The sequence below is a fragment of the Salinifilum ghardaiensis genome, from assembly GCF_054491345.1.
This window is the reverse complement of record NZ_CM137101.1, coordinates 691172-804006: the sequence shown is the minus strand read 5'-3', so window position 1 is coordinate 804006 and position 112835 is coordinate 691172. Positions and strand designations below refer to the sequence as shown.

Below are 112835 nucleotides of genomic sequence, written 5' to 3'. Positions count from 1 at the left end.
GGACCTCCTCGACGACCTCGGCGCTGCGGGCCTCGGCGCGGTCGACCTTGTTCACGACCAGCTGCACCGGCAGCTTCGCCGCCAGTGCTTTGCGCAGCACGAACCGGGTCTGCGGCAGCGGCCCCTCGCTGGCGTCCACCAGCAGCAGCACGCCGTCCACCATGCTCAGGGCGCGTTCCACCTCGCCGCCGAAGTCGGCGTGGCCGGGGGTGTCGACGACGTTGATCGTCACCGGCCCGCCCTCGGTCTGCCGGTGGATGGCCGTGTTCTTCGCCAGGATCGTGATGCCCTTTTCCCGCTCCAGATCGTTCGAGTCCATGATCCGGTCGACGGGCTCGGTGCGCTCGGAGAACACACCGGATTGACGCAGCATCGCGTCCACCAGAGTGGTCTTGCCGTGGTCAACGTGCGCCACGAGGGCGACGTTGCGCAGGTCGGGGCGCGCGGTCACCGACCTGGTTGGGGCGCTGAGGCTGCTGGACACGCGGTTACTCCTGCTCCTTCTACGCGGAAAGCTGCCGACCGGGAGTTCGTTTCCGTGCCACGAGGTCGGCATGCGCTCTACCCAGGGTAGTCCAGCAGCTGCGGCCAGCGGCGCGCACGTGCCCGGTGCAACACCGGTGGCGCCGGCAGGCGCTCCTCGCCCCGGCTCCTGCCCGCGCGCAGGAGCCCGCGCGGGGTCGTGCTGCTGGGGGCTCGGCGCGCTCACCGCGGCCCGCGCGCGGGAACCGGAGGGAATTCTTCGCCGCCCGCGCAGTTCCGCGGCCGCGCCGGAATCGCACCGCTCGGGGAATTCGCGTTCCGGAAAACCGCTTCCGGAACGCGGTGCCGGATGATCCGACCTCGGCGCCGCCGGGGCGGATACCTCGACGTCACCGGGACCTCGGCGTCACCGGGGTCGGATCATGCGGACCCGGTCGGTCACTGGCTCGACGAACGCACCGAATCAGCGTAATTGGCGAGTTCGGGGATGGTGTGCCGGACCTCGAACGGGATGACCTCGTAGCGGGCCAGCTTGTGCAGGACGAACGGGTCCGTCGCCAGGAGCGCGTCCAACCTCCCGCGGGACATCGCGCGCGCGATGATCACCACGCCGTCCTCCGACTCGCGGGTTCCGGCGCAGATGAAATCCCCCGCCTCGTAATGCTGGTTGACCCATTCGTGGTGCTCGACCAACCGCTCGTCGACGCGGGTTTTCGGTGCGGTGAAATGCAGCAAGACCACGTACATTCTCCCAATGTAACGCCGCCCGCCCGGTGCCGCCGATCACCTGCGCGCAGGAACGGCTGGTGCGCACCCGCTGGAGCGCCCGCAGCACGGCCGAACCCGATGCCGGCCGGGCCTGGCGCACGACCATCCCATCAATGTGCGTTTTGCACGTGACCGGTGAGATGCCCGCGAGCGAGGCTCGCGCAGAGCTGGGGCCGGTGACCGCACGCGCGGAGCCCGCCGGCGAGACCACGTACCTGACCAAGCACGGACACCGCTCCGCTGCCGTGGTCCCGGCCGAGGACGCGGAACTGCTCGAGGCCCTCGAGGAGCTCGTCGACACCGAAGCCGTGCACCAAGCCCCGGAAGCGCACGAGGCCGGGGACAACGAGCGGGTGCCGTTCGTACGCCGGACGGCGCGGTCATCGACCGCGGGGTATCAGGTCGAACTGCTCGAACAGGCGGAGAAGTTCCTCGACGAGCTCTCCACGCAACAACCGCGCGATGCACGAGCGCTCGAAGGCGCCATCGAAACCCTGGCCGCTTCGCCGACTCGGCCGCTGAACACGAGGAACGCCGATCACCGACGTGTAGGATCACCGACGTGCGCGCACTTCAGCACGGATCCTGGTGGGCCGCCGCGGGGCGGCCCCGAGTGCGCGTGCGCTGACGCACCTGATCACCGGCCGCCACCGGGCGGCCGGTCGCAGCGACGTCGTTCCCGGTGGTGGAAAGGCCACCGAGGAGGAACGATGCACTCCACCGCGCGCACCGCGGACCTCGAGCACCCCGAACCGTCGGTTGAGCACCCACCGGCGGGGCACCCATCGGCAGGGCACCCATCGGCGGGGCGCCCGGACGGCGACCGCTCCCCGCGCACGCTCCTGTCCGCGATCACCCCCTCCGGGCACGTCCAGCTCGGCAACCACCTCGGCGCCGTGCGCCGCTGGGTCGCCGACCAGCAGGCCGGCCGCGAGCGGAGCTCGGGGGGAGCGGCGCAGCAGGACGCGCACCTGTACTTCGTCTCCGACCTGCACGCCATGACCACCCCGCACAGCCCGGAGCGGTTGCGCACCCTCACCCGGGAGCAGCTCGCCGTGCTGCTCGCGGCCGGGCTCGCCCCGGAAACCGTGTTCGTGCAGTCCGACCTGGCCTGCGAGCTCGGCGCGCTGAACTGGGTGCTCGAATGCGCGTGCACCCACGGCGAGGCCGCGCGCATGGTGCAGTTCAAGGAGAAGAGCACCGGTGCCGAGGCGGTGCGCCTCGGGCTGCTCACCTATCCCGTGCTCATGGCCGCCGACATCCTCGCGCAGGGGGCCACGCACGTACCGGTGGGCGCCGACCAGCAGCAGCACGTCGAACTGGCGCGCACCCTGGCCCGCCGGTTCAACCACGCCCACGGGGCCGCCTTCGCCGTGCCCGAGCCGGTGACGCCGCTCGTGGGAGCCCGGGTGCGCGATCTCGCCGACCCCGAGCGCAAGATGGCCAAGTCGACGCAGCAGTCAGCCGGGGTGGTGTTCGTGCTCGACGAGCCGGACGCGATCCGGCGGAAGTTCCGCCGCGCCGTCACCGACGACCGCGGCGCGGTGCGCTACGCGCCGGAGCAGCAGCCCGGGGTCGCGAACCTGCTGGAGGTCCTCGGGGCCTGCCAGGACCGCAGCCCGTACGCGGCGGCCTCCGGGATCGATTCGTACGCGCAGCTCAAGGAGGCCGCCGCCGAGGCGGTCGTGGAGACCCTGCGACCGGTGCGCTCGCGGGCCCGCGAGCTGCTGGACGACCCCGGCGAGCTGGCGCGCGTCCGCGCCCGCGGGGCCGAGCGGGCGCGGGAGCGGATGCGCCCGCGCCTGGACGCGGCGCTGCGGCTGGCCGGGCTGGGCGGGCTGGACTGAAGGGAGCCCGCCCCGGGCGGCACCGGTGCGCACCGAGCTGGCCGGGGTCCGCACTGGCCGGCGAGCGGCCCCGGCGGCGCTGCGCGGTCCCTACCGGGTGCTGTCCGCGCCGAGCAGTCCCGCGAGCGCGGGCAGCACCAGCCGGTCGGCCTCCAGCCAGTCCACGCTCGACAGCTCCGGTGCTGGCAGCCACCGCAGTGCGCGGTGCTCCACGGGGCGCGGGTCGGCGCCGTCCTCGACGAGCTCCGCGGCGTGCATCCGCAGCAGCATCCCGTTCGGCAGCGGGACGTCGGTACCCACCCGCGCGACGGGGCGCACGGTGACGTCGAGCTCCTCGGAGCACTCGCGCACCACCGCGTCGTGCTCGCTCTCGCCCGGTTCGACGCGCCCGCCGGGGAGTTCCCAGCGCCCGGCGTGCCGTGCCGGACGGCGGCGCTGCTGCGCCAGCAGGAGTCCACTGCGGACGATGGCCGCGCCCACCACCACCGGACGTCCCGCCCAGGTCTCGGCGAGGTCGCGCACCACCGCCAGCCGCGCTTCGAGCACGCGGCGCACGAAGCGGCGCACCACCGCATCCGCCGGCCCCCTCTCCAGCGCACGCGCGGCCGCGCCGCCGAGCAGCTGCCAGGACGCGGTTTCGGTGAGCACCGCGTCCCCGGCCCCCTCGCTCACGGTCGAGTCGTGCCGCAGCTCGCGCGGCCGCGGACCGAGCCCCGCGGAGCGGACCCCGCCTGCGCCGGCCTCGGTGATCCGGGTGCTCATCGGCACGCGCACGCCGCACGCGTGCACGCGGAAGTCGAGCACGTCCCCCGGCAGCAGCAGTTCGCCCGCTCCGGTGCGCGCCCGGCCGCGCACGCCCACCCCGGCGAGGGCCCGCTCGGCCGTGCGCGTGTGGCGCAGCGCCGCGGCCACCGTCGTGGCGGGCGCGTCGATCACCCCGGTCATCCGCTGTTCCGGCACGGGCACCCATGGTGCCCCGCCGCACCCGCGCCACCGCGGCGGCCTCTCCCGACCTCGCGCTGAATCGGTCAACGCAATTTTCATGAAAATTGGAAAATCTGGAACCGTTCCAGAGTGGCTCCCGGGTCCTCAGCGCGCCCGGCCGCGTCGGCTCGCATCGCACGGGGCCGCTGCGCGAGGATGGCGCACATGGTCGAATTGCTGAGCGAGGAGCGGATCACCGAATCCCTCGAACACCTCCCGGAGTGGAAGCGCGAAGGCGAAAGCATCTCGCGCACCGTCGAGTTCCCGTCCTTCACCCAGGCCATCCAGGCGGTCAACCGGATCGCGGAGATCGCCGAGTCCGAGGACCACCACCCTGACGTGGACATCCGCCACACGGTCGTCCGCTTCGCGTGCACCACGCACTTCCTCGGTGGCCTCACGGAGAACGACTTCTCGCTGGCGCGGGAGATCAACGGAGTCGTGGAGCAGCTGCTCGGCTGAGCCTCACCGCCCGACCAGCTCCGCGGCGGCGTGGGCGCACCCCCAGGAGAGGGCGACGCCGGAGCCGCCGTGGCCGTAGTTGTGCACGATCCGCGCCCCCGCGTAGTCCTCGGCCTCCACGCGCACCCGCGGGCGCGCGGGGCGCAGTCCCACCCGCTCCTCGAGCCGGCGCGCGCGGCTCAACCGCGGCTCCACCCGGGCGCACCGGGCCATGATCCGCTCGCTGAGCTCGTGGTCGGGCGCGGTCGACCACTCGTGCTCGGCGGCGATCCCGCCGAGCACGACGCGGTCCGCGTGCGGCATGATCGAGACGAACTCGGTCTCCCGGGCGATCTCGAGCAGGAACTCCTCGACGCCCGGGTTCTCCACGACCACCTGCTGCCCCCAGACGGGCACGACCGAGGGATCGCCGAACATGCGAGCGCCGATGCCGGCGCAGTTGACCACCCGGTCCGACTCGGCGGCCGCGTCCGCGAGCACCGGCACTTCCGAGCGCAGCAGTTCACCCCCGGCGCCGCGGAAGCGGCGCACCAGGTAGTCGAGGTAGCGCAGCATGTCCACCAGCGGGAACGTGCCGTGGTAACCGCTGAGGAACGGCGCGGGCAGCTCGTTCGCGGTGCAGCGGCGCAGGTTGGGCACGAGTTCCGCTTCCCGCGGCAGCCCCACGCTCAGGTCGAAGCGGGCGGCGATGCGCCCGCCGGCCAGGTGCACCCCGGTCTCGGGGTCCTCGGCGAGGCGGACCAGTTCGGCGTGCGTGCGGGAGACCCACTCGACGACGCGCTCGCGCGGTTCCAGCATCGCCGGCGCCCACATCGCCGCGGCGGCGGCCGAGGCCGTCTCGGCGGGCGGCTCCGAGGTGCGGATGCGCACCGGCCATCCGGCTTCGGCGAGCACGATGCCGGTGGTCAGCCCCATGACCCCGGCTCCGATCACGAGCACCGGCGCGCGCACCTCAGCCACGCTCCGCACCGTATCAGGCGGGCGGACCGCGTTCCCGCTCTCGAGCGGGCGAGCCGCATTCCCGCGTTCGAGAAGGCGGACCGCGTTCCCGCGTACGAGCGGGCGCAGCAGTCACGTGTCGGGCGCGCTCCCGTCACCCCGGGGCAGCGGCAGGGTTTCACCCGGAGTGCGCGGCGCGCACCGATCCGAACCGCGTTTCCCCTTCCTGACCAGGGGTTGGAATATTTCTCGCGGAACGCCCAAACCCTCCTTTCGGGTGAGATCCGCGGCAGATCTGCTTGCGCTGAGCACGGATCACCGCCCATGCCGCCGATCCCGCGCACCGCAGAAGTTCCGGCCACGGGCGGGAGGGGCCAGGACGCCCGGCGAACGCGCAGCGGGCGTTGACTTCGAGTTCACTCGAACCTCTAGGTTGCGCGCACGCGTTTCCGACGACGAGGAGTTCAGCTGCTGTGCGTGCGATCCAGATGCGGGAGTTCGGCGGCCCCGACGTCATGGCGGTCGAGGAGGTCCCCGACCCCGCGGCGGGTCCGGGCCAGGTGGTTCTGCGAACGGCGGCCGCGGACGTCATCTACCTCGACACGCTGCTGCGGTCGGGCTGGGGAGGTGAGCACTTCCCGCTCGAACCGCCCTACGTTCCCGGTGGTGGCGGTGGCGGCAGGGTGCTGGCCACCGGCGAGGGCGTGGATCCTGACTGGCGCGGCCGCCGCGCGCTGGCCCGCGCCGCGACCGGTTACGCCGAGCGGATCGTCGCCGATGTCGACGACTGCGTCGCGGTTCCGGACGCGGTGACCGATGCGGACGCGGCCGCAGCGCTGCACGACGGCGTCACCGCGCTGAACCTGTCGACCACCGCCGAGCTCGGCGCGGGCCGGTCGGTCCTCGTGGCGGCTGCGACCGGGGGCGCGGGCACCTGGTTGGTGCAGCTCGCGCGCGCCGCGGGCGCGCACGTCATCGCGGCGGCCCGCGGTGAGCGCAAGCTCGCGCTGGCGCGGGAGCTGGGTGCGCACCGCGCGGTGGACCACTCCGCGGAAGGCTGGACCGAACGCGTGCGGGAAGCGGCCGGCGGTTCCGGTGTCGACCTGGCCTTCGACGGGGCGGACGGCCGCCTCGGACGCGTCCGACCGGACTCCGCGAAGCGTCCTACCCCTCGTGCTCGACCGGGATCCACAGCTCGCAGCTCATCCGGGACCCGTCCTCGGACAGTTCGGTCGACAGCACCGCCGGTCCCGGTGCGCTGCGGTACGGGTTCGACGGGAACCACTCGGTGTAGATGTCGCGCCACAGGTACTGCGCGGCCTCGGGCGCCTCTCCCGAAGCCGTGAACACCGCCCAGGTTCCCGCGGGGACCTCCCACGTGTCGGTGCCGCGCGGTGCTTCGGCGGTGGAGGCGACGCCGTGCAGGTAGTGCACCCGAGCGCCCTCCTCGCGGGACTCGTCGAGCGCTTCCACCGCGGCCACGACGCCGCGCGGTTCCTGATCGGACAGTTTCACCAGCCGCTCGACCTCATCGGACCCGATGCTCCGGACGAACTCGTCGATCGATTCGTTCGGTCCCACGTGGATGATCGGAACGACGGTGCTGTGGCCGATGATCCGGAAATCCCCTCGTTCTGCGATGCGGTAGTCCATCGACGCGCTCCCTTCGACGGTGAGGTGGAACACCATGCGCGGTTGGGAGCGGAGAACCGCACCGGTCCGCCTCGCCTCGGCCGGTCCGACGCCGTGCATCGCGCGGAACGCCCGGGCGAACGCCTCGCCGGAGGTGTAGCCGCAGCTGATCGCGATGTCGAGCAGCGGCTCGACGCCGGCGAGCACGCGTCCGGCGGCCAGCGTCAGCCGCCGCCTGCGCACGTACTCCGACAGCGGAATCCCCGCGAGCGCCGAGAACATCCGGCGGAAGTGGTATTCCGAGGTGCGCGCGGTGCGCGCCAGCCGTCCCACGTCGAGCTCCTCGCCGAGGTGCTGTTCGATCTGGGCCATCGCCTCGTTGAAGCGGTCGAGCATGCCGGATCTCCCTCCCGACTTCGAACGTAGGGCAGCGCCCCGCCCGCGCACCCGACGATCCGTGCCCGGACGAGTCGGGTGACGCGTGCCACGGGGTGCGTGCGCCGCGCCGCTGCGGGCTGCCGTCGATTCTGCCCGGCACGCGGTCGGGCGGTCGTCGGCGCCGGGCGGGGAGTCCGGACTCGGCGCGGGTGCTCGTGCGCTGCGGCAGCGGTCCGGTGTGCGGAGGGATGAGCGCGGCGGAACGCGGGGGAGGAACCGATCGCGGCCGTCGAGCGGAGTTCGCCGCCCTCGGCGCGAGAGTGCGCGCTGCGACTTGGAGCGGTCCTGCTGACCGGGCGGACGCGGCCGTCCCGCACGCGGTCGGAGTGTTGCTGTTCACCGGCGCGCGGGAACGAGCTCCTGCGCGGTGCGCTCGTCAGCGCTCGTCGGCGAGTTCGCCGTCAGCGGGAGCGGGGATGAAGGGCGAACGGAGGTGGTGCGTGGAAGCAGCGCTGTCCCCGGTCGACGGCGGGGTGGGCGCCGGCTGTTCGCTGGTGCCCGTCTCGGGTGCGACGAAGTGCACCGGCGGTGCCGTGTCGACCGCGCGCGTCCGGTCGTGGTGCCGGTGCGACGTCTCGGGCGCGGCAGGGCCGCTCTGCCGGTGACCGGCGGGCGGACCGCGGTGGCGGAATGTCGAAGTACTCATGCAACTCCTTTCGAGGGCACGCTCCTGCGGTCAGCGGACGTGCCGAATGCGGGAGCACCCCGTGGCTTCCGCTCGAACGAGTCGCGTTCGAACGGGCACCACGGGGTGCGAGCGCGGACCGGAGTCCCGATCAGACGCGCACGGTGGAGGCCTGCGGGCCCTTGGGCCCTTCGGTGACCTCGTAGCTCACGGCCTGGTTCTCGCTCAGCTCGCGGAAGCCCGAGGCGTCGATGGCGGAGTAGTGGACGAACACGTCCGGACCGCCGTCGTCGGGGGCGATGAAGCCGAAGCCCTTTTCCGCGCTGAACCACTTCACGGTTCCTTGGATCATGACTGTCTCCTTCGGGGAGCTGGGGTATGACGGACGACCACACGGCGTGGCAGCCCGGGCCGGAGGGATCTCAGACGGCAGCCAGCTCCAGTTTCACCAAAGACAGCAGCTCGCCCGCATCGACATCCTGCGAGCGTGCGCGAAACACGAACCAGAACTAACAACGACCACCACGAACGGTACACCCCGCGCGCTCGTCCGACAAACACGCGGTGCCGCGCGCCGGGGTCTCCCCGCGCACCGCGGCGCGCGGACCGGTGGTGGACGCCGCCGGCCCGCCCGGACAGCACGTGCCACGACCGCGCCGGGACGACCGCGCCCGCCGGTGCTCGCCGACCCGGCAGGACCGGCGGTCGAACGTCCTCGAACCCGTTCCGGTCGGAAGGTGATCCCGCCGGCGGCGCCGCGAGCACCGAGGTCGTCTTGATCCCACGGCTCCCGTGGATGAGGCTGGCGGAATGCCCAACCGCATCGCAGTTCTCGCCATCGACGCCGCTGATCCCCGCGCCGTCGCCGACTTCTGGTGCCAAGTGCTCGATTGGCGGATCGTTGAGGAGTCCGCCGAAGGAGTTATCGGGGTCGCACCGCTGAACGGTGCGTGGCCGCACATCGACGTTGCTCCGGTCCCTGAGCACGAGGCAGGCAAGAACCGCCTCCGCTTCGACCTGCGTGCTGATGGCGTCGCCACGGCGGATGAGCTCGAGCGCCTGATCGGGCTGGGAGCTCAGCATGCGCACCGACTTCGTTGGTGAGTTCCTTCCCACCGTCCTCCGTGGAGTTCGGGGGTGAGGGTGGCGGAGCGCGGCGAGTGCGGCATTCGAGCGGACGCGGCGATCAGGAGGTCCCGGCCTCACGTGTCCACTCCGCACCCGAAGGGCCGTGCACGGTGGCCGGTGGGCCGGCCTCCCCTGCAGCACGGAGTTTCCGGCCCGCTCGTGCCGCGCGCACCGGCCGGTGCAACTGCTCAGCTCCGAGCGCTCCTCCGAGAACCGCGGACCTGCTAGACCAGTTCGGCGAGCAGTCCGGTGACCCGGCGGTCGATGTCGTTCCTGATGCCGCGCACTTCTTCGATCGGCTTTCCGGCCGGGTCCTCGACCTCCCAGTCGAGGTAACGCTTTCCGGGGTAGAGCGGGAGGGTGTCGCCACGGCCCGTCGTGACGACCACGTCGGCCGCCGCGGCCGCCCGAGGCCCCAGTGGTTCCGGCCCCTCCTGCTGCAGCTCCACGCCGAATTCCGCCATCGCTTCTCGAGTTGCTGGACCGATCGTCCCAGCAGGCGCGGAGCCGGCCAAGCGCACGTTCACGCGGCTTCGTGCGCGATGTTGCAACATCTCAGCAGCCATCTGGGAACGCCCGGCGTCGCGCACGCAGACGAACAGCACTTCGGGAGGTGAGGACAAGGGGTCTTTCGCGCACTCGACGACCGAGGAGAGGTACTCGTGCGCGGAGCGCGTCGCGAGCGCGACGAGGTGGGTGTGCACCCGGGTGGTCTCGCGGAGATCGGCGTGGGCCGCGGAGAGGACGGCACGAATCGTTTCCCGGGCGAAAAATCCCTGGAATTCGAAGTGCAGATCGTCGGCGGCCCGGTCGAGGAGTTCGGGAACGTCCGCGGTGGACGGCGGGCACCGCCCGGCGTCGTGGTGGGAGTGCGTGGACATGGCATCCGCCTGTGGATCGGTACGTGGTGGTTGCTCGATCGGGACTGGGGCGCTCATGCGCGGTGCGGCGAGCGAGCGCGGGCGGCGGGCCACCTGCCGTGCGCAGGGGTGGTGCGTGGAACGTGCGAATGCCCTTCTGCTGAGCACCCCTCGCGCAGAATCCGCGGTGATGGGTGCCCGCGCCCGCGGGGGCGAGCAATTGCGACTCCCGGCAGGTGGTCGCCGGAAATCCCTCTCCGCGGAAAAGCGGAAATCGTCCTTCCACGTGGAAGGAAATGCTCCGCTGTTCCTCGGGTTCCGGTTGATTGTTCGATCAACAACATGCGTTGATGCAAGCACTGGCACGCACGATGGTCAACCTGGGGGAAACGTGGTCTGAGCTACCCCTGCTCCGGAGCCGCGCACGGCCTGGAGCGGAGCGGAGTGCCGCAATTGGCGTTACCAGCGAAGAGCTGATTACAGTGTGCTTTCCGGCGGCTTGCTGTGCTCTAGCGGGGTGACGCGTGGTCGAAAGCAGGATCTCGGTCGAGGACTGGCCTGCCGAGTGCGATGCGCTGTTCCAGGCCCTGCCGGTCGCGGTGGCCATCATCGACAACCACGGGCGCGTGCGACGAGCCAACGACGCCCTGTGCAGCCTGCTGGAGTACTCGCACGAGCAGATCACGAATCTGCGCGTGCCCGAGCTGCTCCACGCGGGGGAGTCCTCCGAGGACCTCGCCACCCGGGCCGCGGACCCCGCCCTCGCGCCCGGGGGCCTTTTCCGCGACCAGCGGCGCTTCGTCGACGCCACCGGGACCAGCGTGTTCTGCGACGTCTTCAGCACCATCCGGACCGACAGCGAGGGCCACCGGGTGTGGGTGACCTCGTTCGTCAACGTCGGCCAGCGCCGGTCCCTCGTCCAAGCGCTGCGCCACGAGGCCACCCACGACGAACTCACCGGGCTGCTCAACCGCAAGGGCACCCGGGAACTGCTGGAACAACTCCTGGCCGACGAGTCCGACGACGATCGGCAACTGGGAGTGCTGCTTTGCGACATCGACAACTTCAAACGCGTCAACGACGCGTTGGGCCACGAGGTCGGCGACGAGTTGCTGGTGACCGTCGCCGAGCGGTTGCAGCAGGGCATGCCCTCCGGGTGCACCCCGGCGCGGCATTCCGGCGACGAGTTCTTCATCGTCTGCTCGGACCTGAGGGCGGCCGGCGGGCTGGACGCCCTTTCCGAGCACGTCCTCGCCTTGCTGCGCACCACCGTGGTCGCCCGGGGGTGTTCCATCGGGGTGTCGGTCTCGGTCGGAGCGGCCACCGTGCCCCACGCGGGCAACACCGCTGCCGATCTCCTGCGGTTCGCCGATGCGGCTCTGTTCCAGGCCAAGGACCAGGGCCGGGACCGCGTCATCTGCGCCGATGCCGGCTTGCTCACCTCCATCGAACAGGACGTGGCGCTGGAAGGCCAGTTGCGCCTGGCCCTCGAGCGCGACGAGCTGTCCCTGCACTACCAACCCGTCGTCGACCGGCGCGGTCGTGTGGTCGCCGCCGAGGCGCTGCTGCGTTGGCCGCACCCCGAGCGCGGATTGCTGCACCCGGACGTGATCCTGCCCGTGGCCCGCCGCGCCGGCCTGCTGGGCGAACTCGACCGGTGGGTGCTGCGCACCGCAGTGCACCAGGCGGCGAACTGGCCCGCGCCCGGTGCACGCCCGATCGACGTGGCGATCAACCTCGGCAGCCAGCTGCTGCACGATCCCGCGTTCCTCGAGACGGTCATCGCCGCTGTCACCGAGGCAGGCCTGGCCTGGCAGCGGCTCGGGCTGGAGATCACCGAAACGGACCTGCTCGACCTCACCGCTGCGACGCAGAAAGCCATGACCGACCTGGTCGACCGCGGGGTGCGGTTCGCCATCGACGACTTCGGCATCGGCTACTCCTCGCTGGCCCGCCTCCAAGAAATCCCCGCCCAGGTGCTCAAACTCGACCGCACCTTCACCGCCGGCCTCGAACACGCCCCCATCGCGACCGCCGTCGCCCGCTCCGCCCAGACCCTCGCCCACGCGATGGGGGGCTTCTGCGTGGCCGAAGGAGTGGAAACCCGCACCCAACTGCACCGACTGGCCGGTCTCGGCTACGACACCTTCCAGGGGTTCCTCTTTTCCGGCGCCGTTCCGAACTCCGAACTGTACACACTCATCACCCGTCCACCCACCCCGTGATCCTGCCCGGGCAGCGGCGAGCGCGGCACCACCAACCCCGCCGCGGAACCCGTCCGAACGAGATGCCCACGCATCCGCAGGCGGGCGAGCCAGCACGCCCGGACCGGCGTCTACGGGGCTCGATGACGGTGGTCGTTGCCCGCTTGCCGGGTGGTCCACCGGGCCTCAGTGGTCTCCTCCACCCACGAGGCGGCTACGAATCCGTCGTCGAAGAGCTGTACCGCGATGTGCTCGGCGGTGTGCCGCTCGGGGATGGCGGTGACGAACACGCCCGGCTCTGCACCGCCGCCGTTGGTTCGATACAAGACGGCGTGCACAGCGCTCAGCCTCCGGTCCGTGCGCGGGGTGTTCCGAGACTACCGCTGTCGCCGGTATTGCGGCGGCATGTTGAGCCCCAGGAAGTCCCTCGCCATCTTGTTGGTCTCCGCCCCGTGCACGTGGACGGAGTGCAGAATCCCGTTGTACACGAGGTCCCACAGCTCCCTGTTGAGTTGGAGGTCGTTGAGCTGAACCGAAAGCGCGTTCCCATGGCGGTCCTTCAGCTCGATCGGGCTGCTCCGCCCACCGTGGCTTTCACCTGAACCAGTCGTAGGTTTTGACGAACGACCTTTTGCCCCCGCAAACCCAGTCCGCGCCAGCGGACACGCCGGTGTTCCGTTCAGTCAGCACAAGCACGAAGGGCCAAGGGACGATGAACAGCCACAACCACCACACAGCCATCCAACTGAACCCGGTGTCCTTGATCGTAAGGAAGACGATGACGATGGCTGAAAGGATCGCCCCTGAAATGGACGAATTCTTGCTCTTCGGATAGAACCACTCAAGTGTCGGACCTTCGCCCGCCGGCGGGCGAGGAACCTTGCTCTCTCCGTTCTTGTGCTTTTCGTCGCGCCCTGATGAGTCCTGTTCCACTGGTGCACGGGGGCGGGCGCGGTTCGCCGGTCTGCGGGTCCGGCTTGGGCGGCAGGTCGTTTGCACGCATGGTTGTCACTCGTCCTAGAACAGATCACTCGCCCAGTCGCCGACCGCGCTAGCGGTGTCCCCAGCCCAGTTGGCGACGTCGTCGCCCCATTCCTCGACGGCGAACCCGACTCCAACGGACGCGACGGCTCCGATTCCCACGGCCCAACCAACGGGACCACCGGCGGCAAGTACGGCAGCGGAGGCTCCGGCGCCTGCAAGCTACCCTCCGAAGTTTGATGCGGCGCTGGTGGCCGCGTCCTTTCCTTGTGACACGTCATAACCGACGCCAGCGCCAGCGATGAGGAAGCCAACCCCGGAAGCTTGCTCCCGACCTTCAAGGAACCCCGGAGGGCCTTGTTCCCCACTGATTCCGGCCTGATCCCAAAGTTGAGGTTACGCTGAAGAATGGTTTTGATTCGCGGGTTCAACTTGTCGACGAGCCGTGCGGTTTTGGTCGCCGTTGCCTTGTTTTCTGCTGCGGCCTTGTTGACCGAGTTCTGGGCGTGGATGGCCGCTGCCCGCGCTTGTTGCTGCAGGCTGAGGTTCGGGCTGTGCATGAGACGCGCAGCTCGTTCCAGCTTGCCGCTGTTGGCGATGCTCGTGGCCGTCGCCCGGAAGGCGCTGGTCCGGGTCGCGACCGTTCCGGCGAGGCCGCTCATGACGTCGGTGACGGTGAACGGGCTCTTCTCCACGAGCCCGCTGACGAACCGGTTCAACACGCCCAGCGAGCTGTTCTCCAGGTTCCGGGCATCCGTGATGGTTTGCGAGCACTCCTGGTACGCCTTGACCTTGCGGGCGTAGGCAACTTGTGCCTCGGTCCCGGCGGCGTGGGCTCGCTTCTGCTCGGGCGTGGCCGGTTCGTCCGACGGCAGCGGCGCGGGCGGCGTCGGCTCGGGGCCGGGCTCCATGATCTGGTCCCCGTGCACCGCCAGTCCGGCTTCCCGGGCGTGGTGGCGGGCTTGTTCCACCCGCTTCTTGACCGTGTCGAGGTTGTCCGCGTGCTTGTTCAGCTCGCGGCACATCCCTGCGTGGTCCGCACCCACCTCGTCGATCTTCGGAGCCATGCGGGACATCCCGCTTCGGAACGACCCCCCGGCCTCGCTGGGCCAGGCCGCTTCGGAAGCACTGCGCGCTCGGTGCGCGTGCGTCCCGGCGGTCTCGATCCGCTGTTCCACCTGGCCCAGCCACTGAGCCGTGATTCACATGCTCGCGGAGTCGCCTTCGACTTTGGTGTTCAACGGCATCTTCTACCCCAGTCGTGGTTCACCGCGGGCCGGTGTTGTTCAGGTCCTCGGCATTGGACTGATCGGTCTCCTGGTAAAGATCACGACCGGACTGCACCGCGTCCCCCACGGCGCCCAGCCCCTCGGAGATCCCGGCGCTCGAGGACGTCAGCATGGCCAGTGCTGCGGCCACGGCCTGCGTCGACATCCCGACATCCGGTGCCGGCGGTGCTGAGGCTCCGTCTTCGAGCTGGTTACCGCCGCTGCGCAGTTTGCTCGCGATCCCGTCCAGCTCGCCGAGGTCCGCGTTCGCACGGCACGTACACCAGCTCGGCTGGCTCGTCGTTGATCTCCGCCACGTAGTCGGCGCCGATCACCGATGGCGCAGTGTTGTCCCGCTCCTGCACAGCCTCCCCTGAACCGGCAAGCGAGATCACGTCCGTAGATCAGGGGTCACCCTATCGAACATCCGAGCGTCCGGGGGCAGTGTTCTACTCATTCCCGCCCCGTGATCACTCGGGCAAATCAGCCGCTGCCGTTCTGATCACTGGAAGACACTGAGAGCGCACGAAACTGCCTGGCGCGTGGTAGTCCCCCTGTATTTTCTACCCAAGAAGGAGACGTCATCGCGTGAGTGCCCGCTGGGCGGGCATGTGGCGGTTCTGGGCTGTGTGGCCCGTTCTCGACATGAGAGAGGCCCCCCGGCCGTAACCGGGAGGCCCCGAGCGTGGTTTAATCGCTCTTGCTACGGATCGAAAAAACCACGGGCTGAGTGTACGCCAGGAAGTCGCTCCCTCGATAGTCGCCCCGGCAGGCTGTCGGCAGGTATAAGTCCGGGCCGCGAGTCACCCTCGCGAGATGCGGCCGTTAGAGGGTCCCCGTCCCGGAGTGTCCGCACGCGTCGTTTTCGGAGCACCCCCGCGACCGACCGTAGGGGCGGCGGACACGAGCTGTCCTGATCATGCCCACCATCGCAGTCCCGGCGGTAACCCCGGCGCTGGACAGGTGTAACAACCTGCCCGGGTGACGGCACGTCACCTTCCTCTGTTCTCGGTTGACCTGCACGAATGTGCTCGTCGACCGAGACGGGGGATCAAGCTCCCCCGGCTCCAGCAGGTGCAACGCTCCGGGTCTCGGATGATTCGAGCTGGTCCGGCGCTTCCAGGAGCTCAGCCGGGCGGGCCAGCACGCCCGGCGCAGACCTTCTCGCCGTTGATGCTGGCCCTGCCGTTGGAGTGCTCGGGTGAGCGCACATCGGTGGAACCTGCCAACGTCACCAGCGGCACCCGGGCACCGATGGGCACCCGGGGCGTTCGACGCGGTGCCCAGCGACGGTGCAGGGGCTCCATCCCCGCCTAGACGTTGAACCTGAACTCGACCACGTCGCCGTCCTGCATGACGTAGTCCTTGCCCTCCATGCGCATCTTCCCGGACGACCGGGCGGCCTGCGTGGAGCCCGCTTCGACGAGCTCGTCGTAGGAGATGATCTCGGCCTTGATGAACCCGCGCTCGAAGTCGGTGTGGATGACGCCGGCGGCCTGCGGCGCGGTCCAGCCCTTGCGGATCGTCCACGCGCGGGCCTCCTTCGGCCCGGCCGTCAGGTAGGTCTGCAGCCCGAGGGTGTGGAACCCGGCGCGGGCCATCGCGTTCAGACCCGGCTCGTTCTGCCCCACCGACTCGAGCAGTTCGCGCGCCGACTCCTCGTCGAGCTCCTTGAGCTCCTCCTCGACCTTCGCGTCCAGGAACACCGCGTCGGCCGGCGCCACGAGATCGCGCAGCTCCTGCTTCTTGGCCTCGTCCGCGAGCACGCCCTCGTCCGCGTTGAACACGTACAGGAACGGCTTCGTCGTCAGCAGGTTCAGCTCGCGCAGGTCCGCGGAATCCTCCATGCCGGCGGCGAACAACGTCCGACCGGAGTCGAGGATCTCCTTGGCCTGCTTGGCCACGTCCAGCGCGGGGCGCTTCTCCTTGTGCGTGCGCGCTTCCTTCTCCAGCCGCGGCAGCGCCTTCTCCAGCGTCTGGATGTCGGCGATGATCAACTCGGTGTTGATCGTCTCCATGTCGCTGGACGGGTCGAGCTCGCCGTCGACGTGCACCACGTCCGGATCGTCGAAGACGCGGATGACCTGGCAGATCGCATCGGCCTCGCGGACGTTCGCGAGGAACTGGTTGCCCAGCCCCTGCCCCTCGGACGCGCCCTTGACCAGACCGGCGATGTCCACGAACGACACCGTGGCGGGCAACGTGCGCGCCGAGTCGAACATCTCCGCGAGCTTGTCCAGGCGCGGGTCGGGCAGCGGGACCACGCCCACGTTCGGCTCGATGGTCGCGAACGGGTAGTTCGCCGAGACGACCTCGTTGTTGGTCAGCGCGTTGAACAGGGTGGACTTGCCCACGTTGGGCAGGCCGACGATTCCAAGGGTGAGGCTCACGCCCGCCAGTCTAGGAGCCCGTGCGCGCGTCGACGGCCCCCGGTCCGCGGCGGTGTGCGGCATCTCGCCCACGCTGCGCCGCCGGTTGGGCGGTCAACCGCGCCCTCGGAGGGCACCGCGGCACCGGGCCGAGCGCACCAGGTCAGCCGTCCTCCCGCTCCCGCTGGTCGTCCTGGTCGCCCTGCTGGTCGCCGTCCTGCTGCTGACCGTCGCCCTGGCCGTCCTGGCCGCCCTCCTGGTCCTGCTGGCCGTCGTCCTGGTCCTGCTGGCCGCCCTCCTGGTCCTGCTGCTGCTCGCCCGGCCGCTCCTGGTAGCGCGTATCCTGATCGCCGTCCTGACCGGGCATCGTGTCGTCGCAGGCCGCAGCCCCGAACGCGCACACCCCCGCCAGAGCCAGCCCGGCCGCTTTGACCAGGCGCGATCCCTTCCGTCGCGTCGTCGCCATGGGGCGAGACTAGTCCTCACCGCGACGGTCGCGCAGTCCCTCGCCCGGACGGAACCGCCCGCGCGGACCCCGCGGACGGAGCACCGCGATGTCCGATTCCCGCTGGTGGAGGCCGCTGCGGCGGTGGCAGGATCGAGCTGTGCTGGTGGGAACGGAGCAGGCGTACCGGGCAGTCGCCGCCCGCGACACCCGTTTCGACGGGTGCTTCGTGCACGCCGTGCGCTCGACCGGCATCTACTGCCGCCCCTCCTGCCCCGCGCGCACCCCGCACCGCGACAACAGCGTCTTCTTCCCCACTTCCGCCGCAGCGCACGCGGCCGGATACCGCGCGTGCCGCCGCTGCCTGCCCGACGCCGTGCCCGGCTCGCCCGAGTGGGACGTGCGGTCGGACCTGGCAGGGCGCGCGATGCGGCTGATCAACGACGGGGTGCTCGACCGCGTCGGCGTGCGCGGACTGGCGGCGGAGCTGGGCTACTCCACCCGCCACCTCACCCGCGTGCTCACCGCGGAACTCGGCGCCGGACCGCTGGGGCTCGCCCGCGCCCACCGGGCGCACGCGGCGCGCCTGCTCATCGAAACCACCGAGCTCGCGTTCAGCGACATCGCCTTCGCCGCCGGCTTCTCCAGCCTGCGCCAGTTCAACGCCACCGTGCGGGAGGTCTTCGCGGCCGCGCCGACTGAGCTGCGCCACCGCGCTCGGCACGCGAGCGCTCCGGCGGGCACCGGGCGGATCCGGCTGCGGTTGCCGTTCCGCGAGCCGTGCGACCTGGACGGGGTGCTGCTGTTCCTGCGCGGGCAGGCCGTTCCCGGCCTCGAGCACGCCGGCACCGGCGGCTACGCCCGCACGCTGCGCCTGCCGCACGGCGCGGGCGTCGCCGAGGTGCGCCCGGAGGAGGCGCACCTGGCGTGCACGCTGCGGTTGACCGACCTGCGGGACCTGGGCAGCGCGGTCAACCGCGTGCGCAGGTTGTTCGACCTCGACGCGGACGCGGCCGCGGTCGCCGAGGTGCTCGGGGACGACCCGGCGCTGGCACCGCTGGTGCGGCAGCGCCCCGGTGCGCGCGTGCCGGGCAGCGTGGACGGGGCGGAAACGCTGCTGCGCGCCGCGCTGCACACCCCCGGCGCGGAGTCCGCTGCGCAACGGCTCGTCGCCGCGTTGGGTGCACCTCTGGACCTCGACGGCTGGCCCGGGGACGAGGACTGGCCCGGGGACGAGGAGCCGCGCCTGTTCCCCGAACCGGCACTGGTCGCCGACCGCGGTGCCGAAGTGCTGGGCCGACCTCCGGCGGTGGCGGGCCCGGGGGTGGAGGCGCTGCGGGCGGTGGCGTCCGCGCTGGCCGCGGACGACCTGCGGGTGCACCCGGGGTGCGCGGCCGGGACGCTGCGCGCGCGGTTGCGCGAGCTGCGCGGCCTCACCGCGGAGACCGCGGACGCCGTGGCGGTGCGGGTGCTGGGCCTGCCCGACGTGCTGGTCCCCGACCGCGCACTGCTGCGCGGCGCCGAACTCGCCGGGCTGCCGAACGATCCCGCGGAGCTGCTGGAGCACGCGCGGCGCTGGCGGCCCTGGCGTTCCTACGCGGGTGCGCTGCTGCGGCAGAGCGCCCGGATCGCAGCGGAAAGGACACCGACATGTACTGGTCCACAGTAGACACCCCCACGGGGCCGTTCAGCGCGGTCGTGGACTCCGAGGGCGCCGTGCTCGCCTCCGGTTGGACCGCCGAGCTCGACGACCTCCTCCCGCTGATCTCCCCCGCGCTGCGCGCGGGAACCCCGCGGTGGACGGCCGACCTCGGCGCCATCGGCGAGGCCGTGCGCGCCTACCACGACGGGGACCTCGCCGCCGTGGAGGACATCGCGGTGCGGCAGCGCTCCGGCCCGTACTTCCAGCACGCCTGGGAAGTGCTGCGCAGCGTGCCCGCCGGCAGCCCGATCACCTACACCCGCTACGCGGACCTGACCGGACGGCCGCGGGCCGCGCGGGGCGCGGCGTCGGCCTGCGCGAACAACGCCGCAGCGCTGTTCGTGCCGTGCCACCGCGTGCTGCGCAGCGACGGCTCGCTCGGCGGGTTCCGCTGGGGCCTGGAGGTCAAGCGCTGGCTGCTCGAGCACGAGCGCTCCGCCGCCGGCTGCGGGGACGAAGACGCGGAAACCGGAGCGACCGCCGCCGTGCCGTGAGCCGGGTTCTGCGAGGTAGCTCGTGCGGGGGCGCCGCCCCGCAACGCCCACCCGAGAAACCAACACCACGACGCAACAAGGCTCACTGCGCTCCAACCGCCTTGGCCACTCCCGCAACCGGTCCCACCGCGGGTTCTCATGTGCCCCTCTCGCGAGGAAGGCTCGACAATGCTGCTCCTGTCCGCTGTCCGGGGCGGGTGGTCGGGGGCAGCTGGGAGCAGGTGGCTACTCGATGTCGAAGCTCCCGGAGCGAGAGGGGCAGGAGGTTCCGCCGAATGAGCACCCCAGCAACGTCACCGCACGACGACCTGCTCAGCAGACGTGTTCGACGCTGGACCCGGCGCGCGCCTTCCGCACCCGCAACCGCACCGGGATGCGCTGGCGCATCTCCTCCACGTGCGACACCAGCCCGACCACGCGGCCACCCGCGCGCAGTTCGTCCAGCGTGTCCATGACCATGTCCAGCGCGTCCGGGTCGAGGCTGCCGAAGCCCTCGTCGATGAACAGCGTGTCGAGCATCGCCCCGCCCGATTCGGCGGCGACCACGTCGGCCAGTCCGAGCGCCAGCGACAGCGAGGCCAGGAAGGACTCGCCCCCGGAGAGCGTGGCGGTGGGCCGCACCTGCCCGGAGTAGTCGTCGAGGACCTCCAGGCCGAGCCCGCCGCGCTTGCCGCGCTCACCCGCGGCGTCGGAGTGCACGAAGGAGTAGCGCCCGTCACTCATCCGCTGCAGCCTGCGGGTGGCGGCGACGGCGACTTCCTCCAGCCGGGCGGCCAGCACGAACGAGCGCAGCGACATCCTGCGTGCGTTCTGCCCCTGCCCGTTGACCACGTCGGTCAGCGCGTCGAGCTCGGCGAACTCGGCGCGCAGCGGGTCGAGCTCCGCCCACGCCGCGCGCAGCTGCTCGGCGACCTCGCCCAGCTGGCGCTCGCGCTCCTCGGCCTGCTGCGCCGCCGCGGCGGCCCGCTCGGCGCGCCCCTGCTCCGCGGCGTACTCCCGCTCGGCGGACTCGACGTCGACCTCGGCCCCGGCATCCACGTCGGCCAGTTCCGGTTCGGCCAGTGTGGACCGCGCACCGGCTGCCTGTTCATCCACTCGGGACAGTTCCTGCTCGAGCTGCGCCTGCCGCTGCTCGTCCCGGTGCGCGTCGAGCGCTTCGGACACCCCGCCGAACCCGGCGCGCACCGCGGCATCGGCCAGCGCGCGCTGCTGCTCGGCGAGGTGCTCGGCGGCGTCGTCGCGCGCGGTGCGGGCCGCGACGAGCGTTTCGAAACGCTCCGCCCGGTCCTGCAGGAACTCCCGCCGCTGCTCGATACCGGCGAACTCGCCCCGCGCCTCGCGCAGCCTTTCCGCGCGTTCGGACACAGTGGACTGGAGGTTGCCGCGTTCGGTGCGGCAGGCGGCCAGGTCCGAACCCGTCCGCGACAGCCGCGCACCCAGGTCCTCGGCCGCGGTCTCGAGCTCGGCGACCGCTCCCGCGCGGGCCTCGTGCTCGCCGGCGGTGGCCGCGAGCCCCTCGGCCTCCTCGGTGAGCGCGGCGACCTCGGCCGCGAGCCCGTCCTCGGTGCGCTCGCCGAGGCGTTCCCGCAACCGCTCGACCTCCCCGCGAGCGGCCTGCTCGGCCTGCTCGGCCGTGCTGCGCCGCTGCGCGGCCCGCTGCTCCGCGGACCAGGCGCGCTCCTCGTCGTCCGGGCCGACCTGCTCGGCCACCTGCCGGGCCGGTGCGGGGTGCTCAACCCCGCCGCACACGGCGCACGGCCGGCCGTCGACCAGCCCGTCGGCCAGCTCCGCGGCCATGCCGGCCAGGCGGGCCTCGCGCAGCCGCTGCAGTTCGTCGCGCGCCTGCTGGTGGGCGTCCACCGCGGCGCCGCGCTCCCGCTCGACCCCTGCCAGCTCGCGCTGCGCGGCGGGCAGCGCACGCGCCTGCTGGTGCAGCTCGGTGCGCTCGGCCAGGCGCTCGCGGACCACCTCCAGCCGGTGCCCGGCGCGGGCCGCCTCGTCGAGCTGCTGCCGCGCGGTCCGCAGCCGCTCCGGCAGCGCGGTCTGCTGCGCGTGCAGGTCCTCCTCGGCGGCGACGAGCTCCGCGATGCGCCCGTCCAGCTCGGCCACTCCGCGCTCGTCGGCGTGCTGCTGTTCCGCCTCGGCGGCGAGCTCCCGCAGGCCACCGGCCTGCTCCCGGTCCGCGCCCGCGCGGCGGCGCAGCTCGGCGAGCTCGGTCTCCGCCTCCGCGCCGGCGCTCTCGGCAGCCCGCCGCACCTGCTCGCGCGCCTCGGCCAACGACCTCTCGGCGCGCTGCACCGCCTCCCGCGCGGCCACGGCGGGGACAGCGCTGCGCGCCGCGGACAGCTCCGCCCGCCACCGGTCGTGCTCGTCGCGCCGCCGCTGGAGCTCGTCCAGCACCTGCCGCGCCTGCCGCACCCGGCGCACCCGCTCGGCCGACGCGCGGCGCTCGGCCAGGCGCTGCTCCGCGGCGTCGCGCGCGCGGCGGGCACGCACCCGCTCGGACTGCTCCTGCTCGCGCTCGCGCGTGGCGGTCTTCTCCGCCTGCTCCAGCCAGGACCGCTCGTCGGCGACCTCCGCGGTCCCACCGGTGCGCGCCCCGGCCGGACTCGTCTCCCCGGGGCCGGTCTCCCCCGAGGCGGTGCCGGCGGAGCTCACCTCGTCCGGACCGTGCCCGACGACCTGCACCGCGCGGGCGAGCAGCTGCCGCACCTGCTGCTCGGCCCGCTCGGCCGCGCGGGAGCGCTGCGCGCGGTGCTCGCGGAACCACGTCTCCACCCGGGCGAAGCGCTCGGTGCCGAACAACCGCTCCAGCAGCTTCTCCCGCTCGGCCGTGTCCGCGCGGAGGAACTTGGCGAACTCCCCCTGCGGCAGCAGCACGACCTGGAAGAACTGCTCCGCGGTCATCCCCAGCAGCCGCTGCACCGTGCGGGCGACCTCGTCGATGCGGGTCGCGCCTTCGGCCGCCTCGCCCTCCGGGGGTGCGCCCAGCCAGGTCAGCGAGGCCGTGGCCTGCTTCTTCGTGTAGCCGGAACCGCGCTTCTTCAACCGCCGGTGCTCGGGGCTGCGCTCGACGCGCATCCGGTGGCCCTGCACGGTCAGCTCCAGCACGACGCTGGTGTGCGCGTCCGCGGCGGCCGTGTCGCAGCGCAGGCGGCGCCCCTGATCGCGCGCCCCCGGCACGCGGCCGTACAGCGCGAAGGCCACCGCGTCCAGCACCGTCGTCTTGCCCGCGCCCGTGTCACCGTGCAGCAGGAACAGGCCGTCGGCGGAGAGCGCGTCGAAGTCCACCACCTGATGAGTCGGGTAGGGGCCGAACGCGGAGAGCTCCAGCCGGTGCAGCTGCATCAGTCCACCTCCGCCCGCACCGCGCGCAGCGCCTCGTCCAGCAGGGTCCGCTCCGACCCGGTGGGGCCGCTGCCGCGGCAGTCGGCCAGGAACTGCTCGGCCAGCTCGACGTCGTCGCGCCCGCGCACCGCCTCGGAGTAGCGCAGTTGCCCGGTGGCGCGGCCCTGCTCCGGTTCCCACTCGAGGTGCACCGCGTGCGGAAACCGCTGCTGCAGCCGCCGCATCGGCTCGAGCGGGCGCACCTCGTCGGTGAGCACGGCCGAGACGTAGCAGTCGGTCGCCTCGGCGTGCTCCGGGGCGCTGAGCAGCTCCTCCAGCGGTCCGCGCAGCGCGGCCAGGCGGCGCGGCACCGGCAGGTCCCGGCGCCGCACCTCGCCGAGCCCGCCCGCGTCCAGCTCGGCGATCCAGACGCACTTGCGGTGCTCGCGCTCGGCGAAGGAGTAGGCCAGCGGGCTGCCCGAGTAGCGCAGCCCGTCGCGCAGCACCTGCGGTCCGTGCAGGTGGCCGAGGGCGACGTAGTCCACCCCGTCGAACGCGGAGGCGGGCACCTGCTCCGCGCCGCCGACGGCGACGGTGCGTTCCGAGCCGGCCCCCTCGCCGCCGGTGACGAAGGCGTGCGCGAGCACGACCGAACGGGTGCCCGCGCTGCGTCCCGCCAGATCCGCCCGCACGCGGTGCATCGCCTCGCCCAGCACCGCGGCGTGGCCGCGCTGCTCGGGCGCGGAACCGCCCACCGCCTCCGCGGTGTCGCGCAGCACCTGCCGCGCCGGGTCCGGTTCGAGGTAGGGCAGGCCGTAGACGGCGACCGGCCCGTGCTCGTCGTGCAGCAGCACCGGTTCGTGCAGCTCGGCGATGCGGGTGCGCAGGTGCAGCCCGCCTGCGGCGGCGAAGTCGGCGAACGCGCCGACCCGCGCGGCCGAGTCGTGGTTGCCCGGCGTGATCACCAGGCGGGCCCCGGTGTCGGCGATGCGGCGCAGCACCCGCATGCACGTGCGCACCGCCTCCTGCGACGGCACGGCGCGGTCGTACAGGTCACCGGCGACGACCACGACGTCGACGCGCTCCTCGGCCGCGATCCCGGCGATCTCGGTGAGCACGGACTCCTGGTCGGCCAGCAGGTCGCGGCCGTGGAAGGTGCGGCCCACGTGCCAGTCGGAGGTGTGCAGTACCCGCATGCGGACCAACCTAACGGGGCGGGCCGGCGGGATCGGCCGACCGGTGCGTCCGTGTCGGGAGGGCCCCGACGCGCCCGCGGCGATCCGGGCGTCGCGCACCGCGCCGGGGCGGGGCATGATCGAGCGGACGCACCCGCCGCGAAGGAGGTCCGTTGACCGGCATCCTGCTCACCGTCGTCGTCGTGCTGGCGCTGCTGTTCGCGGGCGCGCTGGCGCTGCTGTGGCGGTTGTACAGCGACAGCGCGCGGCGTGCCGACGAAGCGCTGCGCATGGTCGAAGCCGAACGCGCCCGCACCACCGAGCAGCAGCACGCGCTGCGCCGCTACGAGGTGGCCTTCGCCTCCAGCACCGGCCGCGGCGAACTCGGGGAACAGGTGCTGACGGAGACGGCCCGCTCGCTCGGGCTGCGCGAGGACGTGCACTTCAGCCTGCAGACCGACCTCGCCGGGGGCGGTGCGGCGCGCCCGGACATGGTGCTGACCGTCGGCGGCGGGCGGCGGGTGCCGGTGGACGCCAAGGCGAGCCTGGCGGTGTGGGCCGAGGCGATGGAGACCGACGACCCCGCCGAGCGGGCGGAGGCCCTGCGGGTGCACGCGCGCAACCTGCGCGCCCGCGCCGGCGAGCTGGCCGGCAAGAACTACCACAAGTGGGCGGACGCGATCTACGGCACGATCATGTTCGTGCCCTCGGACGCGGCCCTGGTGGCCGCGCTGGACACCGATCCGCAGCTGCTGTCGTGGATGCTGGAGCGGCGCGTCTTCCCGTGCGGGCCGACGGGTTTCGCGGTGCTCGCCTCGGCGGCGCTGTTCGCCGCGACCGAGCGGACGCTGACCGAGGACATCGAGCACATCCGGGAGCAGGCCGTGCGGGCGCAGCGCTCGGCGCACCAGGCGGTGGAGGCGGTGAACCTCTCCAGCACGCACCTGCAGCGCTTCGCCTCCGCGCGGCGGCGCGAGCTCGACGCGCTCGAGGCGTTCCGCACCACCGTTCGGCCGCTGGCCGAATCGGCCGGGTCCGGTGAGATCACCGCGGTGCGCCGCGACGAGGACGGCATCGCCACGGAGCTCGACCCCGGTGAGACCGAGCGGTCGCAGAACTGAACGGAGTCGCGCCCTACAACCCGGCGATGCGCTGCTGCTCGGCGAGGAAGTGGGCGGTGTCCCGCGTCGAGCCGTACAGGCCCCGGTAGTGCCGGTAGAACGCGTCGTAGCGCTCGGTGCTGTCCGGGTCCGGTTTGACGACGTCCACGATCGGGTTCCACTCCTCCGGCCCCACGGCGGTGTTCGTGGCGATGCCCGCCAGCAGCGCGTCACCGTAGGAGGCGCCCACCGTCTCCGCCGGGACCTGCTGCTCCATCCCGGTGATGTCGGAGACGATGCGGGTCCACAACCCGCCCTGGGTGCCGCCGCCGACGGCGACGAGCCGCCGCGCCCCGGCGCCCACCTCGCGCATGGCCTCGAGGTTGTGCCGCACGCCGTAGCCGGTGCCCTCCAACGCGGCCCGGTACAGCTCGGCGCGCCCGTGCGTGGTGGTCAGCCCGGCGACGACCCCGCGCGCGTCCGGATCCATGATCGGCGTGCGCTCGCCGGCGAAGTACGGCAGCACCAGCAGCCCGCGGCTGCCCGCGGGCACCTGCCCGGCCTCCTCGACGAGGTCGGAGAACTCCCCGGCGACCAGCCCCCGCAGCCAGTCCGTCACCGCTCCCGAGGTGGCCATGCCCGCGGCGAGCGTGTACGTGCCCGGGAAGGCCCCGCAGGTCCCCCACAGCACCGGGTGCGGGCACGGCTCCGAGAGCACCTGCACGAAGAACATCGTCGTGCCGTACATGAGCATCACGTCACCCGGCTCGCGCACACCCGCGCTCGCGGCCTCGGACCACGCGTCGACGGTGCCGGCGGTGACCGGAAGCCCTTCCGGCAGGCCGGTTTCCGCGGCGGCCTGCGCCGTCACCCGCCCGGCCACCTCGGTCGGCCAGACCAGCTCGGGCAGCCGCATCCCGCCGACGATCCGCTGCGCCCGGTCCGCGGCCCACTCGCGGCGGGCCAGGTCGTACAGCGGGTCGCACTGGCTGGCCGAGTGGTGGTCGAGCACGTACTCCCCGGTCAGCCGGTGCACCAGGTAGGAGCTGCACATGAGCAGCTTCTCCGCGCGGGCGAACGTCTCCGGTTCGTGGTTGGCCAGCCAGCGGACCTTCGGCCCCACCGCCTGGCTGGACAGCGCGGACCCGCCGCGCGCGAGGACGTCCTCGGCGCCGAACTCGGCGTTGAGCTCGTCGATCTCCGCGGTCGCGCGAGTGTCCACACCGTACAGGATGGCCGGGCGCAGCGGGTTGCCACCGGCATCGGCGGGCAGGAACACGGGGCCGATGCCGCTGAGCCCGAGCCCGACGAGGTGCTTGCCCTCCGCGACCGGCAGCAGCTCGGCGAGCAGCGCGCGGAAATCGCTCCACCACACCGCTTCCGCGTCGTGCTCGACCCAACCGGGGTGCGGGTAGGACGTCTCGTGCCGGCAACTGGCCCGCGCGAGCACCTGCCCCCGCGTGGTGACCAGGGCCCCCTTGGCACTGCCGGTCCCGATGTCCACGCCCAGCAGCACTTCCTCAGCCACGGCCGCACTCCCTCCTCTCGCACCGGGCGCGCCCGCCCCGGCGCGTCCCGTCGGACTCCGGTCATTCTCGCAGCGCGGGGAACCCGCCGGGCCGCGTCACGACCCGCCGAACACGAGCGGGGCCAGGTGCACGCCGCCCTGCCCCCAACCGGCGGAGCTGACCCACCAGCGCCCGCCGGCGCGGAGCACCTCGGCCGCGTGCGAGGGGACGTGGCCCACCCGCTGCGAGAGGTCGAAGTGCAGCGGGTCGACGCCGGCGAACACGTCGGTGCCCACGTAGCCGCCGCGCGGGCCGATGAACAGGTACCAGCTCCCGCCGCGCTCGAGGACGAACGGCGACTCGGTGGGCCCGCCCCACGTCCCCCGCTCCTCGTCGCGGAAGACGACGAACCGCTCGCTCCACCGCAGCAGGTCCGCGCTGGTGCGGCAGGCCACGACGTGGTTCCCGCCAGCCGGTTCGCTCGTGGCGGTGTAGAACAGCAACCACCGCCCGCCGCGCCGCACCAGCGCGGGATCGCGGGCGTCGTAGCCGTCGCGGAACAGCGGACCGGTGGGCAGGCGGCGCCACCGCCACAGGTCCGCGGACACCGCCGCGCTGATGGCGAAGCGCGTGCGGTCGTGCCCGCCGCCGCAGTAGAACATCCAGTACAGCCCGCGGTGCTCGACCACGTGCGGCGCCCACAGGACGGTTTCGCCGAAGTAGTCGGGATCGGCGGTCAGCGCCGGCGCGTGCTTCGTCCACGGCCCCAGCGGGTGCGGCGCGGTGGCGTGGGCGAAGGTGCGCTCGTCCATCGGATCGGCCGGTTCGGGGTGCGTGATGCCGAACAGGTGCCACAGCCCGTCGCGGCCGCGGACGAAGCAGTGGTCGTTGATGTACCACGGGCGGTCCTCGCCGGCGCTCGGGTCGTAGACGCGGCGGTACTCGCCCGCGCTCACCTCCTCCGGCACGGCGCTCCCCTCCGCACCGGCCCGCGCCCCGCGGCCGCCGGCGAGCAGCGGGGCCGCGGCCAGCACGCCGAGCAGCGCGCGGCGCCCGGTCCGCGCCGGCCCCGGCGCCGCCGGCGTCAACCCCGGGTCCATTCGTCCACGCGGACGCCGAGCTGCTCGGCCGCGGCGCGCAGCGCGGCGCGGTGGTCGCCGGGCACGGCGTGGATGTGGTTCGCGCCGAACCGGGAGAGGAACACCTCCCCGGGAACGTCCAGCCGGGTGAAGGCGTGCGGCCACTCCGGCGTGGACTGGTGCATCAGCGCCTTGTTCGTGTCGTCGTCGTAGCTCTCGAACGCGCCGAGCATCAGCTGCAGCCGGTACTGGCCGTCCTCGCGGGTGAGCCGGCCGAGCGTCATGTCCCCGGGTGCGGCGACGTGCTGCACCGAGGCCCCGCCCGCGGGGAAGAAGAACACCTCGGGGTACAGGTGCACGTTGGCCAGGTTCACCGCTGGGTCCTCGCTGCGGGCGGCGAACCAGGTGGCGTGCTGGCCCGAGTTGCACAGGTCCCAGATGTCGCGGTCGGCGTGGTAGTGCCGCACGTCGGCGAACAGCACCGGGGTGCCGGACACCGCCTTGAACAGCTGCATCGTCAGCGCGCCGTCCATGTCCGCTTCGGTGGCGCACACGTGCGGCTGCTTCGGCCCGTTCCAGTCGTACGGGTCGTTGAGGAAGGCCTCGGTGACGTCCATCGTCGCGAAGTTCTCCGTCAGCTCCGGCTGGGCCTTGATGCCGGAGAAGTCGATGCGGCGCTCGGCGATGATCTCGCGGATCGCCAGATAGGAGCGGATCTGCCGCTCCAGCAGTTCCGGGGTGAGCTTGTCGCCGTCGTAGTGCACCCCGGCCGCGTGCCGCTCGAGCCACTCCCGCGCGCCGCGGGCTTCGGCGGCGTCGGCGCGTTCGGCGCGCAGCACCAGTTCGTACTGGTCGATCTCCTCCACGTCGATGCCGAACTGCCGCTGCCACTGGTCGGTGTTGGCCACGGCGGTGTTCATGCCCATCGGGCGTCCGCCGAACCGGCCGAACGTGCAGCCGTGCAGCGATTTCACCGCGGCCGCGGCGGCCGCGCGCACGCCGATCGCCTCGAGGAGCGCGGGCTCGTCCGGTGCGCCCCAGGCGCGCGCGTGGGTGCGGCCGATCTGGTCGAGCGCACCGCCCGCGGCGAGCATCCCGACCAGGCCGGGTTCGGTCGGATCGGTGCTGGCCGCGAGCAGCAGCGGGCTGCTGGTGGCATCGGCGACGAGCATCGTGAAGTGCGGGAAGGACCAGACGGTGTAGTACAGCACCGTGAGGTCCACGTCGGCGGCGGCGACCTGCCGGGCGACGGCGTTCGCGGTGACGTTGGCGGCGACGAGGTCCTCGCCGACGACCACCTCGTGCCCGGCGCGCCGCAGCGAGGCCACGAGGGCGTCCTGTTTGGACCTGATGAAGTCGCTGTTGCGCTCGTGGACGTGCCCACGACCGTCCGAGATGCTGATGACGCCGATTCGAGCCACGATTCCTCCCACACGCAGACGGGCGCGGTGATGGCGCGGTGCCCGGGCCCGCCGCTGCGCCGGAGCGCGCCGCAGCAGCGGGCCGCCACCGCGGACGTGCCGGCCGATTCCGGTTGGCGCACTTCCACGAATCCGGCCACCGAAGGACGGTCGAGCGGTCGTGGTCGGCAAGCTAAGCACGCCCCGTGCGGGTGTCAAGAATATCGCCGCGCGATCACGCGGGCAGCGGATCGGCGGCGTGCGGCCGCGATTGTGACCCGGTCCGGCGACACCCGGGCCGGTGGGCGCACGTCCTCCGCGGCCGGTGCGCGGCACCGGGCCGGCCGTGCTGCGGCCGGTCCGGTGCCGCGCTCGTCGACCACCGGGGGTCACCGGGAGAACGCGGTGTAGCTCGCGGCCGACCACCCGGGCGCCCCGTCGACGGGGGCCAGCTCGACGCGCACGTGGTCCTTGCCCGCGGTCAGCCGCGCCGGCACGTCGAAGTGGTCCTGCAGCCAGCGGTGGTGCTCGTTGCCGCGCGGCTGCATCCACGTCCCCGCCGGTTCGCCGTCGACGCGCACCCGCACTTGCTGGTAGGCCTGCTGCTGGTCGCTCATCCGCCGCAGCCGCAGCCCCCGGTTGTCCGGGTCGAGCGCCACGCGGAAGGAGACCGGCCCGGTGGCGGTGGTCGCCGTCCGCGTCCGCGGCTCCGGGGCCCGCCCGCCCTCGAAGCGCGCGGTCAGCGGCGCGCTGCGCTCGCCTTCGGCGGTGTAGTCGTGCAGCGCCCGGCTCACCGGGTCGCCGAGGTCGATCGCATCGGTGCGGTGCTGCTCGGCGGGTCGTCCGCCGTACCAGTACGCGGTGGAGCTGTACTCGCCCGGTTCGTCGTTGGCCGGGCCGTGCTCGATGCCGAACAGGCCGCCGTCGGAGAACGGCACCGCGTCGTTGTTCAACAGTCGGTACGCGTCGGTGCAGTCGTAGCGGCAGCCGTCGGCGGAGCGCTCGTGCGACGGATTGCCCGCCAGCGGCATGGAGAAGGTCGTCCCCTCGCGGAAGTACCAGCCGCCCTCGTACAGGTCCTCGGTGCCGGTGCCGTGCCAGGCGGGCGTGGACGAGCCGTCGACGTAGAAGCGCTCGTCGCCCTCCAGGTAGTTGCGCTGGTTCGCCTGCGGGGTGTCCAACGAGTGCGGACGCTGCTGCTGACCCGCGCCGCCCGGCGGGATCAGCCCGCGCATGCTGTGCGTGACCCCGTAGAAGGTGCCCGCCCCCTGCGCGTCGAGGAACGTCCAGTCCTGGCCCTGCGCGGTGCGCCCGCGGTGGTGCGTGGCGTGGAAGTAGCCGGCGTCGGCCGGCATCTCCGCGGGAGCGCTGGTGACTTCGCCGGTGGCCTCCGCGACGGGCACGTCGCTGTTGTTGACCAGCTCGACCTCGGCGCGCTCGCGGAACGGCATCGGCCACCAGGCCGTGAACCAGCCCCGGGCGGGGTCGATCGAGCTCATCATCGTGCGCACGTCGTAGGCGCCGAGGCCGGAGCCGAAGAACTCGCCGAGCGGGGCGTCCACTGTGGTGCGCCCGTCGAAGGTGATCCGCACCCGCGTGCTCTCCAGCAACCGCTTCGTCGCGAGCACGTCCTCCTGGGCGGCGGGGTAGCGCGCCACGCGCTTGCCGTCCTGCGAGCTCTGCCGCTCGATGCGGTAGTCGTGCGCCTGCTCCTCACCCGGGTGGTTCGGGCCCAGGTCGAGCACGTCGGTGCGGTGCCAGTCGCCGCCGAGCTTGCTCCGCACGTCGTAGCGGTACTCGGTGACGCCGCGCTGCTCGTCCCCGGAGGCACCGGCGAAGCGGGTGCTGACGCGGACGCTGCTCTTGCCCGCGGTCAGCTCGGGCGGCACGTCGATCTCCTGCACGCCCCACTCGCCGCTGCGCGCCGCTCCGCCGTCCCACAGGCCCACGCGCTGCCCGTCGACGAACACCTCGGCGCGCTGCCCGGCGGTGCTCGGGTCGTAGCGGCGGCTCAGGCGGATGCCGTCGTTGCCCGGGTCGATCCGCGCGGTGAAGCTGCTGCCGCCCCCCGGGCCGTACGCGCGGCCGTCGTCGACCACCCGCGGGCTGGCGGTGATCTGCGGGATCCGCACGCGCAACCGGTCGATCCGGCCCGGCCCGCCGAGCTCGGCGATCGTCCGCGTCTCGCCGGGCGCCAGCCGGAAGTCCTCCCGCGTCGAGCGGGCCTCGCGCGCGGGCGGTTTCGGGTCGGCGACGCCGAACCGCCGCAGCCGTTCGAGCACGTCGGTGGCCGGGTCGGACGGGTCGAAGGTCCGCACCCCGGACGCGTCGGGGAAGGCGCGGTAGTCCACGTGGTAGAAGCGGGGGTTGTTGTCCACGGTGACCCGCATCGATTCGCGGTAGGGCATGGGAACTTTGATCACCGCCCCGCCGGAGGCGTCGGCGGCGTTGGCCACCAGCGGCCAGGAGAAGGGGTCGCCGAGCTTGCCGTCGACGACGTCGCGCAGCGGGGCGTCGAGCACCACCTCGCCGTCGAGCTCCACGGTGATGTCGCCGGTGCCGGTGACGTCGCCCATCGGTTCCCGGGTGAACCACATCGTGGAGATCTCCCCGGCTCCGGCGTGTTCGGCGATCACGCAGCCCTGGGAGCTCTGCCGCAGGCACGAGTAGGTTCCCTCGAACCCGTCGTCGTTGCCGCCGCTGCGGTCGAAGCTGGAGAACTGGAGGCTCTGCTCGTCCCCGCGGGACCGGGCCAACGCGTCGAGGTCCCGGTAGGCCTCCCAGCCGACCGGGCCGATCCGGTTCGGGGGCGCTGCCCCGGCGGGTGGGCCGCCGGTGCCCGCGTCGACCGCGAGCGCGGTCGCCGCGAGGAGCGCAGCGCCGAGGAGCGCACCGCGCCGGTGCCTCCTGCGCCGCCGACGGTGGTGCTGCGGTGCTGTCGCGTTGCCCATCGGACTCGCCCCTCCCCGCACTGCTGTCCACTGCGGACAGCAGTGCTCGCCAACGGTGACGCACGGCGTGAACGGATCCCCGCTCGCGCGGCCGCCCCCGGAGCGCGGGAACGGTCCTCACCGCCGAGGACCGCGTCCCCGCGGCCGGTTCGCGGAGATCAACTGAAGACGCCGACGATCGTCCCCGCTGATCGCGGTGCTCTCAGCGCGAGACCCGGGCCCGGGACCGCGAATCACACGAAGTGATGGTTGCCGCGCGCACCGGCAGCGGCAACCTCCAACCGAGTGTCATCTCCGGTATTTCCGGCACGTTCCCGCCGCGGCATTTTTGTCCACTATCGACATTCCCGGGACGGTCGTCGCGATCGCGGACCCGCCGCGGCCGGCGTCGCGGCACGTGGCGGCACCGCGACGAACCGGAACGAGCGCAGGCGGGCGCTTTCCCGCCGCGAGAGGGCGGCGGGACCGGCGCGAGTATGCGGCGCCTCACAGCGGCCGTTCCGCGAGAACCCCAGCGCAGGCGGAACCGGACATCGAACAGCGGGAACGGGTGAGCAATCTCCGCAGCGCACGCCCACCGATCGGGGAAGATGCCCGGACACGTCCCGCACATGGGCGCTGGACCGTTACGGTTGGAAACCGTGACCGCCACCCGCGAGAGTCAGCGCGAAACCCGCCGACGCGGTAACGGCCCCGTGCAATGGTGGGAACGAAGCGTCGTACCCAGCGTACGGGGCATCCCGCTGTGGGGGGCGTTGCTGCTCGCCGCGCTTCCCACCGCGCTCGGAGCCGCACTGGACGTCCTCGTCTGGTCGCGGCCCTCCCTGATCGTCTCGGCGGCGTTCTTCACCGGCAGCGTCCTCGCGGTCGGGCTGACCCGGCGCAAGAGCGTGTTCGGACCGATGGTGCAGCCTCCCCTCGTCCTCGCGGTGGTCGTGCCCGCGGTCGTGCTGCTGACCAGCGGCGGTGGGGGCGGCGGCGTCATCGGTGCCGCGCTGAGCCTGCTGCAGCCGCTCATCAGCAGCTTCCCCGTCATGGCGGCCACCACGACCGCCACGCTCGGCATCGGACTGGTCCGCATCTTCGTGACGCAGCGCGACCCGCGGCGCCGGCGCGCCTCGACCGAGGCCGCCATCGCGCACGGCGACGACAAACCGACGAAGAAGCGTAAACCCGTCGATCCCGAGGCCGGCGGTGACAAGGACCGGCCGGCCGGCGGCCGGCAACGAGGCCGGGGCGGGCGAGGTCGGTCCCAGCGGAAGTCCCCCGCGGACGCACCCGCGCGGAAGAAGGAGGGGTCCGCTCGCGAGGAAGGCCCCGCGCGGAAGGAGAGCGCCGCGCAGCAGGGGTCTCCCCCGCGCAAGCGCGGATCGTCCCCGCGCGGACGCGACGCCCCGCCGAAGAAGGACTCCCGGGCGAAGCGGGAAGCTCCGCCGAAGAAGGACGCCCCGGCGCGCAAGAGGAAGGACCCCGCCGAGGAACCCGAACCGCGGGCTCAGGCCGACCCGCAGCGCGCGGCGCGCCCGCCCGCTCGGCGACCGCAGAAGCAGCCCCCGCCGAGCGGCCAGCAGCCGCCCCGCCGCGGGGAGCAGCGCGCCGCGCCGGAGGGGCGGCGCCCGTCGCAGGGCAACACGCCGGGCAGGCCGGCACCGGGGCGGGGCCGCCCTCCCGAACCACCGCCGGGGCGGGGTCAGCAGCCGCCGCGGCGCCCGCGCCCCCCGCACGAGCGCTGAGAGCCCGCCCGGGGCGACCCGGCCCCGGGCGGGCGGAGGTCCCTCGACGTCAGCGGACGCTGGAAGGCTGGTCGGGGTTGTTGTCCAGGTCCTTGCGCAGCTCCCGGGGCAGGGCGAAGGAGACCTTCTCGTTGGCCGTGGTCACCTCGTCCACGTCGTCCCAGCCCTGCTCGGCCAGGTAGTCCAGCAGCTGCATCACCAGCACGTCCGGCACCGAGGCCCCGCTGGTCACACCGACCGTGCGCACGCCGTTCAGCCACTCCGGCTGCACCTGGCGCGGAAAGTCGATGAGCCGCGCGTCCGAAGCGCCGGCGTCGAGGGAGACCTCCACCAGCCGCTTCGAGTTCGACGAGTTCTGCGAGCCCACGACCAGCACCAGGTCGCACTCGGCCGCCATCGCCTTCACCGCGTGCTGCCGGTTCGACGTGGCGTAGCAGATGTCGTCGCTCGGCGGCGCCTGCAGGTCGGGGAACCGGCCCTGCAGCTGGTCGACGCGCTCCATCGTCTCGTCGACGCTGAGGGTCGTCTGCGACAGCCACACGACCTTGTTCGGATCGCGGACCTGGACCTGGTCCACGTCCTCGGGCTTGTCCACGAGCTGGACCCGCTCGGGCGCCTCACCCGCGGTGCCCTCGACCTCCTCGTGGCCCTCGTGCCCGATCAGCAGGATGTCGTAGTCGTCCCGGGCGAACCGGTTGACCTCCTTGTGCACCTTCGTGACCAGCGGGCACGTGGCGTCGATGGTCTGCAGGTTGCGCTCGGCGGCCTGCTGGCGCACCGCCGGGGAGATGCCGTGCGCGGAGAACACCAGCAGGGAGCCCTCCGGCACTTCCTCGACCTCGTCGACGAAGATCACGCCCCGTTCGGTGAGCGTGTCGACCACGTGCCGGTTGTGCACGATCTCCTTGCGGACGTACACCGGCGGACCGTAGTTCTCCAGGGCTTTCTCCACCGTGATGACGGCGCGGTCGACGCCGGCGCAGTAACCGCGCGGCCGGGCGAGGAGGACGCGTTTGCCGTTGCCCGTCGCCCCGTCCGCGGACGAGGGGGCGGCTCCGGCTGTGTCGTCGGCTGTGTCGTCGGCGGCTTGGGGGGCCTGCGGCGAGCTCGTCATGCCACCAAGGGTACGGATCGCCGCGGAAAGCAGTCAGCCGCAGCCGCCTCCTCCCCGCCCCGCCGTGGGACACGGAACACCCGGGTGGCCGCCCGACGCGTCCCGCCCCATGGATTCGCGCGCCCGCCTGGGGCAGGCTGGGCACATGCGATCGTTCCCCCTCCCCGTGCGGGTCGCCGCCGGCGCCGCCGTGACCGCCGCGGAATGCGCGCGGCGGGCCCCCGGCGCGCTCGCAGGACTGCCGATCACCGCGCTGAGCTGGACGCTGCAGACGTCGATGCGGCTGCAGCAGCAGGTCACCGAGCTCGCGCTGAAGGGCGACACCGCACTGGCCGGGCTGGGGCGCCCGGAGGAGCACCCGGCGTGGGCGACCTTCGACGAGGACGACGAGGACGACGAGGACGAGGTGGGGTCGACCACCCCGGCGGGGGACGATCTCGGTCCCGCCGGTCCGGTGGAGGATAATGGGCCGGGTCCAGCGGCCGCGAGCGCTCCGCCGGGCCGCGCCCGGGACGACGCGCCACCGGCGTGCCTGCCCGAGTACACCTCGCTGTCGCTGGCGCAGCTGCGCGGCAAGCTCCGCGCGCTGTCCGAGGACGACCTGGTCGAACTCGTGCGCCACGAGCGCGAGCACGCGGCCAGACCGGAGTTCGAGCGGATGCTCAGCAACCGGCTCGACCGGATCCGCACCGGCCGCTAGCCCGCCCACCAGCACACCGCCGAAACCGCACGCACCGACGACCCCGGGAGCAGCACTGAGTTCCGCCACCAGCGCCGACCAGCCGTGGCCGGTCCGCACCGTCGCCCGCAAAGTGGCCGAGTGGATCCACCGGCTCGGCGCCGTCTGGGTGGAGGGGCAGATCACGCAGATCTCGCTGCGGCCGGGCGCGAAGACCGCGTTCGTCACCCTGCGCGACCCGAGCGCCGACGTCTCGCTGACGCTGACCTGCGCCGCCTCCCTGCTGCGGGGGATGGACCCGGCGCCGGTGGAGGGCACGCGCGTCGTCGTGCACGGCAAGTTCGACTTCTACGTCGCCCGCGGCACGCTGAGCCTGCGCGTGGACGACATGCGCCAGGTCGGCATCGGCGAGCTGCTCGCCCGGATCGAGCGGCTGCGGCAGCTGCTCAAGGCCGAAGGCCTGTTCGACCCGGCGCGCAAGCGGGAACTGCCGTTCCTGCCGAACCGCGTCGGCCTCATCACCGGGCGAGCCTCGGCCGCCGAGCACGACGTGCTCAGCAACGCCCGCCTGCGCTGGCCCGCGGTGAGCTTCGAGGTGCGCAACGTCGCCGTGCAGGGGGCCAGCGCGGTCAGCCAGGTCCTCGACGCGCTCGACGAGCTCGACCGGGACCCGGCGGTGGAGGTGGTCGTGCTCGCGCGCGGCGGCGGCAGCGTGGAGGACCTGCTGCCGTTCTCGGACGAGACGCTGTGCCGGGCCGTGGCGAACTGCCGCACCCCGGTCGTCAGCGCGATCGGGCACGAGCCGGACTCGCCGCTGGTCGACCACGTCGCCGACGTGCGCTGCTCCACCCCCACGGCCGCGGGCAAGCGCGTCGCCCCGGACGTGGCCGAGGAGACCCGGCAGGTGGGGCAGCTGCGCGACCGCGCCCGCCGCGCCCTGCAGGGCTGGGTCGAGCGGGAGCGGCGCACCGTGGAGGCGCTGCGCAGCCGCCCCGCGCTGGCCGACCCGCGCGGACCGCTGCGGCAGCGCGCCGAGCAGGTCGAGCAGATGCGGCAGCGGAGCCGGCGCGCGGTGACCACCCTGCTCGGCACCGAGCAGCGCGCCCTGGCCGCGATGCGGTCGCGGCTGACGACGCTCGGTCCGGCGGCGACCCTTGCGCGCGGCTACGCGATCGTGCAGCGTGTCGACTTCCACGGTGTGGACGGAGTCGTGCGCTCGGTCGACGAAGCTCCCCCTGGCACCCGCCTGCGCGTGCGGGTCGCCGACGGGGTGCTGCACGCCGTGGTCGGCGAGCACGGTGCGGACTGATCGGTGAGGAACACGACGTGCACACTTCCCCGCGACACACACCCGCCGGCGACACCGCCCGCGGTGCCGGGCACCGGCAACCGGTGTTCCTGCCGCTGACGGTGCAGGTCGCGCGTTCGGCCGCCACCGCGGAGCCGAAGCGCGCCGAGGCGCCGCGCCGCGCCGCGCCCGCCGGTGCGGCGGGCGCCCCCTCCCCCGGTGCGCGAGGCGGCCCGCGCGGTGCCCAGGGGTCCGGTTCGCAGGGGCCCGGTGCCCAGGGGTCCGGAGCACGGGGTTCCGCCCAGGAGGTGCGCCGCTGCGCCGAGGCGGCGGAGTTCACCGCGGACGGCTGCTGGAACGCGCTGCGCGGCGGTTGCCGCTCGGCGGAGCGCGCCCTGCTGCCGGCGCGGCTGGACGACCTCGTGCAGGCCGCCTCCGACTACGTCGACCCCCGGTGGTGGTACGGCAGGGGGTCACCGCACCGGCGTAAGGTCGCGGAGGCGCAGCAGCGCATCGACGAGGCCGTGCACGAGGGGGACGGCGCCGAGTTCGCCGAGGCGTTCGTCGGCTACGACCAGGCGCTGGCCACCGCGATGGTTTCCGCACGCACCACAGTGGAGAGTTCGACCCGTTGAGCGACACGCACGACACCCCCGAGGACCCCGCGGAAGCCGCGGAGGGCGGCCCGCGGGCCCAGGCCGCGGAGGCCGAGGCGGCCGAGCAGGCGTCGACCGCGGAGTCCGAGCCCTTCGACCCGGTCGCAGCGCACCCCGAGGTCGCCGAGCTCGGCTACGAGCAGGCCCGCGACGAGCTCGCCGACGTGGTCAAGCGGCTCGAAGCCGGCGGGCTGTCGTTGGAGGACTCGCTGGCCCTGTGGGAACGCGGCGAAGCCCTCGCCACCGTGTGCGAGCGGCACCTCGCCGGGGCGCAGGAGCGGGTCGACCAGGCGCTCCAGTCCGTCCAGGAGGACGGATCCGAGTAGAGCCACCTGTTCGCGCGCGGGGTTCAGCAGCAGAACCCCGCGGCGGGCCCGGATGCTCGAGCTCCGCTCGACGCTGACGCATCGAAGAACAGTTCGGTTCGTGCTCGTCGCCCCGCGTCCTGCGAAACCGACACGGGGCTTCGGTTCGCGCACCTCGCCAGCGCAGCGGCCCCGGCTCCGCCAGCGGCCGCGCGAACCCGCCCCGGGCTCCGCGGGAGCAGGTCCTTCAGCCGGCGTCGCGGAGGGCGGCCCGGGCGAGCTCGCGGAACTCCGACCGCTGCCCGTCGCCGGTGATCAGCAGGTGCGCGCCCCCGCGCTCGGTGATCCAGGCCCGCTCATCGCGGATGCTGTCGTAGATCACCCACCGCTGGCCGCCGACCTCGGTGGTGCCCCGCGCCCGCGGCCGCTGCTGCCGGGTCTCGGCGGCGACGAACTCCTCCTCCGCGGCCGCGGACTGGGCCAGCCGGAGGTAGTGCCGCGCGCCGGTGACCCATCCGACGCGCACGACCTCGTCGTGGGAGGGCAGCGTGGTCACGTTGGCCGAGTTCGCCTGCCAGCCGTCCGGCACCCGCGGGTGCGCGAGCGGGAAGTCCACCCGCTCCTCCGCCTCGTCGAGCTCGCGGGCGGCGTTCACGCTCGGCGCGGCGGAGCCGTCCACCTCGGGCCCGCCGGGGGTGAACGAGCAGCGGCCCATCAGAGCGGTCACACCGCCGACCACGAGCGCCAGCGCGAGCACGGCCATGACCATCCCGGTCATGGTGCGCTGCTGACCGGAGTTCGGCTGCTGGTTGCGGGACTGGGCCACGACCCGCATGCTCTCACCCGTCCGCAGAAGCGCCCCCGCCCACCGGGCACCGACGTGTCGTGTCCCACCACACAGCGGTGCGCGGCCCGATCATCTGCCAGGATCCGGCGCACCGAGGCGCCACACACGTCGGGGACGGCACCTCGGCGGCATGCAACGACGCATCACGGGGAGGGCCCATGAGCACTGCCGGCGCGCAGGGCACCAACGAGGCTGCGCAGGGCATCAACGATGCCCCCGACCGCAACCTGGCCATGGAACTGGTCCGGGTGACCGAGGCCGCGGCGATGTCCGCGGGGCGCTGGGTCGGACGCGGCGACAAGAACTCGGGGGACGGCGCGGCCGTCGACGCCATGCGCAAGCTCATCAGCACGGTGTCCATGCGCGGTGTCGTGGTCATCGGCGAGGGCGAGAAGGACGAGGCGCCGATGCTGTACAACGGCGAGCACGTCGGCACCGGGCAGGGACCCGAGTGCGACGTCGCCGTGGACCCGATCGACGGCACCACGCTGCTGTCCAAGGGGATGCCGAACTCGTTGTCGGTGCTGGCGGTGGCCGAGCGCGGCGCCATGTTCGACCCCTCAGCCGTGTTCTACATGGAGAAGATCGCCGTCGGCCCGGAGGCCGCCGGCACGATCGACCTGAACGCTCCGGTGGCGGACAACATCCGCCGGGTCGCCAAGGCGAAGTCGCTGGACGTCTCGGACGTGACGGTGTGCGTGCTGGACCGCTCGCGGCACGAGGACCTCGTCGCCCAGGTGCGGCAGGCCGGCGCCCGGGTCCGGTTCATCAGCGACGGGGACGTGGCCGGTGCGATCGCGGCGGCCCGGCCGAACAGCGGTGTGGACATGCTGCTGGGCATCGGCGGCACGCCCGAGGGCATCCTCACCGCCTGCGCGCTCAAGTGCATGGACGGCGAGATCCAGGGGCGGCTGTGGCCGAAGGACGACGCCGAGCGCGCCCGCGTGTCCGAGCTGGGCTACGACCCGAACCAGGTGCTGGGCACCTCGGACCTGGTCGGCGGGGAGAACTCGTTCTTCTGCGCCACCGGCATCACCGACGGCGCCCTGCTCGACGGCGTGCACTTCCGGGCGAACCGGGCGACGACGCAGTCGATCGTGATGCGCTCCAAGTCCGGCACCGTGCGCGTGGTCGACGCCTCGCACAAGCTGGCGAAGCTGCGCGAGTACGCCAACGTCGACCTCGGCAGCCCCGAGGACGGCTGACCGGGCCCGGCTGGGGAGTCCGCGGACCGCACCGGGGCGGCTCGGCGGCCGACGTTCCGGGGGCGGCTGCGGGCCCGCTCGTCCCGGCGCTTCCAGCCGCCCCGGCACATCCGTCCCCGCCGCTCAGGTGTCCATGTCCGAGGAGTGCCCGGGGAACAGGTGAGCTCCCGGGTCGAGCTCGACCGCGATGTTGTTCACGGCCGTGGCCGCCTCGCCGAACCCGGTGGCGATGAGCTTCACCTTCCCCGGGTAGGTGGCCACGTCCCCCGCGGCGTACACCCGCTGCCGGGCGGTGCGCATGTGCGTGTCCACGTGGATCGACCGCTTGTCGATCTCCAGCCCCCAGGACTCGATCGGCCCGAGCGAGGCGGTGAACCCGAGGGCGGCGACGACCGTCTGCGCGGGCAGCACGCTGCGGGCGCCCTCCCGGTCGACCAGCTCGACCTCCGCCACCCAGCCGTCACCGCGGACGGCGGCGATCTCGGTGTCGGTCAGCACCGGCAGGCCCAGATCCGTGACCTTCTGCATCAGCCCCGGGTGGGCGCGGAAGCGCTTGCGGCGGTGCACCAGCGTCACGCTGCGCGCGACGGGCTGCAGCGCCAGCGCCCAGTCGAACGCGGAGTCCCCACCGCCGACGACGACCACGTCGTGTCCACTGTGAGCGTCGATCTCGGGGACGAAGTGGACGACGCCGCGGTCGAACCACCCCTCGGCCGCGGGCAGCGGCCGCGGGGTGAACTCGCCGATCCCCGCGGTGATGAGCATGGCTCGTCCGCGCACGGAATCACCGCCGGACAGCTCCAGGACCAGCCCTTCTTCCACATCGGACAGCTGCTGCGCGGCCCTGCCGAGCAGGTAGTGCGGATCGTACTGCGCGGCCTGCTGCACCAGCCTGTCCACGAGTTCGCGGCCGCGCACCTCCGGGAAGCCCGCCACGTCGAAGATCAGCTTCTCCGGGTACATCGCGGTGACCTGCCCGCCCGGTTCCGGCAGCGCGTCGACGAGCGCCGCGCTCAGACCGCGGAACCCCGCGTAGTAGGCGGCGAACAACCCCGCGGGTCCCGCGCCCACCACGATGAGGTCGACCTCGTGGGTCTCCGCCATGTCCACCACCTCGCGCTCCGCCGCGACGGACACCCCCAGCGTATCCGCTCCGCCACCCGCACGTCGCCCGCCACGCGGCGGAGCCGTGCGATCGCCCCGCCGGTCCCGGCGGACACCCCGGCCGCGCGGAAACCCCGCGCCAGCGGCGCAGCGCGGACGAGGAGCAGGTCACCGGCGCCGCCGCAGCACGCCGCCCCGGTAGCGCGGCGCACGTCACACCCGGGCCGACGCACGCCCGGGACAACGCGCGAACGCGGCCGAGGTTGTTGGTCCGAATTCCGCAATCGCCACCCCGCAGCCGGCGGTACTCAGCAGTAACCGGGAGGCCTACCTTCACGTCGAAACGACGTCGGCACGGGAGGAACCCCGATGCGAAAGTCCACATTGCTCGGCGGGATCGCCGCAGCGGTACTGGGAATGGGGTTGCTGCCCACCGCAGCGAACGCCACACCCGAAACCGGCGACACATCGCAAAAGTCCGCTTCGGAGTCCTCCGCGGGGTCCCCGGACCAGCTCATCGTCGGTGGCCACGAATCCACCGAGCAGTACGACTGGATGGCCTCGCTGAAGTACCAGGGCGAGCACAGCTGCGGTGCTTCGCTCATCGACGAGCAGTGGGTGCTGACGGCGGCGCACTGCGTCGAGGAGCGGCAACCGGCCGATCTGAGCCTGCGCATCGGCAGCCCGAACCGCAGCTCGGGCGGCACCGAAGCCGGCGTCGCCGAGATCGTCGCGCACCCCGACTACGCGGAGAAGTCCCCCAACGGCGACATCGCGCTGATCAAACTGGACCGCGCGGTGCAGCAGGAACCCATCAGCATCGCCGAGAACGCCGGCCCGCCGGGAACGCCCTCCCGGATCCTCGGTTGGGGCGTCACCTGCCCGCTGCGGGGCTGCGGTCAACCGCCCGAACAGCTGCGGGAGCTCGAGACCCACGTGACCGACCCGCAGCAGTGCTCGCTGAGCTCCATCGACGAGCAGACCGAGATCTGCACCGGCAGCGAGGAACTGCTCGCCAACGCCTGCTTCGGCGACTCCGGCGGCCCGCAGCTGGAAGGCCGGCCCGGTGACTGGCAACTCACCGGGGTGACCAGCCGCCTGGGCAGTCCGGCACCGGTGTGCGGCACCTCTCCCTCGGTCTACACCGACGCGACCGCCTACACCGACTGGATCAACGCGACCACCGCCTGACAGGGCTTCGCCAGGTCCTCGTGCTCGTCGCGGGGCGGGCGGTTCGGGACCGCTGGGAGGGACCTCCTGCACGTCCCGACCACCGACCACCCGCCCCGGCCAGCGGGCATCGAGCAGCCACCAGCGGTTTCGGCGCGGGGCGCTGCTGACGGCACGCCCCGCGCCGAACCGCGTCCGCGGACCGCCCGGCCGGCGCGCCGCACCCGAACCGCGCGGGCCCGGCACCCGCGCATCAGCGCCTCCCCGCGGCCCCGCGCCGAGCGGGCGGGCGCGGGGGTGGCAGCGCCGGCGGCCGTGTGACCGACCGCATCGGAATCGATCGGGAACCGGACTCCGCCGCATTGCCGACGTGCCCGGCGGCGATGCCGGGAGGCCGTTACCAACCCCACAGGCGACCCGCGCTGACCGGGCCGCGGCTGAAGCGGGAGACTTCAGCCATGGCTGAACAGGAATACCGGATCGAACACGACACCATGGGCGAGGTGCGGGTCCCCGCCGACGCCCTGTACCGCGCGCAGACCCAGCGCGCCGTGGAGAACTTCCCCATCTCCGGCCGGGGTCTCGAACGAGCCCAGATCCGGGCGCTCGGACTGCTGAAGGCGGCCACGGCCCGGGTGAACGCCAAGCTCGGCGTGCTGGAGGCGGACCTCGCCGAGGCGATCGCCCGGGCCGCCGACGAGGTGGCCGAGGGCGAGCACGACGACCACTTCCCCATCGACGTGTTCCAGACCGGCTCCGGCACCTCGTCGAACATGAACGCCAACGAGGTCATCGCCACGCTGGCGACCCGCTCCCTCGGCCGCGACGTGCACCCGAACGACCACGTCAACGCCTCGCAGTCGTCGAACGACACCTTCCCGACCACCATCCACGTGGCCGCCACCGAAGCCGTGCTCACCGACGTGATCCCGGCCCTGGAGCACCTGGCGAGCACGATCGAGCAGCGCGCCGCGGAGTGGAGCGAGGTCGTCAAGTCCGGCCGCACCCACCTCATGGACGCCGTGCCCGTCACCCTCGGCCAGGAGGCCGGGGCGTGGGCCGCGCAGATCCGCTACGGCGTCGAGCGCCTCCGCGCCGGGCTCCCGCGCCTCGGCGAGCTGCCCATCGGCGGCACCGCCGTCGGCTCCGGCCTCAACGCGCCGCAGGGCTTCGGCGACGCGGTCTCCCGGGAACTGGCCGAGGTGACCGGCCTGCCGCTGAGCGAGGCCGCCGACCACTTCGAGGCCCAGGCCGCGCAGGACGCCGTGGTGGAGACCTCCGGCAGCATGCGCACCGTCGCCGTGAGCCTCACCAAGATCGCCAACGACCTGCGCTGGCTCGGGTCCGGCCCGCGCACCGGCCTGGCCGAGCTGGCCCTGCCCGACCTGCAGCCCGGCTCGTCGATCATGCCGGGCAAGGTCAACCCGGTCATCCCGGAGGCCACGCTGCAGGTCGTCGCCCAGGTCGTCGGCAACGACCAGACCGTGTCCTTCGCCGGTTCGCAGGGCAACTTCCAGCTCAACGTGATGCTGCCGGTCATCGCCCGCAACGTGCTCGAATCGGCCCGCCTGCTCGCCGCCGCGTCCCACCAGCTGGCCGACCGGGTCTTCGCCGGGATCACCGTCAACGCCGAGCACGCCCGCGAGTACGCCGAGGGCTCCCCCTCGATCGTCACGCCGCTCAACCGCTACATCGGCTACGAGGAAGCCGCCGCGGTGGCCAAGCAGGCCCTCAAGGAGCGGCGCACGATCCGCGAGGTCGTGCTCGACCGCGGCTACGTCGAGGCCGGCAAGCTCACCGTCGAGCAGCTCGACGAGGCGCTGGACGTGCTGACCATGGCCCGGGGCGAGCGCTGAGCACCCGTCCGGGCGCGGACAGGCCCGCGCCCGGACGTCCCCGCGCGGAGGACGCGGTCGCTCGCGAGCCCGCCGGCCCCGCACGCCCGGACGTCCCCGCGCGGGGCGGGCGCAGCCGCGCTCCCGGGGGCCTGCCCGCCCCGCCGGGGAGCGGTGGAATCCTGGGGGTATGCAGCACGGCGAGCAGTTCGACCCCGAGGAGCGCGCCTCCGCCCACGAGCCCGACGTCGAGGGAGCCGAGGACTGGGAGGACGAGGACGCCGAGGCCGAGGCGGAATCGGTCGGCTCCATCGACATCGGCCCCGGGACCATCGATCCCAGCGAGTTCCAGGTGCCGCGGCGCCCGGTCTCGCCGGACTACTACGTGGCCGTGCTCCTGCTGCGCACCACCTCCGAGGAGGAGGGCCACCGGCCGCTGTACGAGGAGTCGTTCGTGCTGCTCAAGGCCGAGTCCGCCGAGGAGGCCGAGACCAAGGCGGGGGACCTGGCCAAGCAGCAGCAGACCACCTACCGCGACGAGAACCACACGCTGGTGACCTGGAAGCTCGAGCGCGTCCTCGAGGTCAAGCCGCTCGAGGACTCCTCGTTCGACGACGGGACCGAGCTGTACAGCCGGTTGTTCCGCGACTACCGGGCCTACCGCGCCTTCGAACCGCACCTGGACGGGGAGCTCTGAGAGCTCCGGTTCCGCGGACGCCGGCGCCGGAGGACGCCGGTGGCCGCGGCAGCGGGCCGCCCGGCACCGGCGCGGTGACGCCCACCAGCCGCAGCTCGCCCCGCCGCGGTCCGCGCGCACTGCGGTGAGCAGTACGTGTCGTCGCCCGGGCGCCGAGCCCGTATGCTGACGAGATGTGCAGTTCTTGAACGGGCAGCAGCCCACCACCGACCTGACCTACGACGACGTGTTCCTGGCGCCCCGCCGCTCCGGCGTCGAGTCGCGGTTCGACGTCGACCTCGCGGCCAGCGACGGCACCGGCACCACGCTGCCGCTGGTCGTGGCGAACATGACGGCCGTCGCGGGGCGGCGGATGGCCGAGACGATCGCCCGCCGGGGCGGGATCGCCGTGCTCCCCCAGGACGTCGACCCCTCGGCGGTCGCCGAGATCGTCTCCTGGGTGAAGCAGCGCCACCCGGTGTGGGACACACCGATCGTGCTGCACGCCGACGCCGCCGTGGCCGACGCGCTGAACCTGTTGCCGAAGCGCGCGCACGACGCGGTCGTGGTCGTCGACGACGAGGACCGGCCCACCGGCGTGTTCCGCGAGGCCTCCAGCGCCGGGGTCGACCGGTTCTCCCGGCTCAGCGAGGTGGCCGACCCCGACCCGGTCGTGCTTCCGCTGGACACGAAGCCGCGCGAGGTCTTCGAGCACCTCGACCGGCAGGCGCGGGACGTGGCCCTGGCCGTCGACGACGACGGGCGGCTGGCCGGCATCATGACCGGCCGGGCCGCCCTGCGCTCGGAGATCTACACCCCCGCGCTGGACGAGCGGGGGCGGCTGCGCATCGGCGCGGCGATCGGCGTGAACGGCGACGTGGCCGCCAAGGCCTCGGCGCTGCTGGAGGCCGGGGTGGACGCGCTCGTCGTGGACACCGCCCACGGCCACCAGGAGAAGATGATCAGCGCGCTGGAGGCCGTCCGCACCGTCTCGCCGAGCGTGCCCGTGGTCGCCGGCAACGTGGTCACCGCCGAAGGCGTGCGGGACCTGGCCGTGGCCGGCGCCGACGTGATCAAGGTGGGCGTCGGGCCGGGCGCGATGTGCACCACCAGGATGATGACCGGCGTGGGGCGGCCGCAGTTCTCCGCGCTCGTCGAGTGCGCCGAGCAGGCCCGCGCGCTGGGCAAGCGCGTCTGGGCCGACGGCGGCGTGCGGCACCCCCGGGACGTGGCGCTGGCGCTGGCGGCCGGCGCGTCCTCGGTGATGGTGGGCTCCTGGTTCGCCGGGACCTACGAGTCCCCCGGCGACCTGCAGCGCGACGAGCACGGCAACGCCTACAAGGAGTCGTTCGGCATGGCGTCCAAGCGCGCCGTGAGCGCGCGCACGCGCAGCGACAACTCCTTCGACCGGGCGCGCAAGGCGCTGTTCGAGGAGGGCATCTCCAGCTCCAAGATGCGGGTGGACCCGCAGCGGCCGAGCGTGGAGGACCTGCTCGACGAGATCACCTCGGGCCTGCGCTCGGCGTGCACCTACGCGGGCGCGCGCGACCTGGAGGAGTTCCACGGGCGCGCCGTCGTCGGCATCCAGTCCGCGGCGGGGTTCGCCGAGGGCAGGCCCCTGCCCAAGGGCTGGTGACGGCGGAGCGGGAGGCGGCGCGCGCCGGCTGCGCCGACCGGGCGCACCTGATCCGGGAGGCCCGGGGCTCGGCCGGCGCGAGCTTCGCGGAGCTGGTCAGCCCGTGAGCTCCGCGAACAGGTCCACGGGATTGCCGTCGGGGTCGAGCACGGTCGCGTAGCGCTGGCCCCAGGGGGCGTCCCGCGGTTCGTGGTGCCCGTCGTAGCCGGCAGCGGTGATCTCGGCGTACGCGCCGTCCACCGCCGAGGGCGAACCGCAGTCGAAGGCCAGCGCCGCCCGGTGCCCGCCGGACGGCGGTGCCCAGGAGGGGTCGATCGAGCGCACCGTCTCAGCGGTGTCCCACATCAACCGCACCCCGCTCGGCAGGAGCACGTCCACGTGACGCTGGTCGTCGGCCCCCGCGGGGATGTCGAGTCCGAGCAGGCGGTAGAACGCCAGCGTCTTCGCCATGTCGTCGGCGACCAGGCCCAGGGCGCTGAATTGCATCGTCATGGGTGAAGCGTAGGGGTCGCGCGGACGGCGGGCATCGAGCGGATCGGACGTCAGGAGGAGGGTCCCCCCACCACTCGCTCCGGAGGTCGTGCACGCGTCGTGCTGGCGGGGGAACCAGCACGACGCCTGCACCGCGGCCGCGTCAGGACAGGTACTCCTCCTCCAACATCTCGGTCACCAGCGCCGCCACGGGCGAGCGCTCGGACCGGGACAGGGTCAGGTGGGCGAACAGCGGGTGCCCCTTGAGCTTCTCCACCACCGCACCGACGCCGTCGTGCCGGCCCACGCGCAGGTTGTCGCGCTGGGCGACGTCGTGCGTGAGCACGACCCGGGAGTTGGAGCCGAGCCGGGACAGCACCGTGAGCAGCACGTTGCGCTCCAACGACTGCGCCTCGTCGACGATGACGAACGAGTCGTGCAGGGAGCGCCCGCGGATGTGCGTCAGCGGCAGCACTTCCAGCATCCCGCGGTCGAGCACCTCGTCGATGACGTTCTGCCCGGCCACGGCGCTGAGCGTGTCGAAAACCGCCTGGCCCCAGGGCTGCATCTTCTCGCCCTCGCTGCCGGGCAGGTAGCCGAGCTCCTGCCCGCCGACCGCGTACACCGGGCGGAAGACCACGACCTTGCGGTGCTGCTGCCGTTCCAGGACCGCTTCCAGACCGGCGCACAGCGCCAGCGCTGACTTGCCCGTGCCGGCCCGCCCGCCGAGCGAGAGGATGCCGACGCCCTCGTCGGCGAGCAGGTCCAGCGCGATGCGCTGCTCCGCGGACCGACCGTGGATCCCGAACGCCTCCCGGTCACCGCGGACGAGCTTGACGCGCTTGTCCGCCGTGACCCGCCCGAGCGCGCTCTGCGAACCGGACAGCAGCCGCACCCCCGTGTTCGCGGGCAGTTCGGCGGCCTCGGCGAGGTCGGCGGAGCCCTCCTTGAACAGGGTGTTGATCTCCCCCGGCCCGGCGTCCACATCGGCCATTCCGGTCCACCCGGAGGAGATGACGTCCTGGGCGCGGTACTCCTCGGCCTCCAGCGCCACCGAACCGGCCTTCACGCGCAGCGGCATGTCCTTGGTCACCAGGGTCACCGCCGCCCCCTCGGCGCGCAGGTTCAGCGCGCACGCCAGGATGCGCGCGTCGTTGCTGTCGGTGCGGAAACCCGGTGGCAGGACGTCCTGATCGGAGTGGTTGAGCTCCACCCGGACGGTCCCGCCGGACACCCCGACGGGGATCGGTTCGTCCAACCGCCCGCACCGGCAGCGCAGCTCGTCCAGGCCGCGCAGTGCTTCCCGGGCGAACCAGCCCAGTTCGGGGTGGTGTCGCTTGCCTTCCAGTTCACCGACGACGACCAGCGGCAGCACCACGTCGTGCTCGGCGAAGCGGTTGAACGCCCACGGGTCGGACAGCAGCACCGAGGTGTCGAGCACGTAGGTGCGGCCGGCGGCGGCATCGGACCGGGTTCCGGCGGGAACGCCGGGTGTCTCGGCGGTGGCGCGCTCGCCAACACCGGCGGTCCGGGATTCGAACGGGGAACGTCGTGCGGTCACGGCAACTCCCTCGCGGGCGCCGCGAGGACGCCCGCTCGTTGGTGGGCCGGGTCTGCCCTGCCCGCGCCGGATCGCGGCGACCGGACAGCCGCGCGGGCCGGGACCCGCCCCTCGCGACCACGGTGGACGGCGCTGCCGCCCGTCGGCGACCACGAACCATCAGCCACGATCAGGGCCTCCCGGACGGGCCGTACGGACTGAGCTGGCCCGTCACCGCGGACGCTACCGCCGCGAAGCGCGCTCAGCAGGCAGCCACACAGGTGATTCCAGTCCTACACCGACGGCGGTAGCGCGGCGCGGAGCCGCGAGAACCCCCGAACGGCGGTTGCCCGCCGCCGCCCCGGCGTAATCGACTCGCGAGCGCAACCGGCTCGTGAGCGTAATCGACTCGTGACTTTCGGCCCGACACGCCGGGACGTGTCGGGCGACCGCTTGGCCGTGGACTGGCCATCGCGGTCAATCCCCACGGACGGGTGATCGCAGCTTCGGGGCAGATCCACGATCCGCGCTCAACATCCGCCCGGTGATCACACTCCAGTGTGATCGATAGAAGAATTCCAATGGGCGTATTGTGACGACTCTGCATGTGCGGCAACATGAAGCCAGCGCGACACGCCGTGTTCCGTTGTTCGCGCAAGTGGATGCGCGTATCCAAGAACCACACAATGGTGGTAACTCGGTACCGTTCACCGGATTTCGTGGATATGTTTTTCCGCGGGTGCTCCCTCGGAGTGAGGTCCGAGGCCGGCCGCCCCGGGCGAACGACCCGCGGGTGCCGGAGAATTCGCACTCACTTCATCAGCGTCCAACAAGGAGCAACGGAAGTGCTGAAGAAAGCAGCGATCGTGTCCGGCGCCGCAGCCGGAATGTTGGCCCTGGCCCCGATGGCCAACGCGGACAGCATGGACAACGACGGTGTCGGCGTGCTGAACGACGACAACATCAGCGCCGTTCCGGTCCAGCTGTGCAACAACAACGTCAGCGCCGCCATCGGCATCACTGCGCCGATCCTGTCGCCGCAGGACGCCAGCTGCACCAACGCGCCGGTGGTCGACCACCCGTCGCAGCAGGGCTGACGACCGACGAACGAACCGGTCAACGAGGCGCGGCGGGCAAGGAGGGCCAACGCGCCCGCTCTTCGCCCGCACGCACTCTCGCATTCTTCAACACGCCGCAACGGGTAGCACTGCAGCAGTTGTCGCCACCCGACGAAGTCACACGAACGAGTCGACACGGGTGGGCCCACGGCGTGGCGCCGGTTGTATTTTCCAGGAACTTGGCAGGGTTCACCCCCGCCCCGCGGGAGTCCTTCGTGGACGGGAACGAACCCCAGCACATCAGAGGAGCGTGAATCCAGTGCTGAAGAAGGCAGCGATTGTCGCCGGTGCCGCCGCCGGCATGGTGGCCCTGGCCCCGATGGCCAACGCCGACAGCGTGGACAACGACGGCGTCGGCGTCGCGAACGACACGAACCTGAGCGTTCTGCCGATCAACGCGTGCAACAACAACGTCGCGGTGCTCGGCGTCACCCTGCCGGTGCTGTCGCCGCAGGAAGCCAGCTGCACCAACGCGCCGATCGTCGACCACCCCTCGCAGCAGGGCTGACGATCGCCGCAGGCGAACACACCGCGAGGGCGGGGCCGGATCGTCCGGCCCCGCCCTCGACGTGTTCCGGGCCCGCGCGTGGGCGAACGCCGCGGACAGCAGCCACGGCCGCCCGACTCCTCACCGGGGCCCGCGCACCTTTCGCCGGAGCCTCGCACCGGGACTCTCCGCACCGGAACCACGCCCGGGCCCGCGCGCCGGCACCGGCGCCCGGGCGAGAACCGCGTTCAGCCGCCGAAGCGGCGGTGCCGGGCCGCGTAGGAGCGCAACGCGCGCAGGAAGTCCACCCGGCGGAACGCCGGCCAGTACGCCTCGCAGAACCAGAACTCCGAGTGCACCGACTGCCAGAGCATGAACCCGGACAGCCGCTGCTCCCCCGAGGTGCGGATGAGCAGGTCCGGATCAGGCTGTCCCGAGGTGTACAGGTTCTCGGTGATGTGGTCGACGGTGAGCACCTCCGCCAGCTCCTCGAGCGTGGTGCCCGCCTCGGCGTGCTGCTGCAGCAGCTTGCGCACGGCCTCCGCGATCTCCTGCCGCCCGCCGTAACCGATCGCCACGTTCACCTGCATCCCCGAGCGCCCCTCGGTGCGCTCGGTGGCGGCGGCCAGCCGCTCGGCCGTCTCCTGCGGCAGCAGGTCGAGCGTGCCGACGGTCTGCACCCGCCACGGCATCGACGGCGCCGTGAGCTCCTCGACGACGCTGACGATGATCTCCAGCAGTGCCTGCAGCTCCTCGCTGCTGCGGTTGAGGTTGTCGGTGGACAGCAACCACAGCGTCACCACCTCGACGCGGGCCTCGCGGCACCAGCCGAGCAACTCGGTGATCTTGCGAGCACCTGCCTGGTGGCCGTGCGCGGCCTCCAGGCCCGCTTCCTTCGCCCACCGGCGGTTGCCGTCCAAGACCACGCCGACGTGGCGGGGTCGCTGCATCGTCTCGAGTTGGCGACGCAGTCGCCACTCGTACAGGTCGTAGATCAGATCTTTCAGCCGAACCTTGAGCGCCACGTCCGGTGAGACTACGCCGCGCGCGCGTGCTCGGAACCGCGTGGTGACCCGGTCGGCGTGAGCGCCGACATAACGCCCAGACCTACGCTCGCGTAGCCTCGGGTGCGTGAGCGTAGGCACGAGTCCCGCCGCCCTCCCCCCGAAGCCCAAGCTGCGCGGGTGGATCCACCTGTGGTCGGCCGTGGTGGCGACCGCGGCCGGTGCGACGCTGATCGCACTGGCCGGATCCACCGTGTCCGCCCCTGCCGCCATCGGAACGTCGATCTACGCGGCGACCGTGCTCGGCCTGTTCGGCGTGAGCGCGCTCTACCACCGCAAGACCTGGCGCACGGTCGGCGCGCGCACGTGGATGCGCCGCCTCGACCACTCGATGATCTTCATGTTCATCGCGGGCACGTACACCCCGTTCGCCATGCTGGCGATGCAGCCCACGACCGGCGCGGTGGTCCTCGCCGTCGTGTGGGGCGGCGCGCTCGGCGGCGTGATCCTCAAGCTGTCCTGGCCGAACGCCCCGCGCTGGGTCGGCGTGCCGGTGTACCTGGCGCTGGGGTGGGTCGCCGTGTTCGTGCTGCCGGAACTGCTCATGCACGCCGGAGCGGCGGCGCTCGCGCTGCTCATCGCCGGCGGCGTGCTCTACAGCCTCGGCGGTGTGGCCTACGCCGCCAAGCGCCCCGACCCCTGGCCGCGCACCTTCGGCTACCACGAGGTGTTCCACACCGCGGTCTCCGCCGCGGCGATCTGCCACCACATCGCCATCTGGCTGGCCTTGTACGCCTGAGCAGCCCCGGCGGCAGCTTGTCCCCCACGCCTAAGAGAGTCCGCGGATTGGCTGTTGAGGGCGGGTGGATGGGGGTAGCTGGGAGGAACCTCCGGCGGCACCTCGCTCCGGGATCCCCGACATCGAGTAGCCACCTACACAACGTCGGGGCTGTCCTCGCAAGGCGGCGCCGGAGAACCCGCGGCGGGACGCTCTGCGTACGTGGCGATGAAGCGGCTGCGCCGCTTGCCTGACGGGCCGGTGCGGTCGAGCACATGGCCACCAATCCGCGCGGCCCCTAAGCCCCGCGGCGGCCGCCTCACCCCCGCACGATCCCCCGATCGAGCCTTCCCCGGCCCGCACGCTGGGGACAACTCGCGCCCCTGTGGATGGATCATGCTCCATCCGTGTGGGGACGGCTTCCAATTTTCATGAAAATTGCGCTCCCTGGAACGCTTCCAGATTGGGCGCGGCGGAAGGCGCGGGAAGCACTGCGGGACCGGGCGAACGCGTTGCGGCGGGACCCGGCCTGCTGGGGGTTCCGGGAGCGGAGCCCCCCAGCAGGCCGGCGCGGGGTGCTACGGGAACTCGACGAGCTGCTGCTGGAGGGCATCGGCGGTGGTCACCGGGCGGTCGCAGACGTAACCGCGGCACACGTACGCCGCAGGTGCACCGTCGACCAGCGGGCGGTCGGCCGCCAGCGGCGCCGCGGAGGACTCGGGCTCGGCGGCGAGCACCACCGCCCCGCCCGGCGCGCGGTGGCGCGCCGTCGTCTCCAGCAACTCGCGGTCCGGATCGCCGGTGGCGCCCACGACGGCCACCTGGATCGGCCCGGCCGCGCGCGCCTCGGCGACGGACAGCCAGTGCCCGGCGAAGCGCGGTGCGCGCTGCAGCAGCATGCCCGCGCGGTCGATCGCCTGCTCTGCGGCCTGCCGGTACCTCCCCGCGCTGTCCGGCCCTGTCAGCGCCGAAGCGGCCAGCAGCGCTTCCGCCAGGGACGCCGCCCCGCTCGGGGCGGCGTTGTCCGTCGGGTCCGCCGGACGCCGCACGAGCGCCTCGGCATCGTCGGCGGTGTCGTGGAACTGGCCGGGGTGGTCCGGGTCGGCGAACCGCGCCAGGGCGGTGTCCAGCAGCTCCCGCGCGCGGTCGAGCCAGTGCGCCGCACCGGTCGCCTGGTGCAGCGCCAGCAGTCCCGCGGCGAAGCACCCGTAGTCGTCGAGCACGCCCGCCGCCGCACCGACTTCCCCGGCGCGGGAGGCGCGGCGCAGGCGCCCCTCGACCAGGTGCGTGCTCAGGACCGTCTCGGCGGCCCGCTGCGCCGCCTCGATCCACCGCTGCTCGCCGAACGCCTCGCCCGCTTCCACGAGCGCGGTGATCGCCAGCCCGTTCCAGGCGGTGACGACCTTGTCGTCCCGCGGGGGCTGCGGCCGCTGGTTCCGCTCGGCCAGCAGCGCCGCGCGCACGCGCTCGAAGCGCTCCGCGTCGTCGGGGTCGCGCGGCAGCCGCAGGGTGGAGCTGCCGTGCTCGAACGTGCCCTCGGCGGTCACGCCGAACACCGCGGCGGCCCAGTCGCCGTCCTCCTCGCCGAGCGCGCTGCGCAGCTGCTCCGGCGTCCACACGTAGGTCAGCCCCTCGGCCCCGTCGGTGTCCGCGTCCAGCGAGGCGGCGAAGCCGCCTTCGGGGGTGGCCAGGTCGCGCAGCAGGAACTCGGCGACCCCCCGGGTGACGCGTTCGGCCAGCGGCGCGCGCGCCACGCGCGCGAGGTGCGCGTAGGCGCGCAGCAACAGCGCGTTGTCGTAGAGCATCTTCTCGAAGTGCGGCACGGTCCACGTGGCGTCCACGCTGTAGCGGGCGAACCCGCCCGCCAGCTGGTCGTGGATCCCGCCGCGGGCCATGGCCTCGCAGGTGCGCCCGGCCAGTCGCAGCGCCTCGTCCGAACCGGTGCGTTCGCGGTGCCGCAGCAGGAACTCGAGCACCATCGACGGCGGGAACTTCGGCGCGTCGCCGAAGCCGCCGTTGGCCTCGTCGAACTCGCCGCCGAGCTCGGTGACGGCCGCGTCGAGCACCTGGTCGTCGACGGCGGTCTCGGGCAGCGGACCGCGCTGCTCGTTGAGCTGCTCCACGATGCGCGTGGCCGCCTGGCGCACCTCGTCGCCGCGCTCCTGCCAGGCGCTGGTGACGGCGTCGAGCAGCTGCCGGAACGACGGCATGCCGTGCACCGGGCGCGCCGGGTAGTAGGTGCCGCAGTGGAACGGCTCGCCGTCGGGGGTGAGGAAGCAGGTCAGGGGCCACCCGGCCTGGCCGGTCATGGCCTGCGTGGCCTCGATGTAGACCGAGTCGATGTCCGGGCGCTCCTCCCGGTCCACCTTGATGTTGACGAACCGCTCGTTCATGACTCCCGCGATCTCGGGGTCCTCGAACGACTCGTGCGCCATCACGTGGCACCAGTGGCACGCCGCGTAGCCCACGGACAGCAGCACGGGGACGTCCCTGCGGCGGGCTTCGCGGAACGCCTCCTCGCACCACGGCCACCAGTCGACCGGGTTGTCGGCGTGCTGGAGCAGGTAGGGGCTCGTCGCCTCGGCCAGCCGGTTCACCATGCCCCCACCGTCCCACCGCGCGCGGGCGGTGGCCCACCCGGGAGGCGCGCGGCGATCTCGTGAACCGGGTGCTGCGGCCGTGGTAGGAACGACACCGGTCCGCGGGCGACCCGGCCCGCCGGGCCACCGCGAGGAGGGACTCGAAGAGGAGGAAGTCGTGGACATCCCCGGCACGATGCGCGCTTCGGTGCTCCGCGAGGTGCACGACATCGCGCTCGAACAACGCCCCGTCCCGCAGCCGGGGGAGCACGAGGTGCTCGTGCGCATCACGTCGGTCGGCACCTGCGGTTCGGACGCGCACTACTACGAACACGGTCGGATCGGCGGGTTCGTCGTCGAAGAACCCCTGGTCCTGGGCCACGAAGCGGCGGGCGTGGTCGTCGCCCGCGGTGCGCGCGCCGAGCAGCACGAGGTGGGCCGGCGGGTGGCGCTCGAACCGGGCGTGCCGTGCTTCGTCTGCGCCGAGTGCCGGCTGGGCCGCTACAACCTGTGCCCGCGGATGCGGTTCTTCGCCACGCCGCCGGTGGACGGGGCGTTCTGCGAGTACGTGGCGATCCACGAGGAGTTCGCCCACGCCGTGCCGGACTCGCTCTCGGACGACGCGTCCGGGCTGCTCGAACCGCTGTCCGTGGCGGTGTGGGCCAACCGCAAGGGCCGCGTCAGCCCCGGTGCGCGCGTGCTCATCACCGGGGCAGGGCCGATCGGGTTGATCGCGGTGCAGGCGGCGCGGGCCTTCGGCGCGGCGGAGATCGTGGTCAGCGACGTGCAGGCGAGCAGGCTGGCGGTCGCCGAGGAGCTCGGCGCCACCCGCACCGTCGACGTCAGCGAGACCCCGCTGCCGGAGGTCGGCTACACCCCGGACGTGCTGCTGGAGTGCTCGGGCGTGCCGAAGGCGGCCGCGGAGGCGATCACCACGGTGGGACGCGCCGGGCGCGTCGTGCTGGTCGGCATGGGGGGCAGCGAGCTGCCGCTGCCGCTGGACCACGTGCAGACCCGCGAGATCGAGCTGACCGGCACGTTCCGCTACGCCAACACGTGGCCGACGGCGATCGCGCTGGCCGCCAGCGGGCAGGTCGATCTGGACCGCCTGGTGACGCACCGCTTCGGGCTGGACGCGGTGCCGCAGGCGCTGACGGTCGGTCGGCGCGAGGACGCGATCAAGGCCGTGGTGCACCCCGACCGCTGAACGCGCCGCCGACCGGGTGAGCGCTGAGCGGTGCGGGCCGGCCGGTGCTCGGCACCGGCCCTGCGCGGGGTCAGCACGGCGGCACGTTCCGCGGGCAGCCCGCGCAGTGCCCGGTCCGCCCGGATGCCGGGCCCGCAGTGCCCGGTGCGGACCGGCCGCACGGGTCAGCGCACAGCCGGGTCAGCCCGCGGAACCGCTCGCGCCGCCCGCTCTCCCGTCAGCTGCCCCGCCGTCGGGACCACCGCCGTCGGGATCGCCGCCGTCGGCGTTCCCGTCCGCCGAGCCCGCCGCGGTCGTGGCACCGGACCGCGCCCGCGCGGGCGCTGCGGCCTCGGCCCTCTCCTGGTCGAAGCGCTCCGGCAGCCTGCGCAGGTGCCGGGTCATCGACCACACCAGCAGGCACACGCCGATCAGCAGCACCAGCAGCAACAGCAGGCCCACCGGCGAGGACTTGCCGAAGTCCTCGCCCTGACCGCCGGGGTCGTCCGGCTGCGGGGCCTGGGCCACCACGAAGGTCAGCGCTTCCCGGCTCGTCATGTGCACACCTTCTCACGCACGCCCGCGAACAGGTCCTCCTCCGGCACCGTGGTGTCGACCAGGGAGCGCACCAGCTCGTAGTCCTCGTGCGGCCACAGCTCCTTCTGGAGCTCCAGCGGCACCGCGAACCACCTGCTGCTCGGGTCGATCTGCGTGGCGTGCGCGCGGAGCGCGTCGTCGCGCGCCTCGAAGTGATCGGCGCACTCCACCCGCGTGGTCACCCGTTCGTTCGGATCGGGGCGGGATTCGTCCCACTTGCTCAACCACTCACCGTACGGGGAGTGCATGCCGCGATCCACCAGCGCGTCGTGGAACAGCTGCATGCGGTGCCGGGAGAACCCGTGCGAGTAGTACAGCTTCAGCGGCTGCCACGGCTCCCCGACCTCGGGGAAGCGGTCCGGGTCGCCGGCGGCGTCGAACGCGGCCACCGAGACCTCGTGGCACCGGATGTGGTCCGGATGCGGGTACCCGCCCTTCTCGTCGTAGGTGATCAGCACGTGCGGGCGGAACTCCCGCACCACGCGCACCAGCTCCCGGGTCTCCTCCTCCAGCGGCAGCGTGGCGAAGCACCCCTCCGGCAGCGGCGGTGGCGGGTCCCCCTCGGGCAGCCCGGAGTCCACGTAGCCGAGCCAGCGGTGCTGCACTCCGAGGATCTTGGCCGCGTCCGCCATCTCCTCGCGGCGGACGTCGGTGAGGTTCTCCCGCACACCCGGCCGGTCCATGGCCTCGTTGAGGATGCTTCCGGCTTCCCCTCCGGTACACGTGACGACCATCACCTCGTGCCCGTCACTGACGTAGCGGGCGGTCGTCGCCGCACCTTTGCTGGATTCGTCGTCCGGGTGCGCGTGCACCGTCATGAGACGCAGCTTGTCCGCCATCGCCCGGCTGTCCCCTCCTGCTCGTGAGCACTCTGCACAGACGGCCCCGCCGCGAAGGCCGCGGGCACCCCAGCGATACTCAACGCGGGGGCGGGGGCCTATTGTTCCCCGCGGGGTCGTTCGATCCGTCGGCAACCCCGATCCTCCCCGCGGCACCGGCCGCGACCAGCACGACAGGGAAGGGGGAGCGCGTGAGCGAGACCGGGGTTCGCGAGGACCGGTACGGGTCCCGCGCGCGACGCCGGCCGCGCCCCGTGCTGCGGTGGTTGCTCACCGCGGCGGCCCTCGTCGTGCTGCTGGTGCTGTCGATCGTCGCCTACCGCAACTTCGGCAACGCACCGATCGAGGCCGAGCAGGTCGCCTTCGACGTCCGCGACGACGGTCACGTGCACGTCACCGTCCAGGTCCGGCGCGACGACCCCTCCGAGCGAGCGGAGTGCGTGGTGCGGGCCCGGGCCGAATCCGGCCGGGAAGTCGGCCGCAAGGAGATCGTGGTTCCCCCGGCGGAGGGTGCGGTCGTGCAGGGCACGACGCTGCGCACCTCCGCACGAGCGACCATCGGGGAGGTGTACGGCTGCACATACAACGTTCCTGAATATTTGTCCACCCAGCAGCGGCCGATTGGGTGAAGACCGCTCCCGCACGCCATGAGTTCGGAAAATCCGATCCCTGGACGTGCGATGTCGTGCTAGTGTCGACCGAAGAGGCACGGCCCCACGCGGGGGCCGTGTTTTTCCGTTCCTGGCCACCCTGAGGAACCGCCGGGCGCGGAAGGGTTGTCGGCCCGCGGAAAACGCGGAGCCTCCGTCGACGAGGAGTGGTGACCGTGAGCGAGACCCAGGTGACCTGGCTGACCCAGGATGCTTACGACCGGCTCAAGGCTGAGCTGGACGAGCTCGTGGCCAACCGCCCTGTGATCGCCGCGAAGATCAACGAGGCGCGGGAAGAGGGCGATCTCAAGGAGAACGGCGGCTACCACGCGGCCCGCGAGGAGCAGGCCCAGCTGGAGGGCCGGGTCCGCCAACTGCAGGAGCTGCTGCGCACCGCCAAGGTCGGCGATGTCCCCACCGAGCAGGGCGTGGCCAAGCCCGGATCGGTGCTGACCGTGCGCTTCGAGGACGACGCGGAGACCGAGACGTTCCTGCTGGCCACGCGCGAGGAGGGCGCGCACGGCGACCTCGAGGTGTACTCGCCGAACTCGCCGCTGGGGCAGGCGCTCATCGACGCCAAGGAGGGCGAGACGGTCGAGTACGAGCTCCCCAACGGCGGGACGATGCAGGTCACGCTGGTCAAGGCGGAGCCGTTCACCGGCTGAGCGATCGCTCGCGCGCAGCGGGCGCCTCCGGAGCCGGAGGCGCCCGCCGTCGCTCCCCGCCGCCACGAGCGCGGTCCGGTGGTCCCCGGCACAACGCTGCGCCGGGGACGTTTCTGCACCGGGGCCCAGCGCCTCCCGGTGGCCCAGCGCCTCCCGGTGCCCCAGCACCGCCCGGTCGGGATCACCGCCGCGCGATGACCGCGTACCCGGCGCTCTCCAGGCTGCTCACCACGTGCTCGCGGTGCTGCGGGCCGCGCGTTTCCAGGCTGATCTCCACGTCGACCTCGCCGAGCTCCAACGCGCCGCTGACGCGGGAGTGCTCGATGTCGAGCACGTTGGCCTGCCAGGAGCCGAACCGGGTGAGCAGACCGGCCAGCGCGCCGGGTTCGTCGGGCAACCGCACGCGCAGCGACAGGTACCGCCCGGCCGCGGCCATGCCGTGCCGGATGACCTGCAGCAGGAACAGCGGGTCGATGTTGCCGCCGGAGAGCACGGCCACGGTCGGCGCGGGCAGCCGGTCCGGGTGCTCCAGCACCGCGCCGGCTGCGGCCACCCCGGCCGGTTCGACCACGAGCTTGGCGCGCTCGAGGCACAGCAGCAGCGCCTGCGACAGCGTTTCCTCGCCGACGGTGAGCACGTCGTCGACCAGTTCCGAGACGTGCGCGTAGGTTTCCGCACCCGGTTCGGCCACGGCGATGCCGTCGGCCATGGTGCGGGTGGTCTCCAGCCGCACCGGCGAGCCGGCCGCCAGCGACGGCGGCCACGCCGCCGCCTGCGCCGCCTGCACCCCGATGACGCGCACCTCGGGCCGCTCGGCCTTGATCGCCGCGGCGATCCCGGAGAGCATCCCGCCCCCGCCGGTGGGTACGAGGACGCTGCGCACCTCGGGCAGCTGCGCCAGGACCTCGCGGCCCACGGTGCCCTGCCCGGCGATCACGTCCGGGTGATCGAAGGGGTGGATGAACGTGGCCCCGGTGCGCTCGGCGAACTCCCGGGCGGCGGTGAACGTCTCGCCCAGCGTCGCACCGTGCGACCGCACGTCGGCCCCGTAGGACTGGGTGGCCGCGAGCTTCGGCAGCGGCGCCCGCTCGGGCATGAACACCGTCGAGTGGATTCCCAGCAGCGAGGCCGCCAGCGCCACGCCTTGGGCGTGGTTGCCGGCGCTGGCCGCCACGACCCCGGCGTCGCGCTGCTCCGCCGTGAGCCCCGCCAGCCGCACGTACGCGCCGCGAATCTTGAACGAGCCGGTGCGCTGCAGGTTCTCGCACTTGAGGAAGACCTCGCCACCGCGTGAGCGGCCGAGCACGCGCGAGTGGGTCAGCGGCGTTTCCCGGACCACCTGCCCGAGCTGCTGCGCCGCCTGCCGTATCCGTTCCGCGTCGACCAGCACCATGCGGGCAATCCTGCCACCGCGCCGGCACCGGCGTGCAGCGCGGTCAGCCGAGCGCCTGCAGCAGGTCGGAGACGAGGTCCGCGGGCTCTTCGATGCCGACCGACAACCGCACCAGGTTCTCCGGCACCTGCAGCATCGACCCGGTGGTGCTGGCGTGCGTCATCTTGCCCGGGTGCTCGATGAGCGACTCGACCCCGCCGAGCGATTCGGCCAGGGTGAACAGGCGCGTGCGCGCGCACACGCCGAGCGCGCCGTCCTCGCCGTCGACGTGGGTGAACGAGACCATCCCGCCGAAGGCCGCCATCTGCTGCGCGGCGACGTCGTGGCCGGGGTGTTCGGCCAGGCCCGGGTAGAACACGCGGCGCACCTTCGGGTGGCCGCGCAGGGCCTCGACGACGCGCTCGGCGTTGGTGCTGTGCTGGCGCATCCGCACGGCCAGCGTGCGCGCGCCGCGCAGCGTCAGCCACGCGTCGAACGGCCCCGGCACCGCCCCGGCGCTGTTCTGCAGGAACGCCAGCTTCTCCGCGAGCTCCTCGTCGGAGGTCACCACCGCACCACCGACCACGTCCGAGTGGCCGCCGAGGTACTTCGTGGTGGAGTGCACGACCACGTCCGCGCCGAGCTCCAGCGGCTGCTGCAGGTAGGGCGAGGCGAACGTGTTGTCCACGACCAGCGTGGCCCCCGCCTGGTGGGCCACCTCCGCGATCGCGGCGATGTCGGCGATCGTCAGCAGCGGGTTCGTCGGCGTCTCGATCCAGACCACCGCGGTCTCCGGGCGGATCGCCTGGCGCACCGCGGCCGGATCGGACACCGGCACCGGGGTGTACTGCACCCCCCAGTCCGTGAGGACCTTGTCGACCAGGCGGAACGTGCCGCCGTAGGCGTCGTCCGGGATGACCATGTGGCCGCCGGGGCGCAGCAGTGCCCGCAGCACCGCGTCCGTGGCGGCCATGCCGGAGGCGAACGCGCGGCCGCGGGCGCCGCCCTCCAGCGCGGCGAGGCACTCCTCCAGCGCGGTGCGCGTGGGATTGCCGGTGCGGGAGTACTCGTACCCTGCCCGCTGGCCCCCGACGCCGTCCTGCGCGTAGGTGGACGTGGCGTGGATCGGGGGGATCACCGAACCGGTCGAGGGGTCGGCGTCCTGTCCCGCGTGGATCGCGCGCGTGGCGAAGCCGTCGCTCATGGCCGCACAGCCTAACGCGGCCCGACGGCCGCGCCCGCGCGGGACGCGGTGTGCCGGCGCCGGCGCGGGCGCGCCGGGAACGCCGCCGGCGGGGGCCCGGGAAACGGTCCCCGCACCCGGCGGGGCGCGGGGACCGTCGCGATCACGCAGGTGGCGCCGGGCCCACCTCAGGGACCGCGCAGATTGGCGGCCATGTGCTCGACCGCACCGCCCCGTCAGGCAAGCGGCGCAGCCGCTTCATCGCCACGTACGCAGAGCGCCCCGCCGCGGGTTCTCCGGCGCCTCCTCGCGAGGACAGCCCCGGCGATGCTGCTCCCGTCTGGGGCGGGTGGTCGGGGGCAGCTGGGAGGGTGGTCGGGGGCAGCTGGGAGTAGGTGGCTACCCGATGTCGGGGATCCCGGAGCGAGGTGCCGCCGGAGGTTCCTCCCAGCTACCCCCATCCCCCCGCCCTCAACAGCCAATCCGCGGACTCTCTCAGGGGGCTCACCAGTGCTGTGCTCACCACTGCGGGGGCTGCTGACCGGGGAAGCCGCCCTGCTGCGGCGGCTGGCCGTAGCCCTGGCCGTACTGCGGGGGCTGCTGGCCGGGCTGGGGCTGCCCGTACGGCTGCTGGCCGTACTGCGGCTGCTGGCCGGGGAAGCCGCCCTGCTGGGGCTGACCAGGATGGGGCTGACCAGGATGGGGCTGGCCGTACTGCGGGGGCTGCTGGCCGGGCTGGGGCTGCCCGTACGGCTGCTGGCCGGGGAAACCGCCCTGCTGGGGCTGACCGGGCTGGGGCTGCCCGAACGGCGCCTGCATCCCGCCCTGACCGGCGGCCGCCTTGGCCTGCATGGCCTTCGAGGTGTCCGGCAGCCACCAGAGCACGAGCAGCGCCGCGCCGAAGAGGAGTCCGAAGATCCCCGACAGGGGCACCATAAAGAGGTTGACGAGGCCACCCAGGAGGCTGAGACCGCCGAAGACGGTGATCACGATGCGGCCCCAGTTCTTCCCCTGCCCGGCGTTCCACGCGCACCAGGCCAGGAGACCGGCCATGGCCAAGCCGAGGAGGATCCCGATGACGCCGCCCACCACCGCAGCGCCGTAGCCCGTCGTCATCGCGCGGATGCCGTTGATCAGCGAGAACAGAGCTGCGACGGCGGAGATGCCGATCGTGACCCACATGGCGGCCTGCAGCATCGTGCCGGAGGAACCGCCCTGCTGCCCCGCGCCGTACGCACCGGCGGGCTGGCCGTACGGCGGCTGCTGGCCGTACGGCGGCTGCTGGCCGAAGCCCTGCTGCGGCTGGCCGGGCTGGGGCTGGCCGAAGCCCTGCTGGGGCTGGCCGGGCTGCTGGAAACCCTGCTGCGGCTGGCCCGGCTGCTGCGCCGGGAAGCCCCCCGGCTGGCTGCCGGGACCACCCGGCTGCGCGGGGAAACCACCGGGTTGGCTCTGCGTGCCCGGCTGCTGGTACATGGGCTGCGGCGGCTGCATCGACGGCGGCACCACCGATGTGGAATCACCTCCGCCCGGGTTCTGCTGCCCGGACTGCTGCATCGGCGAGACGACCTGCGTGGAGTCGCCCGCCGACTGCCCCTGCTGCGCGGCCTGCGCCGCCTGGGCCGCCTGCGCGGCCTGGGCCGGGTTGACGACCTGCGTCGAGTCGCCGGCCTGCTCCTGAGCACCAGGGTCCTGGGGAGGCTGTTCCTGCTGGCCGCCGTCCGGCGGCTGCGGAGCGCTCATCGGGTTTCTCCTAACCCCCTCGTAAGGCATGAAAGCTCGTCGTGCGCGGCCTACATTAACGGATCGCCGGTAACGGCCGTGCCTGTCCGCCGCAACTCGTCAACCGCCTGCGACGAACCCGAGCACGTCCTGGCGGGTGACCACCCCGGTGGGCTTGCCGTCGACGAGCACGAGCACGCCGTCGGCGCGGGCCATCGAACTCAGCGCCGCGCTGATCTGCTCCCCGGCGCCGATGCTGGGCAGCGGCGGTGACATGTGCTCCTCGACCCGGTCGGCGAGGTGCGCCCGCCCGGCGAACAGGGCGTCCAGCAGGTCGCTCTCCACGATCGACCCCGCCACCTCGGCGGCCATGATCGGCGGTTCCGCGTTGACCACGGGCATCTGGGACACCCCGAACTCGCGCAGGATGGCGACCGCGTCGGCCACCGTCTCGTTCGGGTGCACGTGCACCAGCTCGGGCATCGTCCCGTCCTTGCGGCGCAGCACGTCGGCGACCGAACCGCCCGAGTGGTCCGGCGGGAGGAAGCCGTAGGAGGCCATCCACGAGTCGTTGAAGACCTTGGTGAGGTAACCGCGCCCGCCGTCGGGCAGGAGCACGACCACCACGTCGTCCGGGTCGGCGTTCTCCGCCACCCGCAGCGCGGCGACCGCGGCCATGCCGCTCGACCCGCCGACGAGCAGCGCTTCCGAGTGCGCCAGCTGCCGGGTCATGTGGAACGAGTCGGCGTCGGAGACCGACACGATCTCGTCGCAGATCTCCCGGTCGTAGGTCTCCGGCCAGAAGTCCTCGCCGACGCCTTCGACGAGGTACGGCCGGCCCTTCCCGCCGGAGTAGACCGAGCCCTCCGGGTCGGCCCCGACGACGCGCACGCGCCCGTCGGAGACCTCCTTGAGGTAGCGGCCCACCCCGGAGATCGTGCCGCCAGTGCCGATGCCCGCGACGAAGTGGGTGATGCGCCCCCCGGTCTGCGCCCAGATCTCGGGGCCGGTCGACTGGTAGTGCGCCTCGGGGTTGGCCGCGTTCGCGTACTGGTCCGGCTTCCACGCCCCCTCGATCTCCGCGACCATCCGGTCGGAGACCTGGTAGTAGGAGTCCGGGTGGTCCGGCGGCACCGCCGTCGGGCACACGACCACTTCCGCGCCGTAGGCCCGCAGCACGTCGCGCTTGTCCTGGCTGACCTTGTCGGGGCAGACGAACACGCAGCGGTAGCCCTTGCGCTGGGCGATCATCGCCAGGCCGACGCCGGTGTTGCCGGAGGTCGGTTCGACGATCGCGCCTCCCGGCCGCAGCGCTCCCGAGCGCTCCGCGGCTTCGACCATGCCGAGCGCGATGCGGTCCTTCACGCTGCCGCCGGGGTTGAGGTACTCGACCTTGGCCAGGACCGGCGTCGACGAGCTCGCCACGGCGTCCAGCCGGACGAGCGGGGTGTTGCCCACCAGATCGATGACATGCTCGGCGTATTCCACGTTGGGTCCCTCGGTGCTGGAACTGGGTTGTCGAACGCAGCGCCGTGCCGTCCGCCACGGGCGGCACGGCGCGTGGCCGGGCGGGACCGGACGCTGGTACCCGGTGGGAACGGTCCTGCTCGCCGACCGACGCCGTCGAGCCTAATCTGACCTCGCCGGCGAACCGGCGCAGCATCGGGCACGACACACCGGGGCGCTTCCGAGCACCCCGGACGTCGATCGTGCCCGCCCCGCGCCCGGTCGCCGAGCGGACGGGCGGCGCGACACGGGAGGGAGGGCGACATTGCTCGCGGCGAAGGCACTGCGGCTCGCGCTCCTGGCCGCGGGGGCGGCCGGTGGGCTGTCCGGCGCGGCCTACGGCCTGCTCAACGGCCAGTCCCGGCACGCCCGGCGCGTGATCGGACTGCCCGGCGACGCCCCGCTGCGCGCCGACGGCGTGTACCACCCGCGGCGGGACCCCAGCCGGGACGACCCCCCGGCGGGGTCCCCCGAACCGCTGGCGCTGGCCGTGCTGGGGGACTCCTCGGCCGCGGGGCTCGGCGTGACCACCCCCGCGGAGCTGCCCGGGGTGCTCATCGCCCACGAGCTGGCCGAAGAGCTGGACCGCCCCGTCGCGCTGACCACGCACGCGATCGTCGGCACCACCTCGCAGGGGCTGGCCCGGCAGGTGACGGCGGCCCGCACCGAGGAGCCCGAGCTGGTGCTGATCATCGTCGGCGCCAACGACGTCACCTCGCGGCTGCCGATCGCGTCCTCCGGGCGCCTGCTGGGCGATGCGGTGCGCTCCTTCCGGGCCGACGGCGTCCCGGTGGTGGCGGGCACCTGCCCGGACCTCGGCGCGATCCGCCCGATCCCGCAACCGCTGCGCGCCGTGGCCAGCCGGTGGAGCCTGGCGCTGGCGCAGTCCCAGCGGCGGGAGGTGGAGGCCGCCGGCGGGTACGCGGTGCCGCTGGCGGACCTGCTCTCGCCGGAGTTCCTCACCCGCCCCGGCGAGTTCTTCAGCCCCGACCGGTTCCACCCCTCCGCGGCCGGTTACGAGGCCGCCGCGACGGTGCTGCTGCCCGCGCTGAGCGCCGCCCTGGGCGCCTGGGACGGCGGGCCGCTGCCCCCCGCTCCGACGCGGTCGACCGCCGCCGAAGCGCGCCGTCCCACCCGCCGCATCGTGCGCCGGCTGAACTGGCGGCTGCACCGCGCCGAGGGGAACGAGCTGGGCTGAGCCCGGGACCCGGCCGCGCACCGCCGCGCGCTTCCGTCCCGCGACGCGGATCACAGGCGTACCGAATGGTCGGTCTGCGTATTGTCCGCGGAGGCGTCCCGCCGTCAGGATGACGGCGTCACGTCAACACGACCGACCAGCAGGTCGCCAGTCCCGAGGAGCCGTCATGCCAGAGCCAGTCATCGTCGCCACCGCCCGCTCCCCGATCGGCCGCGCCAAGAAGGGCTCGCTGGCCGACTCCCGACCGGACGACCTGACCGCGCAGGTCGTGCGCGCGGCGCTGGAGGAGGTGCCGCAGCTCGACCCGGCCGAGATCGACGACCTGATGCTCGGCTGCGGCCTGCCCGGCGGCGAGCAGGGCTTCAACATGGCCCGCGTGGTCGCCGTGCTCATGGGCCACGACCACCTGCCCGGCACCACGATCACCCGCTACTGCTCCTCCAGCCTGCAGACCACGCGGATGGCGATGCACGCCATCAAGGCCGGCGAGGGCGACGTGTTCATCAGCGCCGGCGTGGAGATGGTCTCCCGCTTCGCGAAGGGCAACTCGGACTCGCTGGAGAACACCCAGAACCCCGAGTTCACCCCCGCGCAGGAGCGCACCGCGCGCGCCGGCGAGCAGGGCGCCGACACGTGGACCGACCCGCGCGAGGAGGGCCTGCTGCCCGACGTCTACATCCCCATGGGGCAGACGGCCGAGAACCTCGCGCGGCGGGAGGGCGTCACCCGCGACGAGATGGACGAGTTCGGGGTGCGCTCGCAGAACCTGGCGGAGAAGGCCATCGCCGACGGGTTCTGGTCCCGCGAGATCACCCCGATCACCACGCCCTCCGGTCAGGTCGTCGACAGCGACGACGGCCCGCGCTCGGGCGTGACCAAGGAGTCCGTCGCGGAGCTGAAGCCGGTCTTCCGGCCCGACGGCCGGATCACCGCGGGCAACGCCTGCCCGCTCAACGACGGCGCCGCGGCCGTGGTCGTCATGAGCGACACGAAGGCCGCGGAACTCGGGCTGACCCCGCTGGCCCGCATCGTCTCCACCGGCGTGTCCGCGCTGTCCCCGGAGATCATGGGGCTCGGCCCGGTCGACGCCTCCCGCCAGGCGCTGCGGCGCGCCGGGATGAGCATCGACGACATCGACCTGGTGGAGATCAACGAGGCCTTCGCCGCCCAGGTCATCCCGTCCTACCAGCAGCTGGGCATCCCGCTGGAGAAGCTCAACGTCAACGGCGGCGCCATCGCCGTGGGCCACCCCTTCGGCATGACCGGCGCGCGCATCACCGGCACGCTGCTGAACTCGCTGGACTGGCACGACCAGCGCTACGGGCTGGAGACGATGTGCGTCGGCGGCGGCCAGGGCATGGCGATGATCGTCGAGCGGCTCAGCTGAGTCCGCTCCCCGGCCGCCGGCCGGGCACGCGCGAACCGGGGCGCCACTGCCGCAGCGACGTCCCGCGGTCGTTCGAGGGGCGGTCGTTCGAGGGACTCGCACGAGAAAGCGGGGGCGGCTCGCGAGCCGCCCCCGCCGCGCAGGACTCCCCGCGCTCACCGACCGCGCGGATCGGCGGTCGTGCGCTCGGCCCGCACCGGGCCCGCTGCGCCGCCGGTCCGCGGGCCCTATTCGCTCTGGAAGTAGCTGAGCAGCCGCAGGATCTCGATGTAGAGCCAGACCAGGGTGACCATCAGGCCGAAGGCGACGTACCAGGAGACCTTGGCGTCCACGCCCTCCTTGATGGCCCGGTCGGCCTGGTCGAAGTCGAGCAGGAAGCTGAACGCCGCCAGCCCGATGCACAGCAGGCTGAAGCCGATCGCCAGCGGACCGCCGTCGCGCAGGCCCAGCCCGCCCGAGATGAAGAAGCTCGCGATCAGGTTGACCAGCATCAGCGCGGCCACGCCGGCGATGCCGCCGATGATGAACTTCGTCAGCTTCGGCGTGACGCGGATCGCGCCGGTCTTGTAGACGACGAGCATGCCGGCGAAGACGCCGACCGTCCCCGCGATGGCCTGCAGGATGATCCCCGGGTTGCCCGCGATGAGGTTCGCGAACAGGTAGCTGATGCCGCCGAGGAACACGCCCTCCACCGCGGCGTAGGCGACCACCAGGGCGGGGCGGATCTTCTTGGTGAAGATGATCACCAGCGAGAGCACGAAGCCCACGATCGCCGCCGGCAGCGCCAGGGCCACCGCCGGCTGCCCGAAGGTGTAGGTGATCGTGCCCGTGATCACCGCGATCGCCAACGTGATCGCCGTCTTGGTGACCACGTCGTCGATGGTCATCGGCCGCGTCGACTGCGGCGGCGCGGTCGGCGCCTGCCCCGGCGGCGCGCCGTGACCACCCGGCTGCGCCTGGCCGTAGTTGAAACTCGCGTATCCCCCGCCGCTGTGCGCAGGCAGGTTCTTGAACGCGGGGTTGCTGCTTGTGCGCAACTCATCCTCCTGAGGGTGCGTGCGCGCCGTCTTCGGCGGAACAACGAACAGGTGCCCCGATCAGTTCCCGGCAGGACAAATCAGACCCTACGCGACGGGGCCGGTGATCAAGCGACGCCGGGCCCGCGCGGAGGTCCGCCGGCCCGGTTCTGCACCGGCCCGGTTCCGCATCGGCCGGTTCCGCGCCGGCGCGGGCCGCACGGGACGAGGAGCGCACCGCGTCCTCCACCGGCCCGCGGATCGAGCACCGGAGGTCGGTGCGCTATCGCCGCTTCTTGCCCTTCTTGGCGCTGGCGGCCTGCTTGCCGGGGCGCTTCTTCGGCTGCGCCTTCTTCTTGCCCGAGTGGGCGCCCTGGCCCTGCGACTTGCCCGGACCCTGCGACTTGACCTGGCCCTGCGATTTGCCCGGGCTCGACTGGTCCGGCTGCCCGTTGGTCTTCGCCTTGGCCTGTCCGTTCTGCGTCCCCGCGGCGGTCGGCTCGGCCCGCTCGCCGGAGTCGTCCGCCGCGCCGTCCGCGTCGTCCGCGCCGCTCGCGCCGTTCTCGGAGGACTTGGAGCGCACCGGCTTCTGCCCCGGCTTCGGACGGGAGATGCTCTGCTTGCGCTCCTCCTCCTTGGCCTTCTCCTTCTCCTTCTCGCGCTGCTGCTCGCGATCCACCTTGTTGGTGAGGAAGTGCTGCTGGCCCAGGGTCCAGACGTTGTTGGCCAGCCAGTACAGCAGCACCGCGATGGGCAGGATCCAGCCGGAGATCAGCGCGCCGATCGGTGCGACGTACATCATGATCTTGCCCATGGCCGCCGTCTGCGGGTTCGCCATGGACATCTCGGTCTGCCGGCGCATGGACATGCGCATCGTGAAGTACGTCGCCACCGAGGCCACGAGCATCAGCGGCACGCCGACGAGGATCATCGACATCCGGTCGGTGCCGAAGTCCTCCAGCACGGCCTGCGGCTGGGTGATCGCGTTGGACAGCTTCGCGCCGAAGATGTGCGCGTTGATGAACGACTCGACGCCGGAGCGGTCGAAGAAGAAGTTGCTGTCCGCGCCCGGCTTGAAGCTCCGCAGCACGTGGAACAGGCTCAGGAAGACCGGGAGCTGCACCAGCACCGGCAGGCAGCCGCCGAGCGGGTTCACCCCGTGCTCGGACTGCAGCTTCTGCATCTCCTGCGCTTGCCGCTGCCGGTCGTTCTTGTGCTTGTCCTTGATCTTCTGGATCTGCGGCGCGAACTTCTGCATCTTGCGCGCGGAGCGCATCTGGCTCAGAGCCGGCTTCAGCAGCAGCACACGCAGCGTGAAGACCAGGAAGAACACCGACAGCGCCCACGCGAAGCCGTTGTCCGGCCCGAGGACGAAGCCGAAGACCTGGTGCCACACCCACAGGATGAACGACACCGGGTACAGGATGAAGCCGAAGAAATCCGCCACTCGTTACTCCCGGTCACGCCTGGAACGCGCCCGCAGCGGGCGCGCCTGCTCGGCCGCGCCCCACAGGGGCCAACCACACCAGGGTGCCATGCGGCCGCCGGGGAACCCGCACCCCCCGGCGACCGCCGTCGCAGCGCAGCGCGCCGCTCACCGGAGGGATCGGGACTGCTTCCGGGATCCGCCCGCGGCCGGTTCGGCCTGTTGCGGCCCCCGTGGTGCGCGGCCGGCGGCCGCACCGCCCGGCGGACCCGACCAGGGGGTGGAACCCGGCCGGGCGGGTTCAGCGGTGCCGTCGACCGCCGCTACTTGAGGGCGCGGCCGACGAGCCGCCCGCCCCACAGGTAGATCAGCGCGGCCAAGCCGTAGTTGACGATGACGCCGAGCGTGGCGTCACCGGGCTGGAAGACGTCGCCCAGCCCGAACACGAACGTCTTGGCCACGGTGTAGGTGAACGACACGAACCCGTGGTCCTGGTTCGCGCCCGCCACCACGAACACGATGTGGAGCACGAACGCCAGGGCGATGAGACCGGTGACCAGTTGGACCGCGCGCCCCACGGCCGAGGCGCTCGGCAGCGGTACACCACCCCCGCCGCCCTCGCGGCGCGACCGCCGCGACTCCGGGCCGTAGCGCTCGTCCTCCTCCTCGTAACGGGAGCGCCGGCGCGAGCGGGGCTCGGGTTCGCGGTACGGCTCCGGTTCGTCGTAGGCGGGATCGTCGTCCCAGTACCCGTAGCGGTCCTCCTCGTGCGAGGGCTCGTACGGGGGGTGCGGCTCGGCGGAGGCGGGCTGCACGCGCGTCGGCTGCGGATGCTGCGGCGGCTGGTAGCCGGGCACTCCCGGCGCCGGGTGCGCCTGCTCCGGCGGAGCGGGAGGCGCTCCCGGCGGCCCGGGCTGGTGGCCGGGCGGCGGGGCGGGGGCACCGGACGGCCCCGGCATCGCCTGCCCGGGGGCGGGGCCTGGCTGCGCGCCCGGCGGCGGCCCACCTGGCTGCCCCGGCGGTGGTCCGCCGGGCTGACCCGGCTGTCCGGGCGGCGCCTGCGGAGGAGGGCCGGGGGGCGCGCCCGGGGGCGGACCCGGCTGCCCGGCCGGGGGTCCCTGCGGCGGATGCCCCGGTCCACCGGGATGGTTCTGCGGGCCGGGCGGTGCTCCGTGCTGCGCCGGGGCCTGCGGTGGTGCCGGGGCCTGCGACCCCGGCGGACCGTGCGGAGGTGCTGCCGGCGGGGCGCCGTGCGGGGGCGCTCCCTGCGGCGCTTGCGGCGGTGCGCCCTGCGCGGGCGCGCCCTGTGGCGAGAAGCCCTGCCCGGGAGCCCCCTGCGCCGCGGGCGGCCCGGGCGGTGCGTCCGGCGGCGGTGGCGCACCCTGCGGGGGAGCCCCCTGCGGCCCTGCGCCCGGCGCGGCGGGGGGAGCTGCCGGGGGCGGCGCACCCCGCGGCCCGGACTGGCCGGCCGGCGCGGGCGGTGGCGCCTGCTGCCCGGGCGGGGGCTGCGCCGGCGCTTCGGCTGCGGATCCCTCCGGGGCGGACGGCTGCCGGGGTGCCTGGTGCGTCTCCGCCCCCTCGGGAGGTCGTGGTGCCGCCGGCCCCGGAGCTCCGGGTCGTTGCGGGCCGTTCGGGGGCTGCGCACGCTCGTTGGGCATCGCGCAGATTGTGGCCACCACAGGCGGGGCGCGAAAGTCCGCCCCCGCGCGGTGGCGCGATGAGCCTGCGCACAGCTCCGCACGTTCCTGCCGCACCGCCCGTTGCCCGCTCGCCCACGACCCCACCAGCGCACATTGGACTCGTTCCAGAAAGCGCAATTTTCATGAAAATTGGAAGCCGTCCCCACACGGATGGAGCACCACTCGTCCACAGGGGTGCGGGTTGTCCACAGGCGGGGAGCCTCGGTGACCTCGAACGGGGAGAGAACGCGGGGTGGGTGCGGGTGGCCGCGAGCGCGGGTGGCCGCGAGCGCGGCGGGCACGGCCCGGGGCGGAATAGGGTGTGGATCAGGCGCGTTGCCCCGGGCATGCGAGCAGTGGGAGTGACCGAATTCGGCGGCCCCGGGGCGCTGCAGGTGCACGACATCGCCGAGCCGAGCGCCGGCCCCGGTGAGATCCGCCTCCGCGTGTGCGCCGCAGCCGTGAACCCGACCGACACCCACGTGCGGAACGGGGCGCGCCGGAAGAGCCTGGAGAAGCACGACCCGCCCTACGTCCCCGGCATGGACGTCGCCGGAGTCGTCGACGCCGTCGGCGCCGGGACGCGGACCGAACTCGCGGTGGGCGACCGCGCCATGGGCATCGTCGTGCCCGTCGGATCGCACGGCGCCTACGCGGAGAAGGTCGTCCTGCCCGCCGAGTCGGTCGCCCCCGCTCCGGCCGGCACCAGCCACGCCGAGGCCGCGACGCTGCCGATGAACGGGCTCACCGCCCGCCTGTCGCTAGACCTGCTGAACCTGAACCCGGGTTCGACGCTGGCGGTCACGGGTGCGGCCGGCGCCTACGGCGGCTACGTCATCCAGCTCGCCAAGGCAGCGGGACTGCGCGTCGTCGCCGATGCGGCGAGCGAGGACGAGCAGCTGGTCCGCGACCTCGGTGCGGACGTGGTGGTACCCCGCGGCGAGCAGGTGGCCGAGGCGATCCGCGACGAGGTCCCGGACGGCGCGGACGGGCTCGCCGACGGTTCCGTGCAGGGGGAACAGCTGCTGCCCGCGGTGCGCGACGGCGGTGTGATCACCAGCGTGCGCGGGTGGCGCGGCCAGTACGACCGCGGAATCGAAGTGCGCCCCACGCTCGTGGTGGACTACGCCCGCGAGCACGCCAAACTGGACGAGCTGCGCGAGCAGGCGGAGCGAGGGGTGCTGAGCCTGCGCGTGGCGCGCACGTTCCCGCCGGAGCGGACCGCCGAGGCGCACCGGGCACTCGAGGGCGGCGGCGTGCGCGGGCGGCTGGTCATCCTGCCGTCGGGCGCCGCGCACGACGACCACCGGCCGGGCGCGTGAGCACGCCGGAGCACCGGTGGCCGCCCCGGAGCGCCGCGCACCACCCTCCACAGCGGACCCACCGGTGCTCGGCACCGCCCACGATGGTCCACAACGGACAGATCACGCGATGAGCTCAGTCCACACCAGGCACTCGATCCGCAGCGGACACCCCCATGGCCGACCGGCACCTCGTCGACGTGCACGTGCTGCTCGTCAGCAGCACCTCGCTGCTGCTGAGCAAGCGGCGTGATCCGCACAGCGAGTTCGACGGGATGTGGCACCTGCCCAGCGGCAAGCTCGAGGCCGGTGAATCGGTGCTCGAGGCGGCCTGCCGCGAGGCCGCCGAGGAGATCGGGGTGCGCCTCGCCGCGCCCGCGCTGCGGCACGTGCACACGGCGCACGTGAGCGCCCCGGGGCTCGAACCGCGGCTCGGGCTGTTCTTCGAGGCCCGCGAGTGGGTGGGCGAACCCGTCAACCGCGAGCCCGCGAAGTGCTCCGAGCTGCGCTGGTTCGAGCTCGACGACCTGCCGGCCGAGCTCATCTCCTACCCCGCCGCCGGCATCCGCGGCTACCGCACCGGCCGAAGCCTCAGCACGCCCGGTTGGCCGGGCACCGGCGCTTCCGGCGCCGCCTCGGGGCAGGGCGCCGACGGGGAGCCCCGCCGGGGATGAGCCGGCGCCGCACCCGCACCTCCGGCGCCGCGCGCCCCTGCTTCAGCCGTCGTTGCGCATGCCCCGCCACAGGAGGTCGGCCAGGTTCGCGGTCTGCGTCCGCCAGTCGCCCTCCGGGTCGAGGTGGATCAGACCGCCCAGCCCGCGCAGGACCGTTTCCGCGTCCAGGTCGGCGCGGACCGTTCCGGCCCGGACGTTGGCCTCCAGCAGCGTGGCGACCGCGCCGACCATGGTCTCGTGGGCGTCGGCGGGCCGCGCCCCGGGTGAGGCGGTGGCGGCGCCGAGGGCCCTGGCCAGGCCGCGCTTGGTCATCATGTAGTGCGCCAGGTGATCGATCACCCAGGCGCGGAACGCCCGCTCCGGGGGGTGCTCGTCGAGCAGGCGCGGGACGACGTCGACGAGGTGCCGCAGCTCGCGTTCGTAGACCGCCAGGATGAGCGCCTCCGGCGTGGGGAAGTGCCGGTACACCGTGCCGACGCCCACCCCGGCCTGCTTGGCGATGGCGTTGAACGAGACGGCCCCCGAACCGGCCAGCGACTCCGCCGCCGCGGTGAGGATGCGTTCGTGGTTGCGCCGGGTGTCCGCGCGCCGCGGGCTGACCGAGCCCGTCGTCATCGTCCCTCCCCGGTCGTTGCATCGGCTTTCCGGGAATGTAATGCAACGACCCGTCCCACCGGCAGCGACCTCCGGAGGAGGCGCCGATTGCGGTGCGGATAGGAATCCGGTAGCGTCGACCCGAGATCAACCGGATGAATATCCGGGTCGATCTCGACGACTCGACTCCCACCACCACGACCCGTGCCGCCACGGGTCTCCCGCGTGGGCGATCTTCTGCGGGGGAGAAAGCAGTGGACATCACACTCGACATCAACGGCAGCACGCAGCAGCTGAGCGTCGACCCCGGCGTGACCCTGCTGGACGCGCTGCGCGAGCACCTCGGCATCACCGGCCCGAAGAAGGGCTGCGACCGCGGCCAGTGCGGCGCCTGCACGGTGCACGTCGACGGCAGGCCCGTGCTCTCGTGCCTGACCCTGGCCGCCACCACGCAGCAACCGGTCACCACCGTGGAAGGACTGTCCGATGAGGACCGGATGCACCCGGTCCAGCAGGCCTTCGTCGACCAGGACGCGCTGCAGTGCGGCTTCTGCACCTCCGGGCAGGTCATGTCGGCGGTCGCCGCCGTGCAGCAGGACGTCGAGGACGTCCGGGAATTCATGTCCGGCAACATCTGCCGCTGCGCGGCCTACCCGAACATCGTCGCCGCAGTCGAACAAGCGAGGCAGGCTGATGCGTCCCTTTGAACTCACGGCACCCGCGTCCGTCGACGACGCGCTGAGCTCGTCCGGCGCGTTCCTCGCCGGTGGAACCACCCTCGTCGACCTGATGAAGCTCGACGTCGTCGCGCCGCAGCACGTCCAGGACATCAACCGGCTGCCGCTGCGCGGCATCGACACCGCTGACGGGCTGCGGATCGGCGCACTGGAGCGGATGAGCGACGTCGCCGCGCACCCCGGGGTATATCCGGCGATCTCGCGCGCGCTGTCGCAGAGCGCCTCGCAGCAGTTGCGGAACATGGCCAGCATCGGCGGGAACCTCATGCAGCGCACCCGCTGCACGTACTTCCGCGACGTGGCGATGCCCTGCAACAAGCGGGAGCCCGGGAGCGGCTGCTCGGCCATCTCCGGGAGCAACCGGATGCACGCCGTGCTGGGCACGAGCGATGCGTGCGTGGCCACGCACGCCAGCGACCTGGCGGTCGCACTGGTCGCGCTCGACGCGCAGGTCCGGCTCGTCAGCGAGAGCGGCACCCGCGACGTCGAGCTGGCCGACTTCTACCACCTGCCCGGGGACGCACCGGACGTGGAAACCGACCTGCGCCCCGGTGAACTGATCAGCGAGGTGCTGGTGCCGCGGCCGGACCCGGCGGCGCGCTCCACCTACGTCAAGGTGCGGGACCGGCAGTCCTACGAGTTCGCGCTGTGCTCGACCGCGGTCGCGCTGGACGTCCGGGACGGGCACGTCGCGGACGTCCGGCTGGCGGCCGGCGGGGTCGCGACCGTGCCGTGGCGGCTGTCCGCCGTCGAGGAGGCGCTGCGCGGTGCGCCCGCGACCGCCGACTCCTTCGAGAACGCCGCCGCTGCGGCTGCCGAGGGCGCCGAACCGCTGTCCGGCAACGGTTTCAAGGTGTCCCTGCTGAAGCGGACCGTGCTCCGCGCACTGCTCGAAGCGACCGAAGGGAGCAGCACGTGACCAGTCGGCTGGACGGCCCGCTCAAAGTCACCGGCCGGGCCGATTACGGAGCGGACCGCACCTACCCCGGTACGGTCCACGGCTACCTCGTGCTCAGCACGATCGCCAACGGCGAGATCGCGGCCATGGACGTCGCAGCGGCCGCGAACTCCCCCGGTGTGCTCGGCGTGTACACCCCGTTCGCACCGCTCGGCCTGCACGCGCCGAGCTCCCCGGTGTTCGGTGCGGGGAGGGCCCCGCTGCAGGACAGCAGGGTCTCCCACTACGGCCAGCCGATCGGGTTCGTGGTGGCCGAGACCTTCGAGCAGGCCCGGGACGCGGCGATGCTCGTCGAGGTCTCCTACCACGAGCGGCCGGCGCTGACCTCGCTGGAGGCCGGCCTGCCCGCCGCGGAACCCGATCCGTCCAATGAGGATCTCGAGGTCCTCGCCGAAGGGACGGAGTCCATTGCGGACGCGCTGGCGGCCAGCGAGCGGGTGGTCGCGGCGACGTACCGCACCGCGCCGCAGAACCACGCCGCGATGGAGCCGCACTCCGCGGTCGCGGTGTGGGACTCCGGCGGCCTGACCATCTACAGTGGAAACCAGGGTTCCGACCTGCAGGCGGCGGAGCTGGCCTCGGCGCTGGGCGTGGACCCCTCGGCGGTCCGCGCGGTGAACCCGTTCGTGGGCGGGGCTTTCGGCGGGAAGGCGCGCACCTCCGCGCCGGCGTTGCTGGCGGCGGCCGCCTCCAGGGAGCTCGGCAGGCCGGTGAAGGCCGCGCTCTCCCGGGAGCAGGTCTTCACCGCCACGGCCGGACGGGCCGGCACGGTGCAGAAGATCTCCCTCGGGGCGGACGCCGACGGGACGCTGAACGCGCTGCGGCACGAGTCGTGCTGCAGCACGGACGCGGACCGCTCGTTCGTCGAGCCCACCTCGCACGGCACCTCGCGCGAGTGGTACGCCACCCGGAACCTGGCGATCAGCCAGCGGGTCGTGCCGCTGAACATCCCGCCGACGACCTTCATGCGGGCCCCGGGCGAGGCCCCCGGTTCGTTCGCGCTGGAGAGCGCGATCGACGAGCTGGCGGTCGCGCTGGACGCGGACCCGATCGAGCTGCGCATGCGGAACAACGCGACCGCTCCCGTCGGCAAGGACCTGCAGTGGTCCGACAAGCACCTGGACGAGTGCTTCCGCATCGGCGCCGAGCGGTTCGGCTGGTCCGGGCGCGCGCCGCGCGGTCGCACCGAGGGCGACTGGCAGGTGGGCACGGGCGTGGCGACCGCGATGTTCCCGGCCATGCGGTTCCCGGCCAGCGTCGAGGTCACCCTGCGCGAGGACGACACGGCGGTGGTCGCGACCAGCGGCGCCGATCCCGGCACCGGGCTGCTGACCGTGCTGTCCACGGTGGGGGCCGAATCGCTGGACATCGCACCGGGGCGGATCGCGCCGCAGCTGGGCGATTCGGCGCTCCCGCCCGGCGGCATGTCCGGCGGCTCCACCGGCACGGCGAGCGCGGGCTCGGCCACCGTCGTGGCCGCGACCGAGGCGATCGACGCGCTGCTGGGTCTGGCCTCGTCGGCGGGTGCGCCGTTCGAGGGCGCGGAGGTCACCTACGAGCGGGGGCGCGTGCTCGCCGACGGCCGCTCGATGACGTTCGGCGAGCTGCTGCGGGCGCTGAACCGCACGTCGCTCTCCGTGACCGGTTCCTCAGCGCCCGGCGAGGAGCGGTCGAAGCACTCGTTCAGCTCGTTCGGCGCCCAGTTCTGCGAGGTCCGCGTGCACCGGTTGACCCGGGAGATCCGGGTCTCCCGCCTGCTCGGCGTGTTCGACGCCGGTCGGATCGTCAACGAGAAGGCGGCGCGCAGCCAGCTCATCGGCGGCATGATCTGGGGCGTGTCCGCTGCGCTGCACGAGGGCCTGGAGGTCGAGGAGAACGGCCGGCTGGCCAACGGCGACTTCGCGGAGTACCTGCTGCCGGTGAACGCGGACATCGGCGATGTCGACGTCGATTTCGTCGAGCACCCGGACACGCTGCACAACGCGATCGGGGCGAAGGGCGTGGGCGAGATCGGCATCGTGGGCGTGGCGGCGGCCGTGGCCAACGCCGTGCACAACGCCACCGGCGTCCGCGTCCGCGACATCCCGATCAGGCTGGAGGACCTGCTGGACGGCTGAGGAGGGAGTCCGCGGCTCGGCCCGCGTCGCAGGCGGGAGCGGAACCGCCCGGAGCGCCGCGTTCCCGCGTGCGGCCGGGCCCGCGCGGGCACCCGCCTCGGACGCGCAGCCGAGGCAGGACACGTGCCCCCGGTCGGGTTCGAACCGACACTTGAACGATTTTAAGTCGTTTGCCTCTGCCAATTGGGCTACGGGGGCCGACTCGCCAGCTACCGACGGTCACAACACCAGGGTCGTGCTTGTGAGACGTATCGGCACCACCGTTGGTTCCATCGCGTCGGAAACTCCGCAGGTGGAGTGACGCCGAACCGGGACGGTGGCACCACGCGCGCGAACGTCAGCGACGTGTCACGCGCACATCCTGGCCCGGTGCGGACGGTGGCACCGGTAAGTCGACTCGCGTGGCGGCACAGGCCATCGCTCGGCTACCCCTCACCCGCACGGGACCCACTCTTTCAGGTGACACGGTAGATCAGTGTTCGAGCGCTGACTACGTGCTGTCAAGCAGGTCCCGGGCAGATCACACTCAACGGGCCGCGCGCGACAAAGCCGCGTGCCTCGGCGGCACGCGGCTGTCACAACACGACCGGACACGGCGGGCCGGGAGCTCAGCTCTCCGCGGCCTGTTCGAACTCGGCGCGCGGTTCCTGGATCTGCCCCAGCGACACGGCTTCCCGGCGGAAGAGGAACGCCAGCGTCCAGTCGATCAGGATGCGCATCTTCCGGTTGAACGTCGGCATCTTGCCCACGTGGTAACCGCGGTGCATGAACCAGGCGACGAAGCCCTTGGCCTTGAAGCCGTAGACGTCGGCCACGCCCTTGTACAGCCCCATCCCGGCCACGGAGCCGGCGTAGGCGTGGCTGTAGGCGTGCGTCTCCTTGCCCCGCAGCGTGGCGAGGATGTTCTTGGCCATCTGCTTCGCCTGGCGCACGGCGTGCTGGGCGTTCGGCACGCACAGGGCGTTCGGGTCCTCGTCGGTCTTCGACAGGTCCGGAACGGCCGAGCAGTCGCCCGCGGCCCACACGTGCGGCTTGCTCTCGACCTGCAGGTGCGAGGTGGCCTTGACCCGGCCGCGCTCGTCGAGCGGCAGGTCGCTGCTCTTCAGCGCCGGGTTGGCCTTCACGCCGGCGTTCCACACGAGCGTGTTGGTGTCGAACTCGCTGCCGTCGGAGAGCACGGCGTGCTGGTTCTCGATGGTCTTGAGGACGGTGTTCAGGTAAACCTCGATACCGCGTTCCTCGAGGGCCTTGACGACGTAGACGCCCATCTTCTCGCTGACCTCGGGCATCACGCGCCCGGCGCCCTCCACGAGGACCCACCGCATGTCCTCGGGGGTGATCGCGGAGTAGTAGCGGCACGCGAACCGCGCCATGTCCTGCAGTTCCGCGAGGGCCTCCACGCCCGCGAAACCGCCACCGACGAAGGTGAACGTCAGCAGCCGCTTGCGGAGCTCCTCGTCGTCGGTGTTGGCCGCGGCGTCCATCATGGCCAACACGTGGTTGCGCAGGTAGGTGGCCTCGCCGACGGTCTTGAGGCCGATGCCGTGCTCCGCGAGACCCGGGATGGGCAGCAGACGGGAGACCGAGCCCAGACCGACCACCAGGTGGTCGTACTCGAGGGTCTGCTTGCCGGACTGCGGGTTCTCGACCGTCACGGTCCGGGTGTCGTCGTTGATCTCCGTCACGGCCGCGGTGACCACATGGCACCGCTTCAACACTCGTCGCAGTGGCGCTACCACGTGGCGGGGCTCGACCGAGCCCGCTGCCGCTTCCGGGAGGAAGGGCTGGTAGGTCATGTGCGGCTGAGGATCGACGACCGTCACGGATGCTTCGCGGCGCCCGAGCTTCTTCTGCAGGTGCAGCGCCACGCCCATGCCGACGGAACCGCCGCCGAGAATGAGAATCCGCGTGGGATCGGATTTACCAGCCATGGCCCCCATGGTCGCACCACCGCCCTTGGGCGCGCTGCGGCGGCCCCCGGGAATGTGACCCCGATCGCGAGTGGCGTCGATCACGGGCCACCGACCGTGGGCGGTCGGCCGCGCGCCGTGCTCGCGAAGCCGGGCGGCCACGCACGGGAGCTTGGGACGTCGGCTGGCTGGTGTCAGCACGACGTCAGCGAGGCGTCATCGGCTGGCTTTGCAGCTACGGTACCGGATCTTGCCCTCCCCGGCCGCCGCTGCGACTGTGAGGTTGTCGACGTTCGGGCATTGCCGACGACGTGCCCGGCACTGGATCGTTTCCGCAGCGCGCTGGCGCCGCGGACGCCCGCAGCACCGGCCCCTCTCCCCTCCTGCCACCCCGCGCCGCCGCGCGGCGCCAGCGGCGGCAGCGGAACACCACCGGCGGGCTCCCTACACCTCTCCGCCCCGCTCCGCCGCCCGGCGGGCGGGAGCACCCCGGCCGGACCGCTCGCCCCGCGCCGCGTGCCGCGAGGCGAGCTCCACGAATTCGCCGGCAGCGGGCGAGAGCGGGCCGGGGCGCCAGAGGAGGCGGCCGCTGCGCACCACGCGCGGGTGCAGCGGCCGGACGACGGCCCCGTCGCGCTCGGCCTCCTCCGCCATCGACTTGGGCAGCAGCGTGGCGCCGGCACCGGCCAGGACGAGCGGGACGATCATCGCCTGGTGCGCGGTCTCCACCGCGACGCGCGGCAGCACGCCCCGGCTGCCGACGGTGTTGTCGATGATCGCCCGCGTCGCCGTGCCCTCGGGCGTGGTGACGAAGTCGAGCGCGGCCAGGTCGGCCAGGCCCATCCGGCTCCGCCCCGAGAGGGTCCACTGCGGGGGGAGCACGGCGCGGATCTCCCTGCCGCGCAGCAGCAGGCTCTCCAGCTCCTTGACGCGAGTGGCCGAGTCGACCATGCCGAGCTCGCACTCACCGCTGCGCACGCTGCTCGCGACGTCCGCGCCGAGTTCCGGGTCGCGCACCTGCACGCGCACTTCCGGGTGCTGCCGGAGGAACCGGCCCACCAGGTCGGCCAGCGGGTCCACGGCCAGCGTCGTCTGCGCGACGATGTCCAACCGCCCCGCGGACAGGCCGACCACGCGCCGCACCGATTCCCCCGCCGTGCGCATGTCCCGCATCACCTGGCGCGCCGGTTCCAGCAGCGCTTCACCCGCCGCCGTGGGGCGCACCCCTTGCGGGAGCCGGTGGAACAGCCGCCCGCCGAGTTCCTGCTCCAACGTGCCGATCGCGTGCGACAGCGAGGGCTGCGCCACCCGCAGCGCCTGCGCCGCGGCGGTGAAGCTGCCGTGCTCGGCGATGGCGACGAAGTACTCGAGCTCGCGGCGTTCCATCGGTCCCTCCGCTCCGTCCGGTGACGGAGCCGGATTATCCGACGTCGTCGACCACGCAGCGGAACCCGACGTTGCCCAGCGACGAGTCCGGCGTCATGCCCTGGCGCCCGGACACCCGGTAGCGGCGGCAGTACGAGGCGTGGCACAGGTACGAACCACCCCGCGCGCAGCGGTGCGTGCCGGAGCTCGGCCCGCGCGGGTCGGTGCGCGCGTCGCGGGTGTGGAACGTCGGGTGGAACCAGTCCTGGCACCACTCCCACACGTTGCCGGTCATGTTGTGCAGGCCGTAGCCGTTCGCCGGGAACGCGTCCACCGGGCACGTGCCGCGCCACCCGTCGGCGGCGGTGTCCCGCCGCGGGAACTCGCCCTGCCAGACGTTCATCCGGTGCTCGCCGCCCGGTTCGAGCTCGTCGCCCCACGGGAAGGCCTGCCCGTGCAGACCGCCGCGCGCGGCGAACTCCCACTCCGCTTCGGTCGGCAACCGCGCCCCGGCCCAGGCGCAGAAGGCCAGGGCGTCGTTGAACGTCACGTGCACGACCGGGTGCTCGAGGCGGTCATCCGCAGTGGACTGCGGTCCTTCGGGGCGGCGCCAGTCCGCCCCCTCCACGACCCGCCACCACGGCGCGGCCGCAACTCCCCGCGTCGGCGGGAACTCGTCCGGGAGCAGCCCGGCGAACACGAACGACCAGCCGAACTCCTCCGCCTCGGTGCGGTACCCGGTGTCGTCGACGAACCGGGCGAACTCCCGGTTGGACACGGCCGTCGGGCTGATTCGGAACGGGCTGACCCGCACGTCGCGGACCGGCCCCTCCCCGTCCTCGGCGTAGGCGCGCTCGTCCTCGGAGCCCATGGTGAACGCACCGCCGGGCAGCGGCACCGTGGACACGGCGCCAGCCGGGCCGGGGGAGCCCGGACCGGGGGCGGCACCGCCCGGTCCGACCTCCGCCGTCGTCCCGCTCGCCGCGCCGGTGGCGCGCTGCGCCGAGGGGGCGCAGCACGCCTTGGGCGCGGAGCCGGCGCCGGGACCGTCCGCCGGCCGTCCCGCTCCCGTCGACGTCCCCGGTGTCCGCGTCGGCTCACTCATGGGCGTTCCGGAACTGCTCGGCGGCTTCCACGTCGCTGCACAGGTCGTCGCCCAGGTCGACGCGCACCGAGTGCAGCGCACCGGTGAACGCGTTGTCCGCGGCCGGGTAGTCCTCGGTCACCGGCGAGGCCCGGTCGACGCCGACGTCGAAGGTCTCGTCGAAGGCGAAGTAGTACGGGATCGTCCCGTCCACGCGCCCCTTGTCCGCGGATTCGCCGTCCACGCGCAGCTCGACGTCACCGCCCTTGCCGACGCCGCCGCCGTCGTAGGCGAAGTCCACCACGACCTCGTGCTCGCCCTCGCCGAGCACGGGGCCGCGCACGGTGTGGGTGCGCAGGCCGAAGTAGTTGTAGGCGTAGCAGGCGCGGCCCTCGTGCAGGTACAGCGACCACCCGCCGAAGCGCCCGCCCTGGGCGACGAGCACGCCGTCCGCGCCCCCGGCGGGGACCGCGAACCGCGCGGTGATCGCGTGCGAGCGGTTCTTCACGTTCGGCGAGGTCTCCTCGGTCAACCGCGGCGTGCCCGCGTGCAGCGTGATGCTGCGCCGGTCGCCGAGCAGGTCCAGCCGGCCCGCCTCGCGCGGGTTCTCCCGCTCGGTCATCCGGTCGTCCAGCGGGAACACCTGGTGCCGGGCCGCCTCGATGAGGAACAGCTGCTGCAGTTCCCGCAGCCTGCCCGGGTGCTCCTCGGAGATGTCGCGCGCCTGCGTCCAGTCGACGTTGGTGTCGTACAGCTCCCACCGGTCGTCGTCGAAGTAGCGCCGCACGCCGTCCTGGACCATCTCCCACGGCGTGCCGTGGCGGGTGACGGCCATCCAGCCGTCCTTGTAGATGCCCCGGTTGCCGACCATCTCGAAGTACTGCACCGTGTGCCGGTCGGGGGCCTGCGGGTCGTTGAGGCTGTACAGCAGGCTGGTCCCCTCGATCGGCTGCTGCGGCACGCCCTCCACGCTGGACGGTTCGGGAATGCCGGCGGCTTCCAGGACCGTGGGCATGACGTCGATGACGTGGTGGAACTGGTGCCGCACGCCGCCGGGTTCCTCGACGCCCCGCGGCCAGTGCACGATCATGCCGTCGCGCGTGCCGCCGAAGTGCGAGGCCACCTGCTTGGTCCACTGGTACGGCGTGTTCATCGCCAGCGCCCAGCCCACCGGGTAGTGCGCGTGGGTGGTGGCATCGCCCAGCGCCTCGTCGTGCTCGAGGATCTGCTCCGGCGCGTCCTCGATGCCGCTGGCCAGCCGGTGCTCGTTGAGCGTGCCGCCCAGGCCGCCCTCGGCGGAACCGCCGTTGTCGCCGAGGACGTAGACGATCATCGTGTTGTCCAGCTCGCCCAGCTCCTCGAGCGCGTCGACGAGGCGCCCGATCTGCACGTCGGTGTGCTCGGCGAAGCCGGCGTAGAGCTCCATCAGCGCGGCGGCGGAGCGCTGCTCGGTCTCCGACAGCTCGTCCCAGTGCGGCACGCCCTCGGCCCACGGGGCGAGTTCGGCGTCCTCGGGCACCACGCCGAGCTCCTTCTGCCGCTGCAGCGTGATCTCGCGCTGCCTGTCCCAGCCGTGGTCGAACGCGCCACGGTACTTCTCCCGGTACTCCTTGGGCACGTGGTACGGGGCGTGCGTCGCGCCGAAGGGGAGGTAGGTGAAGAACGGGCTGTCCGGGTTGAGCGTGCGCTGGGTGCGCACCCAGTCGATCGCCCGGTCCACCAGGTCCTCGGACAGGTGGTAGCCGTCCTCGGGCCTGCGGTTCGGTTCCACCGGGGTGGTGCCGTCGAACAGCACCGGGTACCAGTGGTTCATCTCGGCGCACAGGAAGCCGTAGAACTTCTCGAAGCCCTCGCCGGTGGGCCACCGGTCGAACGGGCCGGCGGCGCTGACGTCGCGCGCCGGGGTCTGGTGCCACTTGCCGAACGCGGCCGTGTTGTAGCCGTTGTCCCGCAGCACCTGCCCCATCGTGGCCGCGCTGCGCGGGCGGATGCCGCTGTAGCCGGGGGCGGCGCTGGCCATCTCCGTGGTCACGCCCATGCCCACCGAGTGGTGGTTGCGCCCGGTCAGCAGCGACTGCCGCGTCGGCGAGCAGACCGCGGTGACGTGGAAGCGGCTGTAGCGCAGGCCTCCCCGCGCCAGCCGGTCCGCGGTGGGCATCTCGCACGGCCCGCCGAAGGCGCTGGGGGCGCCGAAGCCCATGTCGTCGAGCAGCACGACGACGACGTTCGGCGCGCCCTGCGGCGGCCGGGTCGGCTGGGTCGGCTCGAAGGCCGGGACCTGGTCGCGGACGTCGGTGGTGGTGGGCGCGCTCGGCACCGGGTCGTGCAGCGGCAGGTGCTCCCGGTTCGCACCGGAATCTGACATGCGTTTCCTCCTCGCCGAAACGGCGAATCGCTCGGAACAGCGGCGAAGCGATTTCCCTGATGCGCCGCCGGATACTAGCCACCCACTCGCCCGACGCAACCTCCGGCGGCTCCGAATTCGACGCCGAAGAGCACGGGAAATCATTCCCGTAGCTGGTCACGCGGCACGAAAAAGCGCTGCAGACCGGTTTTCGATATTTCCCATAGAAGCTGTCTATGTCGAAACCGCTGCCCGGCCGCGCACCTCGCTGCTCACCGACGCCGGGCCCTTCGGGCTCGTCCGCTGCCCCTTCGGACTCGTCCGCTGCGGAGTGCCCCCGGCAGCTCGATCTCGAGTCGTGGCGCCGGGGGGGAGCACGACGCCGGGCGCACGTGCGACGGCCCCGCCGACGCGGTGGTCGGCGGGGCCGGATCTGCCGCAGGTCGGGCGGCTCACTGCTCGACGCGCGCCATCCCCGCGTCGGGGTAGCGCTGCCCCGCGGCCGCTCCGGGCGGGAACGCGGCGGACAGCTCCGCGATCACCGACTCGTCGACCTGCGCCGCCGCGGCGCGCACGTTCGCCGCCACGTTGGCGATGCGCCGGCTGCCCGGGATCGGCACGACGTCCTCGCCCTGCGCCAGCAACCAGGCCAGCGCCAGCTGCGCCGGGGCGAGGCCGAGCTCCTCGGCGCGCCGGCGCAGCGGCCGGGTGAGCTCGATGTTGCGCCGCAGGCTCTCCTCCTCGAAGCGCGGGTACCGCTGCTGCCGCGCCTCGAGGTTCTCCACCTCGGCCGCGCTGTTGATCCCGGTGAGCACGCCGCGGCCCAGCGGCGAGTAGGCGACCAGCCCCACGCCGAGCTCGCGCATCGCCGGCAGCAGCTCCCGCTCCGGTTCCCGGGTGAACAGCGAGTACTCCTGCTGCACCGCGGTGATCGGGTGCACCGCGTGCGCGCGCCGCAGCGTCGCCGCGCTCACCTCGGACAGGCCCAGGTGGCGCACCTTGCCGGCGGTGACGAGCTCGCCCATCGCGCCGACGGTGTCTTCGATCGGGGTGGTCGGGTCGACCCGGTGCAGGTAGTACAGGTCCACGTGGTCGGTGCCCAGCCGCGACAGGCTCGCGTCGATCGCCCGCCGCACGTAGTCGGGACGGCCGAGGCCGCTCCCCTGGCCGATGCCGAACTTCGTGGCCAGCACGACCTCCCGGCGGCGCTCGGCGAGCAGGCGGCCGATGAGCTCCTCGTTGTGCCCGCTGCCGTAGACGTCGGCGGTGTCGACGAAGTCGACGCCGAGGTCCACCAGCCGGTGCAGCGTGCGCAGCGAGTCCTCGTCCTCGGCCGCCCCGTACACGCCGGAGAGGCCCATCGCGCCGTAGCCGACGGCGCTCACCTCGAGGCCGCCGAGTTCCCGCCGCGGCACGGCGGGAGCGGTCCCCTCCACGTTCTCCTCCGGGTTCGCAGGCACCACGTGTGCTCCGTTCCGTCATAGGCGAGGTTTGCCGGTGCCCACCCTATGCCGCAGCGGGGACACCGCAGGATCGCGCGATGCAGCCCGTGCAGCGGATTCCGGCTCGTGATCGTCCTCGACGCGCAGAGCCGCCCGCTGGCCGGCGCAGACGAATCCCCGGACGACCGCGTCCACGGAGTGACTGGCGCAGCGATGCTAGCACTGCTAGCATCGCTGGCACGGACAGCGCTCGGGGGTGAAATCATGTCGACCTTGACGATCCGGGGTCTGGACGACGAGACCCACGCACGACTCCGAGTCCAGGCGGCGCAACACGGACGCTCGATGGAGGCTGAGGTCCGAAGCATCCTGCAAGCCTCCGTGGCACCGCCTCCGTCTCCTCGCGGCCTGGGCAGCCGCATCCACGCCCGGTTCGCGGGTCTCGACGAGCCCGAATTCGATCTTCCCGCCCGTGAGGATCCCCCTCGCGCAGCGGAGTTCGAATCGTGATCGTCCTCGACACCAACGTTCTTTCCGAGGTCATCCGCCCGACGCCTGACGCCGACGTACTGGCGTGGCTTGATTCGCTCCCCGCAACAGAAGTGGCGACGACCGCGATCACAGCCGCCGAGCTGCTGCACGGTGCATCCCGCCTTCCCGAAGGACAGCGGAGGAGTTCGCTGACAGCAGCGGTTCATGCCCTGATCAACGACGATTTCCACGGGCGCGTCGAGCCCTTCGACGCATCAGCGGCGGCCCACTACGCCGCCGTGGTCAGCGAGCGCTGCGCGCTCGGACGCCCCATCAGCGCGGCCGATGCTCAGATCGCAGCCATCTGCCGTGCGCGGGCAGCCGTACTGGCCACCCGCAACGTCAAAGATTTCGAGGATACGGGCGTCGAACTCGTGAATCCGTGGGCCGGCCGCTGAGCCACGCAACGTCGCACAGCCGGATCTCCGGAGCGGCCGGGGTCAGATGTCGGCAGCTCGCGCCAAGTTCACGGACATGGCGGCAACCAACGACGATTTCCCGGCCGTCCTCGGCGAACTCGGCGAGCCTCCCGCCACCGCCCGGGGCCCGCGCGAGCTGCTCGTGGGTTACCTCGACGTGGCGCGGGAGCTCATCGACGGCACCACCGGCGAGTGATCAACAAGCGCTGGTGGCACCACCGCACCTTTCCACCGCCCACCACCAGCTCATCCAGCGGTGTGATGCTCCGCAACGTCGTCGCTCGATCGATCGCGTCGAGCTTGCTGCGGAGAACGTCCACGTCCAGGCCGTTGCGCGTCATCGCCCCGCCATCAGCTTGAGGTCGAGGAGGCGGAGGTGCCGAGTCTCCATCTCCGTCGTCAACGCCGCGATCTGCGCCACGGTGAACAGGCTCGGCTCCGCTTCGCACAACGACAGGCTCGCCCAGCCGTCGTCAGGCCGACAGCGGCTGGATGCGCGGCAGCGTGTCGGCGAGGGCGTCCCTCTGACGTTCCAAGTCGTAGCGGGACTGGAGGTTGAGCCAGAACCGCTCGGACGTGCCGAAGAAGCGCGCGAGCCGCAGCGCCGTGTCGGCCGAGACCCCCCGCTTGCCGTGCACGATCTCGTTGATCCGGCGCGGTGGAACGCCGATCGCCACGGCCACACGGTGCTGTGTGACGCCGAGCGGCTCCAAGTACTCCTCGGCCAGGACTTCCCCGGGATGAACCGGGGGCATGACGCACTCGTCAGACATCCTCAGCACCCTTCAGTGGTAGTCCACGATCTCGACGTTCTCGGGTCCGGCTGACGTCCACGCAAAGCAGATCCGCCACTGCTGGTTGATCCTGATGCTGTACTGACCAGCCCGATCACCGCTCAGCTTCTCCAGCCGATTTCCAGGTGGGACCCGCAGATCCTCCAGGGTCTCCGCCGCATCGAGGATGGCGAGCTTACGCAGAGCCGCCCGCTGAACCTTCGGATCGAGCATCCGCGAACGACGTCGGTGCCATACGCGCTCGGCCTCCTTGTCAGCGAAAGATCGCAGCATAATTTTAACGTAGCACGTTAATAACGGCAAGCGTTATGAGCGGGGTGTTGGACCTCACCCGATCCCCGCCAGGACCTTCGCCCGCTCCAGCACCCCGCGCAGCATCTCCGGGGTGAGCCTGCCGGTGAAGGTGTTCTGCTGGCTGACGTGGTAGCAGCCGAGCAGGTGCAGGTCCGCTCCCCCGTCGGTGGCCGGCAGCACCGCTTCGGCCGCGTGGCCGAACTTGGGCCGCGGTCGCGGGATCTGCCAAGCCGCCTGTCCCAGCACGGGCAGCACGGCCTGCCAGCCGAACGCGCCGAGCGCGAGCACCACCCGCAGCGTGGGGCGCAGCAGCTGCAGCTCGCGCGCGAGCCACGGGCGGCAGGTGTCCCGCTCCTGCGGGGTCGGCTTGTTCTGCGGAGGCGCGCAGCGCACCGGGGCGGTGATGCGCGTGCCGAACAGCTCCAGGTCGTCGCCGCGGTGCGCCGACTCCGGGCGGGAGGCCAGCCCCGCGTCGTACAGCGCGCGGTAGAGCACCTCACCCGAGCGGTCGCCGGTGAACATCCGCCCGGTCCGGTTCGCGCCGTGCGCGGCGGGTGCCAGGCCGACGACGGCGATCGCCGCGTCCTCCGCGCCGAAACCGGGCACCGGGCGGCCCCAGTACTCCTCGTCGCGGAACGCGGCCCGCTTGACCCGGGCGACCTCCTCGCGCCACTCCACCAGCCGCGGGCAGGCGCGGCACGAGGTGACCTCCCGGTCGAGTTCGCCCAGTGAAGCGATGTGCGCAACGGCGTCCGCGGACATGGCCCCAGTCTCCCGGACGCCCTCCGCGCGGACCGCCACCGGTGCCCGCGCGCCGTCCTCGCCGATCGGCCACCGGCCCTCCGCACCCCGCAGCGCCGCTACCAGGGGTCCGCATCCCCGCACCACCCGACACACCGGCGGATCGGTGCGAAACGCGATCGCCGCGCGGGGCGCGCACGTAGTGTGGCGGTATGACGCAGCGAGACGGAACCGAGGAGAGCAGGACGGGGAGCAGCAAGGCCGGGGACAGCAAGGCCGGGGAGGAGCAGACCTCCGCCGAGACCCCGGCCGCGGTGGACGATCTCGTCAGCACCCACCACACGATCAGCACGAGGGAGGGCGAGCTCTCCTACACGGCGACCGCGGGGCGGATGGTGCTGCGCGAGGAGGTGCACGAGGAGGGCACGTTCCACGGCCACAAGCCCAAGGCCGAGGTGTTCGTGACCTCGTACGTGGCCGACGTCGCCGACAGCACGCGCCGCCCGGTCACGTTCGCGTTCAACGGTGGCCCGGGCGCGTCGAGCACGTGGCTGCACCTCGGCGTGCTCGGACCGCGCCGGGTGCTCTCCGGCGACGCGGGCGACCTCGCCGCACCGCCGTACGGGCTCACCGACAACGCGGAGACCCTGCTGGCGCACAGCGATCTCGTGTTCATCGACCCGGTCTCCACCGGCTACTCGCGCGCCGTGGAGGGCGGCAAGCCGGACGACTTCCACGGCTACCAGCGCGACATCGAGTCCGTCGGCGAGCTCATCCGGTTGTGGACCACGCGCAACGGGCGCTGGCTGTCGCCGAAGTACCTCGCCGGCGAGTCGTACGGCACGATCCGCGCGGCGGCGCTGGCCGAGCACATGCAGGAGAACTGCGGCTGGTACCCGAACGGGCTGATCCTGCTGTCCTCGGTGCTGGACATGGGAACGATCCGGTTCACCGAGGGCAACGACCTGCCGTACGCGCTGTACCTGCCGACGTACGCGGCGATCGCGCACCACCACGGCAAGCACGGCGACCGCCCGCTGCACGAGGTGCTGGCCGAGGCGGAGGAGTTCGCCTCCCGCGACTACCCGTGGGCGCTGGCGCGGGGCGCGCGGCTGTCCGCGGAGGAGCGCGCGGGGATCGTGCGGCGCACCGCGCAGCTGACCGGGTTGTCCGAGGACTACGTGGACCGCGCGAACCTGCGCATCGAGCACCTGCGGTTCTTCACCGAGCTGCTGCGGGACCGGCGGCTGACGGTCGGCCGGATGGACGGGCGGTTCACCGGCTGGGAACCGGACGCCGCGGGCGAGAAGTTCACCGACGACCCGGCGATCTCCGGCATCCGCGGGGCGTACTCGGCGGCGCTGAACCACTACGTGCGCGAGGAGCTCGGCTACCGCAACGACCTGCCGTACGAGGTGCTCAGCCGCCGGGTGCACCCGTGGTCGTACAAGGAGTTCGAGGGTCAGAGCGTGTCCGTTGTGGACAACCTCGGCGCCGCCATGCGGACCAACCCGCACCTGCGGGTGCACGTGGCCTGCGGGCGCACCGACGGGGCGACGCCGTACTACGCGGCCGAGCACACGCTGGCGCAGCTGAAGATCCCGCAGCAGCTGTACGGCAACATCGACGTCCGCTACTACTCGGCCGGGCACATGATGTACGTGCACGAGCCATCGCGGCTGCAGCAGAGCGCCGACCTGGCCGAGTTCGTCGGCGCCGCGCGCTAGCGCAGCACGCGGGGCGCGCACCCCGCCGAGGCGGCGTTCCGCCGACCGGGCTCGGAACCGCCTCGGCGGTGGACGTGCGCCACCGCCGAGGTGGCCGGTCCGGCGGGGCCCGCCGGACCTGTGCTGCCCGCCGGACCTGTGCTGCGCGGCGGACCCCGGTGCGTGCCGGGCGTTGCCGCGGCACCGGCCGGCGCGGCCGGGGATCCGCTGCGAGCAGCGGGGCCCGTTCACCAGCTGAAGTCCTGCGTCTCACCGGTGCGGGCGTTCCAGGTGATGTAGCCGCCCTGGAAGTTGCTGCGCTTGCCGGTGGGCGTGTCGAACTCGTCCGAGGTGGGGTAGCCCAGGTAGGAGCGTTCCCAGTCCAGGTCCGCCCAGTGCTGCCGGATCTGCCCCTGCACGCCGTGCACGCCGGAGTCCGGCGTCCAGTAGATCGACGCGCCGAGCCCGTCCCCACCGGTGAAGTGCCCGAACAGCCCGGAATCGTCCGGTGTGGACATCGTGTCGGTCGCGGGGTAGCCGTAGGTTCCGGTTTCCCACGCCGCGTTCTCCCAGTGCTCGCGCACCGGTCCGTGGATGAGGTGGGCGCCCAGGTCGGGACGCCAGTAGACCGAGGTGGTCCCGGTCGCGCTGGTGCCCGTGAAGTGGTTGTAGCGGCCGCGGCCGTCCGCCGTGGCGCACTCGTCGGTGATGGGTGCGCCGAACGCCTCGTGACCACCGCGGGCGAGGTACTTCGCCAGGACGTCCCCGTGCGACTCCCGGACTCCCGTCGCCTCCGTCCAGTACAACCTGCCGTTCTCGTACTCGCGGTAGTGCAGCCCGCCGTCGACGACCTCCTCGGCCACCGGCTCGCCGAGCATCTGCCGCAGCCCGACCTCGGATTCGTAGCGGTCGTCGATCGCCGATCCCGCCACCCGTGCCGTGGCGCCGGGCTGGTAGTCGCAGATCGGCGCGGAGGCGCCGGCGGGCCGCGGCTCACCGCTCGCGCCCGCTGCTGCGGCGGGCACTCCCACCGCCAGAGCGCTCGCGCTCGCCACCGAGACCACCCCGCGCAGGTATCGCGTCCGTCGGTTCATGCCCGTCCCCTTCATCCGGTTCGTCCCCACACCCCTGGGACGCGCCCGGGCAGCGGAGGTTGCCCCGCGCCACCTCGGTTTTCCGGGACCGCCGCCAGCGCGGATCCGGGCGGCGTTGCTGCACCGGAGGCGTTCCCTCCGGTAGCGTGGGCGGGCATCCGAGGAGTTCGCCCCGCGGTCGCCACCTGCGACCGCTCCCGTGCGGAGGACCGATGGAACTGGGGAAGACCGCGCAGGTCTCCGCGCAAGCCCCCCGCGCCGAGACCGCGGTCGACGTGCACGACCTGCGCATGCGCTACGGGAGCACCGACGTGCTCACCGGGGTCTCGTTCACCGCGCGGCGCGGTGAGGTGCTCGCGCTGCTCGGCCCGAACGGCGCGGGCAAGACGACGACCGTCGAGGTGCTCGAGGGGTTCCGCGCCCGCTCCGGCGGTGACGCGCAGGTGCTCGGCGCCGACCCGGAGCACGCGGGCGAGCGCTGGCGCGCGCGGCTGGGCATCGTGCTGCAGTCCTGGCGGGACCACGCCAAGTGGAACGTCCGGGAGCTGCTGCAGTACCTGGGGGAGCACTACCGCCCGTTCACCGCCCCCGGGATCGAGCGGCCGTGGGACGTGGACGTGCTGCTGGAGACCGTGGGGCTGGCCGAGCACGGCGCGAAGCGCGTCGGATCGCTCTCGGGCGGGCAGCGCCGCCGGCTGGACGTGGCCATCGGCATCGTCGGGCGTCCCGAGCTGCTGTTCCTCGACGAGCCGACGGTGGGCTTCGACCCGCAGGCCCGCCGCGAGTTCCACGAGCTGGTGCACCAGCTCGCCGCCGACGAGGCCACCACGATCCTGCTGACCACGCACGACCTCGACGAGGCCGAGAAGCTCGCCGACCGGATCCTCGTCCTCGCCGGCGGGCGGATCCTCGCCGGCGGAACGGCCGAGGAGCTCTCGCGCCAGGTCTCCAGCGAGACCGAGGTCCGCTGGACGCTCGACGGGCAGCGGCACGCGCACAGCACCGCCGACCCGACCCCCTTCGTCCGCGACCTGCTCAACCGGCACGAGGCGGTCACCGAGCTGGAGGTGCGCCGCGCCACGCTGGAGGACACCTACATGGCACTGGTCCGCGCCTTCGAGTCGGGGCAGGACATCGACCGGTTCGCCTTCACCACCGGGGAGGAGCAGCCGTGACCGGGCACACCGCGCGCCTCGCGTTCCGCCGCGGGTTCGTCGAGCTGCGGCACACGTTCACCAGCGGCCAGGACCTGTGGGGCTACCTGTTCCCGCCCGTGGTGTTCCTCATCGTGATGAGCACCCAGAGCGATTCCACCGTGGAGGGAACCGGGTTCTCGCTCGCGGCGATGACGCTGCCCAGCGTGCTCGGCATGACCGTGGTGTTCACGGGGATGGTCAACGCCACGCAGGCGCTGACGGTGGACCGCGAGGACGGCACCCTGCTGCGGGCCAAGGCCACCCCGCACGGCATGGTCACCTACCTCGCCGGCAAGATCGTCATGCTCGGCGGGATCACCGCGGTCAGCCTGCTGATCCTGCTCCTCCCCGGGGCCGTGTTCTTCGACGGGCTCGAGCTCGCCTCGCTGAGCTCGTGGGCGACGTTCCTGTGGGTGGCGGCGCTCGGCCTCGTGGCCACGCTGCCCATCGGCGCGGTGTTCGGCTCGCTGTTCTCCAACCCGCGGCAGATGGGCTTCATCATGGTGCCCATCATGGGGCTGGTGGTGATCTCGGGGATCTTCTTCCCGATCACGGTGTTCCCCACGTGGGTGCAGGTGATCGCGCAGGTCTTCCCGCTGTACTGGACGGGGCTGGGGATGCGCTCGGCGCTGCTGCCCGACCAGATGGCCGTCGCCGAGATCGGCGAGTCGTGGCGGCACCTGGAGACCCTCGGCGTCCTCGGCACGTGGGCGGTCGTCGGGATGCTCGTCGCCCCGGTGGTGCTGCGCCGCATGGCGAGCCGCGAATCCGGGTCGACCGTGGCCGCGCGCAAGGAGAAGGCGCTCAACCAGCCGATCTGACCCGCGCGGAGCAGTCCGCGGCCCGCGGGCGGAGGTACCCGTCGGCGGGGGACCGCGCCCGCGCCGGCTCAGCCCCCGCTCCGCAGCCCACCGGTCACGGCCCGGTGCACGGCCCGCGCGAGCGAGGAGCCGATGCGCGAGCGCGGCCCGCCGTAGTCCTCCGCGGGACCGTCGGGCGGGCAGAGCACCGCGGTCGCGTCGGTGACCGTGCCGGTGCCGGCCACGCCGGCCTCGACCAGTGCCTGGGCCTTCGCCTCCGCGACGGTGGAGACCGCGTTGACCAGGGCCGCGTCGCTGAGCCGCACCGGTGAGAAGCACACCGCGTTGATCGTGCCCGGTTCCGGGGCGTGCAGCGCCGGTTCCGGGGCGGCGGCCCACACCGGGTCGGTCACGCCGGTGGTGACGCAGGCCTGCACGCCCGCGTCCGCGGCGGTGACCGCCTCCCGCACGTCGACCGCGGTGAGCAGGCCCGCGCCGGACCCCGGCAGGCCGAGCTCGGCGCGGATCTCGTCGACGTGCGCGGCCGGGTCGGGGCGGACGTAGTCGCGGTGCACCATCGCGTTGAGCACCCACCGGCGGGTGCCGAGCCCACCGCCGCAGGGCCCGGAGGAGATGGCCAGCCACGGGCGGTCGCACCGCCACACGAGCACCGGGCGTCCCCGCACCGAGCGCAGCTCCGGCTCCGGTGCCGCGGTCACGGGGCCAGCGCCCGCACGACGCCCGACGGGCTCGGCTTGCCGAGGTGCTCGGCCATCCACGCGCTCGTGTCCACGAGGGAGCGCAGGTTCACACCGTGCTCGATGCCCAGTCCGGACAGCATCCACACGAGGTCCTCGGTGGCGAGGTTGCCGGTGGCCGAGCGGGCGTAGGGGCAGCCGCCCAGACCACCCGCCGAGGAGTCCACCGTGGTCACCCCGTGGCGGAGCGCCGCGTAGGTGTTGGCCAGGGCCTGGCCGTAGGTGTCGTGGAAGTGCACCGCCAGCCGGTCGGTCCCCGCGCCCGCTGCGGCGAACCCGCGCAGCAGGGCGGCCACGTGGCCCGGGGTGGCCGCGCCGATCGTGTCGCCCAGTGACAGCTGCGCGCACCCCATGTCCAGCAGCCGCTCGCCCACGTCGACGACCTGGTCGACCGCGACCGGACCTTCCCACGGGTCGCCGAAGCACATGGAGACGTACCCGCGGACGGTCATCCCCTCGGACAGCGCCCGCTGCACCACCGGTTCGAACATGGCGAACTGCTCGTCGAGCGCGCGGTTGAGGTTGCGCCGGGCGAAGCTCTCCGTCGCCGCGGCGAAGATCGCCACGTCGCGCACTCCCGCGGACACCGCGCGGTCCAGGCCCTTGTCGTTGGGCACGAGCACCGGGTAGCGCACTCCGGGGGCGGGCCGGAAGGCCTCGAGCAGCTCCGCGGCGTCGGCCAGCTGCGGCACCCACTTCGGGTGGACGAAGCTCGTCGCCTCCACCACCGGCAGCCCGGCCTCGGTCAGCCGCTCCAGGAACTCGCGCTTGACCTCCACCGGCACCGTGCCGCTCTCGTTCTGCAGCCCGTCGCGCGGACCGACCTCCCAGATCGTCACCGCGCTCGGCAGGTCCTCGTCGGGCGTGCGCATCGGCAGGCCGGACTCCCAAGCGTCCATCAACGCTCCTCCACCGCGTCGCGCCGGCCGTGGTCCTCGCCGCCCGGCGCGGGGACCTCCTGGTACAGCCGCGTGTACACCTGCTCGACGTGCGGGATGTCCTCGAACTCCAGCGGGTTCTCGGACGCCGACTCGACCACGAGCGTGCCGCAGCCGAAGATCCGGTCGACGAGGCCGTGCCGGAACTGCACCGAGTTGACCCGCTGCAGCGGGATGTCCACGCCGCTGCGGGTGAACACGCCCTCGCGGACCATGATGCGGTGCGTGGTCACGACGAAGTGCGTGGTCTGCCGCCGCAGCACGGGGGTCAGCGTGGCCGGGACGAGGATGACCGCGGCGAGGACTCCCAGCGCGCCCCAGGCGATCGCGTGCCACGACAGCGGGGCGGCCAGCGCGGCGAGGTAGGAACCGCCGCCGACCACGGCGAACAGCACCAGGACCGGGAGGACGAGCTTCTTCCAGTGGGGGTGCGCGTGCACCACCACGTCCTCGTCCTCCCCGAGCAGGGCGTCAGGGTAGGCCACCGCGTTTCCTCCCGAGGTTCGACGGCTCTCGCGAGCACCGTACCCGCCGGAAGCACCGCACCGGGAGCTGCTGCCGATCTCCCCGGGCGGTCCTCCCGGTGGATCAGCGCGCCTGCGGTCGACCGCCCGGACGCGTCCGCCCGGGCGTGTCGTCGCGGATGCTCCGCGCCCCGAGCACCGTCAGCGGTACTCGCAGCCGGTGGTGCGACTCAGTATTACCAATCCGGCTGCTCCCGCTGATCACGTTCCGCCGGTCACGTCCCCGCGGGGCGCAGGTGCACCACGTCGCCGGCGGAGACCGCCGTGAGCTCGCCGGACTCGGTGCGCAGCAGCAGGCCGCCGGTGTCGTCGACGTCCACCGCGGTGCCGTGCAGCGCGCCGTCGGTGAGATCCACCCGCACCTGCCGTCCGATCGTGCCGCAGTGGCGCCGGTAGCGCTCGAGCAGACCGGCGCGGGCGAGGTCGCCCCCGGCCGCGCGCCACATGCCCTCGAAGCGGGCGAACTCGCGCAGCAGCTGCACCGCGAACTCCTCCCGGTCGACACCGGCCCCCTCGGCGTCCAGGGAGGTCGGCTCGGCGGCGCCGGCCTGCTGCGGCAGGTCCTCGCGCGCGTGGTGCACGTTGATCCCCATGCCGAGCACCGCGGCCGCACCGCCCCCGCCGGTGGTGGTCTCCGCGAGGATGCCCGCGACCTTGCGCCCCGGCTCGCCGATGAGCACGTCGTTGGGCCACTTCAACGACACCGGCAGCAGGTAGCCGGTGCTGATGGTCTCCGCCGCGGCCAGCCCGGCCACGACCGGCAGGCGCGCCAGGGACGCCAGCGGGAGCTCCGGTCGCAGCAGCACGCTGGCGTGCAGGCCGAAACCGCGCGGGGAGATCCAGGAGCGGTCGCGACGTCCCCGCCCGGTGCGCTGCTCCTCGGCGAGGAGCACGGTGCGGTCGACCGCGCCCCGGCCGGCGGCCGCGACGAGATCGGTGTTCGTCGACCCGGTCACGGTCACCACGTCCAGAGCCGCGTACGGGCCGTGCTCCACCAGGCGCGTGCGCAGCGTCTCCGGGTCCAGCAGCGCAGGAGTCGTCATTCGTTCAGCCTAGAACGCCCCCTGTCCGCGACGACCCGGGGCCTGTTCGGGCCACCGCCTCGTTCTCGGCGCGGCAGCGCCGAAGGCGCCCACGACACGACCGCGACCACCGCTGCAATCCGATGCGAAACAGTTCGCATCGTTCGGCCGCGCACCGACTCGTCAGGCAAGCGGCGAAGCCGCTTCCGGCGCATACCCTAAACTCTCCCCCGTGCGTTTCGTGCTGGCTTCCGCTTCCCCCGCCCGCCTCTCCGTCCTCCGCTCCGCGGGGGTCGATCCGGTCGTCCGCGTGTCCGGTGTCGACGAGCAGGCGGTGCTGCGGCGCGCCGGTGACGCGGGCCCGGCCGAGCAGGTGCTCGCGCTCGCGGCCGCCAAGGCCGAGGCGGTGGTCGCCGCGGTCGCGGAGGAGTTCGGCGAGGCGGTGGTCGTGGGTTGCGATTCGATGCTGCGCACGCCCGACGGCGAGCTCGCGGGCAAGCCCGGCACGCCCGCGGCGGCCGAGCAGCGCTGGCTGCGCAACGCGGGTTCCGAGAGCACGCTGCTGACCGGGCACGCGGTGGTGCGGATCAGCGCCGGGCGCCCGGCGGCCCGCGCGCAGGCGCACCGGGCGACGACGGTGCGGTTCGGCACGCCGAGCGGGTCCGAGGTGGACGCCTACGTCAGCACCGGTGAACCGCTGCACGTGGCAGGAGGTTTCACGCTGGAGGGGTTCGGCGGCTGGTTCGTGGAGGGCGTGGACGGCGATCCTTCCAGCGTGCTCGGCATCAGCCTGCCGCTGACGCGGAGCCTGCTCGCCGAGGTCGGGGTGGACGTCGTGACCCTGTGGACGGCGTGACGCCGGCATCCCCCGACACCGGCTTCCCTGACGCCGGCATCCCCGTGACACCGCGGACATCGTCACGTTGCGGGGTCAGCGCAACACGCAGCAGTGACGTCTTCTCGCGAAAATCGGTGCAGCACTGCGACACCCGGATGAACTCGGGCACAAATCCCGCCCCCGGGGAATGCCAGGGCGCCCCGATCGAGTTACAACTGACCGTGATGGGACACCCGCGGCTCCTCCTGCTGACCAGCCGCCTGCACGTCGACCTGCGACTGCAGGCCAGCGCCATCTGTCGCTGACCGGACGCTTCCCAGGCCGGCACCACCCGGCCGGCACCGCACCGGTGCCCGCAGTCACGACGGGAAAGCCCACGGTCCGCTCCCCCCGCCGGCGCGCTCGGAGCGCCCGCGGCGGAGCGGCCGCGTCCAGCGATCTCAGGAGAGCCCCGTGCCCACCTCGGCATCTTCCACCGCGCCGGCGGCGGCGCGCCGCCGCTTCCGGTTCAACCCGAAGATCTTCGCCGTCCTCGTCCTCGCGTCGCTGGTCGCCGGCGCCGGGCTCGGCTGGCTCGCGCGAGCCACCGGAGCCGACTGGTTGACCACCGCGCTGGACACGATCGGCTCGACGTTCACCAACCTGCTCACGTTCACCGTGCTGCCGCTGATCTTCACGGCGATCGTCGTGGGCATCAACAGCCTGCGCAACATCGGCGGCGGGCGCACCGCGGCGCGCCTCGGCGGCAAGACGGCGCTGTGGTTCGCGACCACGTCGTTCATCGCCGTGATCATCGGCCTGGTCATCGGCAGGCTGTTCCAGCCGGGTGACGGCACCTCCCTGGCCCCCGACCCGGAGAACGTGCGCGAGGTCGGGGAGAAATCAGCCGGTTCGTGGCTGGACCTGCTCACCGGTCTCGTGCCGGACAACCTGGTCAGCGCCTTCGCCGACGGCGAGACCCTGCAGGTCGTGTTCATCGCCCTGCTCGTCGGGGCCGCGACCTACGGCCTGGGGGACAAGGCCGCGCCGTTCGTCTCGTTCAACCGCTCCCTGTTCGAGATCATCCAGCGGATCCTGGGCTGGATCATCCGGCTCGCTCCGCTCGGCACCCTCGGGCTGATCGGCAACGCCGTGGCCACCTACGGCAACGAGTTCTTCGCGCCGCTGCTCAAGCTCACCGGCGCCACCTACGTGGCCTGCGCGCTCGTGCTGCTCGTCGTCTACCCCGTGCTGCTGGCGACGGTGGCCCGGGTGAGCCCGCTGCGGTTCTTCAGCAAGGCGTGGACCGTGCTGCAGTTCGCGTTCGTGTCGCGCTCGTCCAGCGCGACCTTGCCGCTGTCCCGGCAGACCGCGGAGAACCTCGGCGTGCAGCCCGCGTACGCGAACTTCGCGGTGCCGCTGGCGACGACCACGAAGATGGACGGCTGCGCCGCGATCTACCCGGCCATCGGGTCGATCTTCATCGCGAACATGTTCGGCATCGAGCTCGGGGCGACCCAGTACGTCATCATCGTGCTCGTCGCCGTGTTCGGCGCGATCGCCACGGCCGGCGTCACCGGCTGGTTCACGATGCTCACGCTCACCGTGTCCGCGCTCGGCTTCCCGCCGCAGGTCGTGGCCACCGGCATCGCCATCGCCTACGCGGTGGACCCGATCCTCGACATGATGCGCACCATGACCAACGTCGCCGGGCAGATCGTCGTGCCGACGGTGGTGGCGCGCACCGAGGGCCTGATCGACGACGAGCGGCTGCACCAGCCCTCGGAGCCGCCGCTGCTCAACCCGGAGGCCGAGGCGGACCCCGCTCCGGCCGGTCAGGAGTCCGAGCGGGGGACCGGGCAGCTCGTGCACAGCTGACCACCCGCGTCGGACGGGTCCGTGGTGCCCGTCCGCCCGGGTGCCGCGCCGGGTCCGGTGCCGCGCACCGGACCCGTCCGCGCGGTCAGGACCGCTCCGGCAGCTTCCCGCTGCTGTTTCCGGCGTGCCCGAAACGCCTAGGATGGCGGTGTGGACCGGGACGTGCGCATCGGCGACTCCGAGCGCCAGCAAGCGATGCGGCTGCTCGGTGAGCACTTCTCCGCCGGCCGGCTGGAACTCGCCGAGTACGACCAGCGCTGCCAGGACGCCGCGGCGGCGCGCTTCCGCTCCGATCTGCTCCCCCTCTTCGCCGACCTGCCCTCCCCGCGTCCCGACGTGCTCGAACCGGCCGCCCCGGCGCAGGCGCGACCACCCGCCCGCTCGGGCGGGAGCGGGTTCCCGCTGCGCCGGGTGGCGCTGATCGCGGGGGTGGCGCTGCTCGGCGTCGCGCTGCTGCTGACGATGAAGCAGCTGGGACTGGTGCTGCTCATCCCGCTGGTGATCGCCCTGTGCAGCGGGGCCTTCCGGCGGTAGCGGAGCGGCCACCACGGGTGGCCGAGCTCCTCCGGCGCGGAGAGCCTCTCCGCTACGGTGATCACATGCCCCGCGCACGGACCAGGACGAGTCGGCGGTTCACCGGCGGAGCGCTCGCCGCCTGCACCGCAGTGCTCTCCGGATGCGCCCTGTCCAGCCCGGACGAGCGCTCCGCCCACACAGCACCGCCACCACCGCCCCCTCCCCCGACGAGCAGCAGCGCCCCGCCGCCGGAACGCCCCGCCGACGTCCCGCTGAACGGGGTCGACCCGTGCGCGCTGCTCACCGACGACCAGCGCGAGCAGCTCGGCTTCGACCGCGCCCCCGTCGCGAACGTCGACGCCGGGTTCTCCGACGCACCGGCGTGCAGCCACCGCAACACCACCGCGCGGGTCGGCGCCCGCATCGCCCTGGTCGCCACCGAGGACATGAGCCTGTGGACCGACGACACGGCGCAGGTGGAAGCCACCCGGACGACGGTGCAGGACTTCCCCGCGCTGGTCATCAAGACACCGGGGCTCAACCTGTCCTGCAACGTCGCCGTGAGCACCGCGCAGGGGCAGCACATCGACGTGCTCTACCGCGACGACGGCGGGCACCCGCCCCCACCGCTCGAGCAGCTGTGCAGCGGGGCCCACCACGTCGCCGAGGAGGCCGTGGCCACCCTCACCTCCGGCGAACCGGGCGCGGAACGGGGCGGGAGCGTCGAACCGAGCCAGTGACGGGCGGACCCGCTGCGCGGAGTGCGGGCGTCCTCCGCGCAGCGCCTCCCGCGCGGCGCGGATCAGTGACTAGAGTGGCCGCGGAATCGTGCGCCGTGCCCGCGACCCACCGCCGCGGTGCGGGAGCGCGGGCTCCGTGTGGGAGGTACACCGTGCCAGCGAGTTCACCGGGCGAAGCCGTCCCCGGACCACGCGGTTCGGACGGATCGGTGCGCATCGAACCGTCGGCCATCCCGAACCTGGTCAGCTCCCTGCAGGGGTCGCTGGACGACGTCGGCGTGCAGATCGAGCACGCGATCACCGAACTGCGCATCCGCCCGTGGGCGGGCGACCCCGTCAGCACGCACGCCGCCGAGCAGTTCAACCAGCGCTCCGTCGAGGGCGGTGACGACGCGCTGACCGCCCTGTGCGACTACCGCGACCAGCTGCAGAACGCGGTCGAATCGTTGAACCGCGCCGACGACCAGTACCGGCGCCTCGACGAGGACAACGCGGCCGATCTCCGCGACAGCGGCTGCTGACCGCGCGCCGACTGCCCCCGAGGGGATGAACATGAGCGACCACCGCTGGCAGGGCTACAGCCATGCCGAGCTCTTCGCGCAGATCAACAGCGGGCCCGGGCCCGACGGCTCCACCGACCCGGCGCGCCGCTGGGGCGAGCTCACCCGGGCGCTCGACGAGATCGACGAGGGGATCGCCACCGCCGTGCGCTCCGCCGCAGCCGACTGGGAAGGCGCGGCCGCCGACAGCGCCCGCGACGGACTCCGCCCCCTCGCGGAGTGGGCCGCACGAGCCCGCCACGCGGCCGCCACCATGCGGGAGCGGGCCGAGCAGCAGGCCGAGTTCATCAGCCGCGCCCGCCGCGACATGCCCCCGCCGGTGCACGTGACCGCCGAAGAACCCGGTCCGGCGACGACGCTGCTGACGCACCTCTTCGGCGGGCAGACCGACTACGAGCACCAGGAAGCCCGCAAGGCGGCCGCCGAACAGCGCGCCCACGACGTGATGCGCAGCTACGAGAGCTCCACCGCGGCGAACACCACCGCGCTGGCCGCGTTCGACCGGCCGCCGCGGCCGGTCGTGGACGCGGGGACCGCGCCCGCACCCGCACCGGGGGGCTCGGCCGAACGCGCGGTCACCCTGAGCTGGACCGCCGCGCCCGGCGCGGGCGGCGCCACCGCGCGCCCCGGTGAGCAGCCGCTCCCCGGCCGGGCGCAGCCGGGGGCCGCCGCGCCCTCCCGCGGCGGCACGATCTCCGGCGCCACCGCACCTTCCCGCACCGGGACGACCTCCCGCACCGGCACGGCCGTCCCCCGCGGCGGAGCCGGCACGTCCCGGGACGGCGCGGACGACGGGGACGAGGCGACCGGGGGAACCGTCACCGAGGACCTCGGCCGCGGGGGAGGCTTCTTCGACGCTCCGCACACCACGGCGGTGCCGGTCATCGGGGGTGATCCGGACCGGTGATCGGCATCGGCGAGAGCGAGCGGCACGCGACCCGTCCCGTCGCCCTGTCCGCCGTGGAGCTCGACGTCCTCGTCGAGCACCTCGACCTGCACCCCGTCCCGCTCGTGCTCACCGTGCCCTCGCCGGGGCGCACGCACACCGAGCGCGCGCGCATCGCCGCGGACGCCTGGCAGGCGCTCATCGGACGCGGGCTCGCCGGTCCCACCGAGCCGGATCCGGAACTGGCAGCGCACCTGGAGGTGCTCACCAGTCCCGCTCGCGAGGTGGACGCCCGCCTGTGGCTCGGGCGCAGCGTGCGGGCGCTGGCCGCCGGGACCGGCGGCCAGCGGGCGGTGCTGGCGGTCAAGGACGGTGACGCGATCACGCTGCACCCGGTCGCGGCCGGGGGGCTGCCGCGGCAGGCCCTGTCCGTGCTGCCGGAAGCGCCCGCCGGCCCGGGGCGTTCGGTGTCGGTGCCCAGCGCCGACCTCGACGCGGCCGCCGCGGAGGCCGGTGACGACGTGCACGGGCTCACCGCGGCGCTGCAATCCCGGGGCGTGCGCCGCGACGACGCGGCGGCGGTCACCGACATGGTGCGCGGCGCGCGCTTCCAGGGGCAGTTCGGCGCAGCGGCCCGGGACCACCGGGGCAACCGCGTCCGCGCCGGGCACGTGGTCGGGTTCTTCGACACCGAGCGCGGCCGCTACCTGCAACTGCGCCGCAGCACGCCGTCCGGGCAGGAGTGGAGCACGCTCGCCCCGGTCGACGCGCGACGGCTGCTCGCCCAGGTGGAGGAGCTGCTCACCGAGTGCGGCTCGGACCCGCCGAGCGCGCGGCGGGGCTGAAGAGCTCGGCGGAGGGCCCGCGGTGCGCGAACGCCGGCCTGCGGCGGGAGGCCGACCTCGACGGGCCGTCCGGATCAGCCCACGTCGAGCGGAGCGAGGTTCTCCCGCGCTTCCGGCGCGGCGGAACGGGTCGCGTCGGCCGCCTCGTCGCTGGGCTGCATCTGCGAGTCCCGCTCGGCCTCGACGCGCTTGGTGTACACCTCCACCTCGCGCGCGATCCGCGCGTCGTCCCAACCGAGGGTCTCGGCCATCAGCCGCGCCACCGGCTCGGCCGAGTCGACACCGCGGTGCGGGTACTCGATCGAGATGCGGGTGCGCCGGGTGAGCACGTCCTCCAGGTGCAGCGCGCCTTCGTGCTCGCAGCCGTAGACGACCTCGACCTGCAGGTAGTCCGCGGCCTCGGGGACCGGTTTGAGCAGCTCCGGCCTGTCGGCGGCGAGCGCGAGCACGTCGTGCACCCGCGAGCCGTACCGGTTGAGCAGGTGGCGCACCCGGTGCGGGTGCAGGCCGTACTCGGAGGCCAGCTGGTCGATCTGGTTGACCAGGGCGTGGTACCCGTCCGCGCCGATCAGCGGTACCTCGTCGGTGATCGACGAGGCCACGCGCCCGCTGATGTCGGCGGCCGCGGCGTCGACCGCGTCGGCGGCCATGACCCGGTAGGTCGTGTACTTGCCGCCGGCGATGGCGACGAGACCGGGCGCCACGCGCGCGACCGCGTGCTCGCGGGAGAGCTTCGACGTGTCGTCGCTCTCCCCGGACAGCAGCGGCCGCAGCCCCGCGTAGACGCCTTCGATGTCCGCGTGCTCGAGCGGCGTGGCCAGCACCTCGTTGACGTGGCCGAGGATGTAGTCGATGTCGCTCTTCGTGGCCGCCGGGTGCGCCAGGTCGAGCTTCCAGTCGGTGTCGGTGGTACCGATGATCCAGTGGTTGTCCCACGGGATGACGAACAGCACCGACTTCTCCGTGCGCAGGATCAGGCCGGTCTCACCGACGATGCGGTCGCGGGGGACGACGATGTGCACGCCCTTGCTGGCCTTCACCCGGAACCGGCCGCGCCCGCCGGAGAGCTTCTGCAGCTCGTCGGTCCACACTCCGGTCGCGTTGACGACGGTCTGCGCCTGCACGTCCGTTTCCGCACCGGTCTCGGTGTCGCGCACGCGCGCCCCCACGACCCGGTCGGCATCGCGCAGGAAGTCGACCACCTGGGTGGAGGTGGTCATCGCCGCGCCGTAGCTGGCCGCGGTGCGGGCGACGGTCATCGTGTGCCGCGCGTCGTCGGCCTGCGCGTCGTAGTAGCGGATGCCGCCGACGAACGCGTCGTTCTTCAGCGCGGGCATCATCCGCAGCGCACCGGCGCGGGTGAGGTGCTTCTGCCCCGGCACGGAACGCGCACCGCCCATCGTGTCGTACAGCGCCAGACCGGCTGCGGTGTACGGGCGTTCCCAGAAGCGGTGGGTCAGCGGGTACAGGAAGCTGACGGGCTTGACCAGGTGCGGCGCGATCTTGGTCAGCATCAGCTCGCGCTCGGTCAGGGCTTCCTTGACGAGGGAGAACTCGAGCTGTTCGAGGTAGCGCAGACCGCCGTGGAAGAGCTTGCTGGACCGGCTCGACGTCCCGGCGGCGAAGTCGCGCGCCTCGACCATCGCCACGCGCAGCCCGCGCGTGGCCGCGTCCAACGCGACCCCGGAACCGGTGACCCCGCCGCCGATGACGAGGACGTCGAACCTCTCGTTTCCGAGCCGGCGCCAGTTGTCGGTCCGTTCAGCGGGTCCGAGCTTGCCGCCGCGGCGAAACGCCTCGCTGCCTGTCGTACCGGTCGTGTGGTTGGACACCAGACGTCCTCCTCGCTCGGATCGCGTCCTGCGTTCGACGCGGACGTGCACCGCCGACGCCGTCCCGGGCGACCATCATGCCGCAGCTGAGCGAACAGCGCCCGACGCGCTCCGCCTCCCCCGGGGGAGCCGCGCGGGTTCGGCGATGCCGCCCGCAGTCTAACGCTCGTCCGCGCGCACTTCCCGCATCTGGGACTTCCCGGCGAGGGCTTGCCGGATGCGGCCGCGCCGGCAGTCCCAGGTGGACTTCGGTGCCGTTCGGCGGGGCGGGGTGGCGGCAACCGTGGACACGTGTTGCGATGCGGCAGTACTGTTCCGACTCGTTCCATGTCGGACATCGGGAGCGCCCTGCTGGAGCGCCCCTGCTGGAGTGCCCTGCCCGGAACGGCCGAGGCGTGAAGGAACGGCGGTATGAGCTACGGCGAAATATTCCTCTGGGAAGCCCTCGGAACCGGTTTGTTGACGCTGCTCGGCTGCGGCGTGGTGGCGAACGTAACCCTCAGCCGCACGCTCGGCCACGGCGGCGGCTTCCTGATGGTGAACGTCGGCTGGGGTTTCGCGGTGTTCACCGGTGCCAGCGTTGCGGCGCCGACGGACGGGCACATCAACCCCGCGGTGACGTTCGGGATGGCGGTCAACGGGCAGACACCGTGGTCCGAGGTCCCCGTCTACGTGGTCGCGCAGGTCGTCGGCGGCTGCATCGGCGCCGTGCTGTGCTGGGCCGCCTACAAGCTGCAGTTCGACACGCACGACGACCCGGCGAACACCCTCGGCATCTTCTCCACCGTCCCGACCGTGCCGAACAAGCCGTGGAACACCGTGACCGAGATCATCGGGACGTTCGTCCTCGTGTTCTGGATCATCCAGTCCCCGCAGGCCACCCCCGGCGACGTACCGGGCATCCCGGAGTTCGGGAACGCAGCGCTCGGCTACGCCGGGGTGGCGTTCGTCGTCATGACCATCGGCAACTCGCTGGGCGGGCCCACGGGCTACGCCATCAACCCGGCCCGCGATCTCGGCCCCCGCATCGCGTACGCGTTCCTGCCGATCCGCGGGAAGGGCACCGCCGGGTGGGACTACTCCTGGGTTCCGATCCTGGGCCCGCTCCTGGGCGGGGGGCTCGCCGGAGCCGTCGCCCTCCTCCTCCCCGCCACCGGAGCGTAGGAGGGCTCCGCTGGGACATTCCGCGTGCCGTTGCTGTTGGGGACCGGGTCCGGCTGGAGCGGTGCGCCGCAGCACCAGCAGGACCCGGCTGGATCGGCACACCGTCGTACACAGGAAGGTGAGCAGCACATGACCTCCTACATCGCCGCCATCGACCAGGGAACGACGTCGACGCGCTGCATGGTCTTCAACCGCGAGGGGCGCGTCGTTTCCTCGGAGCAGGTGGAGCACCGGCAGGTCCTCCCCCGCGCCGGCTGGGTGGAGCACGATCCGGAGGAGATCTGGGCGAACGTCCGGCAGGTGTGCGCCGGGGCGCTCGCGAAGGCGGACCTCGTCACCGGCGACATCGCCGCCTGCGGCATCACGAACCAGCGCGAGACGACGGTGCTGTGGGACAAGAACACCGGCAAGCCCGTGCACAACGCGATCGTCTGGCAGGACACCCGCACCGTCGACCTGGTGAACTACTTCTCCTCCGGTGCGGGTGGGCAGAACCGGTACCACAGCAAGACCGGCCTGACGCTGTCGCCGTACTTCTCCGGAACCAAGATCCGCTGGCTGCTGGACAATGTGGACGGTCTGCGGGAGCGCGCCGAACGCGGCGAGATCCTGTTCGGAACCATGGACACGTGGGTCATCTGGAACTCCACCGGCGGGACCGACGGCGGTCTGCACATCACCGACGCCACCAACGCCTCCCGCACCCTGCTGATGGACCTGGAGACCCTGCAGTGGGACGAGGGCATCTGCGCCGAGTTCGGGATCCCGATGTCCATGCTGCCGGAAATCCGCTCCTCCTCGGAGGTCTACGGGCAGTTCCGGGAGCGCGGCGCCCTCGGCGGGGTCCCGATCGCCGGCATCCTCGGTGACCAGCAGGCGGCGACGTTCGGGCAGGCGTGCCTGTCGCCGGGCGAGGCGAAGAACACCTACGGCACCGGCAACTTCCTGCTGCTCAACACCGGGACCGAGCCGGTGCTCAGCGAGAACGGCCTGCTCACGACCGTCGGGTACAAGCTCGGCGACGAGCACACGGTGTACTGCCTCGAGGGCTCGATCGCCGTGACCGGCTCGCTGGTGCAGTGGCTGCGCGACAACCTCGGCATGATCGCCACCGCCCCCGAGATCGAACAGCTCGCGAGCACGGTCGAGGACAACGGCGACACCTACTTCGTCCCCGCCTTCTCCGGCCTGTTCGCCCCGCACTGGCGCGCGGACGCGCGGGGCGCGATCGTCGGCCTGACCCGCTTCGTCAACCGCGGGCACCTCGCCCGCGCGGTGCTGGAAGCCACGGCGTTCCAGACCCGCGAGGTCATCGAAGCGATGAACGCCGACTCCGGTGTGCCGCTCAAGTCGCTGAAGGTCGACGGCGGCATGGTATTCAACGAGCTGCTCATGCAGTTCCAGTCCGACATCCTCGGCGTGCCCGTGGTGCGACCCGTGGTCAACGAGACCACCGCGCTCGGCGCTGCCTACGCGGCCGGGCTCGCCGTCGGATTCTGGACCAGCACGCACGACGTCCGCTCGAACTGGCAGCTGGACAAGGAGTGGACTCCGCAGATGCCGGCGGACCAGCGCGAGCAGCAGTACCACCAGTGGCAGAAGGCGGTGACGAAGACCTTCGACTGGGTCGAGTGAACGCACCCGCTGAAGCCTCCCGCGCGGCCGGGAGCGGGTCCTGGGGCTGTCCCCTCCCCTGCAGCCCCTCCCCTGCAGCTCCTCCCTACAGCGAGGCGTCCGGGCAGAATTCGGCTGCGGCTTCGGTGACCAGCCGGGTGAGCCCGGGCAGGTCGTGCCCCTGAGCCGTGTCGCGCAGCTCCCGCAAATGCCGTTCCGTCTCGCTCCGTGGTCGACCGAGCCGCGCCCTGCTCTTCACCAGCCCCAGCCGGGCGAGCAGGAGCCCGCGCGGCTCGTGCAGCTCCGCGAAGCGCTGGCAGGCGTCCTCGTAGACCCGTGCGGCCTCCCCGTGCCAGCAGGCACGGAAGAGCACGTTCCCGCGCATCTTGCGGTTGTAGGCCAACGCGCTGTCCAGCCGCATGTCCCGGCAGATCCGCTCGCCCCGCGTCAGCAGCCGCAGCGGCTCCTCGTGCTCGCCGAACAACGAACGCACGTCGGCCATGCCGCGCAGCGCCCACGCGCTCCCCCGGTCGTCACCGCCCTCCTCGGCGACGCGCTGCGCCTCGGAGAAGCGGTCCCACGCAGCGGACAGGTCCCCCTCCTGCCGGTCGATCTGCGCCAGGCCCTCCAAGGACCACACGATGTGCCGGCACTCCCCGCGCTGCCGCGCCTCGGCGAGCAGCTCCTCGTGCAGCGGACGCGCCCGAACGTAATCCCCCTGAATGCGCAGCGTTTCCGCGATCCCGGCGCGCGTGTACCCGTGCGCGAGCAGATCACCCGCTTCCCAGGCGAAATCGCGCCCGCGGACCAGCCACCGCAGCGCCAGCCGCATCCGCCCGCGCTGCCGGGCCAGCGTTCCGCCGCTCCACAGCGCCCAGGCCATGCCGGCGCGGTCCTCGCGGTGCTGCGAGGCGCGGTAGCTCGACCGCCACGCCTCCTCCGCAGCGGTGAGCTCGCCCAACCTGCGGCACGCCTCCGCTTCCGCCAGCCGCGCCTGCGCGAACTCGCCCCCGTTGGCGCTGTGCCGGGAGCGCTCCCGCGCCTGCTGCAGCACGTCCGCGTACGACGCGTTCACGGACAGCTCTCCCAGCGCACCCCGGTATTCGGGCGCGAATGCCTGACCGACCATCGTCCTCCCCCTCGCAGGCCGCACGTGCAGAGTCCACATCGGACCGATGCGAACGCGGGGCCACCGGTGCGGAGCCACCGATGCGGGGCCACCGATGCGGGGCCACCGGCCCGCCGTTTCCGACACCTGCGACGTTACGGAGGGAGAGGACTGCTGCGACTCGGCCGAAAAGACATGCCGAGTCGACCTATCGGCCAGGGTTCGCCCGTGCATTCCTCGAACTTCCGTCCGAGACGCCGGAGCGCCCCGTGGTTCACTCCGGCTGCGTCCCGCGCGGACGCTCGTGCGGGGGGAGCTGGCACGCGGGTGTCGTGCCCGGCAGCCGATGCCGGTGGTCGGCGGTCCACCGGTAGGCGCGCTCGGCCAGGAACCGCACCCCGGGCAGGTCCAGCGCGCGCCCGAGCGCGCGCCACGGCAGCGCCGCCGAGCGCAGCACCCCGGCCACCGCTGCGGCACCGCCGAGCACGCGGCCGTCCGCAGCGACCCACAGCACTTCGCCCCGCGCCCGCTCGGTCGTCGTGCGGTACGCCGCGAGGTCGGCTTCCTGCCAGGGCACGACGCGCATCCGCACCGGAAGGCGCGCAGCGATGCGGACGCAGCGCGTGCAGAAGCCGCAGTCACCGTCGTAGATCAGCACCTGCGAGCGCATCGGCCACCTCCCGCGAGCTCGAGGAACCTCCCGGGCGGAACGTACACCCGAGCGGTCGGCGGCGCCGCCGACCGGCGGCTCGTCAGTCGAGGTCGTCGTGGCGCATCAGCTGCCGGCCGGCCTCGGTGAGCGAGCCGGACAACGAGGGGTAGACCGAGAACGTGCTGGCCAGGTCGTCAACGGTGACCTGGTTCTGCACCGCCATCGCGATCGGCAGGATCAGCTCGCTCGCGTTCGGCGCGACGACGACGCCGCCCACCACGACACCGGTCTGCGGGCGGCAGAAGACCTTGAGGAACCCGCGGCGCAGCCCCTCCATCTTCGCCCGCGGGTTCGTGGCCAGCGGCAACGTGACCGTGCGCGCCGGAACCTCGCCGGAGTCGATGGCCTGCTGGCTGATGCCGACCGTGGCGATCTCCGGGTGGGTGAACACGTTGGCAGCGACGGTCTTCAGCTTGATCGGGGAAACGCCCTCGCCGAGCGCGTGCCACATGGCGATCCGCCCCTGCATCGCGGCGACCGAGGCCAGCGGCAGCACCCCCGTGCAGTCCCCGGCCGCGTACACCCCGGAGACGTTCGTGCGCGAGACGCGGTCGACCGGGGTGTAGCCACCGCGGTCGATTTCGACACCCACCCGCTCCAGGCCGATGCCGTCGGTGTTCGGCACCGAGCCCACGGTCATCAGCGCGTGGCTGGCCTCCACCTGCCGCCCGTCGGCGAGGTGGATCAGCACGCCCGAGTCGGTGCGCTCCACCCGCTCGGCGCGCGCGTGCTTGACGACCTCGGTGCCGCGTTCGGTGAAGACCTCCTCCAGCACGCGCGCCGCGTCGGCGTCCTCGTGCGGCAGCACGCGGTCCCGGCTGGAGATCATCGAGACCTTCACGCCCATCTCGGTGTAGGCGGAGGCGAACTCGACACCGGTCACACCGGAGCCGATGACGGCGAGGTGCTCCGGCAGGTCGGGCAGGTCGTAGAGCTGGCGCCAGGTGAGGATGCGCTCGCCGTCCGGTTCGGCGCCGGGGAGGATGCGGGGGGTCGCACCGGTGGCGATCATGACCTGGTCGGCGATGAGCTCCTCGAACCCGCCGTCGGCGAGGTCGACGCCGATGTGGTGCTGGGCCATGCCCAGCTGGGTGTTGGTGAAGCGGGCCCGCCCGGGGAGGATCTTGACGCCCTCGCGGCGCACGCGGGAGCGGATGTCGGCCGACTGCGCCAGCGCGAGGCCCTTGACCCGACCGTGCACGACCGAGACCTCCACGTCGGCGTCCACGTCACCGGTGCGGATGCCGAGGTCGCGCGCGTCGCGGAAGGAGGACCGGGCACCGGCGGAGGCGATGAACGTCTTCGAGGGCACGCAGTCGTAGAGCACGCACGCCCCACCCAAGCCCTCCGGCTCGACCAGCGTGACGTCCGCCCCGTGCTGCGCGGCGACCAGGGCCGCCTCGTACCCCGCGGGGCCGCCTCCCATGATCACGATGCGGGTCACTTCGCCTCCCGTTCCGCGTGTGGGCACCGGCACTCACGGTACGCGGCGAGCGATTCCGGCAATATGGGTGGTGACACGCGATGGCATGCACCACGGCCAGGGATTTCGCCCTCCGGGCTTCGTTCACGGCGATCGATCGCTACCCTGTGACATGTGCCGCTGTACGCCGCATACGGATCCAACATGGATCCCAACTACATGACAACGCGTGCCCCCCACTCACCGATGGCGGGCACGGGATGGCTGATGGACTGGCGGTTGACCTTCGGCGGGGAGGACTACGGCTGGGAAGGCGCCCTCGCCACGATCGTCGAAGAGTCCGACGCCCAGGTCTTCACCGTCCTGTACGACCTCAGCGAGTTCGACGAGCGGAGGATGAACGGCTGGGAGGGCACGGAGCTCGGCATGTACCGGAAGCTGCGCCTGCGGGTGCAGACCCTCGACGGTCCGGTGCTGGCGTGGCTGCACGTGCTCGAGGCCTACGAGGGCGGTCTGCCGTCGGCGCGCTACCTCGGCTTGATCGCCGATGCCGCCGAGTCCGCCGGCGCTCCCGCGGATTACGTCACCGAACTGCGCACGCGCCCGTGCCGCAACGTCGGCCCGTGAACGCGGCGGTTCACAGCCACCCCCTCCTGCGCAGTTCGGCGGTGAAGCGCCGGTAGTTCTCGTCGAGGCGGTCGACCTCCGCCGGCTCCGGTTCGACGACCTCGCCCGAGCCGACCATGGCAGCGGCAGCTTCGCCCAAGCCGGTGTGCGCGCTGCCGGTGGCGGCCAGCACCGCCGCTCCCAGGGCGGTGCGGGCCCGGAGCATCCGCATCACCGGCCGGTTCAGCACCGAGGCGCGGATCCGGCACCACACGCGGCTGGCGGAGCCGCCTCCGGCGGTGCGGACGGGCCCCACCGCCGGAGCACCCAACTGTTCCAGCCGGCTCAGCGCGAGGCGCTCGGCGAAGGCCACGCCTTCCAGCCGAGCGCGGTAGTCCTCCACGGCATCGGCCGGCTCGCCGAGCGTGAAAGCGGCGGCCTCGTCCGCGCGGAAGGGGAACCGCTCCCCCTCGCCGCGCAGCGGGTAGCTCACCACGCCGGCCGGGCCGCGCCGCTGCGCCGCCTCGTCCCGCTCGGCCAGGCCGTCCGGGTCGAGGTCGGACAGGGCGGACCCGCCGATGTTGGCCGCACCGCCGGGCAACCACAGCCCCTCCGGGTGCAGGTGGCTGTACACCGCTCCGCTCGGGTCGGACACCGGTTGCTCGCTGACCCCTTTGAGCACGAGCGTGGTGCCGAGCACGGTGACGAACTCGCCGGTGCCGACCGCGCCGCAGGCCAGCTGCCCCGCGCACCCGTCGGTCATGCCGGCGCGCACGACGCAGCCGACCGGCAGCCCGGTCTGCTCGGCCGCGTGCGCGCTGACGGTGCCCAGCGGCGTGGTGGGGAGCACGACCTCCGGCAGCAGGTGCTCGGGCACCCCGAGGGCGTCGAACACCTCGCTCGCCCACTCGCCGCGAACGGCGTCGTAGCCGCTCTTGAGGGCGTGACTGGTGTCGGTGGGCACGGCGGTTCCGACGAGCTCCCGGGCGATGACGTCGGGCGTGTGGCACACGCGCGCCGCCGGTTCGCGGCTGCGGCGCACGAGCCAGGCGAGGTGCGCCAGCCCCGACCCCGCGGAGGGCACGATGCCGCTGTGCCGCCACCGCTCGCGGCCGGCGTCCGCGGCGATCCCGGCTTCGCGCACCCCGCGGCGGTCGTCGTACATCACCGCCGGGCCGAGCGGAGCGCCCGTCTCGTCGACGAGCACGACGGTGCCCGAGGTCGCCGACACCGACAGGGCCGAGATCGCGGCGCTCCGCTCGCCCAGGGCGGTGCAGCACTCGCGCAGGCACGCCCGCACGGCGGGCCACCAGGCGGTGGCGTCCTGCTCGGAAGCCCCGCACTCGTCGCGGACCGGTTCCGGCAACGCGCGCGTGGCCGCGGCCCGCACCCGTCCGCGCGGGTCGTGGATCTGCACGCGCACGTTCGCCGTGGCGACGTCGACGCCGGCGAACAGCTCGGTCACGGCCGAACCTCCTTGCCCGTCCTGCTCGTCACGCGGAGGTGAGGCGGCGCAACGCGGTGGGGAGCTCCGCCAGCCCCGGGATCGTCGCGTCCGCTTCCGCCCGCTGCTGCGGCGTCGGCTCGGGCGGGGCCTCGCCCCGCACGACCCACACGGTGCGCAGGCCGAGGCGCCGGGCGCCGCGCACGTCGGTGTCCAGCCGGTTCCCGACGTGCGCGGCGCGCTCGGCGGGCACGCCGGCCTGCTGCAGCGCGTGCTCGAAGATCGCCGGGTCGGGCTTCTCGGCACCCACGGTTTCGGAGATCGCCCAGATGTCGACGTGCTCGGCGACCCCGTCGCGGCGCAGCGCGTCCACGACGAGGGAGCGCTGGTTGGCCACGACCGCGATCGCGTACTGCCCGGAGAGCTCGCGCAGGGCGGGCAGCACGTCCGGGTACAGCGCCTCCGGCGGGTACTCCCAGCGCGCAGCGGCGCGCCGGGAGAGCTCCGGGCGGTCCGCGGCGGTGAGGAAG

103 protein-coding genes, 1 tRNA gene and 1 pseudogene (2 of these 105 running past the window's edge) are annotated in these 112835 nt (G+C 72.8%); 48 read left to right on the top strand and 57 right to left on the bottom strand.

Annotated elements, in window-relative coordinates:
* Both typA and ACVGV0_RS03585 read right to left on the bottom strand, forming a co-directional pair.
* Nucleotides 1-556 carry the 5' portion of a translational GTPase TypA gene (gene typA / locus ACVGV0_RS03590; RefSeq protein WP_459158427.1) on the bottom strand. Its footprint begins 1445 nt before the window's first position, so the window shows 556 of its 2001 coding nt (coding positions 1-556); its start codon is at nt 554-556; the stop codon falls past the left edge of the window.
* Between the two features lie 365 nt (nt 557-921).
* Nucleotides 922-1230: a YciI family protein gene (locus ACVGV0_RS03585; RefSeq protein WP_459158426.1), complete on the bottom strand. Its 309-nt coding sequence runs from the start codon at nt 1228-1230 to the stop codon at nt 922-924.
* 863 nt (nt 1231-2093) lie between these two features.
* On the opposite strand from ACVGV0_RS03585, the gene trpS reads away from it, so the two are divergent.
* Nucleotides 2094-3098 carry a tryptophan--tRNA ligase gene (gene trpS / locus ACVGV0_RS03580; RefSeq protein ID WP_459159913.1) on the top strand — a complete coding sequence of 335 codons (1005 nt, stop codon included), beginning with the start codon at nt 2094-2096 and terminating at the stop codon, nt 3096-3098.
* Between the two features lie 90 nt (nt 3099-3188).
* On the opposite strand, the gene ACVGV0_RS03575 is transcribed toward trpS, so the two are convergent.
* The gene (locus ACVGV0_RS03575; protein ID WP_459158425.1) at nt 3189-4058 is read right to left on the bottom strand and encodes a (deoxy)nucleoside triphosphate pyrophosphohydrolase; all 870 of its coding nucleotides are present in this window, start codon (nt 4056-4058) and stop codon (nt 3189-3191) included.
* Between the two features lie 189 nt (nt 4059-4247).
* Here ACVGV0_RS03575 and ACVGV0_RS03570 point away from each other — a divergent pair, with 189 nt between their 5' ends.
* Entirely contained in the window at nt 4248-4544 is a 297-nt protein-coding gene (locus ACVGV0_RS03570) for a 4a-hydroxytetrahydrobiopterin dehydratase (protein ID WP_459158424.1), read from the top strand.
* A gap of 3 nt (nt 4545-4547) precedes the next feature.
* On the opposite strand, the gene ACVGV0_RS03565 is transcribed toward ACVGV0_RS03570, so the two are convergent.
* Nucleotides 4548-5504, bottom strand: coding sequence for an FAD-dependent oxidoreductase (locus ACVGV0_RS03565; protein WP_459158423.1), 957 nt, complete (start codon nt 5502-5504; stop codon nt 4548-4550).
* Between the two features lie 443 nt (nt 5505-5947).
* A complete protein-coding gene (locus ACVGV0_RS03560) occupies nt 5948-6325 on the bottom strand; it encodes a hypothetical protein (RefSeq protein WP_459160127.1) in 378 nt (125 codons plus the stop codon).
* Here ACVGV0_RS03560 and ACVGV0_RS03555 point away from each other — a divergent pair.
* Nucleotides 6293-6586 (top strand): annotated as a pseudogene (locus tag ACVGV0_RS03555) (zinc-binding dehydrogenase); the annotation flags it as partial. The gene ACVGV0_RS03560 and the pseudogene ACVGV0_RS03555 overlap by 33 nt on opposite strands.
* A gap of 61 nt (nt 6587-6647) precedes the next feature.
* Here ACVGV0_RS03555 and ACVGV0_RS03550 read toward each other — a convergent pair.
* The 3 genes from ACVGV0_RS03550 to ACVGV0_RS03540 all read right to left on the bottom strand — a co-directional run bounded on the left by ACVGV0_RS03550 (nt 6648) and on the right by ACVGV0_RS03540 (nt 8530).
* Complete coding sequence (locus ACVGV0_RS03550; protein ID WP_459158422.1) at nt 6648-7511, bottom strand: AraC family transcriptional regulator; 864 nt, start codon at nt 7509-7511, stop codon at nt 6648-6650.
* Between the two features lie 418 nt (nt 7512-7929).
* Complete coding sequence (locus tag ACVGV0_RS03545) at nt 7930-8199, bottom strand: hypothetical protein (RefSeq protein ID WP_459158421.1); 270 nt, start codon at nt 8197-8199, stop codon at nt 7930-7932.
* A gap of 130 nt (nt 8200-8329) precedes the next feature.
* Nucleotides 8330-8530: a cold-shock protein gene (locus ACVGV0_RS03540; protein ID WP_459158420.1), complete on the bottom strand. Its 201-nt coding sequence runs from the start codon at nt 8528-8530 to the stop codon at nt 8330-8332.
* Nucleotides 8531-8988: 458 nt separating this feature from the next.
* Here ACVGV0_RS03540 and ACVGV0_RS03535 point away from each other — a divergent pair, with 458 nt between their 5' ends.
* On the top strand, nt 8989-9282 hold the full coding sequence (locus ACVGV0_RS03535) for a VOC family protein (protein WP_459158419.1): 294 nt from the start codon (nt 8989-8991) through the stop codon (nt 9280-9282).
* A 248-nt stretch (nt 9283-9530) separates the two neighbouring features.
* Here ACVGV0_RS03535 and ACVGV0_RS03530 read toward each other — a convergent pair whose 3' ends face one another.
* Nucleotides 9531-10280 carry an arsenate-mycothiol transferase ArsC gene (locus ACVGV0_RS03530; RefSeq protein ID WP_459158418.1) on the bottom strand — a complete coding sequence of 250 codons (750 nt, stop codon included), beginning with the start codon at nt 10278-10280 and terminating at the stop codon, nt 9531-9533.
* Nucleotides 10281-10690: 410 nt separating this feature from the next.
* Between ACVGV0_RS03530 and ACVGV0_RS03525 the strand changes: the two genes are divergently transcribed.
* Nucleotides 10691-12391, top strand: coding sequence for a putative bifunctional diguanylate cyclase/phosphodiesterase (locus ACVGV0_RS03525; RefSeq protein WP_459158417.1), 1701 nt, complete (start codon nt 10691-10693; stop codon nt 12389-12391).
* Nucleotides 12392-12501: 110 nt separating this feature from the next.
* On the opposite strand, the gene ACVGV0_RS03520 is transcribed toward ACVGV0_RS03525, so the two are convergent.
* Together ACVGV0_RS03520 and ACVGV0_RS03515 are read right to left on the bottom strand one after the other, a co-directional pair.
* The gene (locus tag ACVGV0_RS03520) at nt 12502-12696 is read right to left on the bottom strand and encodes a hypothetical protein (RefSeq protein ID WP_459158416.1); all 195 of its coding nucleotides are present in this window, start codon (nt 12694-12696) and stop codon (nt 12502-12504) included.
* A 268-nt stretch (nt 12697-12964) separates the two neighbouring features.
* Nucleotides 12965-13303 carry a hypothetical protein gene (locus ACVGV0_RS03515; protein ID WP_459158415.1) on the bottom strand — a complete coding sequence of 113 codons (339 nt, stop codon included), beginning with the start codon at nt 13301-13303 and terminating at the stop codon, nt 12965-12967.
* A 606-nt stretch (nt 13304-13909) separates the two neighbouring features.
* Between ACVGV0_RS03515 and ACVGV0_RS03510 the strand changes: the two genes are divergently transcribed.
* Entirely contained in the window at nt 13910-14155 is a 246-nt protein-coding gene (locus ACVGV0_RS03510) for a hypothetical protein (protein WP_459158414.1), read from the top strand.
* Between the two features lie 462 nt (nt 14156-14617).
* On the opposite strand, the gene ACVGV0_RS03505 is transcribed toward ACVGV0_RS03510, so the two are convergent.
* The 3 genes from ACVGV0_RS03505 to ACVGV0_RS03495 form a co-directional block, all read right to left on the bottom strand.
* Nucleotides 14618-14785, bottom strand: coding sequence for a hypothetical protein (locus tag ACVGV0_RS03505; protein WP_459158413.1), 168 nt, complete (start codon nt 14783-14785; stop codon nt 14618-14620).
* A 1147-nt stretch (nt 14786-15932) separates the two neighbouring features.
* Nucleotides 15933-17009 carry a redox-regulated ATPase YchF gene (ychF, locus tag ACVGV0_RS03500; protein ID WP_459158412.1) on the bottom strand — a complete coding sequence of 359 codons (1077 nt, stop codon included), beginning with the start codon at nt 17007-17009 and terminating at the stop codon, nt 15933-15935.
* Between the two features lie 142 nt (nt 17010-17151).
* Nucleotides 17152-17454 carry a hypothetical protein gene (locus ACVGV0_RS03495; RefSeq protein WP_459158411.1) on the bottom strand — a complete coding sequence of 101 codons (303 nt, stop codon included), beginning with the start codon at nt 17452-17454 and terminating at the stop codon, nt 17152-17154.
* Nucleotides 17455-17542: 88 nt separating this feature from the next.
* Between ACVGV0_RS03495 and ACVGV0_RS03490 the strand changes: the two genes are divergently transcribed.
* Together ACVGV0_RS03490 and ACVGV0_RS03485 are read left to right on the top strand one after the other, a co-directional pair.
* Nucleotides 17543-19102 carry an AlkA N-terminal domain-containing protein gene (locus ACVGV0_RS03490; RefSeq protein WP_459158410.1) on the top strand — a complete coding sequence of 520 codons (1560 nt, stop codon included), beginning with the start codon at nt 17543-17545 and terminating at the stop codon, nt 19100-19102.
* Entirely contained in the window at nt 19084-19629 is a 546-nt protein-coding gene (locus tag ACVGV0_RS03485; protein ID WP_459158409.1) for a methylated-DNA--[protein]-cysteine S-methyltransferase, read from the top strand. The genes ACVGV0_RS03490 and ACVGV0_RS03485 overlap by 19 nt, the downstream gene beginning before the upstream one ends.
* 312 nt (nt 19630-19941) lie before the next feature.
* Here ACVGV0_RS03485 and ACVGV0_RS03480 read toward each other — a convergent pair whose 3' ends face one another.
* Together ACVGV0_RS03480 and ACVGV0_RS03475 are read right to left on the bottom strand one after the other, a co-directional pair.
* On the bottom strand, nt 19942-22977 hold the full coding sequence (locus ACVGV0_RS03480; protein ID WP_459158408.1) for an AAA family ATPase: 3036 nt from the start codon (nt 22975-22977) through the stop codon (nt 19942-19944).
* A complete protein-coding gene (locus tag ACVGV0_RS03475) occupies nt 22977-24152 on the bottom strand; it encodes an exonuclease SbcCD subunit D (protein ID WP_459158407.1) in 1176 nt (391 codons plus the stop codon). The genes ACVGV0_RS03480 and ACVGV0_RS03475 overlap by 1 nt, the downstream gene beginning before the upstream one ends.
* A gap of 152 nt (nt 24153-24304) precedes the next feature.
* Between ACVGV0_RS03475 and ACVGV0_RS03470 the strand changes: the two genes are divergently transcribed.
* Nucleotides 24305-25252, top strand: a complete 948-nt coding sequence (locus tag ACVGV0_RS03470) for a DNA recombination protein RmuC (RefSeq protein WP_459158406.1) — start codon at nt 24305-24307, stop codon at nt 25250-25252.
* 13 nt (nt 25253-25265) lie between these two features.
* Here ACVGV0_RS03470 and ACVGV0_RS03465 read toward each other — a convergent pair whose 3' ends face one another.
* The 4 genes from ACVGV0_RS03465 to ACVGV0_RS03450 all read right to left on the bottom strand — a co-directional run bounded on the left by ACVGV0_RS03465 (nt 25266) and on the right by ACVGV0_RS03450 (nt 32169).
* Nucleotides 25266-26759 carry an FGGY-family carbohydrate kinase gene (locus tag ACVGV0_RS03465; RefSeq protein WP_459158405.1) on the bottom strand — a complete coding sequence of 498 codons (1494 nt, stop codon included), beginning with the start codon at nt 26757-26759 and terminating at the stop codon, nt 25266-25268.
* A gap of 96 nt (nt 26760-26855) precedes the next feature.
* Nucleotides 26856-27827 carry a family 43 glycosylhydrolase gene (locus ACVGV0_RS03460; RefSeq protein WP_459158404.1) on the bottom strand — a complete coding sequence of 324 codons (972 nt, stop codon included), beginning with the start codon at nt 27825-27827 and terminating at the stop codon, nt 26856-26858.
* Nucleotides 27824-29239, bottom strand: a complete 1416-nt coding sequence (locus ACVGV0_RS03455) for an L-fucose/L-arabinose isomerase family protein (protein WP_459158403.1) — start codon at nt 29237-29239, stop codon at nt 27824-27826. The genes ACVGV0_RS03460 and ACVGV0_RS03455 overlap by 4 nt, the downstream gene beginning before the upstream one ends.
* Nucleotides 29240-29607: 368 nt before the next feature.
* Entirely contained in the window at nt 29608-32169 is a 2562-nt protein-coding gene (locus ACVGV0_RS03450; protein ID WP_459158402.1) for a glycoside hydrolase family 172 protein, read from the bottom strand.
* Between the two features lie 695 nt (nt 32170-32864).
* Here ACVGV0_RS03450 and ACVGV0_RS03445 point away from each other — a divergent pair.
* Nucleotides 32865-33902 carry a DUF6542 domain-containing protein gene (locus ACVGV0_RS03445; protein ID WP_459158401.1) on the top strand — a complete coding sequence of 346 codons (1038 nt, stop codon included), beginning with the start codon at nt 32865-32867 and terminating at the stop codon, nt 33900-33902.
* Between the two features lie 49 nt (nt 33903-33951).
* Here ACVGV0_RS03445 and ACVGV0_RS03440 read toward each other — a convergent pair whose 3' ends face one another.
* Nucleotides 33952-35016 carry a 4-hydroxy-3-methylbut-2-enyl diphosphate reductase gene (locus ACVGV0_RS03440; protein ID WP_459158400.1) on the bottom strand — a complete coding sequence of 355 codons (1065 nt, stop codon included), beginning with the start codon at nt 35014-35016 and terminating at the stop codon, nt 33952-33954.
* 145 nt (nt 35017-35161) lie between these two features.
* Between ACVGV0_RS03440 and ACVGV0_RS03435 the strand changes: the two genes are divergently transcribed.
* The 4 genes from ACVGV0_RS03435 to ACVGV0_RS03420 all read left to right on the top strand — a co-directional run bounded on the left by ACVGV0_RS03435 (nt 35162) and on the right by ACVGV0_RS03420 (nt 37965).
* Nucleotides 35162-35716 (top strand): lipid droplet-associated protein, encoded by a 555-nt coding sequence (locus ACVGV0_RS03435; protein WP_459158399.1) that lies wholly within the window; start codon nt 35162-35164, stop codon nt 35714-35716.
* A gap of 55 nt (nt 35717-35771) precedes the next feature.
* A complete protein-coding gene (gene xseA / locus ACVGV0_RS03430; protein WP_459159912.1) occupies nt 35772-37004 on the top strand; it encodes an exodeoxyribonuclease VII large subunit in 1233 nt (410 codons plus the stop codon).
* 17 nt (nt 37005-37021) lie between these two features.
* Entirely contained in the window at nt 37022-37618 is a 597-nt protein-coding gene (locus tag ACVGV0_RS03425; protein WP_459158398.1) for a hypothetical protein, read from the top strand.
* Nucleotides 37619-37803: 185 nt separating this feature from the next.
* Nucleotides 37804-37965, top strand: a complete 162-nt coding sequence (locus tag ACVGV0_RS03420) for an exodeoxyribonuclease VII small subunit (RefSeq protein WP_459159911.1) — start codon at nt 37804-37806, stop codon at nt 37963-37965.
* 226 nt (nt 37966-38191) lie between these two features.
* Here ACVGV0_RS03420 and ACVGV0_RS03415 read toward each other — a convergent pair whose 3' ends face one another.
* The gene (locus ACVGV0_RS03415; RefSeq protein WP_459158397.1) at nt 38192-38779 is read right to left on the bottom strand and encodes a DUF4245 domain-containing protein; all 588 of its coding nucleotides are present in this window, start codon (nt 38777-38779) and stop codon (nt 38192-38194) included.
* 170 nt (nt 38780-38949) lie between these two features.
* On the opposite strand from ACVGV0_RS03415, the gene glpX reads away from it, so the two are divergent.
* Complete coding sequence (gene glpX, locus ACVGV0_RS03410; protein WP_459158396.1) at nt 38950-39996, top strand: class II fructose-bisphosphatase; 1047 nt, start codon at nt 38950-38952, stop codon at nt 39994-39996.
* A 123-nt stretch (nt 39997-40119) separates the two neighbouring features.
* On the opposite strand, the gene ACVGV0_RS03405 is transcribed toward glpX, so the two are convergent.
* Entirely contained in the window at nt 40120-41100 is a 981-nt protein-coding gene (locus tag ACVGV0_RS03405) for an NAD(P)/FAD-dependent oxidoreductase (protein WP_459159910.1), read from the bottom strand.
* Nucleotides 41101-41469: 369 nt separating this feature from the next.
* Between ACVGV0_RS03405 and ACVGV0_RS03400 the strand changes: the two genes are divergently transcribed.
* The 4 genes from ACVGV0_RS03400 to ACVGV0_RS03385 all read left to right on the top strand — a co-directional run bounded on the left by ACVGV0_RS03400 (nt 41470) and on the right by ACVGV0_RS03385 (nt 46417).
* The gene (locus tag ACVGV0_RS03400) at nt 41470-42291 is read left to right on the top strand and encodes a S1 family peptidase (protein WP_459158395.1); all 822 of its coding nucleotides are present in this window, start codon (nt 41470-41472) and stop codon (nt 42289-42291) included.
* A 437-nt stretch (nt 42292-42728) separates the two neighbouring features.
* Entirely contained in the window at nt 42729-44126 is a 1398-nt protein-coding gene (locus tag ACVGV0_RS03395; protein ID WP_459158394.1) for a class II fumarate hydratase, read from the top strand.
* A gap of 169 nt (nt 44127-44295) precedes the next feature.
* Nucleotides 44296-44802 (top strand): DUF4288 domain-containing protein, encoded by a 507-nt coding sequence (locus tag ACVGV0_RS03390; protein WP_459158393.1) that lies wholly within the window; start codon nt 44296-44298, stop codon nt 44800-44802.
* 175 nt (nt 44803-44977) lie between these two features.
* Complete coding sequence (locus ACVGV0_RS03385) at nt 44978-46417, top strand: GuaB1 family IMP dehydrogenase-related protein (RefSeq protein WP_459158392.1); 1440 nt, start codon at nt 44978-44980, stop codon at nt 46415-46417.
* Between the two features lie 96 nt (nt 46418-46513).
* Here the strand turns inward: ACVGV0_RS03385 and ACVGV0_RS03380 are convergent, their stop codons facing one another.
* Together ACVGV0_RS03380 and ACVGV0_RS03375 are read right to left on the bottom strand one after the other, a co-directional pair.
* On the bottom strand, nt 46514-46909 hold the full coding sequence (locus ACVGV0_RS03380) for a VOC family protein (protein ID WP_459158391.1): 396 nt from the start codon (nt 46907-46909) through the stop codon (nt 46514-46516).
* A gap of 142 nt (nt 46910-47051) precedes the next feature.
* Entirely contained in the window at nt 47052-48329 is a 1278-nt protein-coding gene (locus tag ACVGV0_RS03375) for a PhoH family protein (RefSeq protein WP_459159909.1), read from the bottom strand.
* A gap of 944 nt (nt 48330-49273) precedes the next feature.
* On the opposite strand from ACVGV0_RS03375, the gene ACVGV0_RS03370 reads away from it, so the two are divergent.
* Together ACVGV0_RS03370 and ACVGV0_RS03365 are read left to right on the top strand one after the other, a co-directional pair.
* On the top strand, nt 49274-49525 hold the full coding sequence (locus ACVGV0_RS03370) for a hypothetical protein (RefSeq protein WP_459158390.1): 252 nt from the start codon (nt 49274-49276) through the stop codon (nt 49523-49525).
* A gap of 271 nt (nt 49526-49796) precedes the next feature.
* Nucleotides 49797-50054: a hypothetical protein gene (locus tag ACVGV0_RS03365; RefSeq protein ID WP_459158389.1), complete on the top strand. Its 258-nt coding sequence runs from the start codon at nt 49797-49799 to the stop codon at nt 50052-50054.
* Nucleotides 50055-50281: 227 nt separating this feature from the next.
* On the opposite strand, the gene ACVGV0_RS03360 is transcribed toward ACVGV0_RS03365, so the two are convergent.
* Complete coding sequence (locus tag ACVGV0_RS03360; protein WP_459158388.1) at nt 50282-51058, bottom strand: isoprenyl transferase; 777 nt, start codon at nt 51056-51058, stop codon at nt 50282-50284.
* 106 nt (nt 51059-51164) lie between these two features.
* Between ACVGV0_RS03360 and trhA the strand changes: the two genes are divergently transcribed.
* Entirely contained in the window at nt 51165-51836 is a 672-nt protein-coding gene (gene trhA, locus ACVGV0_RS03355) for a PAQR family membrane homeostasis protein TrhA (protein WP_459158387.1), read from the top strand.
* A 557-nt stretch (nt 51837-52393) separates the two neighbouring features.
* On the opposite strand, the gene ACVGV0_RS03350 is transcribed toward trhA, so the two are convergent.
* Entirely contained in the window at nt 52394-54415 is a 2022-nt protein-coding gene (locus ACVGV0_RS03350) for a thioredoxin domain-containing protein (RefSeq protein WP_459158386.1), read from the bottom strand.
* 175 nt (nt 54416-54590) lie between these two features.
* Here ACVGV0_RS03350 and ACVGV0_RS03345 point away from each other — a divergent pair, with 175 nt between their 5' ends.
* A complete protein-coding gene (locus tag ACVGV0_RS03345) occupies nt 54591-55601 on the top strand; it encodes an NAD(P)-dependent alcohol dehydrogenase (protein WP_459159908.1) in 1011 nt (336 codons plus the stop codon).
* Between the two features lie 180 nt (nt 55602-55781).
* On the opposite strand, the gene ACVGV0_RS03340 is transcribed toward ACVGV0_RS03345, so the two are convergent.
* Both ACVGV0_RS03340 and mca read right to left on the bottom strand, forming a co-directional pair.
* Nucleotides 55782-56138: a hypothetical protein gene (locus ACVGV0_RS03340; protein ID WP_459158385.1), complete on the bottom strand. Its 357-nt coding sequence runs from the start codon at nt 56136-56138 to the stop codon at nt 55782-55784.
* The gene (gene mca, locus ACVGV0_RS03335; RefSeq protein ID WP_459158384.1) at nt 56135-57016 is read right to left on the bottom strand and encodes a mycothiol conjugate amidase Mca; all 882 of its coding nucleotides are present in this window, start codon (nt 57014-57016) and stop codon (nt 56135-56137) included. The genes ACVGV0_RS03340 and mca overlap by 4 nt, the downstream gene beginning before the upstream one ends.
* A gap of 191 nt (nt 57017-57207) precedes the next feature.
* Between mca and ACVGV0_RS03330 the strand changes: the two genes are divergently transcribed.
* Nucleotides 57208-57645, top strand: coding sequence for a DUF4307 domain-containing protein (locus ACVGV0_RS03330; protein ID WP_459158383.1), 438 nt, complete (start codon nt 57208-57210; stop codon nt 57643-57645).
* A gap of 197 nt (nt 57646-57842) precedes the next feature.
* Entirely contained in the window at nt 57843-58331 is a 489-nt protein-coding gene (gene greA / locus ACVGV0_RS03325) for a transcription elongation factor GreA (protein WP_459158382.1), read from the top strand.
* Nucleotides 58332-58512: 181 nt separating this feature from the next.
* Here greA and ilvA read toward each other — a convergent pair whose 3' ends face one another.
* The 4 genes from ilvA to ACVGV0_RS03305 all read right to left on the bottom strand — a co-directional run bounded on the left by ilvA (nt 58513) and on the right by ACVGV0_RS03305 (nt 64093).
* Nucleotides 58513-59724 (bottom strand): threonine ammonia-lyase, encoded by a 1212-nt coding sequence (gene ilvA, locus ACVGV0_RS03320; RefSeq protein ID WP_459158381.1) that lies wholly within the window; start codon nt 59722-59724, stop codon nt 58513-58515.
* Between the two features lie 43 nt (nt 59725-59767).
* Nucleotides 59768-60907: a cystathionine gamma-synthase gene (locus tag ACVGV0_RS03315; protein WP_459158380.1), complete on the bottom strand. Its 1140-nt coding sequence runs from the start codon at nt 60905-60907 to the stop codon at nt 59768-59770.
* Between the two features lie 498 nt (nt 60908-61405).
* The gene (locus ACVGV0_RS03310) at nt 61406-62626 is read right to left on the bottom strand and encodes a hypothetical protein (protein WP_459158379.1); all 1221 of its coding nucleotides are present in this window, start codon (nt 62624-62626) and stop codon (nt 61406-61408) included.
* Between the two features lie 99 nt (nt 62627-62725).
* Entirely contained in the window at nt 62726-64093 is a 1368-nt protein-coding gene (locus ACVGV0_RS03305) for a cystathionine beta-synthase (RefSeq protein ID WP_459158378.1), read from the bottom strand.
* Nucleotides 64094-64376: 283 nt separating this feature from the next.
* On the opposite strand from ACVGV0_RS03305, the gene ACVGV0_RS03300 reads away from it, so the two are divergent.
* Complete coding sequence (locus tag ACVGV0_RS03300) at nt 64377-65309, top strand: SGNH/GDSL hydrolase family protein (protein ID WP_459158377.1); 933 nt, start codon at nt 64377-64379, stop codon at nt 65307-65309.
* Nucleotides 65310-65475: 166 nt separating this feature from the next.
* The gene (locus ACVGV0_RS03295; protein ID WP_459158376.1) at nt 65476-66696 is read left to right on the top strand and encodes an acetyl-CoA C-acetyltransferase; all 1221 of its coding nucleotides are present in this window, start codon (nt 65476-65478) and stop codon (nt 66694-66696) included.
* 227 nt (nt 66697-66923) lie between these two features.
* Here the strand turns inward: ACVGV0_RS03295 and ACVGV0_RS03290 are convergent, their stop codons facing one another.
* The 3 genes from ACVGV0_RS03290 to ACVGV0_RS03280 all read right to left on the bottom strand — a co-directional run bounded on the left by ACVGV0_RS03290 (nt 66924) and on the right by ACVGV0_RS03280 (nt 69995).
* On the bottom strand, nt 66924-67733 hold the full coding sequence (locus ACVGV0_RS03290) for a Bax inhibitor-1/YccA family protein (protein ID WP_459158375.1): 810 nt from the start codon (nt 67731-67733) through the stop codon (nt 66924-66926).
* Between the two features lie 262 nt (nt 67734-67995).
* On the bottom strand, nt 67996-69159 hold the full coding sequence (yidC, locus tag ACVGV0_RS03285) for a membrane protein insertase YidC (protein ID WP_459158374.1): 1164 nt from the start codon (nt 69157-69159) through the stop codon (nt 67996-67998).
* A gap of 302 nt (nt 69160-69461) precedes the next feature.
* Entirely contained in the window at nt 69462-69995 is a 534-nt protein-coding gene (locus tag ACVGV0_RS03280) for a hypothetical protein (RefSeq protein ID WP_459158373.1), read from the bottom strand.
* A 1184-nt stretch (nt 69996-71179) separates the two neighbouring features.
* Here ACVGV0_RS03280 and ACVGV0_RS03275 point away from each other — a divergent pair.
* Nucleotides 71180-72139 (top strand): NADP-dependent oxidoreductase, encoded by a 960-nt coding sequence (locus ACVGV0_RS03275; RefSeq protein ID WP_459158372.1) that lies wholly within the window; start codon nt 71180-71182, stop codon nt 72137-72139.
* Nucleotides 72140-72294: 155 nt separating this feature from the next.
* Nucleotides 72295-72792 carry an NUDIX domain-containing protein gene (locus tag ACVGV0_RS03270; RefSeq protein ID WP_459158371.1) on the top strand — a complete coding sequence of 166 codons (498 nt, stop codon included), beginning with the start codon at nt 72295-72297 and terminating at the stop codon, nt 72790-72792.
* A gap of 42 nt (nt 72793-72834) precedes the next feature.
* Here ACVGV0_RS03270 and ACVGV0_RS03265 read toward each other — a convergent pair whose 3' ends face one another.
* Nucleotides 72835-73407, bottom strand: a complete 573-nt coding sequence (locus ACVGV0_RS03265) for a TetR/AcrR family transcriptional regulator (protein WP_459158370.1) — start codon at nt 73405-73407, stop codon at nt 72835-72837.
* A gap of 233 nt (nt 73408-73640) precedes the next feature.
* Here ACVGV0_RS03265 and ACVGV0_RS03260 point away from each other — a divergent pair, with 233 nt between their 5' ends.
* From ACVGV0_RS03260 to ACVGV0_RS03250, 3 genes are read left to right on the top strand one after another with little or no spacing between them, the layout of a single operon-like run.
* Nucleotides 73641-74093, top strand: coding sequence for a (2Fe-2S)-binding protein (locus ACVGV0_RS03260; RefSeq protein ID WP_459158369.1), 453 nt, complete (start codon nt 73641-73643; stop codon nt 74091-74093).
* Nucleotides 74080-75042 carry an FAD binding domain-containing protein gene (locus tag ACVGV0_RS03255; RefSeq protein ID WP_459158368.1) on the top strand — a complete coding sequence of 321 codons (963 nt, stop codon included), beginning with the start codon at nt 74080-74082 and terminating at the stop codon, nt 75040-75042. The genes ACVGV0_RS03260 and ACVGV0_RS03255 overlap by 14 nt, the downstream gene beginning before the upstream one ends.
* Complete coding sequence (locus tag ACVGV0_RS03250; RefSeq protein WP_459158367.1) at nt 75039-77198, top strand: xanthine dehydrogenase family protein molybdopterin-binding subunit; 2160 nt, start codon at nt 75039-75041, stop codon at nt 77196-77198. Before ACVGV0_RS03255 ends, ACVGV0_RS03250 begins: the two co-directional genes overlap by 4 nt.
* Before the next feature lie 124 nt (nt 77199-77322).
* Here ACVGV0_RS03250 and ACVGV0_RS03245 read toward each other — a convergent pair.
* The 6 genes from ACVGV0_RS03245 to ACVGV0_RS03220 all read right to left on the bottom strand — a co-directional run bounded on the left by ACVGV0_RS03245 (nt 77323) and on the right by ACVGV0_RS03220 (nt 85364).
* Nucleotides 77323-77396, bottom strand: a tRNA-Leu gene (locus ACVGV0_RS03245).
* Between the two features lie 410 nt (nt 77397-77806).
* Nucleotides 77807-79129, bottom strand: a complete 1323-nt coding sequence (locus ACVGV0_RS03240) for an NAD(P)/FAD-dependent oxidoreductase (RefSeq protein ID WP_459158366.1) — start codon at nt 79127-79129, stop codon at nt 77807-77809.
* A 423-nt stretch (nt 79130-79552) separates the two neighbouring features.
* Nucleotides 79553-80494, bottom strand: a complete 942-nt coding sequence (locus tag ACVGV0_RS03235) for a LysR family transcriptional regulator (protein ID WP_459158365.1) — start codon at nt 80492-80494, stop codon at nt 79553-79555.
* Nucleotides 80495-80528: 34 nt separating this feature from the next.
* The gene (locus tag ACVGV0_RS03230; RefSeq protein WP_459159907.1) at nt 80529-81344 is read right to left on the bottom strand and encodes a formylglycine-generating enzyme family protein; all 816 of its coding nucleotides are present in this window, start codon (nt 81342-81344) and stop codon (nt 80529-80531) included.
* 226 nt (nt 81345-81570) lie between these two features.
* The gene (locus ACVGV0_RS03225) at nt 81571-83922 is read right to left on the bottom strand and encodes an arylsulfatase (RefSeq protein WP_459158364.1); all 2352 of its coding nucleotides are present in this window, start codon (nt 83920-83922) and stop codon (nt 81571-81573) included.
* A gap of 431 nt (nt 83923-84353) precedes the next feature.
* A complete protein-coding gene (locus ACVGV0_RS03220) occupies nt 84354-85364 on the bottom strand; it encodes an aldo/keto reductase (RefSeq protein ID WP_459158363.1) in 1011 nt (336 codons plus the stop codon).
* 45 nt (nt 85365-85409) lie between these two features.
* Here ACVGV0_RS03220 and ACVGV0_RS03215 point away from each other — a divergent pair, with 45 nt between their 5' ends.
* The 3 genes from ACVGV0_RS03215 (at nt 85410) to ACVGV0_RS03205 (ending at nt 86489) form a co-directional block, all read left to right on the top strand.
* Complete coding sequence (locus ACVGV0_RS03215; RefSeq protein WP_459158362.1) at nt 85410-85853, top strand: FitA-like ribbon-helix-helix domain-containing protein; 444 nt, start codon at nt 85410-85412, stop codon at nt 85851-85853.
* Entirely contained in the window at nt 85850-86272 is a 423-nt protein-coding gene (locus ACVGV0_RS03210) for a PIN domain-containing protein (protein ID WP_459158361.1), read from the top strand. The genes ACVGV0_RS03215 and ACVGV0_RS03210 overlap by 4 nt, the downstream gene beginning before the upstream one ends.
* Nucleotides 86273-86348: 76 nt before the next feature.
* Entirely contained in the window at nt 86349-86489 is a 141-nt protein-coding gene (locus ACVGV0_RS03205) for a hypothetical protein (RefSeq protein ID WP_459158360.1), read from the top strand.
* Nucleotides 86490-86766: 277 nt separating this feature from the next.
* Here the strand turns inward: ACVGV0_RS03205 and ACVGV0_RS03200 are convergent, their stop codons facing one another.
* The 3 genes from ACVGV0_RS03200 to ACVGV0_RS03190 are packed head-to-tail and all read right to left on the bottom strand — an operon-like array spanning nt 86767 to nt 88143.
* Nucleotides 86767-87066 (bottom strand): HigA family addiction module antitoxin, encoded by a 300-nt coding sequence (locus tag ACVGV0_RS03200; RefSeq protein ID WP_459158359.1) that lies wholly within the window; start codon nt 87064-87066, stop codon nt 86767-86769.
* A 12-nt stretch (nt 87067-87078) separates the two neighbouring features.
* Nucleotides 87079-87360 (bottom strand): type II toxin-antitoxin system RelE/ParE family toxin, encoded by a 282-nt coding sequence (locus ACVGV0_RS03195; protein WP_459158358.1) that lies wholly within the window; start codon nt 87358-87360, stop codon nt 87079-87081.
* Nucleotides 87361-87414: 54 nt separating this feature from the next.
* A complete protein-coding gene (locus tag ACVGV0_RS03190) occupies nt 87415-88143 on the bottom strand; it encodes a uracil-DNA glycosylase (protein ID WP_459158357.1) in 729 nt (242 codons plus the stop codon).
* A gap of 191 nt (nt 88144-88334) precedes the next feature.
* Here ACVGV0_RS03190 and ACVGV0_RS03185 point away from each other — a divergent pair, with 191 nt between their 5' ends.
* The gene (locus ACVGV0_RS03185; RefSeq protein ID WP_459158356.1) at nt 88335-89849 is read left to right on the top strand and encodes a S10 family peptidase; all 1515 of its coding nucleotides are present in this window, start codon (nt 88335-88337) and stop codon (nt 89847-89849) included.
* Nucleotides 89850-90076: 227 nt separating this feature from the next.
* Here the strand turns inward: ACVGV0_RS03185 and ACVGV0_RS03180 are convergent, their stop codons facing one another.
* Nucleotides 90077-90922 carry an LGFP repeat-containing protein gene (locus ACVGV0_RS03180; RefSeq protein WP_459158355.1) on the bottom strand — a complete coding sequence of 282 codons (846 nt, stop codon included), beginning with the start codon at nt 90920-90922 and terminating at the stop codon, nt 90077-90079.
* Between the two features lie 212 nt (nt 90923-91134).
* Between ACVGV0_RS03180 and ACVGV0_RS03175 the strand changes: the two genes are divergently transcribed.
* The gene (locus ACVGV0_RS03175; protein ID WP_459158354.1) at nt 91135-92097 is read left to right on the top strand and encodes an ABC transporter ATP-binding protein; all 963 of its coding nucleotides are present in this window, start codon (nt 91135-91137) and stop codon (nt 92095-92097) included.
* Nucleotides 92094-92939, top strand: coding sequence for an ABC transporter permease (locus ACVGV0_RS03170; protein WP_459158353.1), 846 nt, complete (start codon nt 92094-92096; stop codon nt 92937-92939). The genes ACVGV0_RS03175 and ACVGV0_RS03170 overlap by 4 nt, the downstream gene beginning before the upstream one ends.
* Nucleotides 92940-93007: 68 nt before the next feature.
* Here the strand turns inward: ACVGV0_RS03170 and ACVGV0_RS03165 are convergent, their stop codons facing one another.
* The 4 genes from ACVGV0_RS03165 to ACVGV0_RS03150 all read right to left on the bottom strand — a co-directional run bounded on the left by ACVGV0_RS03165 (nt 93008) and on the right by ACVGV0_RS03150 (nt 96181).
* Complete coding sequence (locus ACVGV0_RS03165; RefSeq protein WP_459158352.1) at nt 93008-93637, bottom strand: adenosylcobinamide amidohydrolase; 630 nt, start codon at nt 93635-93637, stop codon at nt 93008-93010.
* Complete coding sequence (locus ACVGV0_RS03160; RefSeq protein WP_459158351.1) at nt 93634-94575, bottom strand: hydroxymethylglutaryl-CoA lyase; 942 nt, start codon at nt 94573-94575, stop codon at nt 93634-93636. The genes ACVGV0_RS03165 and ACVGV0_RS03160 overlap by 4 nt, the downstream gene beginning before the upstream one ends.
* Entirely contained in the window at nt 94575-95099 is a 525-nt protein-coding gene (locus tag ACVGV0_RS03155; protein WP_459158350.1) for a PH domain-containing protein, read from the bottom strand. Before ACVGV0_RS03155 ends, ACVGV0_RS03160 begins: the two co-directional genes overlap by 1 nt.
* Before the next feature lie 254 nt (nt 95100-95353).
* Complete coding sequence (locus ACVGV0_RS03150) at nt 95354-96181, bottom strand: biotin--[acetyl-CoA-carboxylase] ligase (RefSeq protein WP_459158349.1); 828 nt, start codon at nt 96179-96181, stop codon at nt 95354-95356.
* Between the two features lie 211 nt (nt 96182-96392).
* Between ACVGV0_RS03150 and ACVGV0_RS03145 the strand changes: the two genes are divergently transcribed.
* From ACVGV0_RS03145 to ACVGV0_RS03115, 7 genes are all read left to right on the top strand, one after another.
* A complete protein-coding gene (locus tag ACVGV0_RS03145) occupies nt 96393-97016 on the top strand; it encodes a Maf family protein (RefSeq protein WP_459158348.1) in 624 nt (207 codons plus the stop codon).
* 435 nt (nt 97017-97451) lie between these two features.
* On the top strand, nt 97452-98855 hold the full coding sequence (locus tag ACVGV0_RS03140) for a dicarboxylate/amino acid:cation symporter (RefSeq protein ID WP_459158347.1): 1404 nt from the start codon (nt 97452-97454) through the stop codon (nt 98853-98855).
* Between the two features lie 150 nt (nt 98856-99005).
* The gene (locus ACVGV0_RS03135; protein WP_459158346.1) at nt 99006-99389 is read left to right on the top strand and encodes a DUF1707 SHOCT-like domain-containing protein; all 384 of its coding nucleotides are present in this window, start codon (nt 99006-99008) and stop codon (nt 99387-99389) included.
* A gap of 65 nt (nt 99390-99454) precedes the next feature.
* Nucleotides 99455-100111: a DUF3558 domain-containing protein gene (locus tag ACVGV0_RS03130; RefSeq protein ID WP_459158345.1), complete on the top strand. Its 657-nt coding sequence runs from the start codon at nt 99455-99457 to the stop codon at nt 100109-100111.
* Nucleotides 100112-100320: 209 nt separating this feature from the next.
* Nucleotides 100321-100632, top strand: coding sequence for a hypothetical protein (locus tag ACVGV0_RS03125; RefSeq protein ID WP_459158344.1), 312 nt, complete (start codon nt 100321-100323; stop codon nt 100630-100632).
* Nucleotides 100633-100663: 31 nt separating this feature from the next.
* On the top strand, nt 100664-101578 hold the full coding sequence (locus tag ACVGV0_RS03120) for a PPE domain-containing protein (protein ID WP_459158343.1): 915 nt from the start codon (nt 100664-100666) through the stop codon (nt 101576-101578).
* Entirely contained in the window at nt 101575-102402 is an 828-nt protein-coding gene (locus ACVGV0_RS03115) for an ESX secretion-associated protein EspG (protein WP_459158342.1), read from the top strand. The genes ACVGV0_RS03120 and ACVGV0_RS03115 overlap by 4 nt, the downstream gene beginning before the upstream one ends.
* Before the next feature lie 74 nt (nt 102403-102476).
* Here the strand turns inward: ACVGV0_RS03115 and ACVGV0_RS03110 are convergent, their stop codons facing one another.
* A complete protein-coding gene (locus tag ACVGV0_RS03110) occupies nt 102477-104234 on the bottom strand; it encodes a glycerol-3-phosphate dehydrogenase/oxidase (protein WP_459158341.1) in 1758 nt (585 codons plus the stop codon).
* Between the two features lie 411 nt (nt 104235-104645).
* Between ACVGV0_RS03110 and ACVGV0_RS03105 the strand changes: the two genes are divergently transcribed.
* Nucleotides 104646-105398 (top strand): MIP/aquaporin family protein, encoded by a 753-nt coding sequence (locus ACVGV0_RS03105; RefSeq protein WP_459158340.1) that lies wholly within the window; start codon nt 104646-104648, stop codon nt 105396-105398.
* A 129-nt stretch (nt 105399-105527) separates the two neighbouring features.
* Nucleotides 105528-107033, top strand: a complete 1506-nt coding sequence (gene glpK / locus ACVGV0_RS03100) for a glycerol kinase GlpK (RefSeq protein WP_459158339.1) — start codon at nt 105528-105530, stop codon at nt 107031-107033.
* A gap of 85 nt (nt 107034-107118) precedes the next feature.
* Here glpK and ACVGV0_RS03095 read toward each other — a convergent pair whose 3' ends face one another.
* From ACVGV0_RS03095 to ACVGV0_RS03085, 3 genes are all read right to left on the bottom strand, one after another.
* The gene (locus ACVGV0_RS03095) at nt 107119-108141 is read right to left on the bottom strand and encodes a tetratricopeptide repeat protein (protein WP_459158338.1); all 1023 of its coding nucleotides are present in this window, start codon (nt 108139-108141) and stop codon (nt 107119-107121) included.
* 253 nt (nt 108142-108394) lie between these two features.
* Nucleotides 108395-108790 carry a thiol-disulfide oxidoreductase DCC family protein gene (locus ACVGV0_RS03090; protein ID WP_459158337.1) on the bottom strand — a complete coding sequence of 132 codons (396 nt, stop codon included), beginning with the start codon at nt 108788-108790 and terminating at the stop codon, nt 108395-108397.
* Nucleotides 108791-108872: 82 nt separating this feature from the next.
* The gene (locus tag ACVGV0_RS03085) at nt 108873-110276 is read right to left on the bottom strand and encodes an NAD(P)H-quinone dehydrogenase (protein WP_459158336.1); all 1404 of its coding nucleotides are present in this window, start codon (nt 110274-110276) and stop codon (nt 108873-108875) included.
* Between the two features lie 153 nt (nt 110277-110429).
* Between ACVGV0_RS03085 and ACVGV0_RS03080 the strand changes: the two genes are divergently transcribed.
* Nucleotides 110430-110882, top strand: coding sequence for a gamma-glutamylcyclotransferase (locus ACVGV0_RS03080; protein ID WP_459158335.1), 453 nt, complete (start codon nt 110430-110432; stop codon nt 110880-110882).
* A 10-nt stretch (nt 110883-110892) separates the two neighbouring features.
* Here the strand turns inward: ACVGV0_RS03080 and ACVGV0_RS03075 are convergent, their stop codons facing one another.
* Entirely contained in the window at nt 110893-112326 is a 1434-nt protein-coding gene (locus tag ACVGV0_RS03075) for an FGGY-family carbohydrate kinase (RefSeq protein ID WP_459158334.1), read from the bottom strand.
* Nucleotides 112327-112354: 28 nt separating this feature from the next.
* Nucleotides 112355-112835, bottom strand: the 3' portion of a protein-coding gene (locus ACVGV0_RS03070) for an HAD family hydrolase (RefSeq protein ID WP_459158333.1). 230 nt of this gene lie beyond the right edge of the window; 481 of the gene's 711 nt are visible here — the last part of the coding sequence; its start codon lies beyond the right edge, outside the window — the gene reads right to left on this strand; the stop codon is at nt 112355-112357.

Coding starts and splice junctions, on each gene's coding strand:
- ACVGV0_RS03585 (WP_459158426.1), bottom strand. CDS start 1,230: ATGTACGTGGTCTTGCTGCATTTCACCGCACCGAAAACCCGCGTCGAC.
- ACVGV0_RS03570 (WP_459158424.1), top strand. CDS start 4,248: ATGGTCGAATTGCTGAGCGAGGAGCGGATCACCGAATCCCTCGAACAC.
- ACVGV0_RS03550 (WP_459158422.1), bottom strand. CDS start 7,511: ATGCTCGACCGCTTCAACGAGGCGATGGCCCAGATCGAACAGCACCTC.
- ACVGV0_RS03545 (WP_459158421.1), bottom strand. CDS start 8,199: ATGAGTACTTCGACATTCCGCCACCGCGGTCCGCCCGCCGGTCACCGG.
- ACVGV0_RS03540 (WP_459158420.1), bottom strand. CDS start 8,530: ATGATCCAAGGAACCGTGAAGTGGTTCAGCGCGGAAAAGGGCTTCGGC.
- ACVGV0_RS03535 (WP_459158419.1), top strand. CDS start 8,989: ATGCCCAACCGCATCGCAGTTCTCGCCATCGACGCCGCTGATCCCCGC.
- ACVGV0_RS03510 (WP_459158414.1), top strand. CDS start 13,910: ATGAGACGCGCAGCTCGTTCCAGCTTGCCGCTGTTGGCGATGCTCGTG.
- ACVGV0_RS03505 (WP_459158413.1), bottom strand. CDS start 14,785: ATGTCGACGCAGGCCGTGGCCGCAGCACTGGCCATGCTGACGTCCTCG.
- ACVGV0_RS03495 (WP_459158411.1), bottom strand. CDS start 17,454: ATGGCGACGACGCGACGGAAGGGATCGCGCCTGGTCAAAGCGGCCGGG.
- ACVGV0_RS03490 (WP_459158410.1), top strand. CDS start 17,543: ATGTCCGATTCCCGCTGGTGGAGGCCGCTGCGGCGGTGGCAGGATCGA.
- ACVGV0_RS03485 (WP_459158409.1), top strand. CDS start 19,084: ATGTACTGGTCCACAGTAGACACCCCCACGGGGCCGTTCAGCGCGGTC.
- ACVGV0_RS03480 (WP_459158408.1), bottom strand. CDS start 22,977: ATGCAGCTGCACCGGCTGGAGCTCTCCGCGTTCGGCCCCTACCCGACT.
- ACVGV0_RS03475 (WP_459158407.1), bottom strand. CDS start 24,152: ATGCGGGTACTGCACACCTCCGACTGGCACGTGGGCCGCACCTTCCAC.
- ACVGV0_RS03450 (WP_459158402.1), bottom strand. CDS start 32,169: ATGGGCAACGCGACAGCACCGCAGCACCACCGTCGGCGGCGCAGGAGG.
- ACVGV0_RS03440 (WP_459158400.1), bottom strand. CDS start 35,016: ATGACGAGCTCGCCGCAGGCCCCCCAAGCCGCCGACGACACAGCCGAC.
- ACVGV0_RS03435 (WP_459158399.1), top strand. CDS start 35,162: ATGCGATCGTTCCCCCTCCCCGTGCGGGTCGCCGCCGGCGCCGCCGTG.
- ACVGV0_RS03415 (WP_459158397.1), bottom strand. CDS start 38,779: ATGCGGGTCGTGGCCCAGTCCCGCAACCAGCAGCCGAACTCCGGTCAG.
- glpX (WP_459158396.1), top strand. CDS start 38,950: ATGAGCACTGCCGGCGCGCAGGGCACCAACGAGGCTGCGCAGGGCATC.
- ACVGV0_RS03405 (WP_459159910.1), bottom strand. CDS start 41,100: ATGGCGGAGACCCACGAGGTCGACCTCATCGTGGTGGGCGCGGGACCC.
- ACVGV0_RS03400 (WP_459158395.1), top strand. CDS start 41,470: ATGCGAAAGTCCACATTGCTCGGCGGGATCGCCGCAGCGGTACTGGGA.
- ACVGV0_RS03395 (WP_459158394.1), top strand. CDS start 42,729: ATGGCTGAACAGGAATACCGGATCGAACACGACACCATGGGCGAGGTG.
- ACVGV0_RS03390 (WP_459158393.1), top strand. CDS start 44,296: ATGCAGCACGGCGAGCAGTTCGACCCCGAGGAGCGCGCCTCCGCCCAC.
- ACVGV0_RS03380 (WP_459158391.1), bottom strand. CDS start 46,909: ATGACGATGCAATTCAGCGCCCTGGGCCTGGTCGCCGACGACATGGCG.
- ACVGV0_RS03350 (WP_459158386.1), bottom strand. CDS start 54,415: ATGGTGAACCGGCTGGCCGAGGCGACGAGCCCCTACCTGCTCCAGCAC.
- ACVGV0_RS03345 (WP_459159908.1), top strand. CDS start 54,591: ATGCGCGCTTCGGTGCTCCGCGAGGTGCACGACATCGCGCTCGAACAA.
- ACVGV0_RS03340 (WP_459158385.1), bottom strand. CDS start 56,138: ATGACGAGCCGGGAAGCGCTGACCTTCGTGGTGGCCCAGGCCCCGCAG.
- mca (WP_459158384.1), bottom strand. CDS start 57,016: ATGGCGGACAAGCTGCGTCTCATGACGGTGCACGCGCACCCGGACGAC.
- ilvA (WP_459158381.1), bottom strand. CDS start 59,724: ATGGTGCTGGTCGACGCGGAACGGATACGGCAGGCGGCGCAGCAGCTC.
- ACVGV0_RS03315 (WP_459158380.1), bottom strand. CDS start 60,907: ATGAGCGACGGCTTCGCCACGCGCGCGATCCACGCGGGACAGGACGCC.
- ACVGV0_RS03310 (WP_459158379.1), bottom strand. CDS start 62,626: ATGAGCGCTCCGCAGCCGCCGGACGGCGGCCAGCAGGAACAGCCTCCC.
- ACVGV0_RS03295 (WP_459158376.1), top strand. CDS start 65,476: ATGCCAGAGCCAGTCATCGTCGCCACCGCCCGCTCCCCGATCGGCCGC.
- ACVGV0_RS03270 (WP_459158371.1), top strand. CDS start 72,295: ATGGCCGACCGGCACCTCGTCGACGTGCACGTGCTGCTCGTCAGCAGC.
- ACVGV0_RS03265 (WP_459158370.1), bottom strand. CDS start 73,407: ATGACGACGGGCTCGGTCAGCCCGCGGCGCGCGGACACCCGGCGCAAC.
- ACVGV0_RS03255 (WP_459158368.1), top strand. CDS start 74,080: ATGCGTCCCTTTGAACTCACGGCACCCGCGTCCGTCGACGACGCGCTG.
- ACVGV0_RS03240 (WP_459158366.1), bottom strand. CDS start 79,129: ATGGCTGGTAAATCCGATCCCACGCGGATTCTCATTCTCGGCGGCGGT.
- ACVGV0_RS03235 (WP_459158365.1), bottom strand. CDS start 80,494: ATGGAACGCCGCGAGCTCGAGTACTTCGTCGCCATCGCCGAGCACGGC.
- ACVGV0_RS03230 (WP_459159907.1), bottom strand. CDS start 81,344: ATGGGCTCCGAGGACGAGCGCGCCTACGCCGAGGACGGGGAGGGGCCG.
- ACVGV0_RS03225 (WP_459158364.1), bottom strand. CDS start 83,922: ATGTCAGATTCCGGTGCGAACCGGGAGCACCTGCCGCTGCACGACCCG.
- ACVGV0_RS03215 (WP_459158362.1), top strand. CDS start 85,410: ATGCCGCAGCGGGGACACCGCAGGATCGCGCGATGCAGCCCGTGCAGC.
- ACVGV0_RS03205 (WP_459158360.1), top strand. CDS start 86,349: ATGGCGGCAACCAACGACGATTTCCCGGCCGTCCTCGGCGAACTCGGC.
- ACVGV0_RS03200 (WP_459158359.1), bottom strand. CDS start 87,066: ATGTCTGACGAGTGCGTCATGCCCCCGGTTCATCCCGGGGAAGTCCTG.
- ACVGV0_RS03195 (WP_459158358.1), bottom strand. CDS start 87,360: ATGCTGCGATCTTTCGCTGACAAGGAGGCCGAGCGCGTATGGCACCGA.
- ACVGV0_RS03190 (WP_459158357.1), bottom strand. CDS start 88,143: ATGTCCGCGGACGCCGTTGCGCACATCGCTTCACTGGGCGAACTCGAC.
- ACVGV0_RS03185 (WP_459158356.1), top strand. CDS start 88,335: ATGACGCAGCGAGACGGAACCGAGGAGAGCAGGACGGGGAGCAGCAAG.
- ACVGV0_RS03180 (WP_459158355.1), bottom strand. CDS start 90,922: ATGAACCGACGGACGCGATACCTGCGCGGGGTGGTCTCGGTGGCGAGC.
- ACVGV0_RS03175 (WP_459158354.1), top strand. CDS start 91,135: ATGGAACTGGGGAAGACCGCGCAGGTCTCCGCGCAAGCCCCCCGCGCC.
- ACVGV0_RS03160 (WP_459158351.1), bottom strand. CDS start 94,575: ATGGACGCTTGGGAGTCCGGCCTGCCGATGCGCACGCCCGACGAGGAC.
- ACVGV0_RS03150 (WP_459158349.1), bottom strand. CDS start 96,181: ATGACGACTCCTGCGCTGCTGGACCCGGAGACGCTGCGCACGCGCCTG.
- ACVGV0_RS03130 (WP_459158345.1), top strand. CDS start 99,455: ATGCCCCGCGCACGGACCAGGACGAGTCGGCGGTTCACCGGCGGAGCG.
- ACVGV0_RS03120 (WP_459158343.1), top strand. CDS start 100,664: ATGAGCGACCACCGCTGGCAGGGCTACAGCCATGCCGAGCTCTTCGCG.
- ACVGV0_RS03105 (WP_459158340.1), top strand. CDS start 104,646: ATGAGCTACGGCGAAATATTCCTCTGGGAAGCCCTCGGAACCGGTTTG.
- glpK (WP_459158339.1), top strand. CDS start 105,528: ATGACCTCCTACATCGCCGCCATCGACCAGGGAACGACGTCGACGCGC.
- ACVGV0_RS03095 (WP_459158338.1), bottom strand. CDS start 108,141: ATGGTCGGTCAGGCATTCGCGCCCGAATACCGGGGTGCGCTGGGAGAG.
- ACVGV0_RS03090 (WP_459158337.1), bottom strand. CDS start 108,790: ATGCGCTCGCAGGTGCTGATCTACGACGGTGACTGCGGCTTCTGCACG.